The sequence below is a fragment of the Halomonas sp. MCCC 1A11062 genome, assembly GCF_021404355.1.
GTDB classification, from domain to species: domain Bacteria; phylum Pseudomonadota; class Gammaproteobacteria; order Pseudomonadales; family Halomonadaceae; genus Halomonas; species Halomonas aerodenitrificans.
Map to the genome: position 1 here is coordinate 1 of NZ_JABFTW010000012.1, position 112757 is coordinate 112757.

At 65.9% G+C, this 112757-nt stretch carries 106 protein-coding genes and 1 riboswitch (1 of these 107 running past the window's edge); of the genes, 41 read left to right on the plus strand and 65 right to left on the minus strand.

Features of this window, described 5'->3' with window-relative positions; genetic code table 11:
• Nucleotides 1–639: 639 nt before the first annotated feature.
• Together pssA and ilvC are read right to left on the minus strand one after the other, a co-directional pair.
• Nucleotides 640–1518, minus strand: a complete 879-nt coding sequence (gene pssA, locus HOP58_RS13865) for a CDP-diacylglycerol--serine O-phosphatidyltransferase (RefSeq protein ID WP_010627685.1) — start codon at nt 1516–1518, stop codon at nt 640–642.
• A gap of 155 nt (nt 1519–1673) precedes the next feature.
• Entirely contained in the window at nt 1674–2690 is a 1017-nt protein-coding gene (ilvC, locus tag HOP58_RS13870; protein WP_234260625.1) for a ketol-acid reductoisomerase, read from the minus strand.
• A gap of 179 nt (nt 2691–2869) precedes the next feature.
• Between ilvC and ilvY the strand changes: the two genes are divergently transcribed.
• Nucleotides 2870–3757 carry an HTH-type transcriptional activator IlvY gene (ilvY, locus tag HOP58_RS13875; RefSeq protein WP_234260695.1) on the plus strand — a complete coding sequence of 296 codons (888 nt, stop codon included), beginning with the start codon at nt 2870–2872 and terminating at the stop codon, nt 3755–3757.
• Nucleotides 3758–3841: 84 nt separating this feature from the next.
• On the opposite strand, the gene ilvN is transcribed toward ilvY, so the two are convergent.
• From ilvN to rluD, 5 genes are all read right to left on the minus strand, one after another.
• A complete protein-coding gene (gene ilvN / locus HOP58_RS13880; RefSeq protein ID WP_010627682.1) occupies nt 3842–4333 on the minus strand; it encodes an acetolactate synthase small subunit in 492 nt (163 codons plus the stop codon).
• Nucleotides 4333–6057: an acetolactate synthase 3 large subunit gene (locus HOP58_RS13885; RefSeq protein ID WP_234260626.1), complete on the minus strand. Its 1725-nt coding sequence runs from the start codon at nt 6055–6057 to the stop codon at nt 4333–4335. The genes ilvN and HOP58_RS13885 overlap by 1 nt, the downstream gene beginning before the upstream one ends.
• A gap of 513 nt (nt 6058–6570) precedes the next feature.
• The gene (clpB, locus tag HOP58_RS13890) at nt 6571–9153 is read right to left on the minus strand and encodes an ATP-dependent chaperone ClpB (protein ID WP_234260627.1); all 2583 of its coding nucleotides are present in this window, start codon (nt 9151–9153) and stop codon (nt 6571–6573) included.
• Between the two features lie 178 nt (nt 9154–9331).
• On the minus strand, nt 9332–10087 hold the full coding sequence (gene pgeF / locus HOP58_RS13895; RefSeq protein ID WP_234254960.1) for a peptidoglycan editing factor PgeF: 756 nt from the start codon (nt 10085–10087) through the stop codon (nt 9332–9334).
• Nucleotides 10088–10096: 9 nt separating this feature from the next.
• Nucleotides 10097–11056, minus strand: coding sequence for a 23S rRNA pseudouridine(1911/1915/1917) synthase RluD (gene rluD, locus HOP58_RS13900; protein ID WP_234260628.1), 960 nt, complete (start codon nt 11054–11056; stop codon nt 10097–10099).
• Nucleotides 11057–11174: 118 nt separating this feature from the next.
• Between rluD and HOP58_RS13905 the strand changes: the two genes are divergently transcribed.
• Nucleotides 11175–11996 carry an outer membrane protein assembly factor BamD gene (locus HOP58_RS13905; protein WP_234260629.1) on the plus strand — a complete coding sequence of 274 codons (822 nt, stop codon included), beginning with the start codon at nt 11175–11177 and terminating at the stop codon, nt 11994–11996.
• 75 nt (nt 11997–12071) lie between these two features.
• On the opposite strand, the gene HOP58_RS13910 is transcribed toward HOP58_RS13905, so the two are convergent.
• A complete protein-coding gene (locus tag HOP58_RS13910) occupies nt 12072–13703 on the minus strand; it encodes an NAD+ synthase (RefSeq protein ID WP_234260630.1) in 1632 nt (543 codons plus the stop codon).
• A gap of 95 nt (nt 13704–13798) precedes the next feature.
• Here HOP58_RS13910 and HOP58_RS13915 point away from each other — a divergent pair, with 95 nt between their 5' ends.
• The 3 genes from HOP58_RS13915 (at nt 13799) to HOP58_RS13925 (ending at nt 14939) form a co-directional block, all read left to right on the plus strand.
• Entirely contained in the window at nt 13799–14062 is a 264-nt protein-coding gene (locus HOP58_RS13915) for a PP0621 family protein (RefSeq protein WP_010627674.1), read from the plus strand.
• A gap of 116 nt (nt 14063–14178) precedes the next feature.
• Entirely contained in the window at nt 14179–14706 is a 528-nt protein-coding gene (locus HOP58_RS13920) for a GspH/FimT family pseudopilin (protein ID WP_010627673.1), read from the plus strand.
• A gap of 26 nt (nt 14707–14732) precedes the next feature.
• Entirely contained in the window at nt 14733–14939 is a 207-nt protein-coding gene (locus HOP58_RS13925; protein ID WP_010627672.1) for a DUF3565 domain-containing protein, read from the plus strand.
• A gap of 39 nt (nt 14940–14978) precedes the next feature.
• Here HOP58_RS13925 and HOP58_RS13930 read toward each other — a convergent pair whose 3' ends face one another.
• The 6 genes from HOP58_RS13930 to HOP58_RS13955 form a co-directional block, all read right to left on the minus strand.
• Nucleotides 14979–15158: a PLDc N-terminal domain-containing protein gene (locus HOP58_RS13930; protein ID WP_010627671.1), complete on the minus strand. Its 180-nt coding sequence runs from the start codon at nt 15156–15158 to the stop codon at nt 14979–14981.
• A gap of 104 nt (nt 15159–15262) precedes the next feature.
• On the minus strand, nt 15263–17584 hold the full coding sequence (locus HOP58_RS13935; RefSeq protein ID WP_234260631.1) for an ATP-dependent DNA helicase: 2322 nt from the start codon (nt 17582–17584) through the stop codon (nt 15263–15265).
• The gene (locus HOP58_RS13940; RefSeq protein WP_234260632.1) at nt 17581–19311 is read right to left on the minus strand and encodes a VRR-NUC domain-containing protein; all 1731 of its coding nucleotides are present in this window, start codon (nt 19309–19311) and stop codon (nt 17581–17583) included. The genes HOP58_RS13935 and HOP58_RS13940 overlap by 4 nt, the downstream gene beginning before the upstream one ends.
• Nucleotides 19312–19353: 42 nt before the next feature.
• The gene (locus tag HOP58_RS13945; RefSeq protein WP_234254970.1) at nt 19354–20394 is read right to left on the minus strand and encodes a nitronate monooxygenase; all 1041 of its coding nucleotides are present in this window, start codon (nt 20392–20394) and stop codon (nt 19354–19356) included.
• Nucleotides 20395–20396: 2 nt separating this feature from the next.
• A complete protein-coding gene (locus tag HOP58_RS13950; RefSeq protein ID WP_010627666.1) occupies nt 20397–21389 on the minus strand; it encodes a YihY/virulence factor BrkB family protein in 993 nt (330 codons plus the stop codon).
• Between the two features lie 7 nt (nt 21390–21396).
• Nucleotides 21397–21924: a TIGR02281 family clan AA aspartic protease gene (locus HOP58_RS13955; RefSeq protein WP_010627665.1), complete on the minus strand. Its 528-nt coding sequence runs from the start codon at nt 21922–21924 to the stop codon at nt 21397–21399.
• A gap of 166 nt (nt 21925–22090) precedes the next feature.
• Between HOP58_RS13955 and HOP58_RS13960 the strand changes: the two genes are divergently transcribed.
• On the plus strand, nt 22091–23323 hold the full coding sequence (locus HOP58_RS13960) for a homoserine O-acetyltransferase (protein ID WP_234260633.1): 1233 nt from the start codon (nt 22091–22093) through the stop codon (nt 23321–23323).
• 20 nt (nt 23324–23343) lie between these two features.
• Here HOP58_RS13960 and HOP58_RS13965 read toward each other — a convergent pair whose 3' ends face one another.
• The gene (locus HOP58_RS13965; RefSeq protein ID WP_234260634.1) at nt 23344–24093 is read right to left on the minus strand and encodes a sulfite exporter TauE/SafE family protein; all 750 of its coding nucleotides are present in this window, start codon (nt 24091–24093) and stop codon (nt 23344–23346) included.
• Entirely contained in the window at nt 24090–25478 is a 1389-nt protein-coding gene (locus tag HOP58_RS13970; RefSeq protein ID WP_234254982.1) for an MFS transporter, read from the minus strand. Before HOP58_RS13970 ends, HOP58_RS13965 begins: the two co-directional genes overlap by 4 nt.
• A gap of 120 nt (nt 25479–25598) precedes the next feature.
• Here HOP58_RS13970 and HOP58_RS13975 point away from each other — a divergent pair, with 120 nt between their 5' ends.
• From HOP58_RS13975 to HOP58_RS13990, 4 genes are all read left to right on the plus strand, one after another.
• Nucleotides 25599–26735, plus strand: a complete 1137-nt coding sequence (locus tag HOP58_RS13975; protein WP_234260635.1) for a PQQ-dependent sugar dehydrogenase — start codon at nt 25599–25601, stop codon at nt 26733–26735.
• Nucleotides 26736–26964: 229 nt separating this feature from the next.
• Nucleotides 26965–28323, plus strand: a complete 1359-nt coding sequence (locus tag HOP58_RS13980; protein WP_234260636.1) for a transporter substrate-binding domain-containing protein — start codon at nt 26965–26967, stop codon at nt 28321–28323.
• Nucleotides 28323–29594, plus strand: a complete 1272-nt coding sequence (locus tag HOP58_RS13985) for a diguanylate cyclase (protein ID WP_234254986.1) — start codon at nt 28323–28325, stop codon at nt 29592–29594. The genes HOP58_RS13980 and HOP58_RS13985 overlap by 1 nt, the downstream gene beginning before the upstream one ends.
• A 70-nt stretch (nt 29595–29664) precedes the next feature.
• Nucleotides 29665–30018: a hypothetical protein gene (locus HOP58_RS13990; RefSeq protein WP_010627657.1), complete on the plus strand. Its 354-nt coding sequence runs from the start codon at nt 29665–29667 to the stop codon at nt 30016–30018.
• On the opposite strand, the gene HOP58_RS13995 is transcribed toward HOP58_RS13990, so the two are convergent.
• The 5 genes from HOP58_RS13995 to HOP58_RS14015 all read right to left on the minus strand — a co-directional run bounded on the left by HOP58_RS13995 (nt 30015) and on the right by HOP58_RS14015 (nt 34941).
• Complete coding sequence (locus HOP58_RS13995) at nt 30015–31244, minus strand: toxic anion resistance protein (RefSeq protein ID WP_234260637.1); 1230 nt, start codon at nt 31242–31244, stop codon at nt 30015–30017. The two genes, HOP58_RS13990 and HOP58_RS13995, sit on opposite strands and share 4 nt — an antisense overlap.
• 78 nt (nt 31245–31322) lie before the next feature.
• A complete protein-coding gene (locus HOP58_RS14000) occupies nt 31323–32270 on the minus strand; it encodes a cobyrinic acid a,c-diamide synthase (RefSeq protein WP_234254988.1) in 948 nt (315 codons plus the stop codon).
• A 72-nt stretch (nt 32271–32342) separates the two neighbouring features.
• Nucleotides 32343–33041 carry an extensin family protein gene (locus HOP58_RS14005; RefSeq protein WP_234260638.1) on the minus strand — a complete coding sequence of 233 codons (699 nt, stop codon included), beginning with the start codon at nt 33039–33041 and terminating at the stop codon, nt 32343–32345.
• 12 nt (nt 33042–33053) lie between these two features.
• Nucleotides 33054–33230, minus strand: coding sequence for a hypothetical protein (locus HOP58_RS14010; protein ID WP_162832593.1), 177 nt, complete (start codon nt 33228–33230; stop codon nt 33054–33056).
• A gap of 76 nt (nt 33231–33306) precedes the next feature.
• Complete coding sequence (locus HOP58_RS14015; protein ID WP_010627651.1) at nt 33307–34941, minus strand: BCCT family transporter; 1635 nt, start codon at nt 34939–34941, stop codon at nt 33307–33309.
• Nucleotides 34942–35111: 170 nt separating this feature from the next.
• Between HOP58_RS14015 and HOP58_RS14020 the strand changes: the two genes are divergently transcribed.
• The 6 genes from HOP58_RS14020 (at nt 35112) to HOP58_RS14045 (ending at nt 38709) form a co-directional block, all read left to right on the plus strand.
• The gene (locus tag HOP58_RS14020; RefSeq protein WP_234254992.1) at nt 35112–36107 is read left to right on the plus strand and encodes an LLM class flavin-dependent oxidoreductase; all 996 of its coding nucleotides are present in this window, start codon (nt 35112–35114) and stop codon (nt 36105–36107) included.
• Nucleotides 36104–36823 carry an AzlC family ABC transporter permease gene (locus tag HOP58_RS14025; protein WP_234260639.1) on the plus strand — a complete coding sequence of 240 codons (720 nt, stop codon included), beginning with the start codon at nt 36104–36106 and terminating at the stop codon, nt 36821–36823. The genes HOP58_RS14020 and HOP58_RS14025 overlap by 4 nt, the downstream gene beginning before the upstream one ends.
• Nucleotides 36820–37131, plus strand: coding sequence for an AzlD domain-containing protein (locus HOP58_RS14030; protein ID WP_234254996.1), 312 nt, complete (start codon nt 36820–36822; stop codon nt 37129–37131). The genes HOP58_RS14025 and HOP58_RS14030 overlap by 4 nt, the downstream gene beginning before the upstream one ends.
• 86 nt (nt 37132–37217) lie before the next feature.
• Complete coding sequence (locus tag HOP58_RS14035; protein WP_234260696.1) at nt 37218–37625, plus strand: hypothetical protein; 408 nt, start codon at nt 37218–37220, stop codon at nt 37623–37625.
• A 269-nt stretch (nt 37626–37894) separates the two neighbouring features.
• Entirely contained in the window at nt 37895–38257 is a 363-nt protein-coding gene (locus HOP58_RS14040; RefSeq protein ID WP_234254998.1) for a hypothetical protein, read from the plus strand.
• The gene (locus HOP58_RS14045; protein ID WP_234255000.1) at nt 38257–38709 is read left to right on the plus strand and encodes a c-type cytochrome; all 453 of its coding nucleotides are present in this window, start codon (nt 38257–38259) and stop codon (nt 38707–38709) included. Before HOP58_RS14040 ends, HOP58_RS14045 begins: the two co-directional genes overlap by 1 nt.
• A gap of 17 nt (nt 38710–38726) precedes the next feature.
• Here HOP58_RS14045 and HOP58_RS14050 read toward each other — a convergent pair whose 3' ends face one another.
• From HOP58_RS14050 to HOP58_RS14085, 8 genes are all read right to left on the minus strand, one after another.
• Complete coding sequence (locus tag HOP58_RS14050) at nt 38727–39533, minus strand: ABC transporter permease (RefSeq protein WP_346657467.1); 807 nt, start codon at nt 39531–39533, stop codon at nt 38727–38729.
• Entirely contained in the window at nt 39524–40294 is a 771-nt protein-coding gene (locus tag HOP58_RS14055) for an ABC transporter ATP-binding protein (protein ID WP_234255002.1), read from the minus strand. The genes HOP58_RS14050 and HOP58_RS14055 overlap by 10 nt, the downstream gene beginning before the upstream one ends.
• A complete protein-coding gene (locus HOP58_RS14060; RefSeq protein WP_234260640.1) occupies nt 40291–41283 on the minus strand; it encodes a PQQ-dependent catabolism-associated beta-propeller protein in 993 nt (330 codons plus the stop codon). Before HOP58_RS14060 ends, HOP58_RS14055 begins: the two co-directional genes overlap by 4 nt.
• The gene (locus HOP58_RS14065; protein ID WP_234260641.1) at nt 41271–42482 is read right to left on the minus strand and encodes an ABC transporter substrate-binding protein; all 1212 of its coding nucleotides are present in this window, start codon (nt 42480–42482) and stop codon (nt 41271–41273) included. Before HOP58_RS14065 ends, HOP58_RS14060 begins: the two co-directional genes overlap by 13 nt.
• Before the next feature lie 79 nt (nt 42483–42561).
• Nucleotides 42562–43239: a hypothetical protein gene (locus HOP58_RS14070; protein WP_234260642.1), complete on the minus strand. Its 678-nt coding sequence runs from the start codon at nt 43237–43239 to the stop codon at nt 42562–42564.
• Nucleotides 43236–44078: a quinoprotein dehydrogenase-associated putative ABC transporter substrate-binding protein gene (locus HOP58_RS14075; protein ID WP_234260643.1), complete on the minus strand. Its 843-nt coding sequence runs from the start codon at nt 44076–44078 to the stop codon at nt 43236–43238. The genes HOP58_RS14070 and HOP58_RS14075 overlap by 4 nt, the downstream gene beginning before the upstream one ends.
• Before the next feature lie 42 nt (nt 44079–44120).
• A complete protein-coding gene (locus HOP58_RS14080) occupies nt 44121–44615 on the minus strand; it encodes a cytochrome c (protein WP_234260644.1) in 495 nt (164 codons plus the stop codon).
• A 109-nt stretch (nt 44616–44724) separates the two neighbouring features.
• On the minus strand, nt 44725–46548 hold the full coding sequence (locus HOP58_RS14085) for a methanol/ethanol family PQQ-dependent dehydrogenase (RefSeq protein WP_234260645.1): 1824 nt from the start codon (nt 46546–46548) through the stop codon (nt 44725–44727).
• A 354-nt stretch (nt 46549–46902) separates the two neighbouring features.
• Here HOP58_RS14085 and pqqA point away from each other — a divergent pair, with 354 nt between their 5' ends.
• The 8 genes from pqqA (at nt 46903) to gfa (ending at nt 54904) form a co-directional block, all read left to right on the plus strand.
• Complete coding sequence (gene pqqA / locus HOP58_RS14090) at nt 46903–46974, plus strand: pyrroloquinoline quinone precursor peptide PqqA (RefSeq protein WP_081786101.1); 72 nt, start codon at nt 46903–46905, stop codon at nt 46972–46974.
• A 92-nt stretch (nt 46975–47066) separates the two neighbouring features.
• Nucleotides 47067–47993 carry a pyrroloquinoline quinone biosynthesis protein PqqB gene (pqqB, locus tag HOP58_RS14095; RefSeq protein ID WP_234260646.1) on the plus strand — a complete coding sequence of 309 codons (927 nt, stop codon included), beginning with the start codon at nt 47067–47069 and terminating at the stop codon, nt 47991–47993.
• 68 nt (nt 47994–48061) lie between these two features.
• Entirely contained in the window at nt 48062–48850 is a 789-nt protein-coding gene (gene pqqC / locus HOP58_RS14100) for a pyrroloquinoline-quinone synthase PqqC (protein WP_234260647.1), read from the plus strand.
• On the plus strand, nt 48850–49134 hold the full coding sequence (gene pqqD, locus HOP58_RS14105) for a pyrroloquinoline quinone biosynthesis peptide chaperone PqqD (protein ID WP_010627632.1): 285 nt from the start codon (nt 48850–48852) through the stop codon (nt 49132–49134). Before pqqC ends, pqqD begins: the two co-directional genes overlap by 1 nt.
• Nucleotides 49127–50278 carry a pyrroloquinoline quinone biosynthesis protein PqqE gene (gene pqqE, locus HOP58_RS14110; protein WP_234260648.1) on the plus strand — a complete coding sequence of 384 codons (1152 nt, stop codon included), beginning with the start codon at nt 49127–49129 and terminating at the stop codon, nt 50276–50278. Before pqqD ends, pqqE begins: the two co-directional genes overlap by 8 nt.
• Entirely contained in the window at nt 50275–52740 is a 2466-nt protein-coding gene (locus tag HOP58_RS14115) for an insulinase family protein (protein ID WP_234260649.1), read from the plus strand. The genes pqqE and HOP58_RS14115 overlap by 4 nt, the downstream gene beginning before the upstream one ends.
• Before the next feature lie 294 nt (nt 52741–53034).
• Nucleotides 53035–54144, plus strand: coding sequence for an S-(hydroxymethyl)glutathione dehydrogenase/class III alcohol dehydrogenase (locus HOP58_RS14120; protein WP_234255023.1), 1110 nt, complete (start codon nt 53035–53037; stop codon nt 54142–54144).
• 55 nt (nt 54145–54199) lie between these two features.
• A complete protein-coding gene (gene gfa / locus HOP58_RS14125; RefSeq protein ID WP_234255025.1) occupies nt 54200–54904 on the plus strand; it encodes an S-(hydroxymethyl)glutathione synthase in 705 nt (234 codons plus the stop codon).
• 69 nt (nt 54905–54973) lie between these two features.
• Here the strand turns inward: gfa and HOP58_RS14130 are convergent, their stop codons facing one another.
• From HOP58_RS14130 to HOP58_RS14145, 4 genes are all read right to left on the minus strand, one after another.
• Nucleotides 54974–56275, minus strand: a complete 1302-nt coding sequence (locus tag HOP58_RS14130; RefSeq protein ID WP_234260650.1) for an amidohydrolase — start codon at nt 56273–56275, stop codon at nt 54974–54976.
• Between the two features lie 18 nt (nt 56276–56293).
• Nucleotides 56294–57757: a sodium:solute symporter family protein gene (locus tag HOP58_RS14135; protein WP_234260651.1), complete on the minus strand. Its 1464-nt coding sequence runs from the start codon at nt 57755–57757 to the stop codon at nt 56294–56296.
• Entirely contained in the window at nt 57750–57962 is a 213-nt protein-coding gene (locus HOP58_RS14140) for a DUF3311 domain-containing protein (protein ID WP_234251736.1), read from the minus strand. Before HOP58_RS14140 ends, HOP58_RS14135 begins: the two co-directional genes overlap by 8 nt.
• Before the next feature lie 154 nt (nt 57963–58116).
• Entirely contained in the window at nt 58117–59352 is a 1236-nt protein-coding gene (locus HOP58_RS14145) for a D-amino acid dehydrogenase (RefSeq protein WP_234260652.1), read from the minus strand.
• Nucleotides 59353–59503: 151 nt separating this feature from the next.
• A riboswitch (glycine riboswitch) is annotated at nt 59504–59602 on the minus strand.
• A 100-nt stretch (nt 59603–59702) separates the two neighbouring features.
• Here HOP58_RS14145 and HOP58_RS14150 point away from each other — a divergent pair.
• Nucleotides 59703–60599, plus strand: coding sequence for a LysR family transcriptional regulator (locus tag HOP58_RS14150; protein WP_234260653.1), 897 nt, complete (start codon nt 59703–59705; stop codon nt 60597–60599).
• A gap of 2 nt (nt 60600–60601) precedes the next feature.
• Here HOP58_RS14150 and HOP58_RS14155 read toward each other — a convergent pair whose 3' ends face one another.
• The 10 genes from HOP58_RS14155 to HOP58_RS14200 all read right to left on the minus strand — a co-directional run bounded on the left by HOP58_RS14155 (nt 60602) and on the right by HOP58_RS14200 (nt 71340).
• Nucleotides 60602–62314, minus strand: coding sequence for a zeta toxin family protein (locus HOP58_RS14155; RefSeq protein WP_234260654.1), 1713 nt, complete (start codon nt 62312–62314; stop codon nt 60602–60604).
• Between the two features lie 82 nt (nt 62315–62396).
• Nucleotides 62397–63602: a benzoate/H(+) symporter BenE family transporter gene (locus HOP58_RS14160; protein WP_234260655.1), complete on the minus strand. Its 1206-nt coding sequence runs from the start codon at nt 63600–63602 to the stop codon at nt 62397–62399.
• 100 nt (nt 63603–63702) lie between these two features.
• On the minus strand, nt 63703–64944 hold the full coding sequence (locus HOP58_RS14165) for a benzoate/H(+) symporter BenE family transporter (RefSeq protein ID WP_234260656.1): 1242 nt from the start codon (nt 64942–64944) through the stop codon (nt 63703–63705).
• Between the two features lie 86 nt (nt 64945–65030).
• On the minus strand, nt 65031–65807 hold the full coding sequence (benD, locus tag HOP58_RS14170; protein ID WP_234255038.1) for a benzoate diol dehydrogenase BenD: 777 nt from the start codon (nt 65805–65807) through the stop codon (nt 65031–65033).
• Complete coding sequence (benC, locus tag HOP58_RS14175) at nt 65804–66862, minus strand: benzoate 1,2-dioxygenase electron transfer component BenC (protein ID WP_234255039.1); 1059 nt, start codon at nt 66860–66862, stop codon at nt 65804–65806. The genes benD and benC overlap by 4 nt, the downstream gene beginning before the upstream one ends.
• Nucleotides 66863–66895: 33 nt before the next feature.
• Entirely contained in the window at nt 66896–67384 is a 489-nt protein-coding gene (gene benB / locus HOP58_RS14180; protein ID WP_103969839.1) for a benzoate 1,2-dioxygenase small subunit, read from the minus strand.
• A 31-nt stretch (nt 67385–67415) separates the two neighbouring features.
• Nucleotides 67416–68783, minus strand: coding sequence for a Rieske 2Fe-2S domain-containing protein (locus HOP58_RS14185; protein ID WP_234255041.1), 1368 nt, complete (start codon nt 68781–68783; stop codon nt 67416–67418).
• 112 nt (nt 68784–68895) lie between these two features.
• Nucleotides 68896–69864, minus strand: a complete 969-nt coding sequence (catA, locus tag HOP58_RS14190) for a catechol 1,2-dioxygenase (RefSeq protein WP_234255043.1) — start codon at nt 69862–69864, stop codon at nt 68896–68898.
• 56 nt (nt 69865–69920) lie between these two features.
• The gene (gene catC, locus HOP58_RS14195; RefSeq protein WP_234255045.1) at nt 69921–70211 is read right to left on the minus strand and encodes a muconolactone Delta-isomerase; all 291 of its coding nucleotides are present in this window, start codon (nt 70209–70211) and stop codon (nt 69921–69923) included.
• A gap of 10 nt (nt 70212–70221) precedes the next feature.
• Complete coding sequence (locus HOP58_RS14200; RefSeq protein WP_234260657.1) at nt 70222–71340, minus strand: muconate cycloisomerase family protein; 1119 nt, start codon at nt 71338–71340, stop codon at nt 70222–70224.
• A 102-nt stretch (nt 71341–71442) separates the two neighbouring features.
• Here HOP58_RS14200 and HOP58_RS14205 point away from each other — a divergent pair, with 102 nt between their 5' ends.
• Entirely contained in the window at nt 71443–72345 is a 903-nt protein-coding gene (locus HOP58_RS14205) for a LysR family transcriptional regulator (protein ID WP_234260658.1), read from the plus strand.
• On the opposite strand, the gene HOP58_RS14210 is transcribed toward HOP58_RS14205, so the two are convergent.
• The 5 genes from HOP58_RS14210 to HOP58_RS14230 all read right to left on the minus strand — a co-directional run bounded on the left by HOP58_RS14210 (nt 72336) and on the right by HOP58_RS14230 (nt 76536).
• Nucleotides 72336–72944, minus strand: a complete 609-nt coding sequence (locus tag HOP58_RS14210) for a class I SAM-dependent methyltransferase (protein ID WP_234255052.1) — start codon at nt 72942–72944, stop codon at nt 72336–72338. The two genes, HOP58_RS14205 and HOP58_RS14210, sit on opposite strands and share 10 nt — an antisense overlap.
• Nucleotides 72945–72947: 3 nt before the next feature.
• Nucleotides 72948–73700: an enoyl-CoA hydratase-related protein gene (locus tag HOP58_RS14215; protein WP_191223233.1), complete on the minus strand. Its 753-nt coding sequence runs from the start codon at nt 73698–73700 to the stop codon at nt 72948–72950.
• Between the two features lie 93 nt (nt 73701–73793).
• Nucleotides 73794–75116: an NAD(P)/FAD-dependent oxidoreductase gene (locus HOP58_RS14220; RefSeq protein ID WP_234260659.1), complete on the minus strand. Its 1323-nt coding sequence runs from the start codon at nt 75114–75116 to the stop codon at nt 73794–73796.
• Nucleotides 75117–75164: 48 nt separating this feature from the next.
• Nucleotides 75165–75539 (minus strand): cupin domain-containing protein, encoded by a 375-nt coding sequence (locus HOP58_RS14225; protein ID WP_103969830.1) that lies wholly within the window; start codon nt 75537–75539, stop codon nt 75165–75167.
• Between the two features lie 118 nt (nt 75540–75657).
• Nucleotides 75658–76536, minus strand: a complete 879-nt coding sequence (locus tag HOP58_RS14230) for an enoyl-CoA hydratase-related protein (RefSeq protein ID WP_234260660.1) — start codon at nt 76534–76536, stop codon at nt 75658–75660.
• A 238-nt stretch (nt 76537–76774) separates the two neighbouring features.
• Here HOP58_RS14230 and HOP58_RS14235 point away from each other — a divergent pair, with 238 nt between their 5' ends.
• From HOP58_RS14235 to HOP58_RS14265, 7 genes are all read left to right on the plus strand, one after another.
• Nucleotides 76775–78421 (plus strand): AMP-binding protein, encoded by a 1647-nt coding sequence (locus HOP58_RS14235; RefSeq protein ID WP_234260661.1) that lies wholly within the window; start codon nt 76775–76777, stop codon nt 78419–78421.
• Nucleotides 78422–78464: 43 nt separating this feature from the next.
• Complete coding sequence (locus HOP58_RS14240) at nt 78465–79232, plus strand: SDR family oxidoreductase (protein ID WP_234260662.1); 768 nt, start codon at nt 78465–78467, stop codon at nt 79230–79232.
• 47 nt (nt 79233–79279) lie between these two features.
• On the plus strand, nt 79280–80077 hold the full coding sequence (locus tag HOP58_RS14245) for an enoyl-CoA hydratase-related protein (RefSeq protein WP_234260663.1): 798 nt from the start codon (nt 79280–79282) through the stop codon (nt 80075–80077).
• A gap of 25 nt (nt 80078–80102) precedes the next feature.
• Nucleotides 80103–81242: a cyclohexanecarboxyl-CoA dehydrogenase gene (gene aliB, locus HOP58_RS14250; protein ID WP_234260664.1), complete on the plus strand. Its 1140-nt coding sequence runs from the start codon at nt 80103–80105 to the stop codon at nt 81240–81242.
• A complete protein-coding gene (locus tag HOP58_RS14255) occupies nt 81239–81793 on the plus strand; it encodes a MarR family transcriptional regulator (protein WP_234260665.1) in 555 nt (184 codons plus the stop codon). Before aliB ends, HOP58_RS14255 begins: the two co-directional genes overlap by 4 nt.
• Before the next feature lie 93 nt (nt 81794–81886).
• Nucleotides 81887–83110, plus strand: coding sequence for an ABC transporter substrate-binding protein (locus tag HOP58_RS14260; protein ID WP_234260666.1), 1224 nt, complete (start codon nt 81887–81889; stop codon nt 83108–83110).
• A 53-nt stretch (nt 83111–83163) separates the two neighbouring features.
• On the plus strand, nt 83164–83832 hold the full coding sequence (locus HOP58_RS14265; RefSeq protein ID WP_234260667.1) for a nitroreductase: 669 nt from the start codon (nt 83164–83166) through the stop codon (nt 83830–83832).
• 123 nt (nt 83833–83955) lie between these two features.
• Here HOP58_RS14265 and HOP58_RS14270 read toward each other — a convergent pair whose 3' ends face one another.
• A complete protein-coding gene (locus HOP58_RS14270) occupies nt 83956–85008 on the minus strand; it encodes a GGDEF domain-containing protein (RefSeq protein ID WP_234260668.1) in 1053 nt (350 codons plus the stop codon).
• A 277-nt stretch (nt 85009–85285) separates the two neighbouring features.
• Here HOP58_RS14270 and HOP58_RS14275 point away from each other — a divergent pair, with 277 nt between their 5' ends.
• Nucleotides 85286–85999 (plus strand): SDR family oxidoreductase, encoded by a 714-nt coding sequence (locus HOP58_RS14275; RefSeq protein ID WP_234260669.1) that lies wholly within the window; start codon nt 85286–85288, stop codon nt 85997–85999.
• A 6-nt stretch (nt 86000–86005) separates the two neighbouring features.
• On the opposite strand, the gene HOP58_RS14280 is transcribed toward HOP58_RS14275, so the two are convergent.
• The 5 genes from HOP58_RS14280 to pobA form a co-directional block, all read right to left on the minus strand.
• A complete protein-coding gene (locus HOP58_RS14280) occupies nt 86006–87229 on the minus strand; it encodes a CaiB/BaiF CoA-transferase family protein (RefSeq protein WP_234260670.1) in 1224 nt (407 codons plus the stop codon).
• 46 nt (nt 87230–87275) lie between these two features.
• Entirely contained in the window at nt 87276–88781 is a 1506-nt protein-coding gene (locus tag HOP58_RS14285) for a tripartite tricarboxylate transporter permease (RefSeq protein WP_026038017.1), read from the minus strand.
• A gap of 30 nt (nt 88782–88811) precedes the next feature.
• A complete protein-coding gene (locus HOP58_RS14290) occupies nt 88812–89312 on the minus strand; it encodes a tripartite tricarboxylate transporter TctB family protein (RefSeq protein WP_234260671.1) in 501 nt (166 codons plus the stop codon).
• A 72-nt stretch (nt 89313–89384) separates the two neighbouring features.
• Complete coding sequence (locus HOP58_RS14295; protein ID WP_234260672.1) at nt 89385–90317, minus strand: tripartite tricarboxylate transporter substrate binding protein; 933 nt, start codon at nt 90315–90317, stop codon at nt 89385–89387.
• A gap of 254 nt (nt 90318–90571) precedes the next feature.
• Nucleotides 90572–91756, minus strand: a complete 1185-nt coding sequence (pobA, locus tag HOP58_RS14300; RefSeq protein WP_234260673.1) for a 4-hydroxybenzoate 3-monooxygenase — start codon at nt 91754–91756, stop codon at nt 90572–90574.
• Nucleotides 91757–91895: 139 nt separating this feature from the next.
• Between pobA and HOP58_RS14305 the strand changes: the two genes are divergently transcribed.
• Entirely contained in the window at nt 91896–92804 is a 909-nt protein-coding gene (locus HOP58_RS14305; RefSeq protein ID WP_234260674.1) for a helix-turn-helix domain-containing protein, read from the plus strand.
• Between the two features lie 58 nt (nt 92805–92862).
• On the opposite strand, the gene HOP58_RS14310 is transcribed toward HOP58_RS14305, so the two are convergent.
• From HOP58_RS14310 to HOP58_RS14325, 4 genes are all read right to left on the minus strand, one after another.
• The gene (locus HOP58_RS14310) at nt 92863–94149 is read right to left on the minus strand and encodes a TRAP transporter large permease (protein WP_234260675.1); all 1287 of its coding nucleotides are present in this window, start codon (nt 94147–94149) and stop codon (nt 92863–92865) included.
• Complete coding sequence (locus HOP58_RS14315; protein WP_010627565.1) at nt 94142–94666, minus strand: TRAP transporter small permease subunit; 525 nt, start codon at nt 94664–94666, stop codon at nt 94142–94144. Before HOP58_RS14315 ends, HOP58_RS14310 begins: the two co-directional genes overlap by 8 nt.
• 14 nt (nt 94667–94680) lie before the next feature.
• Nucleotides 94681–95715, minus strand: coding sequence for a TRAP transporter substrate-binding protein (locus HOP58_RS14320; protein WP_234260676.1), 1035 nt, complete (start codon nt 95713–95715; stop codon nt 94681–94683).
• Nucleotides 95716–95986: 271 nt separating this feature from the next.
• A complete protein-coding gene (locus HOP58_RS14325; protein ID WP_234260677.1) occupies nt 95987–96691 on the minus strand; it encodes a GntR family transcriptional regulator in 705 nt (234 codons plus the stop codon).
• A gap of 273 nt (nt 96692–96964) precedes the next feature.
• Between HOP58_RS14325 and HOP58_RS14330 the strand changes: the two genes are divergently transcribed.
• The 6 genes from HOP58_RS14330 (at nt 96965) to HOP58_RS14355 (ending at nt 103864) form a co-directional block, all read left to right on the plus strand.
• Nucleotides 96965–98026, plus strand: coding sequence for an aromatic ring-hydroxylating dioxygenase subunit alpha (locus HOP58_RS14330; RefSeq protein ID WP_234260678.1), 1062 nt, complete (start codon nt 96965–96967; stop codon nt 98024–98026).
• Complete coding sequence (locus HOP58_RS14335) at nt 98023–98991, plus strand: PDR/VanB family oxidoreductase (protein WP_234260679.1); 969 nt, start codon at nt 98023–98025, stop codon at nt 98989–98991. The genes HOP58_RS14330 and HOP58_RS14335 overlap by 4 nt, the downstream gene beginning before the upstream one ends.
• A gap of 44 nt (nt 98992–99035) precedes the next feature.
• Nucleotides 99036–100106, plus strand: coding sequence for a TRAP transporter substrate-binding protein (locus HOP58_RS14340; RefSeq protein ID WP_234260680.1), 1071 nt, complete (start codon nt 99036–99038; stop codon nt 100104–100106).
• Between the two features lie 210 nt (nt 100107–100316).
• Nucleotides 100317–101087, plus strand: coding sequence for a crotonase/enoyl-CoA hydratase family protein (locus HOP58_RS14345; RefSeq protein ID WP_234260681.1), 771 nt, complete (start codon nt 100317–100319; stop codon nt 101085–101087).
• Nucleotides 101088–101097: 10 nt separating this feature from the next.
• Complete coding sequence (locus HOP58_RS14350) at nt 101098–101883, plus strand: 3-hydroxyacyl-CoA dehydrogenase (RefSeq protein WP_234260682.1); 786 nt, start codon at nt 101098–101100, stop codon at nt 101881–101883.
• A gap of 196 nt (nt 101884–102079) precedes the next feature.
• Nucleotides 102080–103864: an acyl-CoA dehydrogenase gene (locus tag HOP58_RS14355; RefSeq protein ID WP_234260683.1), complete on the plus strand. Its 1785-nt coding sequence runs from the start codon at nt 102080–102082 to the stop codon at nt 103862–103864.
• Nucleotides 103865–103895: 31 nt separating this feature from the next.
• Here the strand turns inward: HOP58_RS14355 and HOP58_RS14360 are convergent, their stop codons facing one another.
• The 7 genes from HOP58_RS14360 to HOP58_RS14390 all read right to left on the minus strand — a co-directional run.
• Nucleotides 103896–105086, minus strand: coding sequence for a thiolase family protein (locus HOP58_RS14360; protein WP_234260684.1), 1191 nt, complete (start codon nt 105084–105086; stop codon nt 103896–103898).
• Nucleotides 105087–105106: 20 nt separating this feature from the next.
• A complete protein-coding gene (locus HOP58_RS14365; RefSeq protein ID WP_234260685.1) occupies nt 105107–106681 on the minus strand; it encodes an acyl CoA:acetate/3-ketoacid CoA transferase in 1575 nt (524 codons plus the stop codon).
• 116 nt (nt 106682–106797) lie between these two features.
• Nucleotides 106798–108096: a TRAP transporter large permease gene (locus HOP58_RS14370; protein WP_234251680.1), complete on the minus strand. Its 1299-nt coding sequence runs from the start codon at nt 108094–108096 to the stop codon at nt 106798–106800.
• Between the two features lie 4 nt (nt 108097–108100).
• On the minus strand, nt 108101–108619 hold the full coding sequence (locus HOP58_RS14375) for a TRAP transporter small permease (protein WP_103969798.1): 519 nt from the start codon (nt 108617–108619) through the stop codon (nt 108101–108103).
• A gap of 78 nt (nt 108620–108697) precedes the next feature.
• Nucleotides 108698–109831, minus strand: coding sequence for a TRAP transporter substrate-binding protein DctP (dctP, locus tag HOP58_RS14380; protein ID WP_234260686.1), 1134 nt, complete (start codon nt 109829–109831; stop codon nt 108698–108700).
• Between the two features lie 222 nt (nt 109832–110053).
• Nucleotides 110054–111055: a porin gene (locus tag HOP58_RS14385; protein WP_234260687.1), complete on the minus strand. Its 1002-nt coding sequence runs from the start codon at nt 111053–111055 to the stop codon at nt 110054–110056.
• 360 nt (nt 111056–111415) lie between these two features.
• Nucleotides 111416–112757, minus strand: the 3' portion of a protein-coding gene (locus tag HOP58_RS14390) for a feruloyl-CoA synthase (RefSeq protein WP_234260688.1). The gene runs 497 nt beyond the window's last position; only the last 1342 of its 1839 coding nucleotides appear in the window; its start codon lies beyond the right edge, outside the window — the gene reads right to left on this strand; it ends in the stop codon at nt 111416–111418.

The window sequence follows — 112757 nt, forward strand, 5'->3', positions numbered from 1 at the left end:
GGTCAAAGCTTCTCAAAAGACCCGAAGGTCTCGACGAGTCGCTTGCCTTGAAATGGTGTGACTTCTCACCACCTCATCGACAAGCGCCCACATGAATTACCTGATCGATTGTTAAAGAGCGTCTCGCTTGCTGTCGGGGCCGTCGATCCTATGACCGAGAGGCCTCGCCAGCGCCCTGCGAGGAAGGCGTATTCTACTGAAGCGCCGGAGTTTGTCAACTCTCTTCGAGGCCGTCACCGAGGTGACCCTGACATCGAAGACCGGCCGAAGCCGGCGACCGCAAGCCCGCTGACGGACCTGCTTTCGAGTGGGGCGCATTCTACCGAATCCGCTGCGGGCGTCAAGTGCGAATTTTGCGAAGCGAATCGGAAAACTCAAACAACGACAACCACTTACCACTCTTCCCACCGCCTGCAACGTTGCTCGTCACCGGCAGCGGATGCGTACTTTACGGTTTTCCCCCGAGCCCCGCAAGGGGCGGCTGTAAAAAAAATTTCAGGATGATGGCAACGCGGTGACGAGACGCGGGCGGACGAGCTATCCACAGGCGCTTACCGGCGAGGGGCTGTGGATGGTTTTGCCCCAGGAGTGAAGACGACGACGCCCGCACGGGGCGGGCGTCGAAGATCACGCAGCCACTCAGCTCGAGGGCGGTGAGTGTTTCATCTTGCGCATGGCGGCAAGCGTCGGGCCGGATGCCACGTAGGCGCCGAACAGCAGCAGCAACATCACCGAAGGCTCGACCGAGATCACCACGAAGCCGAGCACGATGGCCAGCAGCACCACGAAAGGCACCGGTCCCTTGAGATCGATTTCCTTGAAACTGTAGTAGCGAATGTTGCTGACCATCAGGATACCGGCGGTTGCTACCACGAACAGCATCAGCAGCTTGAAGCCGAAGGCCTCGGCATCGAAGCTGTGGAAGGTCCAGACGCTGGCCGCCACGAAGGCTGCCGCCGAAGGGCTGGGGAGGCCGATGAACCACTTCTTGTCGACGCTACCGAGCTGGACGTTGAAGCGTGCCAGCCGCAGCGCCGCACAGGCGACGTAGAGAAAGGCCACCACCCAGCCGGTCTTGCCGATGTCCTGGAGTATCCAGGTAAACGCCACCAATGCCGGCGCCACGCCGAAGGAGAGCATGTCGGAAAGGCTGTCGTATTCGGCACCGAAGGCGCTCTGGGTATTGGTCAGGCGAGCCACCCGTCCGTCCAGCCCGTCCAGCACCATGGCGATGAAAATGGCCACGGCAGCAGCGGTGAAGTCGCCGTTGATACCCGCCACCACCGAGAAGAAGCCGGCAAACAGGGCTGATGTGGTGAAGAGGTTGGGCAACAGATAGATGCCTTTGCGCCGCACCTTCTTGCCATTCTCGATCGACTCTTCGATCACCTCCGTCTCACGCACGAAGGCGGCAGCCAGATCCTCTTCGGCCGGCTGCTCCCTCTTGCCCTCAGTGGGGCAAGACTCCGGGGCATCGCGGGAATTGTCGTGCTCGGTGTTGCGGGGCTCCTGACTCATTCGTCTCGTCCATTGCCAGAATGGGTTCACCCGAAGGTATTAATCACCATTCTACACCGAGATATCGCAGCGGACAGTGCACATGCGGACCACCAGAACGCCAAGGGCGCGGAAAATCCGCGCCCTTGGGTGCAACACATGCGCCAAACGGACAGTCAGTTCTTGGACTTGTCCACCAGCTGGTTGGCCGCGATCCACGGCATCATGCCACGCAGCTTGGCACCCACCTGCTCGATCTCATGCTCGGCATTGAGGCGACGACGGGCAGTCATCGAGGGATAGTTGGTGTTGCCTTCCTGGATGAACATCTTGGCGTACTCGCCGGTCTGGATGCGCTTGAGTGCATTGCGCATGGCCTGGCGGGACTGCTCGTTGATCACCTCGGGACCGGTCACGTACTCGCCATACTCCGCGTTGTTGGAGATGGAGTAGTTCATGTTGGCGATGCCGCCTTCGTACATCAGGTCGACGATCAGCTTGAGCTCGTGCAGACACTCGAAGTAGGCCATCTCCGGTGCGTAGCCCGCTTCGGTGAGGGTTTCGAAGCCTGCCTTGACCAGCTCGACCGCGCCGCCGCAGAGAACGGCCTGCTCACCGAACAGGTCGGTTTCGGTCTCGTCCTTGAAGGTAGTCTCGATGATGCCGCTACGGCCGCCGCCAATGGCCGCGGCATAGGAGAGCGCAAGCTCCTTGGCCTTGCCCGAAGCATCCTGATGGATGGCGATCAGGTCGGGAATACCGCCGCCCTTGACGAACTCGGAGCGAACGGTGTGACCCGGCGCCTTGGGGGCGACCATGATCACATCGAGATCCTTGCGCGGCTCGATCTGGTTGTAGTGAATGTTGAAGCCGTGGGCGAAGGCCAGGGTGGCGCCTTGCTTCAGGTTCGGCTCGATCTGGTTCTCATAGATCGCCTTCTGATTTTCGTCCGGCGCCAGCACCATCACCACGTCGGCCACCTTGCACGCCTCCTCGACGGACGCAACCTTGAGGCCAGCCCCTTCGGCCTTGGCCGCGGAGGAAGAGCCCGAGCGCAGCGTGACGGTGACGTCGACACCGGACTCCTTGAGGTTGTTGGCATGGGCGTGACCCTGTGAGCCGTAGCCCACGATGGTGACCTTCTTGCCCTGAATGAGGGAGAGGTCACAGTCCTTGTCGTAGTAGACGTGCATGCGTATTGCTCCTGAAGCGAAGATTGGCGAAGTGTCGTGTCAGCGTTGACGGCCACCCGCGCCGTCTGTCGCGGCGCTGGGAGTCGGCTCTTTCGATGTGGCTACCTTAACGCCATGCGCATGTTGCGTAAAATGCGATATTTGCAACACGACATGCCATGATGTGCAATAATCACTCGATGGACATGCGCCCCCTCAAGCAGTTTCTCGCCCTGGCCGATACGCTGCACTTCGGTCGTGCCAGCGAGCTTTGTCACGTCAGCCCTTCGACGCTCTCACGGACGATCCGCCAGCTCGAAGAGACGCTCGATGCGCCGCTGTTCGTGCGCGACAACCGCCATGTCGCCCTGACCCGCCAGGGCCAACTCTTTCAGCAATATGCTCGTGAGGCATTGCACCAATGGGAGTTGCTGCGCCACGCCCTGGGCAGCCAGGCCGGCGAGCTTGCCGGTGAAATCAGCATCTACTGCTCAGTCACCGCCAGCTACAGCTTCCTCTACGACCTGCTCAGCGACGTCCGTCAGCGCCATCCGCGTATCGAGCTCAAGCTGCATACCGGCGATCCGGCGGAATCGATGGGGCGGGTGCTGGCGGGAGAGGAGGACATGGCCATCACACCGCGACCCCGCAGCATGCCGGCCGGACTGGCCTTCAAGTCGCTGACCCGCTCACCGCTGGTGTTCATTGCCCCGATGGCCCAGGCCGAGTGGGTTCCCGCCACGCCCGACTCCCCTTCCATCGGGCAGTGGCGCAACGTGCCGATGATTCTCTCCGAGGCGGGACTGTCACGGGAGTATACGGACACCTGGTTTCGCGCTCTGGGCGTGCCACCCAGCATCTACGCCCAGGTGGCCGGTCACGAAGCGATCGTCAGCATGGTGGGGCTCGGCTTCGGCATCGGCGTGGTGCCGCGGATCGTGCTCGACAACAGCCCCTTGGCCCAGCGGGTGCGGGTACTGCCGGTGAAACCCGAGCTGCCCCATTACGATGTCGGGCTTTGCGTTCTCCACCGCCAGTTGAAGAGCCCTCTGATCCAGGCGTTGTGGGACGAAGTCGAGGAGCGCTGACAGAGCCAGCCAACAAAAAGCCGCCCCGTAGGGCGGCTAGACATACTGCAGAAGGTAGATTTACGTCACGAACGCAGTCGTAACTCAGAGCGAAAGCACCTTGTCGCCGCGGGCGATACCCGACACCCCGGTCCGCGCCACTTCGAGAATCCCCACCGGCCCCATGGCCTGCAGGAACGCATCGAGCTTGGGAGCGTCCCCGGTAATCTGCACCGTGTAGAGGCTCGGCGTGACGTCGACGATCTGTGCGCGGAAGATGTCCACCGTACGTTTGACCTCATCGCGGGCCGCCCCCAGCGCCTTGACCTTCACCAGCATCAGCTCGCGCTCGATGTGGTTGCCCTCGGTGAGATCGACCAGCTTGATCACGTCGATCAGCTTGTTGAGATGCTTGGTGATCTGCTCGATCACCCGGTCGTCACCGACGGTGGTCACGGTCAGCCGCGACAGCGACGGGTCCTCGGTGGGCGCTACGTTGAGCGTCTCGATGTTGAAGTTGCGCTGCGAGAACAGCCCTACCACGCGAGACAGTGCGCCCGGTTCGTTTTCCATGAGAATCGAGATGATATGGCGCATCAGGTCCGCTCCGTCTTGGAAAGCAGCATGTCACGCATGGAGCCGAGGGGCACCTGCATCGGATAAACGTGCTCGCGCGGGTCGACGATGACATCGACGAACACCAGCTCATGCTTGTCGGCGAAGGTGCGTTCCAGCGCCGGGCGCAGCTCGTCCATCGTCTCCACCCGCAGCGCCGTGAAGCCATAGGCCTCGATCAGCTTGGCGAAATCCGGCAGCGACTCCATATAGGAGTGGGCGTGGCGGGACTTGTAGTTGAGATCCTGCCACTGGCGCACCATGCCCAGCGAGGCATTGTTCAGATTGATGATCTTGACCCCACCACCGAACTGCTTACAGGTGGAGAGCTCCTGCATCATCATCTGGAAACTGCCTTCGCCGGTGACACAGATGACCTGCTCGTCCGGGAAGTTCTGCTTGATGCCCATGGCCGCCGGAAAGCCGAAGCCCATGGTGCCGAGCCCGCCCGAGGTGATGAAGCGGTTGGGCTTGTCGAACTTGTAGTACTGGGCGGCGAACATCTGATGCTGGCCCACGTCGGTGGTCACATAGGCCTCACCGCGGGTGATTTCGCACAGCGCCTCGATCACCTCCTGAGGCTTGAGCTGCTCGCCGGGCTTCGAGGGCTCGTAGAGCTTGCCGCGACGCTCCTCGCGCCAGCCATCGATCTTCTGCCACCACTCGGTCAGCGCCTCGGGATGGCCGATCTCCTTGCCCTGCACCAGGCTGATCATCTCGTCGATGACGCTGGCCGCCGGCCCGACGATGGGCACGTCGGCACGCACCGTCTTGGAGACGGAGCTGGGGTCGATGTCGACATGGATGATCTTGGCCGTGGGACAGAACTTGGAGGTGTTGTTGGTCACGCGGTCGTCGAAACGCGCGCCGATGGCGATGATCAGGTCGGCATGGTGCATGGCCATGTTCGACTCGTAGGAGCCGTGCATGCCCAGCCAGCCCAGACACTGCCTGTCGCTCTGCGGATAGGCCCCGATACCCATCAGTGTGGTGGTGATGGGGTAGCCGAGCCGCTTGACCAGATCGGTGAGCCCTTCGCAGGCACGCCCGGTGATGACCCCGCCGCCGGTATAGAAGACCGGCCGCTTGGCCTTGAGCATCATCTCCACGGCTTTCTTGATCTGGCCAGTATGGCCCCGCGCCACCGGGTTGTAGGAGCGCAGCTTGACCTTCTTCGGATAGAAGTACTCGTAGCGCTCGGTGGGAGCGGTCATGTCCTTGGGAATGTCCACCACCACCGGGCCGGGTCGACCCGTCGCGGCCAGATAGAAGGCCTTCTTCAGCACTTCGGGAATCTCGGTCGGATGCTTGATCGAGAAGCTATGCTTCACGATCGGCCGCGTCACGCCGATGATGTCGGTTTCCTGGAAGGCGTCGTCGCCGATCAGGTGGCTCATCACCTGCCCGCACAGCACCACCATGGGTATCGAATCCATGTAGGCGGTAGCGATGCCGGTGACGGCGTTGGTGGCACCGGGGCCGGAGGTGACCAGTACCACGCCTGGCTTGCCGGAGGCCCGGGCATAGCCATCGGCGGCATGGGTGGCCGCCTGTTCATGGCGCACCAGGATGTGCTTGACCTTGTCCTGACGGAACAGTGCATCGTAGATATGCAGTGCCGCGCCGCCGGGATAGCCATAGATGTATTCGACGCCTTCATCCTGCAGGAATCGGGCGATCATATCCGCGCCGGAAAGCAATTCCACTTGTGTATCTCCCCTGGAGGTCTCGAGTGCGATCCGCGCCCTTGATGGGCACGGGTTCGAGTGCGGCGGTATGCCGCTGTCGGCCGAGCCGACACCTGATGCCAAACCCTGGCATTTAGCCCTGTTGGGGCCTGCACTCTCATCGGGAACGCACTGGGCCGATCGCGCTAGCGGTAGCCGGGCGTTCCCATCACGGCGGATCGCCGCGTCGGGGCATTGGCCAGAAGCGGCGGTTGGCCGCATCCGGTAGTCCTTCGGCGGGTAGAGGCCAATGTGGCCTACCCTTCGCGCGGGGATGGGGGGTTGCCCGCTGGAATCCGCGCCCGCAAATCAGGAACGCTCAAGATTCCAACAGCCTTGCGGAAGTGTCAACCGTGAGCCGCCACACGGAGGCTGAGGAGATAAAAAAACCCGCCGGCTAGTGCGGGCGGGCAAGGGGGGTTACAGGACGCAACCTACTAGTAGTGTAGCCGTTTGCTGGATCGAGCAGCGGCCAATACGTAACGTTATGTATCAGCGGTGGAACACCAGTTTTTCCTCTTCCACCTCGACGTGAATGGTGTCGCCGGGAGCGAAGCGGCCGGCCAGCAGATCCTGCGCCAGCGGGTTCTCGATACGGCTCTGGATCGCCCGCTTGAGCGGCCGCGCACCGAATACCGGATCGAAGCCCGCCAGGGCAAGCTGGGCCATGGCCTCGTCGCTGACCTCGAGCTGCATGCCATGCTCGGCCAGACGTGCCCGCAGCCGGTCGAGCTGAATGCCGGCAATCGCCTCGATCTGCGCCTGACGCAGGGCGTGGAACACCACGACCTCGTCGATGCGGTTGATCAGCTCGGGACGGAAGTGCATGCCCACCACGTCCATCACCGCCTGCTTCATCTCCTCGTACTTGGTGTCGTCTCCGCCAAGACGCTGGATGATGTCCGACCCCATGTTGGAGGTCATCACGATCACGGTATTGCGGAAATCCACCGTGCGCCCCTGGCCGTCGGTGAGGCGCCCGTCCTCCAGCACCTGCAGCAGGATGTTGAAGACGTCGGGATGGGCCTTCTCCACCTCGTCGAGCAGCAACACCGAGTAGGGCTTGCGCCGCACCGCCTCGGTCAGATAACCGCCCTCCTCGTAGCCGACATAGCCGGGCGGCGCACCGATCAGCCGCGCCACGGAGTGCTTCTCCATGAACTCCGACATGTCGATACGCACCATGGCCTCTTCGGTGTCGAACAGGAAGTTGGCCAGCGCCTTGCACAGCTCGGTCTTGCCCACCCCGGTGGGACCGAGGAACAGGAACGAACCGTTGGGCCGGTTGGGATCGGCGAGCCCGGCGCGGGAGCGACGCACGGCGTTGGCTACTGCAGTGACCGCCTCCTCCTGGCCGATCACGCGCCGGTGCAGCGCCTCCTCCATGCGCAGCAGCTTGTCGCGCTCGCCCTCGAGCATCTTGGCCACCGGGATACCGGTCCAACGCGATACGACCTCGGCGATCTCCTCCTCGGTGACGCTGGAGCGCAGCAGCTTGTGCTTCGAGGTATCGGCCTCGGCTTCGCTGGACTCGGTGATCTTCTTCTCCAGCTCGGGAATTACCCCGTAGCGCAGCTCCGACATGCGGGTCAGGTCACCCTTGCGCTGCGCCTGCTCCAGCTCGATCTTGGCTTTCTCGAGTTCCTCCTTGAACTGCCCCGCCCCCTGGATGCTGGCCTTCTCGGCTTTCCAGATCTCATCGAGGTCGGCGTACTCGCGCTCGAGTTCATCGATCTGCTCCTGCAGGCTTTCGAGGCGCTTCCTCGAGGCCTCGTCGGTCTCCTTCTTGAGATGCTCGCGCTCCATCTTGAGCTGAATCAGACGGCGGTCGAGGCGATCCATCTCCTCGGGCTTGGAGTCCAGTTCCATGCGAATACGCGACGACGCCTCGTCGATGAGGTCGATGGCCTTGTCGGGCAACTGGCGGTCGGTGATGTAGCGGGTCGAGAGCTTGGCCGCGGCGATGATGGCACCGTCGGTGATGTCGACCTTATGGTGTACCTCGTAGCGCTCCTTGAGCCCGCGCAGGATCGCCACGGTATCCTCTTCGCTGGGCTCGTCGACCAACACCTTCTGGAAGCGCCGCTCCAGGGCGGCATCCTTCTCGATGTACTTGCGGTACTCGTCGAGGGTGGTGGCGCCCACGCAGTGCAGCTCGCCGCGGGCCAGCGCCGGCTTGAGCATGTTGCCAGCGTCCATCGCGCCCTCGGCCTTGCCGGCACCGACCATGGTATGCAGCTCGTCGATGAACAGAATCACCCGGCCCTCTTCCTGGGCCAGCTCCTTGAGTACCGACTTCAGGCGCTCCTCGAACTCGCCGCGGAACTTGGCCCCGGCCAGCAGCGAGCCCATGTCCAGCGACAGCACGCGCTTGTCCTTGAGCCCTTCGGGCACCTCGCCGTTGACGATGCGCTGGGCCAGCCCCTCGACGATGGCGGTCTTGCCCACGCCGGGTTCGCCGATCAGCACCGGGTTGTTCTTGGTGCGCCGCTGCAGCACCTGGATGGTGCGGCGGATCTCGTCATCGCGACCGATCACCGGGTCGAGCTTGCCATCGGCGGCACGCGCGGTGAGGTCCAGGGTGTACTTCTCCAGCGCCTCGCGGCTCTCCTCGGCGTTGGGATCGTCGACCCGCTCGCCGCCACGCACGCTGTCGACGGCCTGTTCCAGCGCCTTGCGGGTCACGCCGGCCTGGGTCAACAGCTTGGTCACCGCATGGTTCAGCTCCAGCGCAGCGAGCAGCGCCAGCTCGCTGGCGATGTATTGATCGCCGCGCTTCTGCGCCTCGCGGTCGGTGAGGTTGAACAGCTTGATCAGGTCCCGCGAGGGCTGTACCTCGCCGGTGAACTGGGAAACCTTGGGCAGGTCGTCGAGATGCCCGACCAGGGCGTCACGCAGCCGTGCGGCGTCGCCGCCGGCCTTCTGGATCAGTGCCTTGATGCCGGTGTCACGGGCATCGAGCAGCGCCAGCAGCAGGTGGCCGGGCTCGAGCTGGTTGTGACCACGGCCCACGGCCAGCGACTGGGCGTCGGCCACGGCGTTCTGCAGCTTGGCGGTGAACTTGTCGAAACGCATTCGCTTTCCTCCATCGGGGTGGCGGCGCGTTCGGACGCGCCGCTTGGCCCTGTCGTATCGTTGACAGATTCAATGGAGTCAGCGTGGCCGGCTTTCAAGTCGCCGGCCAGGGAAAGGAAGCGAAGGTTGACGTAGATCAGAGCGGCCCCGGAAGCCGCTTACCGATATGCAGGAATCTTCATCTCAACCAGATCACGCTGGCCATGCGTCCGGTCTTGCCGTTGTCGCGGCGGTAGGAGTAGAAGCGGGATTCGCAGGCGGTGCAGAAGTGACCGCCGCTGATATGGGCGACTCCCAGCCGCTCCAGGCGCAGACGGGCGAGCTTGTAGAGATCGGCCATGTAGTGACCCAGGCGATAGGGGCTGGGGTCGAACGCCGCCGCCGCTTCGGGATGGATGCCGACGAACGCCCGCTGCACCTCGGGACCGACTTCGAACTGGGCATTGGAGATCGCCGGCCCCAGCCAGACCATGATCTCTTCCGAGGGCACGCCGAGCGCAGCCACCGCCGCCTCGAGCACGCCGCCGGCCAGGCCGCGCCAGCCGGCGTGGGCCACCCCCACCCGGGTTCCCGTGCGGTCGCAGAAGAACACCGGCAGACAATCGGCGGTGAGCACCACGCAGGCGTGGCCGCGGTCGAAGGCCACCGAGGCATCCGCCTCGGGTACGCTGTCGGTATAGCTCGACTGCACCCGGGCACCATGCACCTGCCGAAGCCACAGCAGCGGCCGCTCGTCGTCGATCTCATCGGCCAGCAAACGGCGGCACAGCGCCACGTGAGCCGGATTGTCGCCCACCTGATCGGCCGGATTGAAACAGGCGAACTCCCCCTGGCTGGGGCCGCTCTCGCGGGTAGTGACGAACGCGCCGACATTGGCCGGCGCCGGCCAGTCGGGTTCGATCAGGGTCGGTTGCAGGTGGGGGGCATCGCTCATCCAGGCTCCTCAGCGCATGACCTCGTGGTCGTTACGCAGATAATCGATCAACAGCAGCAGATCGTCGGGCAGCGGCGCCCGAAACTCCACCGTCTCGCCGCTGGCAGGGTGCAAAAAGGCCAGCTTGCGGGCATGCAGTGCCTGCCGGGGAAACTCCCGCAGCAGCGTCTTGAGCCCCTCGCTGGCTGCGGCCGGCAGCTTGAGGCGTCCACCGTATACCGGATCGCCCACCAGCGGGAAGCGCCGATGGGCCAGGTGCACACGAATCTGGTGAGTGCGCCCGGTCTCGAGCCGGCAGCGCACGTGGGTGTGGGTGCGGAAACGCTCGACCACCCGATAGTGGGTCACCGCCGGCTTGCCGCTGGGGTGGACCGCCTGGCGCTTGCGATCCTTGGGGTGGCGGCCAATGGGAGCATCCACGGTGCCGCCGGAGGTCATCACGCCGACGCAGACCGCATCGTACTCGCGTGACATGGTGCGGGCCTGCAGTTGCTCCACCAGGGCGGTCTGGGCCGCCAGGGTCTTGGCCACCACCATCAAGCCGGTGGTGTCCTTGTCCAGCCGGTGCACGATACCGGCACGCGGCACGGCAGCAAGACCGGGGCAGTGATGCAGCAGGGCATTGAGCAGGGTGCCATCGGGATTTCCGGCGGCTGGGTGAACTACCAGGCCGGCCGGCTTGTCGATGATCAGCACCTCATCGTCCTCGTGGACGATGTCGAGAGGGATGTCCTCGGCCTCGAAGCGAGTCTCCTCCTCGAGCGTGGCCACCAGCTCGAGCCACTCGCCGCCGGCCATCTTGTCCTTGGGCTTGCCCGGTCGGCCATCCACGGTGAGTGCGCCCGCCTTGATCCAGCCCTTGAGCCGCTCGCGGGAATGGTCGGCAAAGAGTTCGGCGGCGGCCTGGTCGAGACGGCTGCCGGCCAGGGAGATGGGCACACGCTGCTGGGCTTCCACGGTCTGGGGCATGATGGACTGTCGTTGGAGAGCATCCTCGGACTGCGTTTTGGCGCGAGGTGCTTTATAGTGGACGGGTTATGGCCAATTCTACCATGGCCGACACGAGTTGTTAGATACGAGGATCACGATGCGCGTTTCCCCCATCGCCACACGCCTTGTCGCCCTGCTTCTGGCCGCCGCCCTGATCACGGGCTGTGCCGGCAGGTCCGGCACGGAAGAACAAGACGAATTCGAAGGCGTCGCCGAACAGCAGCTCTACGACGAGGCGCGCGACGCGCTCGAAGGCGGCCGCTACACCACCGCCATTACGCGCCTCGAGGCCATCGATACGCGCTATCCCTTCGGGCGTCATGCCGAACAGGCCCAGCTCGAGCTGATCTACGCCTACTACCAGACCCAGGACTGGGAAGCCGCCCGCGCCGCAGCCAGCCGCTTCATCCGTCTGCATCCCACTCATCCGCAGGCCGACTATGCGCTCTACATGCGCGGGCTGTCCTCTTGGCAGGCGGGCCGTTTTAGCCTCGAGCGCCTGCGCCTGATCGACATCTCCAAGCGTGACCTGGGCGCTTCTCGCGACGCCTACTCCGACTTCCGCGAGCTGGTATCGCGCTACCCGGCCAGCGAATACGCTCCCGACGCCGAGCAGCGCATCGTCTACCTGCGCAACGTGCTGGCCCGTCACGAGCTGCACGTGGCGGACTTCTACCTGCGCAAGGGCGCCTATCTGGCCGCCGTGGAGCGCGGCCGCTGGGTCGTCGAGAACTATCCGGAAGCCGAGGCCACCCGCGATGCGCTGGCCGTGATGGTCGAGGGCTACCTGGGGCTCGACATGCGCGACCGCGCCCGCGAAGTGCTGCAGGTGCTGATTCAGAACGATCCCGGCAACGAGCGCCTGCGGGGCCGTACCTTCCAGCCGCAGCACGTGCGCGCCCAGTCGCTCTCCGCCTGAGTCCGTCAGCCCCGGCTGAAAACCAAGAACCCGCGAGCAAGCTCGCGGGTTCTTGCGTTGGGCGCTCCGGCTCGGTCAGTCGCCGGGCTGCCAGCCGTTGACGATGGGATAGCGACGGTCGCGTCCGAAGCCGCGCGGGGTTACCCGCACGCCCACCGGCGCCTGCCTCCGCTTGTACTCGTTGCGATCGACCAGCTTGACCACCTGATAGACGTCGTCGCGCTCGAAGCCGGCCTCAATGATCGCCTCGGCGCTCATGTCGCCCTCGATGTAGCGCATGAGTATGGCATCCAGCGTATCGTAGTCGGGCAGCGAGTCGGTGTCCTGCTGCCCCGGCGCCAGCTCGGCCGAAGGCGGCCGGGTGATCACCCGTTCGGGAATCGCCGGGGCCTGCTCGTTGCGCCAGCGGGCCAAACGATAGACCCAGGTCTTGTAGACGTCCTTGAGCGCATTGTAGCCGCCCACCATGTCGCCGTAGAGCGTGGCGTAGCCCACCGCCATCTCGCTCTTGTTGCCGGTGGTCAGCACCATCAGGCCCTTCTTGTTGGAGATCGCCATCAGCAGCACGCCGCGACAGCGCGACTGCAGGTTCTCCTCGGTGGTATCGCGCTCGGTGCCGGCGAAGGTGCCGGCCAGTGTGGCCATGAAGGCGTCGACCATCGGCTCGATGGGTAGCACCTCATAGTGCACGCCGAGCAGCCGGGCCTGCTCGGCGGCGTCCTCCTGAGACATGTCAGCGGTGTAGCGGTAGGGCATCATCACCGCATGCACCCGCTGCGGCCCCAACGCATCCACGGCGATAGCCAGGGTGAGGGCCGAGTCGATGCCGCCGGAAAGCCCCAGCACCACGCCTTCGAAGCCGCTCTTGTTGACGTAGTCACGCACGCCGCTGACCAGCGCACAGTAGAGACTCTCCTCGGGCTCCTCGAGGGACTCGATCTCGCCCTCCACCGGCACCCAGGCGCCGCTCTCCTGCACGAACTGCACCGGCATCAGCCCCGCCTGCCAGTAGGGCGCGACCACCCTGATCTGGCCACCGGCATCGACGCAGGCCGAGCCGCCGTCGAATACCAGTTCGTCTTGGCCGCCGATGGTGTTGACGTAGACCAGCGGCAGCGACACCTCGGCGGCACGCTGCTCGAGCAGGCGCAGGCGTTCGGCCGGCTTGTCCTGGTGATAGGGTGAGGCATTCAGCGTGACGACGATGTCGGCGCCGGCATCGCGTACGGCACGCACCGGCGCGCCGTCCCACAGATCCTCGCAGATCAGCACGCCGAGCTTGGCTCCCTTGTGTTCCAGGACCAGACTCTGCTCTCCGGTGGCGAAATAGCGCCGCTCATCGAAGACCTGATAGTTGGGCAGCACCTGCTTGGCGTATTCGCCGATCCACTCACCGTTGTAGAGCAGCCCGGCCAGGTTGTAGCCGAGCCCTTCGCGGCGGCCGGGATAGCCGATGATCACCAGCACGTCGCGGGACATCTTGGCCGCCATGCGCGAACGCGCCTCGCGCAGGCGGGTCTCCATGGAAGGACGCAGCAGCAGATCCTCGGGCGGATAGCCGCTCAGGAACAGCTCGGGAAACACCACGATGTCGGCACCGTGCTCGATGCGTGCCTCGCGCACGGCCTCGATGGCACGTTCGGCGTTGCCGGGAATGTCACCCACCAGCGGGTCCAGCTGCGCCATCACCAGCGTCAAGTCTTGCATGGGCGTAGGAATCTCTTGAGAATCGATGTCATGCCATTGTCCCGCAAGGGCGTCCGGCTGGCAAAGCCGCCAACCCAGAAGGGAGCCAGAAAAGGATGAACCTATTGCTCATTCGCTTGATCATCTTCGCCGTGCTGTTCTTCGCCGGCCTCAAACTCTATCGCATGTACCGCGAGTGGAAGCTCGACCGCGAAGGGCAATTGGAGGATGAATCGCACCAGGAAGGCAACCAGATGGTGCGCTGCAGCTGGTGCCAAGTGCACGTGCCGGAGAGCGAGGCGCTGCGCGACCAGGGCGAATGGTTCTGCAGCAGTGCCCATCGCGACCGTTATCTGCAGGAGCAGCGCCCCGAGGAGTAAGCTGTCAGGCCGTAGCGGCAATCGCCTACATACTCCATCGGCGATGACTGATAGACGCTCTGCCCAGCTCGACTAGAGTGGATGCCTCATGCGAGGACGCCACTCAGGAGAGCGCCATGGATTCGGCTCACGCTACGGCTTTCACTACCCCACGCCAACGTGGCCTGACCCTGATCGAACTGCTGGTGGTCATCGTCGTGGCCGGTATCCTGATGGGATGGGCGGTGCCCGGCCTACAAGCGATGCACGCCCGCCAGGAAGTGGTCGCTGAAGCGCACCGCCTGCGCACGGCTCTCGTGCTGGGACGCAACAGCGCCATTACCCGACGCAGCACGGTCATCGTCTGCCCCAGCCCGGACCGGCAAAGCTGCCACATGGACGACTGGAGCGCTCCGCTGGCCATCGTGCTCGGCCCGCTGTCGGGCAGCGACTTCGCCCCGGACGCCCTGCTCAGGGTGCTCGAGGATGGCCGCGGCGTCAGCGTCAGCTATCGCCAGGATGGCAAGCCGGTACGCTTCACCCAACTGGGTCGATCGTCGGGACACAACGGCACCTTCCGCATCTGCGGTCGGCATGGGCAGGGTGCCGAGCTGGTACTGAGCAATTTCGGCAGAGTGCGCGCAGGCAACGCCATCAGCTGCTGAGCCCGCCAAACCTGACGAGCAGAAAAATGCGACAAGCCATCGTAGGTTACCACCGGGATGACGAAGGGCACTGGGTCGCGGAACTGGCATGCGGTCACAACCAGCACGTGCGCCACCAGCCGCCCTGGATAGAACGCCCCTGGGTCATGACCGAGGCCGGGCGGCGTACGCGCCTCGGCCTCGAACTCGAATGTCTGAAATGCGAGCGGGGCGAACCACGGGACAATCCATGACCCGGCCCCGCACCGTGGCACCGCTCCTCATTGAGCCCGCTACCCCTTGGGTCCCATCAGCAGCCAGATGATCAGCCCCACCAGCGGGAATAGCAGCAATACGATGATCCACAGCAGCTTGGCAATGGGGCCGGCCGGACTCTTGGCCACCTTGACGATGGCCCAGACCAGGATGATCAGCCAGATCAGACCCAAAAGGCCGCCTACTTCGATTCCCATCAGACATCTCCTTGTCCAGCGGTCAGTGTTGTTCAAGAAGTAGCACGCGGCTGTGAAGGTAACAATCCGAAACTGTTACACCAGGTAATATCAGGTAACTCATCTCAGCTGAGCTGCCACCAGTCGGGGAACAGCCGGCGCACCTCCGCACGCCGAAAGCGATCGTCCATCAGCACCAGCGTGCCGCGGTCCTCGGGGCTGCGAATCACCCGACCGGCGGCCTGAATCACCTTGATCAGTCCCGGAATGCGATAGGCGTAGGCATCGCCGCTGCCGAACCGCGCTTCGAGCCTGGCCTTGAGGGTTTCATTGAAAGGATCGAACGGCGGCAGACCGAGGGTGGCAATAAAGGCACCGATCAGCCGCTCGCCGGGCAGGTCGATACCCTCGCCGAAGGCCCCGCCCAGCACCGCGAAGCCGATGCCCTGCCCGCCCGAGCGAAAGCGGGCCAGGAAGGCATCCCGCTGGTCTTCGCGCATGCCGCGGGTCTGACGCCAGTGGGGCAAATTGGGATGAAGCTGCACGAGCCGCTCGGCCACCGCCTCCAGGTAGGCGAAACTGCTGAAGAAGGCCAGGTAGAGCCCTGGGCGCTGGCGGTACTGCCCGGCCAGCTCGGCGACAATGGGGTCGAGCGAGGCCTCTCGGTCGCGCAGCCGCGTCGAGATGCCGCCCTGGATGCGCACCGCCAGCTGGTGGCCGCGGAACGGCGAGGCCACCGACTGCCAGACACAGTCGTCCGGCAGCCCCAGCAAGTCACGATGGTAGTGTGCCGGCGACAGCGTCGCCGAGAACAGCACGCAGCTGTGGGCCTGAGCGAAGCGCGGCGCCAGGAAATCGGCCGGTATCAGGTTGCGCAGCCCCAGCACCGCGCGCCCACGGCCATGACGGCTGAGATCACACAGAGAATGCTCGCCGAACGACTCGGCCAGACGGCCGAAGCCGAGGGCATCGAACAGCCGCTCCTGCAGCATCGGATCGGCGCCGCCGGGATGCTCGGCCAAATAGTCGCCGATCGCCGTGGCTACCTGCTGCAGCGTGCCAACCAGGCGGCTGGGCAGGCCATCGAGTACTTGGTAGGCGGGGCGGCCCCGCTGCCCCTCGTCGGCGCCGCCCTGCTCACGCACCAGTGCCTGCCACTGGCGCATCAGCCGGCCGAGGGGCTTCACCAGCGGCGCAGGGGCACTGCGGTGCAGCGTCGCGAAAGCGTGCTGGTCCAGCTCCCCGCTGTACATGCCCCGGGCCCGCTCCACCAGGTTGTGGGCCTCGTCTACCAGCAGCGCCAGGCGCCAGCCATCGGCCTGGGCCAGGCCGTGCAGCAGCGCCGAGACGTCGAAGTAGTGATTGACGTCGCCCACGCAGACATCGCTCCAGCGCGCCAGCTCCTGGCCCAGATAGTAAGGGCACACCCCATGCTCCAGAGCCACCTCGCGCAGTGCTTCGCGGTCGAGCCAGCCGCGTTCGACCGCAGCCTGGCGCGCGGCGGGCAGCTTGTCGTAGAAGCCGGCGGCCAGCGGACAGGCATCGCCATGGCACGCCTTGTCCGGGTGCTCGCAGGCCTTGCTGCGCGCCGTCAGTTCCAGCACCCGCAGCGGCAGGCGCTCCTCCTGACACTCATCGCAGTCACCGGCGGCTCCCAACTGCACCATCGCCTCCAGCGCCAGGCGCCGGCCCGGCGTCTTCATGGTCAGAAAGGCGAGCCGGTCGATCTGCCGGCGCGGCATCGCCTTGAGGGTCGGAAACAGCGTGGCCACGGTCTTGCCGATACCCGTGGGCGCCTGGGCCAGCAAACAGCGCCCGGTGGCCGCCGACTTGTAGACGCCCTCAGCCAGCTCGCGCTGCCCGGGGCGAAACTCGGCGTGGGGAAAGCTCAGCCCGGTCAGAGCAGTATCGCGGGCCTGGCGATGGTGAGCCTCCTGCTCGGCCCAACTCAGGAAGCGTTCGCACTGAGCCTCGAAGAAGACGGTGAGCTCGGTGGCGCTGGCCTGCTCGGTCAGCAGGGTCTCGCGCTCGCTGCCGATATCGAAATAGACCAGCGCCAGGGTCAACGCATCGAGTCCCCGCTCGGCGCACAGCAGCGCCCCGTAGACCTTGACCTGGGCCCAGTGCAGAGCGCGCTGATTGGCAGGCATGCGCGAGAGATCGCCGCGATGGGTCTTGATCTCCTCGAGGCGGTTCAGCGCCGGGTCGAAGCCGTCGGCCCGCCCGCTGACCGCCAGGCCGCGGTAATGCCCACTCAGGGCCAACTCGCGCTCATAGCTCTGACCACGGCGCCCCGCCACCAGGGCATGGCCTGCGATACCTTCGCGAGCGCTGGGCGAAGGGGTGAAGCGGAGGTCGAGATCGCCCTCGCGGGCGGTGAAGTCACACAGCGCCCGCACCGCCACGCGATAGAGCGGCGCTTCGCCACTCGTCGCGGCAGCGCTCATGATGCCCCATCCTGCCGCCAGGTCACGTGACAGACCACGGCTTCGATGCCCTGAGCCTGGAAGAACGCCAGCCAGCGCCGCTGGTTGTCTTGCAGCCGGTCGCCGGGCCCCTTCACTTCGATCAGGCGATAGCGGGGCTCGCCACTGGCCGCCTCGGGCAGGAACTGGATCAGATCGGGCAGACCGGCACGGTTGGCCTTGAGATCGGCGAGCAGGCGTGCGAAACAGGCCCGCAGTTGCGTTGCCGGAATACAGGCCAGGGCCTGTTCCAGCAAGCCCTCTTCGAGCGCGTCCCAATAGACGAAGGGAGACGCCAGGCCGCGTTTCTCGTGCCAGACGCGCCATATCGCCTCACCGTGGCTGCCGTCGTCGAGACGCGCCAGGCAGGCATCGAAGCGCTCACGCCGACGCGCGACGAAGTCATCGCGATAGAGATCCGCCGGGCCGACGTGAAAGGGGTGGAAGAAGGCGCCCGGCAGCGGCGCGAACAGTGCCGGCCAGCAGAGCAGGCCGAACAGGCCGGTGAGCAGCGCGTTCTCGACGTAATGAACCGGTGCTTCGGGACGGCTCAGGTGTTCGGCCACGGCGCGCTCGACGCCGACCGAGCCGGCCATGGGCAGGCAGAGATCGAGACGCCGAACGGCAGCGTCGGGCTCGCGGCTCGGCGGCGCCAGCTCCAGTCGCCGGCACAGCCTGGGCAGCAGACGTGCCAGCGCCTGGCGCTCCTGCTCGCCGACGGCCGCTGTCCATGCCCTGCTGGCCAGCGCATGCGCCTGGCGGTACTCACCCAGCCGCTCCAGCAGCCGCAGGTGGCGTATGCGCGCCTCCACCTGGCCGCCCGCGCCCTCGCCGCTTTCGGCATAGAGCTGCAGGGCCAGGGCTTGCTGGCCGCTGCGTTCGGCTGCCTGGCCCAGCAGGAACGCCAGTCTGCCTCGCCGCTGCGCCAGCCAGGCGTTCTCCTCCGGCACGCTCGGCAAGTCGGTCATCAGCGCAGCAAGCGGCTCGCCCTGCTCCAGGCGCTCGCGCAACGCATGCAGCGCCAGGTAGGCATCGACCTCTTCACGACGCTGGAAGGCGCGGGAGCCGGGCGTCAGCGGCACCCGCTCGAAGCGCTGCAGGCCGAGCTCGGCGAGCACGAACTCGGCCCAGTCCTGGCGCAGGTTGCCAAAGAACATCAGCCGCAGGCGGTCGCACCAGGGCATCACCGCTAGCCGCACGATGCGCTCGCCGTTCAGGGCCTCACTCGTCTCCGGCCACCATTCGCTCAGGCTCTTCGCCTGGAACTCTTGCACCGACAACGCCTCGCTGATTGCCGTCTTGCTCGCTCCGGGAGCGAGCCCCGCCGCGGCGATCTCCGCCTTCAGCGCCCGGCGCAGTTCGGCCAGGCGCAGCAGACGAAACAGCTCGGCGAACCCCAGCTCGGGATCCGCTTCGACCCAGCCGGCATCCACCAGCGGCGCCAGGGCGCGCTCGGTGTCGCCGATCTCGGGATAGACGAGCCTACCGGTACGAAAGAGCTCTCCCTTGCGCATCACCATGCGCACCAGCAGCGCCTGGGACGGCTGCGGGAAGGCGTCGAACGTGGCGAGAAGACCACGCTCCTCCCGGGTCAGCAGGTCGGCGTGATGCGTGCCCACCCAGCCCAGGACGAAACGGAAGTTCGCCAGGTAGTAGAAGGGGTCGTCGAGGGAGGCCGTAGCTGCAGCGGAGCCTGAAATACTGTTCATGCATCCATGATATCAGTCTCACCGCCTCCCGCCAGCTCTGCCTCAGCTAAAACCTGCGGCGAGAGCGCGCACCACCTCGGCCGCCGGCACGTCACGACAGCTGCTGGCGTTCTGTCCGGCCCACAGCGGCGAGAAATCGGCGCTGCCCGCGGCCTCGGCGGCACTGCGCAGCGGGGCGATGGCGGCAGTGGCCAGCGGGAAGGCCGGTGCCGCCTCGCTGAGCGGACCCTGCTCGCGCATCAGCCGGGTGACGATGCCCCGCGCGGGGCGCCCCGTGTACAGGTTGGTCAGCGCAGTATGGCGCGCGGCCTCGCTCTGCAGCGCGCGGCGATGCAGCGCCGAGGTGGTGGCCTCGGGGCAGCACATGAAGGCGGTGCCGACCTGTACCGCTTCGGCACCCAGCGCCAGTGCTGCCGCCACCCCACGCGCATCGGCGATGCCCCCGGCGGCGATCACCGGCAGCGACACGGCCGCCACCACCTGCGGCAGCAGGGCAAAGGTGCCGAGCTGGGTGGTGACGTCCTCGTCGAGGAACATGCCACGGTGGCCTCCCGCCTCCAGCCCCTGGGCGATGATCGCATCGGCCCCATGGGCCTCGAGCCAGCGTGCCTCCTCGACGGTGGTGGCAGACGAGAGCACCACGGCCCCCCAGCCCTTGACCCGTTCGATCAGCGCCGCCTCCGGCAGGCCGAAATGGAAGCTGACCACCTCGGGGCGGAAGTGCTCCAGGGCATCGCACGCCGCCTGATCGAACGGACGCCGCCCGGGACCGGCCGGCACGCTGTCGATATCGAGGCCGTACTCGGCGTAGTAAGACGCCAGCAGCCGATGCCAGCGCGCCAGCCGCGTCTCGTCCGGCACCGGCGACGCATGACAGAAGAAGTTGACGTTGAGGGGCCGCGCGGTGGCGGCGCGAATGCGCTGGAGCTCATCCACCATGGCCTCGGGTGTGAGCATGGCGCAGGGCAAGGCGCCAAGCCCTCCCGCCTCGCTCACGGCCACGGCCAGCTCGGCGCCCTGCACGCCGGCCATGGGCGCCTGAAGAATGGGAAGCTCCATGCCGAGCCGGCGAGTCAGATTCATGGTCATTTTCCCTGCTCTCCCTGCTGTCGTTTGTTGCGCTGCCAGGGGCGTTTCTGCCCCAGCGTGTCGGCGGCGTAGGCGCCCCGCTCGCCCATGGGCCGGGGTTCGCCAACCGTGGTATCGCGCTTGGTTTGACGCTCCATTTCAGCGTTGATCTCGGCGCCCAGCAATACGACGAACGAGGAGAGCCAGAACCATAGCATCAGGATCACCACCGCCCCGAGCGAGCCATACAGCTCGTCCATGTTGGCGAACTGACTCACGTAGAGCGACAAACCGCCGGAGCCGAGCAGCCACAGCAGCGTGGCCACCAAGGTGCCCACGCTGACCCACTCCCAGCGCGGCGAGCTGCGATAGGGGCCATAGCGGTACAGCACCGCGATCACGAACATCATCAACAGCAGCAGGACCGGCCAGCGCAGCCAGTTGATCAAGGTGACCACGGGCCCCTCCAGGGCCAGCCAGCCGACGACCAGCGGAAACAGCGCGACGACGCCGATCGCCCCGAGCGAGATCACGATCAGCCCGATGGTCAGCGTGGCCACCACCAGCATGCGATGCACGAAGCCGCGCCGCTCCTCCTCGCCATACACCACGTTGAGCCCAACCAGCAGACCGCGCACCCCCTTGGATGCCACGAACATCGCCACCGCCAGGCCGAACAGCGCCGCCAGACTGAGCCCAGTGTCGGTATTGGCGCCGACCTCCTCGGCCTGTTCGGTAATCAAGCGAGCCCCACCGGGCGGCATGAAACGGCCGAGTTCAGCGATCTGCTCAGCCAGCTCCACCGGATCGAAGGCCAGCGCCCACAGCGAAATGACCGCCGCCATGGCGGGGAACAGCGACAGCAACGAATAGAAGGCGATGCCGGCTGCCAACATGTTGACGTGGTCGTCCGCCAGTTGCTCCTTGACCCGCCAGATCACGTCCAGCCACCCCGGAGCGGGTATCTGGTTCGGCTTGCCGGCCTTGCGGCCTCTCAGTTCCTTTGCCATGACATCCTCAGGGCTGCTGCGCCGGGCGCAGTATCATGCGGGCATCGCGAATCTCGATGTCGAAACGATTGAGGAAACTCATCCCCAGCAGCGCCACCTCGCCCTCGAGCCCGGGGCTGATGGAGCCATTGACGTTGGTGGCAGTGAAGCCACCCAGGCTGACCTCGTCGAGCCGAGTAAGATCGCCGCGTACACGCCCGTTGGCGGTGTTGAACCAGGCCGAGCCGGCACTCTGCAGGCCAAGCCGCTCGGCGAACTCGGCAGGTACGGCCACGTAGGTGGCACCGGTATCGAGCAGGAACTCGATCGGCTCACCGTTGATACGTCCGGTGGCGACGAAGTGACCGGAGCGACTTCGCTCCAGCACGATCGGCTCGTCGGAGCCGGTCACGGCATTGACCAGGTGCGCGTTGGGATTGCGCTGTTGCTCCAGAAAGCCGTGGAACCACCAGCTGCCAACGCCGATAAACGATACCCAGAACAGCAGCATCATGCCCATGCCGGCGCGCCTGATAGAACCGTTCTGTCGGTTCATGTCTTCTCTCCCGGTTGGCAGGCTTCGCCCGCTTTGACACTTTGGGTCTGGCTGTCTGTACTGAACGGCGCTGCGCCGCCCTTGGCTGCGCTTCGACGACTCTCGCTTCAATGACGTCCATCGATTCAATAACGTCCATCTATTCAATAACGACAAGGATAGCCACATGCACGACCGCATCGAACATTCGACCATGATTGCTCGCCGCCATTCCCCCCTCGCCCCGGCGCTGATCGGTGCTGCCATGATCACGGCCCTGCTGGCCAGCATGCCGCTGGCGGCATGGGACGGAATGGTGGAAAAGCAAGTCTTCGAGATGGACGAATACACCACCGTCGGCGGCGACACCATCGCACCGGTGCGCATCGGCTGGGAGGCTTATGGCACCCTCAACGAGGAGAAGGACAACGTCATCCTGATCACCCACTTCTTCTCCGGCACCAGTCATGCCGCAGGCCGCTACGCCGAAGACGATGCGGCACCCGGCTACTGGGATGCCATCATCGGCCCCGGTAAACCACTGGATACCGACGAGTACTACATCATCGCCTCGGACACCCTGGTCAACCTCAACGCCCACGACCCCAACGTCACCACCACCGGACCGGCTACTCCCAACCCCGAGACCGGCGAACCTTGGGGCACCGACTTCCCGCTGGTCACCATTCGCGACTTCGTCGAGGTACAGAAGGCCCTGCTCGAGAGCCAGGGCATCGAACGGCTGCATGCCGTGATGGGGCCTTCCATGGGAGCGCTGCAGGCCTACGAGTGGGCCAGCGCCTATCCCGAGCGGGTCGAGCGGCTGGTCCCGGTGATCGGCGGCGGCGTTGCCGACCCCTGGCTGCTGGCGACCCTGAGCGCCTGGGCTGCCCCCATTCGCCTGGACGCCAACTGGAACGAAGGCGACTACTACGACGGCGAGCCACCGCTGGACGGGCTGCGCGAAGCGCTCAAGCTGGTGACGCTGAACGCCAACCACTGGCTGTGGGCCAACGAGACCTTCGACCGCAGCTGGGCCGACGAGGACGCCGACCCGGTCCGTGAGCTCGACGCGCGCTACGCCATCGAGCAGACCCTCGACGACATCGCCGCCGCCCGTGCCGAACTGGCCGATGCCAACCACCTGCTCTATCTGGTCAAGGCCAACCAGGCGTTCATCGCCGGCCACGGCGAAAGCCTGGAAGAGGGGCTCGCCCGGATAGAGGCGCCCACCTTGATCCTCTACAGCGAGAACGACCTGGTCTTCGCCCCGGAAGGCGTACGCAAGACCGCCGAGCTTATCGAAACCGGTGGAGCTGAAGTGGAGCTGATGACCCTTGAAGGCAAGCGTGGCCACCTGGACGGCGTACTCGGCATCGATCAGGCCGGCGAACGCATCCGCGCCTTCCTGGCCGAGTGAAGCACGCGGTCGCTACCCGCCTAGCCGAGTAGCGACCGCATCAGCAGATAGCCCCCCATGGCCAGCAGGCCGCTAAGGAAGATGCGCCGGAAGGTGGTTTCCGAGAGCCGTTGGCGCAGCCGCTGGCCAAGCTGCATGCCCACCAGAGCCGGCACCACCGCCCCCAGCGAGAGCAGGCCCAGCTCCACGCTGAGCAGACGCTGTCCGCCCATGGAGAGTCCCAGCGCCATGGTGGTGACCACGAACAGCACTCCCATGGCCTGGATCAGCATGTCACGCGGCAGGCCGAGAGACTGCAGATAGGCCACGCCGGGAAACACCGAGGAGCCGGTCATGCCGGTGAGCAGGCCAGTCAGCGCCCCGTTGACCGGTGCGGCATGCCGGCCGCGGCTGACCAGCTTGCCCAGGCCGAGGTTGAACAGGCCGGCCAGGGCGTAGAAGGCGATCAGCACCCCGAGCAGTCCGGAAAGCCAACGTACGTCGACCCGGGCCAGAATGGCCACACCCAGCCACACGGTGACCACCGAAGCCAGCAGGAAGGGCCACAGGCGCCACACGATCTGCTTCAGGTAGCCCCCCACCAGCGCCTGCCAGACGTTGGTGATGATGGTGGGGGCCAGCAGCAGCGCCATGGCCGACGGCAGTCCCACCGTGGCCGCGAGCAGCGCCAGCGACACCGTGGGCATGCCCATCCCGATCACCCCCTTGACCAAACCGGCCACGACGAAGGTGAACGTAACCAGCGCCAGCAGTACGGGGTCGAGGGTCATGTGGTCGCTTCCCTGTCGGTTACAGCGGTTCCGTTGCGCGCCTCCCACGCGGCCGCCGCCTGCTCCCCGCGGGCCTGGTTGACCGCCAGGCAGATCAGCATGGCCACGATGAACAGCGCCGCACACAGCAGAATCGACGCCTGCAGCCCCACCACCGACTGCAGCAGTCCGAGTGCGATGATGCCGAAGACGCCGGCCAGCTTGTTGGCCAGCCCCCAGAAGCCGAAGAACTCCGCGGCCTTGCGCGTCGGCGAGAACAGCCCCACCAGGGCGCGGCTGGCCGATTGGCTGGAGCCCAGCGAGAGCCCCGCCAGGCAGCCGACGAACAGGAACAGGTGCTGGGCCTCCCAGTCGAGGCCGAAAGCGGCATTGAGGAAGGCGGTGACCTCCGGCGTGGCCCAGATGGCCAGAATCGCCGCCACCCACAGCAGCAGGGTCAGTTGGTAGGTGAACTTGGTGCCGATGCGATCCTGGATGAAGCCGAAGCCCAGCGCCCCGGCGGCCGCCGTGATCTGCACGATGATGAACATGATGTTGCGCACCGCCTCGTCCCAGCCGATCACCTGGGCGCCGTAGATGAAGGCGAAGGCGATGATGATGTAGACCCCGGCCATGGAAAACAGCAGCGACACCAGGAAGATGCCCAGATCGCGAAAGTGCCGTAGCTCGTGCAGCGTGGTGGAGACCCGTTCCCAGGCGATTTCGCGATAGCTCTTGCGGTGCGGCTGCGGCGTGCCGCGCTCCTTCACCCACAGAAAGGTGGGGATGGCGGTAATGAGGAAGAACGCCGCGGCAAAGGGCCCGACCCAGCGTATACGCTCGAAGTTATCGGCGCTTGCCTCACCCAGCGCCACCAGGGTGAAGCCTGCCGCGAACAGACCTCCGACGTAGCCCAGCGCCCAGCCGAAGCCGGAGATCTTGCCCAGATCCTGTGGCGGGCCGAGGTCGGGCAGAAAGGCGGCAATGAACGACTCGCCCATCGAATAGGCGTAGTTGGACACCACGATCAGCAGTACGCCCAGCATGACGTAGCCAGGGGCTACGAAATAGAGCAACGCCGTGGCGAACACGGTGACGATGTAGCTGATGAACAGAAAACGCTTCTTGGCCGCCCGGTAGTCCATCACCGCGCCGCACAGCGGTGCGGTGATCACCACCAGCAGATAGCTCGTCGCCAGCGCCAGACTCCACAGCAGATTGGCCAGGCGAAAGCCGTCGCCGCGATCCCCGACGATGACGGTAGTGAACAGCTCGCCGAACACCACGGTGATGATCAGCAGCGTATAGGCCTGGTTGGCGAAGTCGAACATCGCCCAGCCCAGGATCTCCTTTTTCGATGCCCGCTGCCTGGCGCCAGCACTGCCGACCGCCGGTATCACGCTCATCCCACTCTCCTCTGACTGCGGGGCCTTCCCGAAGCGCTAGCCTACCAGCAATTCGCAGCAGAAATGACGCTGGAACGGCTTTCGCTACACTGAGGGTCACACATGGACCGGAGGTGAATCATGAAAGGACGCTGGAGCGGTACCCCTCTACTGGCGCTGGCCGTGGTAGCCACGGCGTCCGGCGCCGACGAAGCAACGCTGGAGACAGAACATCAGACGCTGAGACTGACGGCGGTAGCCGAAGACCTGGAGCGCCCCTGGGGTGTTGCTATCTTGCCTGGCGGCCTCTATCTGGTCAGCGAACGCACCGGACGGATTCAGACCTTCTACAACGACGAACGCCAGACGATCGACGACTTGCCCGGCGTTCCGAGCGACGACCAGGGCGGGCTGCTGGATATTGCCGCCTCGCCCGATTACTCCGATACCGGCTGGATCTATTTCACCTATGCCAGCGGCGATGCCGACTCCACCGCCACGGCGCTGGCCCGCGGGCGCCTGGCAGGGAACCAACTGACCGAAGTGGAAGAGCTGTTCGAGCAGAACCGCCGCTCCGAACCCGGCCCCCATGGCGGCTCACGCCTGGCCTGGATGGACGACGGCACCCTGCTGATGTCGGTCGGCGATCGCGACTCGCCCGAACGTGCCCAGGACACCAACGATCACGCCGGCTCGATCCTGCGGCTCAACCCTCAGGGCCTGGCGCCCGAGGACAATCCACGCTTCGAGGAAGTGGGCTACCTGCCCGAGATCTACTCCTGGGGCCATCGCCACGTGCTGGGGCTGGCCGTGGACCGCGATCGTGGCGACGTCTGGGCCGTGGAAGCTCGTGGCAACGGTCATGACGAGCTCATGCTCATCCGCAGCGGCGAGAACCATGGCTGGCCGGAGGACGACGACAGCGAGGAAGCCGCCGGCGCGGACCTGCTCGACGACATCACCAGCGGTGAGCTGTTCACCGACGAGGAGGTCATCGAGCCCGTGTATCGCTTCTCCTCGGACGTCTCTCCTGCGGGCCTGGCAGTCGTCGACAGCGAGCGCTACCCGCAGTGGCAGGGCAACCTGCTGGTGGGCGGACTGGAGAGCGGTCAGATCTATCGCTTCGAAGTGAACGGCGATGAAGTGACAGAGATGGAAGAACTGCTCGAGGAGCCGCTGGGTCCGGTGCGTGACATCCGCCAGGGCCCCGAGGGCTATCTGTATGCACTCATCGGTGACGACAACGGTACGCTCTATCGGCTCGAACCCGAGCAGTAACACTCACGCTACGTTTCGCCGGCCCGGCTTCGGGCCGGCTTTTCTTGCGTGGAGTGGAGTCCTTCCTTTCTCACGCACCGGCGGGCATTATCACTGTTAACTTGGGTTAAGCAGCTTTGTCCGGTGGCATTAGCGTCAGCTCCCTTGCTGGACGTCGACGCAAGACAGCATGACTTTCGTCACCAGACGGTAATCAAAAGAACAAGCTGGCAGGGCGGGGTGTTAGCGCATGAGAAAAAGGTTGACGATGATGCTGGCCCTGCTGCCGCTTTCGGCAGCAGTTGCCCTGGAGGAGCTGACCTTCATCACCGAGGAATACCCGCCCTACAATTATCGACAGGGGGATCGGCTCGAAGGGATTTCCATCGAGCTGCTCGAACGGATTTTCGCCGAGACCGGTACCGCCATGACCCGCGAGGACGTGCTCTTCTATCCCTGGGCCCGCGGCTACGACACGGCCCTTTCCGAGCCGGGCACGGTGCTGTTCTCCACCACCCGCACCGAGCAGCGCGAGGAGCTGTTCCAGTGGGTGGGGCCGATTGCCACTGACAGGGTGACCCTGATCGCTCGCCGCGACAGCGGCATTCAGTTGAACGATATCGAGGACGTGATCGCCGGCGATTACCGTATTGCGGTGATCCGCGAAGACATCGGCGCCCAGCGCCTGCAGGAAGCCGGGGTGCCGGAAACCCAGATCCATGCAGCGATATCCGGCGCCAGTGCCCTGCGCATGCTCGAGCGGGGCCGGGTCGATCTGTGGGCCTATGGTGAGGACGTCGCCTTCTGGCTGATGAACGAAGAAGGCCTGCCGACCACTGACTACACCCCGGCCCTGACCATCAGCGAATCCGACCTCTACTACGCCCTGAACCCGGACACGGATCCGGAGCTGGTGGCAAAGATGCAGGCGGCGCTGAACAACTTGCGCGAAGGCGGCGTGCTGAGTGAAATCCTCGGCGGCACCATCGCCTTCAATACCGAGGAGTATCCCCCCTACAACTACCTGGACGAGCAGGGCAAGATCATCGGCTCCTCCACCGAGCTGCTGCGCACGGCCTTGAACGCCGCCGAACTCGAGGCCGACTTCCGCCTGCTGCCCTGGGCTCGCGCCTATACCGAGGCCCAACTGCGCGAGCGCCACTGCGTCTACTCGACGACCCGTACTCCAGAGCGCGAATCCCTGTTCACCTGGATCGGGCCGCTGACTTCCAGTACGTGGACCGCCTTCGCCCTGGAGAACACCCACATCGCAGCCGACACGCTGACGGACCTGTCCGAGCTACGTGTCGGCAGCTTTCGCGAGGACGCAGTGGGCCAATATGTCGCCAGCCAAGGCATTCCCATCGTCGTCACCAGCGCCGAGCGCGAGAACGTCACTCGTCTGCAGGCCGGACTGATCGACGTCTGGGTCACCGGGGCACAGGCAGCCGAATACCTTGCCGCCGAAGCCGACCTGTTACTGCGCCCTCTGTTCACCTTCAACGAGGTCGATCTCTATCTTGCCTGTCACCCTTCGGTTCCCGATCAGTTCGTCTCGCGGCTGCAGGCCGCCATCGACCGCATTCATGCCGAAGCGGAGGTTCCCTAGTGAAATACGTTCCTGGCATGGATCGCCGGGCCGGTAGACGCAGCCTGACCGCCAAGCAGGCCGGCCTCACTCTGGCCATTGCACTGCTGCTCAGCATCATTGCCGGCATCGTCGAGCTGGCGCTCGACGCCCGTGCGATGCGTCACGAAATCGTTCTCGAAACGCAGTACCGAATCGATCTGGTACGCGGCACTGCCGCCGAAGCCGCCTTCCAGCTCAATCCTGAACTGGCGACACAGGTGGCCGAAGGCCTGCTCAGCGGCGGACGGATTGCCAGCGTGACCATCAGCGACGATTTCGGTCGTGTCATGGCCACACGTCAGCACGACGACACCGATACCTCCAGTTGGGTGGTTCAGGCCCTGTTCGCCGATATCCTCCACTACCGCAAACCGCTGGTCTATCAGATCGGCTCCGACACGGCGCCCAAGTCGATAGGCGAGCTGGAGTTGACGCTCTCTCTCGACAGCCTGACCCGCGACTTCACCGATCGTAGCCAGTTGATCTTCGCTCTCGGCGTGGCCAAGGCCCTGGCCATTGCGGCGCTGCTGGCACTGGTCTTCCACTGGTTCGTCACCCGCCCCCTGCTCAAGGTGCACGCAGCGATCACCGAGACCGATCCAAGCCAACCCGGACGCTGGTCCAAGCCGGTCATGGGGGTACATGGCAACGATGAGCTGGGACATCTGGTGGAGAGCGTCGACCGGCTGCTGCAGGCCTTTCAACACGGACTCGACCAGCGCGACCAGCTGCAGCAGATCTCTACCATGGATGGCCTGACCGGCATTGCCAACCGCCGCCACTTCGACGCCTTCCTCAATCAGGAGTGGCAGCGCGCCCAGCGCGCCAATCATGACATCTCGGTAATCTTCATCGATATCGATCATTTCAAGGAGTTCAACGATCATTACGGCCACGTGGCCGGCGACGACACCCTGCGAGCCGTCGCCCAGGCGCTCACCCGCGTGATCCATCGCCCTTCCGACCTGGTCGCACGCTATGGCGGCGAGGAGTTCGTCTGCGTACTGCCGGAGACCGACCTGGCAGGCGCCCAACGGGTCGCCGAACGCATCCAGAATGAGATCCGCGCGCTCGACATCCCCCATGCCCACGCCACCGAAGCGGGCCGGGTCACCGCCAGCCTCGGCGTGGCCAGCAGCAACCCAGCACAGGACGACGTTGCCGGCTTCGAGGCGCTGCTGGCCGAGGCCGACCACCAGCTCTATCGCGCCAAGCGCCAGGGACGTGACCGGGTCGCCGTCCAGACTTGAGCAGCGCCGGGGAACCGGCCCGGCAGCAAGGAATCGATAGAGTAGACCCAGCCGGAGGCGGAGCAAGCATATGAGCAGACGCGACGAGTTCATCGAGCAGATGAAGGCCCAACTGGACGAATGGAACGCCGAAATCGAGGCCCTTATCGCCCGCGCACGCAAGGCCAGCGACGAGGCGCAGCACCGTTATCAGGACGACATCGAACGCCTCAAGCGGCGCCGTGACGAAACCCAGCGCCGCCTCGAGGAGTTGCAGTACGCCGGCGAGGCGGCCTGGGATTCGCTGCAGCAGGGGTTCGACGACGCCTGGGAGCTGCTACGCAAGGCGCTGAGAGACGCTCAGCGCCACGAGCCGCCGCCCAAGGACGTCAACGAAGCGGATGACGATAGCTCAGGCACCCGATCGCCGGGCGGTTCTCCTTAGCCTTCTCTCCCGCCCTTGTCCTTGGGTGGCAGCTGCTTCCCTTCCGCATCCTGGGAGTGGACGTCGTTGCCACGCTGCAGCCTGTCGATCGACTCCCCGCCCCGGCGCGTCAGCTGCGCCAGGCGGTCGATCTGGGCATCAAGCTGAGGTAACGCTTCCTGGCGATAGCGCGACAGGTCGTCGATGGCACCCAGCACGTCATCGAAGGCCTGCTCCAGCGCCTGCATGTCGAGTTGGGCCGAGGCGGCACGGGTCTGGATCTCCACCCCCTGCTGACGCAGCGCCTTGGCCGTCCCGGCGATCATCTCCGAGGTCGTGGTATTGAGCGATTCCACCCGATCCAGCACCAGGCGCTGATTGGCCAGCGCCAGCGCCACCGCTACCGCCACCGTCAGCGCCGACACGGTAACGTGAATCGCCCGGTCGACGCCGCGAATCAGTTCGCGGTTGTTGCGGATGATCACTTCCAGCGCCAGCACGCCCTGCTGGCTGACCGCCTGCTGCTGCTGGAGGTCGACGATGCGCTGGCGCAGCGGGAAGAGCAGCTCCTCCTCGATGAAGGTTCGCTGAGGGTGCTCGTCGCCCAGCCGCTCCAGGGCTTGTATCAGCCGCCGGTCGATCAGGCGGCCCAGGTCGATCTGGCGCTGTAGCCGACCGAGCAGCTGGCGCAGGCTCTCCTGGTCGTCGCTGAGGGTGATGTTGTCACGGCGCAGCATGTCGCGACCGCCTTCCAGGTCGGCGATGATGGCGTCCAGCGCCTGCTGGGCATTTTCGAACTTGCGGAAGTAGCGTTGAATACGGCTACCGGCGCCCGGAATGCGCGTCAGCAGCCGGTCGAACGGCCCCGCAGCCAGGCGGTGCTGGTGCGGGTCGAGTTCCTGCATGTGGCCGCGCAGGTCGATCAATGCCTTGGCCACCGGGCCGCCCTCGTCGCCCTGATGTGCCAGCTTGCGCAGCGGCGCCTGCAGCATCTCGCTGTGATGTGCCGCCTGCTGCTGCAGCTCGAGGCCCATCTCGTCCACCGCGCGACGCTGGCGATCGAACTCGGCGCCTTCGCTGGACAGCACGTCGTCGACGAAGGCATTCGCCAGTTGCTCCAGCTCGGGGTCGTCGATGACGATCTCCTCGCTATCCTTCGGCTCGGGTGCCACCTCCTCGAGTTCGCTGGCGATCTCCTCCACCGGCGGCAGCGAGAGCGGCGAGCCGCGTTCGGACGACTGCTTCATGAGTACTTCCCCATTCAGGCCTTTCCCCTACCATAGCAATTCCGATCCTGACGCTGCGCGAGCAGGCTGACCAGGCTTTCAACGACGTTCGCTGCGGCTGTAGCGCTCCGCGCCCTCGATGAAGCGGCGCAGCTCTTCCAGCGCCCGGTCGGTGGCAAGTGATGCCTGGGGACGCCCGGTCTCTACCCGCGCCAGGGCCACCGCGGTATCGTCGAGCAGGGTCAGCGCCGACTCGTTGCGCGCCACCAGGCGCCGCAGGCGCCGGTCGGTCTCCTCGATCAGCTCCAGGCGGCGCTTGAGCGCGATGCGTTCTTCGACGGAGAGCTGGCTGCCCTCCTGGGTCAGGCGGCGCCGCACGTATGCGTCATCCAGGCCCATCACCCCCCGCGCCTGGGCCGCCATGGAGGTAAAGGTGTCCACCGCCCCGAGGCAGACCTCGGTGATCAGACCGCGTGAGCGCTCGAATGCCAGTTCGCTCTTGTCGAAGCGGGCGGAGAGCAGCTCCATCACATGGGTATAGCGGGTGTAGAAACGGTCGACCTGGCTGGCCAGATCGCCACGCTTGACATCGAGGAGCTGCTGCTTGGCCCGGCACAGCGCCAGGGTCAGCTCATCGGCCCCCACCGGCGGTCGGGCCGGGTCGAGTTCGGCCACCCCCGCTTCCCGTGCCGCACGCTCACGGTCGGCTCGTTGGCGCTCGGCCTCGGCCGCGAGCCGCTCCTGCAAGCGCCGCTGATGTCGCCGACTGCGCCAGCGGCGCCAACCTCGCTCCACGGGCAGCGCCACTGCCACCGCCACCAGACCGGCAAGCCAGCCGCCCAGGCTGGGGCCGAAGCCGCCCCACAGCGAGGTCAGCCACAGCACCATGCTGATGAAGGGCACCAGCAGGCAGTAGCGAAACAGCACCTGGAAACGATTGGGGTTATCGGTGGGCAGCGCCAGCCGCGGGTTGGCCAGCCCGACCAGACACCACGGCAGGCAGGTGACGAACAGCCCGTAAGCGAATCCCTGCAGAAATCCCAGCATAAGCCTCGTGCGCCAGCGGGTAGATGCTTCTGAGTGTACGGGGGCCGGCGACGCGGTGCGAGCCTGACGGCTTCAGCGGCACAGGCGGAAGCCACGCATGCCGAAGTGGAAATGATCGGCATGGGCGCGATTGTACTCCGGCCCCAGCACGTTACCGAACAGGTCGCAGGCGCCGTCACGCGCATCGCGCAGGAAGTCTCCCTGCGCATCCTCGTCGCCCCAGTGGTCGAGCAGCGTGATACGTCGCCCATCGGCCAGGTGGAAAGCCGCCACGTCGAGCGCCTCCGCGGTGGCATGCTCGCTGAGGCGCCCGCCCTCGCGACCGTAGATGTTACGACAGGCAAAACTGCCGAAATGTTCGACGCGCACCACCCGTGCATCGAAGTGGGCTTCGGCGGCAGGCTGCAGGCGCTGGCGCTCGTACATGACCCAGGCCAGAGCCAGCGGGCAGCGCGCCACGAAGCTGGCGTTGAACTCGACCTCGCTGCCGTGGACGCGAACCACGTTTTCCAGCGGACAGCCGCTCACCGGCTCGTGATCGTCGAGCGGCGTCATGCGCAGCGCGCCCTCGGGCGCCGTTGCCAGCGCCGCCAGACAGCCTTCGCGATCCTCGGCCAGGCGATGCAGCTTCCACTTCGTCACCGGGGTCAGGGGATCGTCGACGTGCAGCGGCGCCCAAGGGTGCCAGTGGCGAGGAATACGCTCCTCGAACTGCCACCAGGCAGCCGCAGCCAAGGCAATCAGCACGATCAGGACAAGCAGGAAACGCATCTCACCTCGAGGTTAGAGAAGCAGATGCAAGAGCAGCGCCACGCCCCCCACCGCCAGAGCCGTGATCACGGCGACGTCCACCGCGCGGTCGAGCCAGCGGTCGAAGCCGCCCGGAGAGCGGCGACGCGGCTGACGGCGCCGGGTGGCGCCGCGCTGTAGCGAACGTTGGCGTGAGCCGATGAGAGACATGGTAGGCATCCGATACCCGATTCTTTCTCAAGCTTACGACCTGTCACCACGCCTGGCTACCGCCGCTGTCAACCATCTAGCCGCCCTCGCGCCGGTGAATGCGCCGATTGACCACGTTGGGCGCCCGCCGCAGGCGCTCCTGCTCGCCCAGCGCCTCGGCCTCGAAGGCGTCGGCACCCACCGGCGTCTCGCCGTGACGGCGGTAGAGCTGGGTCAGCATGGCCTGGCGGTCGGCGCGCAGCTCGCGGATCAGCACCACGATCATGCCGTAGAGGATGAAAGTGAACGGCAGCGCCGAGAGCACCGCGGCGGACTGCAGCCCGCTCAACCCACCGGCGGCAATCAGCGTCAGGCAGATGGCGGCGATCAGCACGCCCCAGAGCACCCGCTTGAACAGCGGTGGATTGATCGAGCCGTTGTCGGTCATCTGGGCCACGATGTAGGACGCCGAGTCGGCCGAGGTGACCAGGAAGATGAAGATCAGCAGCATGGCGATCATCGACAGCACGCCGCTGTACGGCATGCGCTCGAACATCTCGAACAGCGCCACGGTGATGTTGGCCTCGGTGGCCGCCGCCAGACCGGCGTCGCCGGCCAGCTCCATGTGCAGCGCGGCGCCGCCGAACACGCCGATCCACAGGCAGGCCAGCAGTGGCGGCACGATCAGTACGCCGAACACGTACTCCTTGATCGTGCGGCCGCGCGAGACCCGGGCGACGAAGGTGCCAACGAAGGGCGACCAGGCGATCACCCAGGCCCAGTAGAAGACCGTCCAGTTGGCCGCCCAGGTGTTGTCGGTGAAGGGCGAGATACGCAGGCTCATGCCGATGAAGTTCTGCAGGTAGTCGCCGATGCCGAGGGTGATGGTCTCCAGGATCATCACCGTGGGCCCGGTGATCAGCACATAGAGCATCAGCCCGATGCACAGGATCATGTTGAGGTTGGAGAGCCGCCGAATGCCCTTGTCCAGCCCCGACCAGGTCGAGGCCATGTAAGCCAGGAACATCACGAACAAAATGACGAACTGCCACAGCACGCTCTCGGGCAGACCGAATACGGCGTTGAAGCCGCCGTTGAGCTGCAGCACGCCCAGGCCCAGCGAAGTGGCCACCCCCATCACTGTGGCCACCACCGCGAACACGTCCAGGGTCGGCGCATAGGGTCGTACCCGGGGATACTTCGCCGAAATCGACGACAGCACCGACGAGACCAGCCCGGCCTGCCCCTTGCGGAACTGGAAGTAGGCGATGATCAGGCCGACCACCGAGAAAGCGGCCCACTGGTGCACGCCCCAGTTGAAGTAGCTGTATTGGATGGCATAGCGCGCCGCCTCGGTGGTTTCGGCCGGCACGTCGCCGTAGGGCGGCTCGACGTAGTGAAGCATCGGCTCGGCCATGCCGTAGAACACCAGACCCACGCCGAAACCCGCCGCCAGCAGCATGCTGACCCAGGAGAAGAAACTGAAACTCGGCGTACTGTCCTGCGGCCCCAGGCGAATCTTGCCGTACTTGCTGAAGGCCAGCGTCAGCAGGAAGAGGACGAAGCCGAACACCGAGATGAGATAGAACCAGCCGAACAGCCGGGTGACCCCGGCGAGGGCGGCGTCGGCGGCATTGCCGAAGGCCGCCGGAAAGCTGGCGCCGGCGGCCACCAGCGCCAGGATGATCAGGGCCGAGACGATGAAGACCCGCTGCCCTCCATGGTTGGCCATACAGAATTCCCTTATTCGTCCTTGGGGCTTTTCATGCTAGCAGCCTGACCGCAGCGGCACACAATCCGCCATCGGTCTGCCTTGCTTCCGGCGTTTGGGCATTGCATCGGGGCGCGGAGAAGAGGATTCTAGGAAACCAAGCAGGCTAAACATTTTTTTCGAGTGCTCTCATGTCACGACTCTCCCGGACGCCTCTGTCCGTGCTCGACCTGGCGCCCATTCGCCAGGGCGGCACCATCGCCGACAGCTTCGCCGAAAGCGTGGCCTTGGCCCAGTTGACCGAGCAGCTCGGCTTCACCCGCTACTGGCTGGCCGAGCATCATAGTCTGGACGGCATCGCCAGTGCCGCCACCGCGGTGCTGATCGGTCATATCGCCGGAGCCACCTCACGCATCCGCGTAGGCAGCGGCGGCATCATGCTGCCCAATCATGCGCCGCTGGTGATCGCCGAGCAGTTCGGTACCCTCGAGACCCTCTACCCGGGGCGCATCGACCTGGGCCTGGGCCGCGCGCCGGGCTCCGACGCCGCCACAATGGCGGCACTGCGCCGCGACCCGTACGCCGGGGCCGAGAACTTCCCCGAGCTGCTCGCCGAGCTGCAGGCCTTCCTCGATGACGAGCGCCCCGAGCAGCGCGTGCGTGCCGTACCCGGCCAGGGCACCCGAGTGCCGCTGTGGCTGCTCGGCTCCAGCGGCTACAGTGCCCAGCTCGCCGCTCGCGAGGGGCTGCCGTTCGCCTTCGCCGCCCAGTTCGCCCCTGGCTACCTGCACGAGGCCCTGCGCCTCTACCGCGACAACTTCCGCCCCTCGGCCCTGCTCGAACGGCCCTACGCCATGGTGGGGCTGCCGGTGATCGCTGCCGAGAGCGACGAGCGCGCCGAGTTCCTCGCCTCCACCGCCCGCCAGAAGTTCCTCGGCATGGTGCGGGGTAAGCGCACCCGCGCGCTGCCGCCGGTCGAAACCCTCGACTGGACGCCCATGGAGCGGGTTCAGGTCGAGCAGTTCCTGGGCGCGGCGGTGATTGGCGGGCCCGAAACCGTGCGGGCGGGCCTCGAGCGCTTCCTCGAACTGACCGGCGCCGACGAGCTGATGCTCAATACCGATACCTACGCCAGCGCGGACCGGCTGCGCAGCTACGAGATCGTCGCCGAGGTGTGGCGGGCATGAACGACCGTCCCGGCGCCCAACTCGATCTCGCCGGCGTCCTCGTCGGCATCCGGCGCATGGCGCCGCTGTCGCTGTTCGTGGTGATCTTCGGCCTGGCCTTCGGCGTGGCTGCCCTGGCGCGCGGGCTGTCGGGATTCGAAGCCATGCTGATGAGCGCACTGGTGTTCGCCGGCGCCTCGCAGTTCGCCGCCCTGGAGTTGTGGGGGCCGGAGATCCCGCTGCTGCCGCTGATCGCCACCACCTTCGCCATCAATGCCCGGCATCTGCTGATGGGAGCCGCCATCCAGCCCTGGCTGGCCCACCTGCCACCGGCACAGCGCTACGGCAGCCTGGTAGTGATGAGCGACTCCAACTGGGCCATGGCGGTGGCCGACCGTCAGCGCGGCGAGACCAACGTCGGCATGCTGGTGGGCGGCGGCATCGCCCTGTGGCTGACCTGGCTGGCGGGCACGCTGCTCGGCGTGATCTTCGGTAGCGGCATCGAGGAGCCCGAGCGCTTCGGTCTCGACGTGATCATGGGCTGCTTCCTCCTGGCCATGCTGCTGGGCGGGCGTCGCGACCTCTCCATGCTCGCACCCTGGGGCGCCGCCGCCCTGGCTGCCTTGGCCGCCATGGTCTGGCTGCCGCCGCACTCCCACGTGATCGTTGGGGCTCTGGCCGGCGGGCTGGTCGGCCTGATGGTGCCCGCCAGGCCGCCCCAGGAGGCCACCGCATGAGCCTGCCAGCCACGACCATGGGGGCGTTGGCCGCCATCCTGATCATGGCGCTGGTCACCTACCTGACCCGTGCCGGCGGCGTGTTCGTGATGTCGCGGGTGCCCATCGGACCCAGAGTGGAGCGCTTCATCAACGCCATGGCCGGCTCGGTGCTGGTGGCAGTGATCACACCCATGGCGGTACAGGGCGACTGGGGCGCCCGCCTGGCGCTGCTTGCCACGCTCGGCGTGATGCTGGCTACGCAAAAGGCGCTGGCAGCAATCGCTGCCGGTATCGTCACTGCCGCTCTGTGGCGGCTATGGCTGTGATAGCCTGGGGCCCTGGAACGTTTGTCGTGTCGCGGTCTCCAAGAGATACCGACCACACCCGAGAGGCGGAACCCCACCGCCCGGAGATGATCATGTTCGATCCCAACGATCTACGCCGCAACGCCGCCTGGCAGGCCGCCCAGCAGTGGCGCACCCGGGCCAACCAGCCGCACCGTGGCCCCTTAAGCGGGCTCAAGTTGATCCTGACCTGGCTGCTGTTCGGCATGCTGCTGATCGTCGGCACCGTGCTCGGCCTGTTCTTCCTGCTGCTCGGCTGGGCCATGCTGCCGATCGTGCGCTACCGCATGAAGAAGCGCCTCGAACAGCTGCGCGCCGAGCAGGCCAAGGATGCCGGCGGCGGCTACCACTATCGCGAAACCCACCGCGAGACTCATACTCAGGAGACCTACTCTGGCGAAGCCCACTATCGCGGTAGCGAGCCCGAGTTGCTGGAAGGGGATTACGAGGTGCGCGACGACAAGCACAAGAGCTGATCTGCCACTCGGCTCTCCTTGCACATGAAACTCGCGTGCAGAAAAAAGCCCGCCGAGAGACGGGCTGAAAATGTCATGCAGGGATTGCAGACAATCGGCCTCGGCCGACCTGGGAAGATTACCGATGCCACCCCGGCAACAGCTCATAGGCTTTCTTCATGGGCGCGATAGGCCCTTGCTCGCGGTGGAAAAACAGCGCTGACTGCCATACCTTGAAGCCATACGCTGCGACGACTCAAAGCGCCATTACCATCCGGAGGACAACAACAATGCCTCGACTTCGGAAGACGGCGACAGGCCTGCTACGCCCGTGGATGCTTGTCGGCCTGCTGCTCCCGCTTGCCACGCCAGGCCTGGCCAACGACTACCCTACCGAAGCGCGCGTCGATTACGTGCTGGCCTGTATGGCGGCCAACGGCAACAGCTATCTGACCATGCAGAAGTGCTCCTGCAGCATCGACGTGATCGCCGAGCATCTGCCCTACGAAACCTACGAGCAGGTCGAGACGGTGCTGGGCATGCAGGACCAGCGCGGCGAACTCGGCGTGCTGTTCCGCACAGAGCGCGGCATGCAGGATCAGGTGCAGGCCCTGCACCAGGCTCAGGCCGACGCCAACCTGCGCTGCTTCTGATGCCCCGCCTCCGCTGCGGCAGCCGCTGCACCACCGGCCTGGCTCTCGCCACCTTGCTGCTCGCTCCGCCGGCGGCCCTGGCTGACGAACACGCCGAGGGCGAGCGGCTGTTCCGCGCCCAGTGCGTCGGCTGCCACAGCATCGAGCCCGGCCGCCATCTGGCCGGCCCCAGTCTGCATGAGGTGTTCGGCCGCCCCGCAGGCAGCATCGCGGAATTCGACTACTCTCCGGCGCTAGAACGAGCCGAGCTGGTATGGGATCGCGACACTCTCGACGCCTTCCTGGCCGGTCCCGCCACCTTCCTGCCCGGCAATCGCATGGTGCTGTGGGAGCTCGACCCGCGCACCCGCCAGCGCATCATCGATTACCTGGAGTACCGCAGCCTGGAAAGCCAGGACCAGGAGAGCCATGCCATCCCTGACTCGACGCACCAGCACCGCGCAACGCAGTGATTCGCACGCGCAGACATTTATCCCGCGTTTCCCTTGCGAGCCATCATGCCGCGGGATGGGTTATAGCCAAGGATCGCCAGCACCAGCAGCACCGCCGCCACCGCCACGCTGATCAGCACCGCCTCGGTATTGAAGCGCTCGTACATGGCGAAGCGGATCATCTCCACGGCATGGGTGAAGGGATTGAGCGCGGCGATCTGATAGACCAGATAGCTGCCCTCGCGGATGCGCCACAGCGGATAGAGCGCCGAGGAGAGAAAGAACATCGGGAAGATGACGAAATTCATCACTCCGGCGAAGTTCTCCAACTGGCGGATGAAGGAAGAGAGCAATAGCCCCAGCGCACCGACCATGAAGCCGGTGACCAGCAGCGCCGGCAGCAGGTAGAGATAGCCCATCGCCGGCGCCTGGATGCTATAGGCCCAGGCGATGGCCAGGAAGACGTAGACCTGCACCACCGACACCAGAGTGCTGGCCAGCAACTTGCACACCAGCAGGTACCAGCGCGGGAAGGGGCTGACCAGCAGTACCCGCATGCTGCCCATCTCGCGGTCGTAGACCATGGAGAGCGAGCTCTGCATGCCGTTGAACAGCTGAATCATGCCCACCAGCCCCGGCACGATGTAAACCTCGTAGAGAATGTAGGTCTGGTAGGGCTCGGTCATGGCCACCCCCAGCGCCATGCGAAAGCCGGCGGCAAAGACGAACAGCCACACCAGTGGACGCACCAGCGCGGCGAGAAAGCGGCTGCGCTGATGCAGGAAGCGCAGCAGCTCGCGGCCCACCACGCCGCGCAGACAGTGCAGCCAGGGCATCACTCGCATGCGGCCTCCTCGTCTCCCACCAATCGATCGAAGGCTTCACCCAGGGTCTCGACGCCGAGCCGGGCAGTGAGCGCCTCGCCCTGCTCGTCGGCCAGCAGCCGCCCGCGGTGCAGCACCGCGACCCGATCGCCGCGTCGCACTTCATCGATCAGGTGCGTGGCCCACAGCACCGCCACTCCCGCTTCGGCGCACAGCCGATGGGCATGCGCGACCAGATCGCGGCGCGAAGCGATATCGAGCCCCACGGTGGGCTCGTCGAGCAGCAGCAGGCGTGGCTCGTGCATCAGGCCCCGGGCGATCTCCACCCGCCGCCGCTGGCCGCCGGAGAGGCGGCGTACCCGCGTGCGGCGCTGGTCGGCCAGCCCCACCCGTTCGAGCTGAGCCAGCGCGCGCGACTTCGCCTCGCCCCGCGACATGCCGTGCAGGGCGCCATGGTAGGCCAGGTTCTGCATCACGCTGAGATCGAGATCCAGGGTCGGCTGCTGAAACACCGCACCGATGCGGGCGTGGGCCTGTACCGCCTGACGGCGCACGTCGAAGCCGCCGATGCGAATCTCGCCGCGGCGACGGTCGTGCAAACGGGTGATCAGCGAGAACAGCGTGGTCTTACCGGCGCCGTTGGGGCCGAGCAGCACGACGAACTCCCCGGCTCTCACGGCCAGGGAAACGTCGTCCAGCGCCGGCCTGCCGCTATAGGTGAAGCTCAGCTCGCGTACCTCCAGCGCGAGCTGAGCTTCGGTCGCATCGTGCGTCTCGCTCACGGCTCGACGATCACGCCCCAGGGGAAGCGGCCCACCGGGATCGACTTGACCGCCCGCAGGCTGTCCACCTCGATCATGGTGACGTCGCCGCTGACCCCGTTGGTGGTGTAGAGCCGGCTCTCGTCGCCGTTGAGCGCCAGGTGCCAGACCCGCTGGCCGACCAGGATGTAGTCGAGCACCTCGTAGGTCTGCTGGTCGACCACCGCTACCCGATTGGAGGGGCCCAGGGCGACGAAGCCGTAGCGGCCGTCGGAGGTCAGCGCCACACCAACCGCCTGCACGGTCTCACGCGGTACCCCGGGCACGTCGAAGCGGATCACGTGCTTGACGTCGAAGGTCTCTTCCATGTCGAGGATCGACACGGTGCCGGCGATCTCCGCCGAGACCCAGGCCTCACGGCCGTCATGGGTGAACTCGGCGTGGCGCGGGCGAGCGCCCACCAGGCGGTGATACACCGCTTCCATGGTCTCGGTGTCGATGATGTGGGCCATGTTGGAGGTTTCGGTGGTGGAGACCAGCCAGCGCCCGTCGGGGCTGATGCCGAGCCCTTCCGGCTCGACCCCCACCGGGATCTCGGTGACCAGTGTGCGCCGCTCGTAGTCGAGCACCGAGACGATGTTGTCGTCCTCGTTGGAGACGTAGATGTAGGGCCGATTGGGGTCGACGCGGATCACCTCCGGGTCGTCCCCCGAAGCCTGGCTGCGCACCACCTGCAGCGTCTCCAGGTCGATCATGTCGATGGCCTCGTCGTCACCCACCGCCACGAACAGCTCGCTGCCGTCGCTGCTGAATGCCATCGAGCGCGGCCGTCGCCCCACGCTGATGGTTTCCACCACCTCGAGGCTCGCCCCGTCGATGACCGAGATAGTGTTGTCCTTCTCGTTGGAGACGAAGATGCGCTCCGCCTGAGCGCTGACGGGCAGCAGCGCCAAGGCCCCCAGCACCAGCCCGAACAGGCTTGGCGAGATCATGCGGTTCAGAAGCGGCATTGGGATTCTCCCTCGTCGGCGCCGAGTGCATCGAGCGGCGTGCGTGGATGCAGATAACCCTCCTGCGGCGACACCGAGGCCACCATGCGCGGCCCGGTGATCAGGATGGGCTGGCGCAGCTGGTGGTTCCAGGTGCGATAGCTGACCGGGAAACCCAGGTAGCCGGCGAGTTCGAACTCCTCGCTGAGCATGTAGTCGAGCACGGCTTCGCGCTCGACGGAGCCGGTGCGAGCCGCCGCCTCGCCCAGCGAGCGCAGCGCCAACCAGGCGCCGAAGTCCCGCGGCGTCATCCAGCGGTCGGCGAGCTTCTCGAAGCGCCGCTGCAGCTGCACCGCGCCCCAGGATTCGTGGGCCCGGTGCCACGGAGTCGCCATCAGCCCCTGGGTGCCCACTACCGGGCGCGGCGCCCAGGTCTGGAAGGGGAAGTATTCGCCGAAGTAGTCGGTCTCGTCGGCGATCACCAGGACGTCGTGCTCGGGCAGGTCCTGCAGAAATACCGGGATCTCGCGCTGAATGGCGTGGAACCCACCCTCGGCGCGGCGTGCCATGGGGTCGTGGGGCCACATCCTGTCGCCCACGACGCGATGGCCGTAGCGCGCGGCCGAGGCGCGCAGCACGTCGGCCAGGATGCGATCCTCGTCGGTGTTGCCGTAGACCAGCGCCCAGCGGTCCCACTGCTTGAAGCCGAGGAACTGGGCCAGGGCGTCGGCCAGCATGCGCCGGCTCGGGGTGGTGTGATAGAGCTCCGGGTGGCACGCTTCGCCGCGCAGCTCGTCGTCCGGCGCCCAGGCATTGAACACCACCCGATCACCGCGGGCGGGGTGCGCCATCACCTCGCCGAGCGCCGCTGCGGGCAAACCGCTGACGATCCACTCGACGCCCTGTTCGATCAGGCTCTCCAGCGCCTCGCCGACGTCATCACCCTGAGCCACCACCGCCTCGTGAAAGACGAACTCCTGGCCCAGAAACTGAGCCGTGGCGTTGTTGTCGTTGATGCCCAGGCGAGCGCCCTGCAGCCCTTCGTCGTCGATCACCGGATCGAGCACCGAGAGCGGCTCCTGGTCGTCGGGGCGCTCCATGCCCAGATACCCCACGACGATGGTTGCCGGCGTATCGGCCGATGCCAGGGGTGTCCACCCCAGGCCCAGTGTCAGCCCCCCCAGCGCCAGCCAGCGAAAGGCTCGCGGTAGCGTACCCATAAGGACTCCTCAGGCAGCCGCGCTGCCGCTGTTGTCGTTAGTGTTGTCTTTTTTGCTCCTGCTTATTTACTCCACTGCCTCATGGCATTCGCGCCATGATCGTGCGCACCATACGCGAGAGTTTCTCTTCCAGCAGGTAGGGCTGCTCGCACATGGCCGGCAGCGCCTGCTGGCGCTGCTGGAAGGTGCGCTGCTCCCAGAACAGCGACTCGGAAAGCCGCTCGACCTCCGCGGCGTCGGCGCTCTCGTCGGCGCGCCGCTCCTCGAGCTCATCGACCATGCCCGAGATGGTTTCCAGGCGCGCCAGTTGGGCACGGGAAGCGCTACGAATGCCGTCGATGGTGCGCCGCCGCTCACGGTTGGTGAGCTCGAACAGCCCGGCGAACAGCAGGGTCAGGCGCCGCTCGACCTCTTCGTCGGCCTGCTCCTCGCCCTTCTCCTCGTCCTTCTCCTCGGGCAGGGACTCGACGAACTCGCGCACACGCGCCTGGGCCTGTTCCTCCGGCGTCGAACGCGAGGTGGCGAAGCGCGCCACCCGGCCGACCTCTTCGTCCTCCCACCAGGCCTGTTCCAGCTCCTCCGGCGAGGGCCCGGTCCAGATGGTGCCCCAGGCCAGCTCGGGGATGAGCCGCTGCACGCAGGGCCAGTCGGGTGGTCCCGCCGCAGCGCGCTGGGCCTCGGTCTCGGTCGCCGCGAACAGCGCCAGCGTGAAGCCGACTCCCAGCAGCAGGGGGGCGAATGGTCGTACACGGCTCATGCCCCATCTCCTTCATCCGTATCCAGCAGCCGGCCGCGGCGGTCGAGCAGCGGCACGTCATACTCGCGCAGGATGGCGTCGATCTCCCCCTGGCGGCGCTCGATGAAGTCGTTGATCCAGTCCTTCCAGTGGGGCTCGCCGCGGCGCACGCCCATGGTGATGCGGTAGTCGAGGGTGGCATCTGAGTCGTCGTCGATCAGCGGCACGACCTTGAGCGGCGGGTCCTGGCGCGCCGCGTAGTAGCCGGCCAGCGGCCCCCACAGCACCGCTCCCTCGGTCACGCCCTCGGCGACATCGGCAATGGCATCGCGCACCGGGGCGCGCACGCGGGTGTCGACCATCAGCGGATAACCTTGGATGCGCGCGCCGGTTCGCCGCAGCGGCACCAGCGGCGGGGTCTCGGCCACCACGCCGATGCGACGCCCGGCAAAGACCGGATCGCTCAGTCGGGCGGCGTCGAGCTCGGAGTCTTCACGTACTACCAGCGCATAGACCGAACGGTAGTAGGGGTTGGTGTTCTGCACGAAGTCATAGCCCGCCACGACGCCGATCATCACGTCGCACACGCGCAGCTCCAGGGTGTTGCGCACGAAGCCCATGACCTGGGGCGCCCAGACGTAGGTCAGCGGCACGCCGAGATCCTCGGCCATCAGCTCGGCGATACGGTTCTCGAACCCTTCGCCGGCCTGGTTGCTGAAGGGCAGATTGTTGCCGTCGGCGCAGACCCGCAGGGCCTCGCGCTCCTGGCGTTCGGGGGGATTGGCGACGGCTGCCGCGACGGCGGTCAGCCCCAGAGCCACGGCCAATACCTGCAACATGCTACGACAGGCTGCTCTCATGCATCCTCCGCTTCAGGAAATGATGTCGCGAATGGAGCGGGTTCACTCCTTGGCGTTCGCTTCCTCAGCGGCCTCGTCGTCGCCGTTCTCTTCTGCCTGCTCCTGCATCGACTCGATGATCTGCGGACGACCGCGCCCCAGGCCGCCTTCGCCACGCGCTCGCATGTAGCTGAAGAGGTTGGGAATGTTACCCATGACGTAGGGGTCATCGGCGAAGGAGGGCATCACCTGGCCGGGCTGCACCTCGCGCCCGGAAGCGATGGTACCGGCAAAGTTCTCCCAGCCACGCCGCTCGGCCGCGCGAATCAGGTTGGGAGCGAATGAGGAGCCCATGCCATCGGGCCCGTGGCAGGCCATGCAGGCCCGGGTATAGACGAGGTAGCCCTCGTAGGTGTCGGGGTCCACCTTGCCATCCTCGACGACGAAGGCGCCGGGTCCATCGCCGGTGACGCGATGCTCATCGGCAAGGGTAGCGGAAGCCAACCCCAGGGTGAGGAACAGTGCGGGAACAACGTGAAAACGTGCGAATACCGTCATGCAGCACATCCTTCTTCTTGCGGCTTCGGGGGCTTGCGCGCGTCGTGCCACCGAAGCGAATGAGAGTGGGCGGGTAGGCGTCTGCCTACCCGCCCGGGCCATTCACGGATCAGTCCGGCAGGGCGAATACCGTCAGCACGCCGCCGAGCTTGGTGTAATCACCCAGCGCGGAGAACACGCCCACGGCGCCGAGACCCTCTTCGGGATCCTCGAGCCCCGCTGCCAGGCCGATACCGGCCCAGCCGCCGACCCCGGAGAGTACGGCCACGTACTGCTTGCCCTCATGCATGAAGGTATTGACGTTACCGATGATTCCGGAGGGGGTCTTGAAGCGCCACAACTCCTCGCCGTTCTCGATGTCCACCGCCTTCACGTGGCCTTCGAGAGTGCCGTAGAAGGCCAGGTCACCGGCCGTGGCCAGAGCACCGCTCCATACCGCGAAGCGCTCGTCGACTTCCCACACGGTCTCGCCGGCAACCGGATCCCAGGCGATGAAGCTGCCCATGCGGCCTTCCATCTGGCCGTTCTCGGTAGGCGCCGGCATCATGGTCAGCGTGGCGCCCACATAGGGTTGGCCGGCCACGTACTCGGTCTCATAGGGCTCGTAGTTCATGCAGATGCGGTTGATGCCGGCATAGATCAGGCCGGTGCGCGGCGAGTAGGCGCTCGGCTGCATGTTCTTGGCGCCCATCGCGGTGGGGCAGATGTCGGTAGTGTTGACGTTCACGCCTTGGCGGAAGGTGCTGTACTCCTCGTTGACATTGGGCCGCCCGGTCTCCATGTCGTAGCTGTCCGCCCAGTTGGTTTCGGGAGCGAACTTCTCCGCCACCAGCAATTCACCGGTTTCACGATCCAGCAGCATACCGAAGCCGGTACGGTCGATGATCGCCAGGCCCTTGCGCTGTTCACCCTCGAACTCGATGTCGATCAGCTGGTTCTCGTTGACGCCGTCGTAGTCCCACTCATCGAACGGCACCTTCTGATAGACCCACTTGACCGAGCCGTCGTTGGGATCGCGAGCAAACACGGTGATGGCCCACTTGTTGTCGGCCGGCTCGCCGTCGACGGCGCGCTGATCCGGGTTCCAGGTGCCGGGGTTGCCGGTACCGTAGTAGATCAGGTCGAGGTCGGGGTCGTAGGTGACCCAGCCCCAGGGTGCCCCGCCGCCGCGCTCCCACTCGTCTTCCGGCCAGGTGGTGACGCCCAGGTCGGCCTCGCCGATGGGCTCGCCCAGCATCAGGGTGGTCTCGGGGTCGATCAGCACTTCGTCGTCCGGCCCGGTGGAGTAACCGCGCCAGACCATCTCGCCGGTCTCGACGTTGTAGGCGGTCATGTGACCGCGGATACCGTATTCGCCGCCGCTGATACCGACGATCACCATGTCATGCACCACCAGCGGCGACATGGTGTTGGTCTCGCCGACCGTGTGATCGCCGTTGCTGACGTCCCACAGCAGCTCGCCGCTCTCGGCATCCAGCGCGATCAGCGTATTGTCGGCCTGACCGAGGAACAGGCGTCCGTCGGCATAGGCCAGGCCACGGTTGACCGTGTCGCAGCACATCACCGGAATGACGCGGGAATCCTGATCCGGCTCGTAGCTCCAGACCACACGTCCTTCGTCCTCCAGATCGAGGGCGAAGACCTTGTTGGGGAAGGGGGTGTGGATATATAGCCGGCCATCGCCGACATAGAGGGGACCGCCTTCGTGGCCGCGCAGCACGCCGGTGGAGAACTGCCACACCGAGCGCAGCTCGCTCACGTTGTCGCGGTTGATCTGGTCCAGTTCGCTGAAGCGGTTGCCCTGGTAGTTGCCCAGCTGAGTGGCCCAGTATTCCGGGTTCTGCTGGAGTTCGAGTTGATTCTGGTTGGCATGCGCCACCGACACAGCCAACAAGCTAATGGCCGTTACGGCATAACCGGTCTCCCTAAGCATGGCGTTGTCTCCGTCTCACTGAAGGTGTGCCTGGGGAAAGCGGCACATCTTGTGTAGTTGTGTTTCAGGTATTGACAAGATTCAGGTCTAGCACAACTTCGGCAGGCGCATGGTCAGATCAGTTAATTTAGGTTTAGCTGGCAATCAAAAGACTATTGCCTCTGGGCAACAATCCTGCGTTACCCGTGCTAACCCCCTGCCATCGCGGCGTTTCAAGAGCCTATGTCTCCTCATTCGAGGGCTTTTGACGGATCTTCTTTGCCCTTACTAGACTTAGGTTGCAAGGTAGCGCAGCCATTAGCTGCTTTACTGAATGGGGCATGCCCATCGATCCACCCATGTGGAGGAGTTCTTATGTGGACCAAACCTGCTTATACCGACCTGCGTCTGGGCTTCGAAGTGACGCTATATATCTCCAATCGCTGAACCATCCCTTCGGCACGGACTCGACCGGCTGACGCTCTTCGCGGGCGTCAGCCGGTCGTTTTATCGGGTTCACCTTCGCCACGGAGTCCTGAATGCACGTACTGGTCCTCGGCGCCGCCGCCGGCGGTGGCTATCCCCAGTGGAACTGCAACTGTTCGCTCTGCCATGGCCTGCGCAGCGGCAGCATCGAGGCAACCCCTCGTACCCAGTCATCCATTGCCATCAGCGCCGACGGTGAGCGCTGGCTGCTGTGCAACGCCTCGCCCGACATCCGTACCCAACTGGCCGCCAACCCCGAGCTGCACCCGCGGCGCATCCCCCGCGACAGCGGTATCTCGGGCGTGCTGTTGATGGATGCCCAGATCGACCACACCACCGGCCTGCTGTCGCTGCGTGAAGGCTGCCCCTTCGATGTCTGGTGCACGCCCAACGTGCATCAGGATCTGAGCAGCGGCTTCCCGCTGTTCACCATGCTCGAACACTGGGGAGGACTGAACTGGCGGCCCATCGGTATCGATGAAGCTCATCTGGAGGCCACCTTCGAGGTGCCTGCCTGTCCGGGCCTGTCGTTCGCCGCGGTGGCTCTCGACAGCAACGCGCCGCCCTATTCGCCACGTCGCGGCGCGCCGACCCCGGGCGACAACATCGGCCTGCTGGTGGAAGACCGGGCGTGCGGCACGCGACTGTTCTATGCCCCGGGGCTCGGTCGGCTCGACGAGCGGGTACGCGGCTACCTCAGCCAAGCGGACTGCGTGCTGGTCGACGGCACCCTGTGGCACGACGACGAACTGCTGCGTGCCGGCGTGGGCAAGTCGACCGGCACCGACATGGGCCACTTGGCCCTGGCCGGACCGGGCGGTCTGCTGGAGGAGCTGGGGCGCTTGCCGCCCTCCACCCGCCGAGTGCTGATCCATATCAACAACACCAACCCAATCCTCGACGAGCGCTCCGCGGAGCGTGCTACGCTCAGCGAAACCGGCATTGAAGTCGCTTTCGATGGCATGCGCCTCGAGATCTGAACCCGACACACCGAACGGCGTCACAACCATAGCGCATCCGCTCGCACGCACTGGGAAGGAATCGCCTCATGAGTTCGATCGCATCCCCCTTCGCCGCCTCGACGGTGGATCCCGACACCCCAGCGCTTTCCCCCGAGGCTTTCCGCGAGGCCCTGCTGGCCAAGGGCGCCTATTACCATGTCCATCACCCCTACCAGGTCGACATGGCCGAGGGCCGCGCCACGCCGGAGCAGATCCGCGGCTGGGTGGCCAATCGCTTCTATTATCAAGTGATGATCCCGCAAAAGGACGCCGCGCTGCTGGCCAACTGTCCTGACGCCGCCACCCGCCGCCGCTGGATCCAGCGCCTGCTCGATCACGACGGCCATGACGACGACGGCGGCGGTATCGAGGCCTGGCTGACCCTTGGCGAAGCGGTGGGCCTCTCCCGCGATGAGCTGTGGGCCCAGGAACACGTGTTACCCGGTGTGCGCTTCGCGGTGGATGCCTACGTCAACTTCGTGCGCCGGGCGAGCTGGCAGGAGGCGGCGATCTCCTCGCTCACCGAGCTGTTCGCGCCTCAGGCACACCAGAGCCGGCTCGATACCTGGCCGACCCACTACCCCTGGATCGACGAGGCCGGCTACGGCTACTTCCGCAAGCGCTTGAAGGAAGCACGCCGCGACGTCGACCATGGCCTGGAGGTAGCGCTGGCGGTGTGCACCACCGCCGCTGCCCAGCAGCGCGCGCTGGAGATCCTGCAATTCAAGCTCGACGTGCTGTGGTCGATGCTCGACGCCATGACCCTGGCCTACCAGCTCGAGCGGCCGCCCTACCACTCGGTCACCGACCGGCGCGTCTACCACAGGGGGCTGTGATGGCCATGATCGAGTCCGCCACCGTCTACCGTCTGCGCCCCGGCTGGCGCCTGCAGTGGGAGCAGGCCCAGGGCCGCCACGTGCTGCTCTACCCTGAGGGTATGGTGCAGCTCAACGACAGTGCCGGCGCCATTCTCGGCCAGCTCGATGGCCAGCGCGACGTGGCCAGCCTGGTGGCCAACCTGCAGGCCCAGTTCCCCGATGCCCCCGCTGCGGCGATCGAGCAGGACGTACACGAATTCCTGCTCGATGCCGCCCGACAAGGGTGGATCCAGCATGACTGACCGAACCGATACCGTCGCCGTCAATGGCGCAACCGGCGCGCCGCTGTGGCTGCTCGCCGAACTCACTTACCGCTGCCCGCTGCAGTGCGTCTACTGCTCCAACCCGCTGGACTTCGCCGCGGTGGAGGAGGAGCTCACCACCGCGGAGTGGATCGAGGTGCTGACCCAGGCCCGTGCCATGGGCGCGGTGCAGATGGGTTTTTCCGGCGGCGAGCCGCTGGTGCGGCGCGACCTGGAAGAACTGGTGGCCGAGGCACGCCGGCTCGGCTTCTATACCAACCTGATCACCTCCGGCCTGGGGCTCGACGAGGCGCGCATCGAGGCGCTGCGCGAGGCCGGCCTCGACCATATCCAGATCAGCCTGCAGGCCTCCGACCCGGACGTGGCCGCAGCGGTGGCCGGCTCGCCCAAGGCCCATGCCAAGAAGCTCGCCATGGCGCGAGCGGTGAAGGCCGCCGGCTACCCCATGGTGCTCAACGTGGTGCTGCACCGGCACAACATCGACCGCATCGACGAGATCATCGCTCTGTGCGACGAGCTGGGTGCCGACGCGGTGGAGCTGGCCAACTGCCAGATGTACGGCTGGGCCCACCTCAATCGCGAGGGACTGCTGCCGAGTCGTGAACAGCTCGAAGCCGCCGAGGCCACCACCGCGCGCTGGCGCGAGCGACTGGCCGAACGCGGCCGCGACATGCGCTTGCTGTTCGTGGTGCCCGACTACTACGGCGAGCGCCCCAAGGCATGCATGGGCGGCTGGGGCTCGATCTTCATGACCGTGGCCCCGGACGGCGCGGTGCTGCCCTGTCACAGTGCGCGCATGCTGCCGATGCGCTTTCCCAACGTGCGCGACCATGGCCTCAGGGAGATCTGGTACGACAGCGAACCGTTCAACCGCTACCGCGGCGACGCCTGGATGCAGGAGCCCTGCCGCAGCTGCGACGAGCGTCATAAAGATGTCGGCGGCTGCCGCTGTCAGGCCTACCTGCTCACCGGCGATGCCGCTGCCACCGACCCGGTCTGCTCGCTGTCGCCGGACCACCACCTGATCGAAGCCGCCCGCCGCGAGGCCAACGCGGCTTCTCCCGCGATGGAGACACTCACGCTACGCAACGTGCATGAGTCGCAGGTGTTCTGTCGCCAATGAATGGGCCTGCCGCCACCTACGATGAAGCGGCCAGAAGCGCGGGGCTGCCGCTGGGTAGTTGCCTTGTGGAGAGGCGGCTGGACAACGGTCTGTGGATCGCCGCGGCGCAGGTGCCCAGCGCGCGGGTGCAGCGTCTGGTCGGCGCGGTGGGAGTGGGCTACCTGGACGAACCCGACGACTGCCGCGGCCTGGCCCACCTGCTCGAGCACGCCCTGTTTCTGGGCTCGGCCAATTTTCCCGAGGCGGGCGAACTGGCACGCTGGATCGGTGAGCGGGGCGGACGCTACAACGCGCGTACCGACGAAACCGTTACCGACGTGCACCTGCACCTGCCACCGGACGAAGCCGACGAGGGCCTCGCCCGGCTGGTGGACATGCTGGCCCGGCCCTGCTTCGAACCGGCACACATCGCCCATGAAGTGGAAGTGCTCGACGCGGAGTTCCGCGCCCGGCTGGCCGACCCCGCCCTGCACCGGCTGGCGGCACTCGGCCGGCTCTGTCGCGAAGGTCATCCAGCCCGGCTCTGCCACGCCGGCAACCGCAAGAGCCTGGGCGACGATGCGGCTCACCTGACCACCCGGCTCAGCGACTTTCACACTCGTCACTACCGCAGCGGCGGCATGGCGCTGGCCATGCTGGGACCACTGCCCCTCGAAGCACAGCTCGAGCTGCTCGAACGCCACGCCGAGCCCCTGCCGACTGGCGAACCCTCACCGCTCCAACGCCCCTGGCGCTGGGGCGAGCCGGGCGGCGTGGCCTGGCATGCCCCCCAGGCCATGCCCGCCACCTCGGCGCTGGAGCTCATCTGGCCCCTGCCGCAAGCGCTGGCCGCCGCCCATGGCGAATGGCTGGAGGCCGTCGCCGCGAGGCTGAGCGACGGACGGCTGGCCGCCACGCTGCAGGCCGCCGTGGAGCTCGATAGCTTCGACGTGACGCTCACCCCGCAAGGCGTCGGAACGGCCCTTGCCCTGCGCCTGGCTCCGGCACCCGACGAAGAGACCGTCCAGACGCTGCTCGCCGCCTGCCGCATGGCGCTTGAGCAAGCCCTCGCCTCACCGCTGACCGAACGTCCCGTCGCCCCCCTCGAGCTGGATGTCTGGCCCCGCCGGTGCGCCTGCCGTCTGGCCGGTCTGGGCAGCAGCAGCGACAGTGGCAGCGATGGCCTGGCAGCGCCGCGAGAAGCTCTGCAGCCCTGGCTCGCCGTCGAGCAGTGCCGACTGCTGTGGCAATCTCCCAGTGCGCCGGGAAGCTGGAAGCGCCTGGCCGAGACCGGTACGGCCTGGCACCCTCAGCCACTGGCATCGGAAACACTGCCGCTGCCCTGGCGCGCGGCTCCCGCGCTGTCGGCACGCACCCTACGACCGAGCGTTGACGAGCCCGGCCCGTACCTGGTGAATCAGGGCGTGGGATTTCAGCTCTGGGCCGGCGATCCGCTGCGGCTGCCCGACGCAGCGCCGGCATCGTTCTGCCTGGGCTGGTCAGCTTCGCTCTCACGCCAGGCCGCACGTCTGAGCCAGTGGCGACAGAACGCCCTGCCGCTACGGCAGGCCGCCGCAGTCCACGGCCTGGAACTGCGCTGCGACGGCGACGCTCGCGGCGACTGGCTGATCGCCACGGGCCCGGCCGAACGGCTGGACGCCCTCGTCGAGCTGGCCGTGGCGTGCTGGCCCGAAACGGTGACACGGCCCCGCGACGAAGCGCCCAAGGGGCTGTTGGCCCAGCGTATGCTGACACGCCTCGTGACCCTGCCCCCGCCCGGCACGCCCGGCCAGCAGAGCCGGCAGCCGCTCGCCTGGGTGCACGGCGACACCGACACCCAGGCCGCCGAGGCCCTGCTGCGACGGCTGGCGGCACGCCGGCGAGAGGACGACACCTCATATGAAGTGCCGGCCGAGCTCCACTGGCTCTCAGCGCAGGCAGACGATCACGCCGCCATGCTCGAGATAGCCGGCCCCGACGACACCCCCCGCAGCCGCTGGCTGCTGCAGCTACTGGCCCAGTGTCACGATGCCGCCTTTCATCACGAAATGCGCCAGCGGCGTGGCCTCGGCTATGTCGCGGCGGTACGCTACCGCGAAGCGGCGGGCTACCCACGGCTGGGCTACGTGGTGCAGTCACCAGGCACAAGCGTGGACGCGTTACGCCAGGCCATCGGCCAATTCCTGACCTGCCAGGGCGAGGCACTGGCGCGCCTCGACCAAGCGACGATGACCAGCCGCAAACGCGCCCTGCTCGCCGCCGCCGGCCCGCCCGAAACCCACGCCGAGGCCGTGGCCCGCCTGTGGCATGCGCTGCGCCGCCACCCCCTGGCGGATGCCTGGCAGCCCTTGCCTTGGGAAGCCGAAAGCCAGGCCTTGGCCTCTCTGCATGCCGATGAGCTCACGGCGATGGCCAGCGCCATCGCCGAGGGCCGTCTGGCGCAGCGCTGGTGGCTGCATAGACCAGGTGATACCGACACGTAACGTCTGTGAAGGAAGCGCTGCACAAATTGACGAGCGAGATGAAGCGCAAGGCGCACGGAGCACAGGAACCGGAGCATATGGGGTATATGTGAGGATTCCGCGCACCGCGCAACGCAGCGATTCGCTCGCGCAGGCATTTGTGTAGTGTTTCCTTAAGGAATGTTGCCCACCAGCAACTGTGTTATGCCGCTGCGCCACAATCGCCCCGCCCCGACTCTCCTAGACTGACATCAGCGTCATCCCATGACGGGCGCCGCAGCGCCCTATATCACAACAACACAGGGAGAGCTGCCCATGAAATCTCGCGCTGCAGTCGCCATGGCCGCGGGCAAGCCCCTCGAGCTCACCGAAATCGACGTACAGGATCCCAAGGCGGGTGAGGTGCTGGTGCGTATCGCCGCGACCAGCGTGTGCCACACCGACGCCTTCACGCTCTCCGGCGCCGACCCCGAGGGTCTGTTCCCCTCGGTGCTGGGCCACGAGGGCGCCGGCATCGTCGAGGCGGTGGGCGAAGGGGTGACCAGCCTCAAGCCCGGCGATCACGTCATCCCGCTCTATACCGCCGAATGCGGCAAGTGCAAGTTCTGCCGCTCGGGCAAGACCAACCTGTGTCAGGCGGTGCGCGCCACCCAAGGCCAGGGACTGATGCCCGACGGCACCTCGCGCTTCTCGCTCGACGGCAAGATGCTGCACCACTACATGGGCTGCTCCACCTTCAGCGAATACACCGTGCTGCCCGAGGTCTCCCTGGCGGTGGTCTCCAAGGAGGCGCCGCTGGACAAGATCTGTCTGCTCGGCTGCGGCGTGACCACCGGCATCGGTGCGGTGCTCAACACCGCCAAGGTGGAGCCGGGTGCCACCGTCGCCGTGTTCGGCCTCGGCGCCATCGGCCTGGCGGTGATCCAGGGCGCGCAGATGGCCAAGGCCAGCCGCATCATCGCCATCGACGTCAACCCGGACAAGTTCGAACTGGCGCGCCAGTTCGGTGCCACCGACTTCGTCAATCCCAAGGAGCATTCCGATCCGATCCAGCAGGTGATCGTCGACATGACCGACGGCGGGGTCGACTACTCCTTCGAGTGCATCGGCAACGTCAACGTGATGCGCTCGGCGCTGGAGTGCTGCCACAAGGGCTGGGGCGAATCGGTGATCATCGGCGTGGCCGGGGCCGGCGAGGAGATCTCCACGCGGCCGTTCCAGCTGGTGACCGGGCGGGTGTGGCGCGGCTCGGCGTTCGGCGGGGTGAAGGGGCGCAGCGAGCTGCCCGGCTACGTGCAGCGCTACATGGATGGCGAGATCAAGATCGATGAGTTCATCACCCACGACATGCCGTTCGAGCAGATCAACGAGGCATTCGAGCTGCTGCACGCGGGCAAGAGCATTCGGACGGTACTCCATTATTGAACGTCGCACACAAGAGCAACGAACACGACACGCGTCCAAGGGACAAGGAGGCAGCATGAGCCTGATGGACATCATCCAGCGCTGGTTCGGCGGCAAGCCCGCCGCCGCGACACAGAGCACGCCCCGACCGCCGCCTGCGGCGAGAAACCCCGAAAAAACGACAACACAGGGGAGTCAACCCACCATGAGCCACCACAACGTTCACATCCATCCCGCCGTGGACGACGGCGTCAAGCGCGGCAGCGACAGCTTCACCGGCGGCAAGCTCCACTGCCACTGCAGCGGCGAACAGGTCGAGGTGACGATCGACGCCCAGTGCGCCCACAACCATGTCTGCGGCTGCACTAAGTGCTGGAAACCCGAGGGCGCGCTGTTCTCGATGGTGGCCGTGGTACCCCGCGACAAGGTAAGGGTCAGCGCCCACGAGGAGAAGCTCCAGGTGGTCGATCCGGCCGCGGCTATCCAGCGCCATGCCTGCACCGGCTGCGGCGTGCACATGTACGGCCGCATCGAGAACACCGGCCACCCCTTCCACGGGCTGGACTTCATCCACACCGAGCTCTCCCACGACGAGGGCTGGGCCGGCCCCGAATTCGCCGCCTTCGTCTCGTCGATCATCGAGTCCGGCGCCGATCCGCAGAACATGGGTGCGGTACGCTCACGGCTACAGGAGCTCGGCCTGCCGCCCTACGACTGCCTCTCGCCGCCGCTGATGGACGCCATCGCCACGCATACCGCCAAGGCCAAGGGGGTGCTGTGACACGCCCTTGCTCTAACGCCAACGAGCCACCTTCAGGGTGGCCCGTTGGCGTTTCTGGCTGTATGACGCTCAGCCCAGGTAGGCCAGCGCCGCCGTCGCCAGCGCCTCGATACCGGTGCGCAGGGTCTCGGGGTTGCCCGGGAAGTAATAGGGGGAGTGTGGCATCTCGAGGTGGCGCATCTTGTCGGTAACGCTCGCTCCCGGCGTCTCCTCCCAGCGTGATTCCGGCGTCGAGCCGATGAACCAGTAGACGTAGGGAATGTCCTCGCCGCCGAAGCCGCCGGCCTCGGCATTGCCGAAGAAGGGAAAGTCCTCGCTGCCGTTGAGCCGCGGCATCTCGTAGAGACGCTCCGACCCGAAGTGCTCGGCGTGAGCTCGTCGCAGGTGGTCGACTGCCACGGGGTCGTTGTGCAGGGCGATGGTCTCGTTCAGCATGCGAAACTCCGGCGGTCTGGGCGAGCGCCCGGCCTCGCACTCGGCGCGTACGATGCGCTCGATGGCGGCCACCACCTGGCCATGCAGGGCATCGTCGAAGCTGCGCACGTTGATCTCGAGCTCAGCCGAATGGGGAATGATATTGGCCTGAGTGCCGGCCTGCAGCTTGCCGACGGTGACCACCACCGTCTCCTCCGGCGGCACCTCACGAGCGACGATGGTCTGCAGGCGAGTGACCACGTGAGCGGCGATCACCACCGGGTCCACCGTCTGGGCGGGCATGGAGCCATGCCCGCCGGCGCCGTGAATCGTCACCGCCAGGTTGGTGCAGGCGGCCATGGCGCGGCCGGCAATGTGCCCGACCGTGCCGGCCAGCGCCGGCATGTTGTGCTGGCCCAGCACCACGTCAGGCCGGGCGAAGCGCTCGTAAAGGCCGTCGTCGAGCATCGCCCTGGCACCACCGAAGATCTCTTCGGCAGGCTGGCAGATGAGCATCAGGGTGCCATTCCAGCGCTCTCTCAGTGCTGCCATCACACCGGCGGCACCGACCACGCAGCTGCTGTGCAGGTCATGGCCGCAGGCGTGCATCAGCGGCACCCGCTCGCCCTGGAAGTTCTCGGCGCTCTCCCGGCTGGCGAACTCGAGCCCGGTGCGCTCCTCGATGGGCAGAGCATCCATGTCGCCGCGCAGCATCACGGTGGGACCCTCGCCGTTGCGCAGCAGGGCCACGACACCGGTACCGCCCACGCCGCGGGTCACCTCGAACCCCAGGCTCTCCAGCGCCTCGGCGAGGCGTGCGCTGGTCTTGTGCTCTTGAAAAGGCAGCTCGGGATAGCGGTGAAGCTGGCGGTATAACGCCTGTACTTCATCGAAGCCAGCCTCCACCTGGGCGCGCACGGCGCCCTTGAGGTCCAGAGTAGGGGATAAGATCGTCATCATGGCCTCCGTGGCGGTTCAGTGACTTGGAGAGCTGGATAAGGGGTGGTCATGGCGAGCCGAGCGGGACAGCCCCTGCCAGGCCGCAACCACGCCCACATTGAGCATCATCGCCCATACGCCGGCGTGCCAGCCCAGCGGCGAGCTCCAGACGAAGTCCATCAGCAGATAGGCCAGGCTGCCCACCAGGGCGCCCGCCATGACGCTGGTGCGACGCAGCTTCGGCAGGAACAGGGCGCCGATCACCATGGGGAAGAGCTGCACGATCAACCCATAGGCCCCCAGCAGCAGCAACACCAGAGAAGCGGGATTTGCCAGGGCGAAGAGATAGGCGATCAGCGACAGGCCGACCACGCTCCAGCGGGTGGCGCTGACCGTGGTCCGTTCACTGGCGCGCTGCATCACGGTGGGCCCCAGCACATCGCGTACCAGTACGATGGCCGCGGTATGGGCCAGGTTGGCGCCGGTGGACATGGCTGCCGCCAGCGCACCGGAGAGCATCAGCCCGATCACCCAAGGGGAGAAATTGGCCACGTCCATGACCATGCGCAGCAGCACGGTATCCGAGCGCACCAGCGGCTCGTCGGCAAACACCAGCACGCCGGCAAAGCCGATGAACAGCAGCGGTACCAGCAGGTAGGCGTAGAGCGGATAGAAGACGCTGACCTTGCGCAGGGTGCGGCCGCTGTCGGCGGAGTAGAACTTCATGAACAGATGCGGCCACATGGCCCCGCCGAAGGCGCTGACCAGCACTGCGGTGCTGAAGTAACCCCAGCTCATGCCGCTGGCGCCGGGCATGGTCAGATATTCGGGAGCCACCTGCTGCAGCTGTAGGAACATTTCGCCGACTCCGCCGTAGAGGCGCTGCGAAACGGCCAGGCCCAGAAACCAGGCGATGGCAATCATCATGATGCCCTGCACGAGGTTGGTCCAGCCGATGCCGCTCAGACCGCTGCAGAACACGTAAGCGGCCACCACCATGAAGGCCAGCAGGGCACCGAGCCAGAAGGGAATCAGCCCATCGGTGGCGGCCTGGAACAGCAGCCCGGCTCCGGCGATCTGGATCGTCAGATAGGGCACCAGCGCCAGCACGCCGATGGTGCCGGCCAGGATACCCAGCGCCTTGCTCCGGTAGTGGTCGGCGATCATGTCGCCCTGGGTCAGATAGCCCTTCTGGCGGCCCAGCTCGGCGACCCGAGGCCCCATCGCCCAGATGGTGATCGGCACCAGCGCCAGGTAGGCGAGAATGTAGAAGGCCGGCGAGCCGTGCTGATAGGCCCAGCCCGGCGCACCGAGGAAGGCAAAGGCGGAGAAGATCTCGGCACCGAGGATGAAGAACAGGATCACCACGCCGACGTGGCGTCCGCCGGCCACATAGCCCTCGAGGCTCGAGCTCTGCTGACCGCGGGCGCGCAGGCCCACCCACAGCACCATGGCGAGATAGGTCAGGGTGATACCGACCACGATCAGCGAATCAGTCATGACGGCCGCCTCCGTGACGTACGACGTAGGCAAGCCACATGCCGGCGAACAGCACCAGCATCCACAGGATGTACCAGAAGAACAGGAAGGGCAGCCCCAGCACGATGGGCTCGATGCGGTTGGCAATCAGCGCACCGGGCCAGATCATGGCCAGCGTGCAGAGGGCGAAGTGCAGCCCTGTCAGGAGATGGTAGGTCTTGGTCATCGGGAGAGTCCAGCTCGCCGCAGCGAGTCTTGTTGTGGGTTGTCTCCTGACTATGGGACAGACGGCGCGATCGAAAAAATAGGGATTTGGGATGCGAGCCATGCCATGACGGCATGGCTCGTGGAAGGCTTCCGTACTGAAGCGCGCGGAGCGGTTACTGAGCCAGGCTGGGGCGTACCTGCTCCGTTCTGGCCACCATCACGGAGTCAGCCACCAGCTCGGCGGTGATCGCCGACAGCGTCCAGCCCAGATGGCCATGGCCGGTGTTGTAGAACACCCGTGGCTGCCGCCCTCTTCCCACCCGCGGCATCATGTCGGGCAGCATGGGGCGCAGCCCCGCCCAGGGTACGACCCGCCGGGTACCGACGCCGGGGAAGCAGCGTTCGACCCAGTCGATCAGCGGGCGAATTCGGTCGTGACGGATATCGCGGTCGAGGCCGTTGAACTCGGCGGTGCCGGCCACGCGGAAACGCTCGGCGCCCAGCCGGCTGGTGACCAGCTTGGCCTCGTCGTCCAGCAGGCTCACCATCGGCGCCGCATCTCGAGAGGCCGCGTCGTCGAGATGCACGGTGATCGAGTAGCCCTTCACCGGATAGACGTTGAGACGGTCGCCGAGCCTGGCCGCCAGGCCACGACTCGCCACACCGGCGCACACTACCAGGCCGTCGTACGCCTCCCGCTCGCCTTCCACGCCGACCCAGGCTCCGCCGGCATCGGCCCCGACACCGGACACGTCCTGGCCGTAGCGAATGCTCCCGCCGCGACGCTCGACGGCAGCCGCCAGGCCCTGGGTGTACTTGTGGATGTCGCCCGTGGCGTCGCTCTCGGTGAAGAAGCCGCCATGGTAGTCGCCGGCCAGATTCGGCTCGATGGCGCGCATCTCCTCGGGCGTCACCGGCCGCCGCTCGAGCCCGCCATTCGCCAGCAACCTGGTGACTCTGGCTGCATGCTCGAAGCTCGCCCGGTCGCGGTAGATGTGCAGAATGCCCCGCCGCTCGAGGTCGAACTCGATCTCTTCGTCGCGCGCCCAGCGGTAGAGATACTCCCGGGCGGCGATCGCCAGGCGTGCCGTCTCCGTGGTGTTGTCGGCATAGCGGGGAATGGCGGCGATGAACTCGGCGAACCAGCTCAGCTTGTGCCAGGTAGGCCGGGGATTCACCAGCAGGGGCGCATCGGCTCGCAGCATCCAGCGCAGCCCCTTGAGCACCGTGGGCCAGTGAGTCCACACCTCGGCATTGGAGGCCGACAGCTGGCCGCCGTTGGCGAAGGAGGTCTCCATGGCTGCATAGCGGTTGCGCTCGTAGAGCGTGACGTCCAGGCCGCGTTTGAGCAGCGCGTAGGCGGTGGTGACACCCGTGATGCCACCGCCGATGACGGCGATACGTTGCATTGCGTTTCTCCAGACGCGTCGGGTCGAACTCGCCGCCAGCCGGCAGCGAGCACCCCATCCGTCATGGAACCTGAGAGATTCACGCGCGCAACGCCCGCTTGCTCCTTCGGTGTGCCGACGGACGCAGTCGTCGGCCGCTCTTCGGAATCAGTGATGCGAAGCGGTCCTGTGGCCTGAGAGTTTCCGGGGCAGTTGCTCCTTCGGCGCCGGTGTCGCAGCTCGCGGACCGGTCTCTCCCGCTGTCGCACTATCAGTCATGCCACTATCCGCTCTGGGAATCCATAGGAAAAATACCAATAATCGATGAAAGCCATGCCAACCTGGTATCGGAGCCGATGGAATTTCGCCAGTTGCACTACTTTGTCGCCGTCGTCGAGGCCGGCTCCATTTCCGCCGCCAGCCGTCGCGTGCATGTCGCCCAGCCCGCCTTGACCCGTCAGATTCACCTGCTGGAAGAGGACCTGGAGACACGGCTGTTCGAGCGGCATGCCCGCGGCATACGCCTGACGGTGGCTGGCCAGGCGCTCTACGAGGAAGCGCAGCAGCTGCTCGACCGCCGCATCCGGCTCAAGGCACGCCTCACCGCACTGGGACAAGGGGTGGTCGGCAAGGTCAGCCTGGGCGTGACGGTAACCCACCTGTGGGTGCCGCAGGTGGCCGGGCTACTCGGGCGCTATCGCGAGCGCTTCCCTCAGGTTGCCTTCGAGGTCTTCCCGCTGCTCTCGGGCCCGCAGTTGGAGCGGCTGCGGGAGGGCACCCTGGATGCCGGCATCCTCTACCTCGACGACAGCGGCCAGCCGGGGCTCGAGACGCGCCTGCTGCAACACGATTCGCTGGTGCTGGCGGTGCCGGCAAACTCCGCCTGGGTCGAGGCACCGCCTGAGAGGCTGGAGCAATTGGCCGACGCCGAGTTCGTGTGGGGCTTTCGCAGCGCTTCACCGGTCTACTTCGATCGCATGCAGGCTCATTTCCAGCGCCTCGGTTTCCACCCTCGGGTGGTGCAGTACGGCGCAGACAACATCGCCATTCTCAGCATGGTGGCCGCGGGGCTCGGCATCGCCATTCTGCCCGCCGCCAGCAGCCATCACCCCATGCCGGGGATCCGCTTCCTGCACCTGCCGGAGCTCGACGCCTGCGCCATGCCGCTGTGGTTCGCCTGGCGGCCCGGCAACGACTCACCGGCGCTTGGCAATCTGGTAGAGCTGGTCGAGAGCCTGGACGCTCCCGCCGGCCCAGCCCAAGGCTGAGTTCACTCCCCCTCGGGCACCCCCAACGCCGTAAACAGCGCCGCCAGCTCCGGCTCCTGCCGCTTGGCGCGCAGCAGCGCGACGTCCTCCACCGTGAAGCGGCCCGCGGTGGCGCTCAGGTAGACCTTGCCGCTGGCGCGGTCGGCGAAGCGCACCTCCGGCACCTTGGCGAGGCACTGCTTGAGGAAGGTGCAGTTGGCGGCCACGGCCAGGGTGTCGCCGGCGGGATAGACCTCCTCCGGACACGTCGCCGCGGTGTTGATCTTCTTGTAGCGGTCGAGGTTGACCAGGCCCACAGGGTCCAGCACGTGCAGCACTTCGCGGGTGCCGTGGGCGACGACCTCCGGCGGGGTGTGCCGGGGCACGCTGTTGTCGAGGAACACGTACTTGAAGCGCGGCCGCGGGCTGTCCATCCACTTGAAGAACACCCTGGGCATGCCGTCGTAGGCCTCCACACAGTGCCCCAGGAAATCCGACACCGCCTTGTAGCGTCCGCGCTCCAGCCCCCTCAGCCAGCCCCGCTCCACCGTGGCCTCCGGCGGGGTGATGATGAAGTACATGTGCATGGTGGAGACGTACTTGGCGTAAGTGCCATCCAGCAGTCGCGGCACCGTGTCGGAGGAGAAGCTGTCGAAGCGAAAGCGGTCGATCAGCAGGTTGGGAATGGTGCGGTCCCGCTGCGCCTTGTCGCGAATGTAGCGGTCCAGCTTGGCGTCGATCAGCTTGACCTCCTTGCCCGCCAGGCGACCGGCGTACTTGTAGGCCTCGCCCAGGGTCTCGTAGTCGAGCAGCAGGCGACGCCAGATATCGGGCGTGATGGTACCGTACTGCTCCGGCGGGATACCGAGATCCTGCAGGGTGTATCGCAGCAGGTGGCGGAGGGAGCTCTTGCCGGCCGCCGAGGCGCCCTTGAGGCTGATCAGGATCGGCTCGTCGGCGAGTGGCACCCGGGCGTAGCCCTCCTGCTCGATGGCCCGTTCGACGTGCGGCGCCAGCAGGTTGCCGATTTCACGGCTGCCATAGTCGTTGCAGGCGTGACGGGCGATCAGCGTCGTCAGCACCTCGCGGTCCACGCCGATATGGCCCTGGACCGCGGCAATCGAACTCATCATTCGATAGGCGCTCTTGTAGATGGCCTGCTCGAGTTCGTCCTGGGCGGCCAGCCCCCGCTGCTTGACGCCCTGGATGGCATCGTGGTGACGCTCCTCCAGGGTGCGCCGATCCGCCTGCCTCTGTGGGGCCGGGCGCCGGCCCAACCAGCGGGCCAGCAGCGAGACGGGCTCGGGCTCGACCAGCTCGGGCTCCACAGCGAAGGCCGCCGCCAGGACCTCCCCCGCTCGAGCCTGGATCGTCGCATAGAGCTCGTCGAAGGCCTGGCGCAACGCCGGCATGTGGGGCAGCAGGTAGCCGCTGAGTATCTGCAGGGTGATGCGGCGGAAGTTGCGCCCCAGTATCTCCTCCTCTTCCCCCTCGGCCACGCGGATATCGGCGGTCACCCGCACGATCAGCTCATGCAATACCAGGCGCTCGGCGCGAAACGCCACCAGCTCCTCCTCCTCGAGGCCAGTGAGGGCTCTCAGTTCGGGGATCTCGCCCAGCCGGGTAGAAACGTTCTCCGCGCGATGAATGGTCTCCAGGGCGTGGTAGCACCTGGGCAGGTCGGCCTCGAGGCCGGGGTTCCACGCCGAGTGTCGGGTAACTTCTGGATCAGACATGGGAGCCACGCTCGTGCTGCGATTGCCGGCCGATGTTCGGCGCTCATGCCTCGACATTGGCCCAATTTCTCAGACGGAGCAATCACGCCTTTTCGTCGACGGTCGCCGCCCGCTCCCGTGGTAGCGCCCAGGGGCGATGCAGGATCAGATAGGCCGCACAGCCGATCGCCACGCCCCAGAAGGCCGAGCCCAGACCGAACAGGCTCATCCCCGAAGCGGTCGCCAGAAAGGTGATGATCGAGGCCTCGAGGTGCTGCTTCTCGGCCGCCGCCGCGCTGAGGTTGCCGCTGATGGCACCGATCAGCGCCAGCCCCGCCAGCAGGGCGACGAAGGTCACCGGTAGCGAGGTGAACAGCAGCACGATGCTGCCCGAGAACAGTGCCCCGACAAGATAGAACACGCCGTTGGCCACGCCGGCCACGTAGCGCCTGGCGGGGTCGGGGTGGGCCGCCCTGCCGGTGCACAGCGCCGCGGTGATGGCCGCCACCACGGTGGTGATGCCGCCGAACAGTGCCATCGGCATCGACACCAGGCTGGTGACGGTGAGAATCGGACGGGCCTGGGTGGCGTAGCCGGCACCGCGCAGGATCGCCATGCCCGGCAGGAACTGGCCGGTGAGGCTGACCAGCGCCAGGGGCAGCGCCAGGCTCAAGGTGGCGCTCAGCGTCCACTCGGGGCGAATCGGCTCGGGCGCGGCCAGCTGCCATGAAACGCCCGCCAGGCTGGCGCCCTCCAGTACCACCGCCAAGACGATCCCGACCAGCAGCAACAGCACCAGGAAGTAGCGGGGGAAGAGCCGCTTGAACACCAGGTAGGCGGCGAGCATGCCCATGGCCAATGCCGGAGCGCTCTCCAGTGAAGTGAACACGCCGAGTCCGAACTGAAACAGGATACCCGCCATCATCGCCGCGGCGATGCCGGGTGGAATCAAGGCGATGAGGCGGTCGAAGGTGCCGCTCACCCCCACCGCGAAGACGATCAAGGCGGCGGTGAGATAGGCCCCCACCGCCTCGTTCAACGACAGCCCGGGAAACAGCGTGACCAACAGCGCCGTGCCGGGCGCCGACCAGGCGGTGATCACCGGCACCTTGAGCCACAGGCTCAGGCCGATGCCCGACAGCGCGGCGCCGATGGAGATAGCCCATACCCAGGAGCTCATCATCTGGGCAGAGATATCCGCGCTCTGGGCGGCCTGGAAGAAGATCGCCAGCGGGCCGGCGTAGGAGATCAGCACCGCCACGAAGCCGGCGGTAACGGCCGACAGCGACCAGTCCTGGCGCAATGACATGGTTCACCTCGCGTGAATGAAGATGGAACGTCGGAACGGGAAAAAAGGCCCGCGGCGACGGATCGCGCACGGACCAATGGAGGACGGTATGGCCGCTGCACTAGCGCGCCGCGGCGGTCTCGCGCTTGACGATGAACTCGAAGTCCTTGGTCTCGAAGATCATCGAGATCAACACACCCAGCACCAGCGCCCAGAACGAAGCGCCGATGCCGAGGATCTGAATGCCCGAGGCGGCGATCAGGAAGGCGAACAACGCGCCCATCTCATGTTTCTTGCCGGAGAAGGCGATGGCCAGCGACGAGGTCAGCACCCGGACCAGCGCCAGGCCGGCAATGATGGCGATGAAGTAGCCCGGGGTCGCCTCGATCAGGCTGACCACGTAGCCGTAGAAGGGCGCGCAGACCACGAAGATGGCACCGGTGATTACCGCCGCCACCCAGCGCTTGTCGCGTTCGCCGGCCTCCGGCGAGGAGCAGATGCCGGTCATCGGCGCGGCGATGCAGGTGCTGTGCAGGTTGAAGAACGAGGAGATCATGGTGCCCAGGCCACCCACCGCGGTGATACCGTTGGCCGGCACCTTGTCGTAGCCCATGCCCTTGACCAGCCCCACCCCGGCGGGAGTTTCCATGCCCACCAGGATGATCGCCAGCGGCAAACCGTAGGCGAGGAAGGCGCCCAGGGTGAACTCGGGCACGATGAACTCGGGGAAGCGCACCGTAGCCTGGATGCCGGAGAAGTCGACGCCGGTGGCCATCAGGTAGGCGATGCCCGCCCCCATGGCAACCAGCAGCGGCGGCACGCGGCGGAACAGCCGAGCCGCCAGGAAGAAGCTGAGGATCATGATCGAGGCCGGCAGCAACGCATCGTCCAGCGAGCCGACCATGCGCGTGCCGAAGCTCAGCAGCACCCCGGCGATCATGCCCATCACGATGGGCATCGGGATCAGCCGCATCACCGTGGCCATCACCCCGGTAAGACCGGCAATGAGCGAGATCGCCCCGGCGATCAGGGTCGCCCCCAGCGCGGCCTCGAGCCCCACCACCGGGATCACCGCGGCGAACAGCAGCGCACCGGGAATCGAGTTGGCCATGGGCAGGGGCAGCCGGTAGTAGCTCGGCACCAGCAGGCCGAACAGGCCGTTGATCATCAGGTAGCTGATCACCCAGATCATGATGAACGAGGAGTCCAGGCCGGCCGCGGTGCCGGCACTGATATGGATGACGCCGGCGCTGAGGCCGAACACGCCGGCCACCAGGCCGGCGCTGACATTCTCGGGCGTCAGGTCGCGGATGAAATCGCCGGGCAGGCGCTTCAGGCTCGTGCCTTTCTCGATATGTTTCACGGTGTGCTCCAGGGGATGTTCTTATCGTTGGTTTTTTGGTGCGTGCAGATGAGCGTGGCGAACAGGTGCGTGGCGTCGTCGATCTCTCAGCCGTTGTCACCTCCCGCCACCGGCAATACGCTGCCGGTGATGTAGCTGGCATCGCGGGAAGCCAGAAACAGGATCGGGCCGGCCTGCTCGTCGAGGGTGCCGTAGCGACCCATGAAGCTGGTGGCCTTGGTCTGGTCGATCAGCTGCTGGTACCACGCCGTTTCCTGCTCGCTGGGCTCGGCGGCGTTGCGTGGCGTCAGTCGCGGCGGCGCCTCGGTGCCGCCGGGGGCGGTGGCGTTGACGCGAATACCGTACTCGGCGTACTCGAAGGCCAGCGCCACGGTCATGGCGTTGACGCCACCCTTGGCGGCAGCGTAGGGCACCCGGTTGATGCCACGAGTCGCCACCGAAGAGACGTTGACGATGTTGCCCTCACTCGCCAGCAGATAGGGCAGCGCCGCGCGGCAACACCACAGGGTGGGGAACAGCGAGCGGCGCACCTCGGCCTCGATCTGCTCGGGCGTGTAGTGGGCGTAGGGCTGGGCCCAGATGGTGCCGCCGACGTTGTTGATCAGCACGTCGAGGCGACCGTAGTGTTCGTGAACCTGACGCATCACGCCCTCGGCGCCCTCCCAGGCTTCCAGGTCGGCCTGAATGGCAATGGCCTCGATTCCCGCCTCGCGCAGCTCTGCCACCACGGCGTCGACGTGCTCGGCGCGGTCCACCAGCGCCAGCCGGGCGCCCTCGGCCCCGGCGCGTTCGGCGACGCGCTTACCGATGCCCTGGGCGGCGCCGGTGATCACCATCACCTGCTCGGCAAAACGCGCGCTCATGCCACCGCCTCCTTCTTTGCTTCTTCCGGGGCCAGGCTCGGGGTGAACTTCTCGTAGTGGAAGCTCGCGGGCGAAATCCCCTGCTCGCGGAAGTGAGTGAGCACCGCGTCCACCATCGGCGGCGGCCCGCACAGGTAGACGTCGACCTCGCCGTCGTGCAGCAGCTCGGGGGCCATGTGGTGGGTCACGTAGCCCTTGCGCATGTGCTCGCTCGCCGCATCGGCGACCACCGTGGTGTAGGCGAAGTCGGGCAGCGCCTCGACGAAGCCGTCGAGCTCGTCGAGCTTGACCAGGTGATCGTCGACGTTGACGCCGTAGAGCAGCCGCACCGGCCGGTCGCAGCCCTGCTCCTGCAGCTGGCGCAGCATGGCCAGGAACGGCGCCAGGCCGGTACCGCCGGCCAGCATCAGTACCGGGCGTCTGACCTCGCGCAGGTAGAAGCTGCCCATCGGCCCGGTCAGGGTCAGGGTGTCCTCGGGCTTGGCCGCACCGCTGAGATAGCCGCTCATCAGGCCGTTCGGCACGTTGCGGATGAGGAAGGTCGCGCGGCGCTCGCCGGGCAGCGAGCTGAACGAGTAGGAGCGGGTCTCGTCGCTGCCCGGGACCTGGATGTTGACGTACTGGCCCGGCAGGAAGACCACCCCCTCGCCTTCATCGAGATACTCTTTATCAAGATCTATGACTAGCTCGAAGCTGTCCTCGGAGAGACGCTCGACCTCGGCGACTCTGGCCGGGAACTCGCCCACCGCGGTCTTGCACAGGGTCGAGGCCGCCGGTACCTGCACCACGCAGTCCGAAGAGGGCACCATCTGGCAGGTCAGCACCTTGCCCTCGGCGAGTTCCTCATCGGAGAGCGCCTCGTCGATATACTCGTCGCCGAGATCGAACTCACCCTGCTCGCAGTGCCCCTTGCAGGTGCCGCAGACCCCGTCGGAGCAGTCCATCGGCAGATTGACCTTGTGGCGATAGGCAGCGTCGAGCACCGTCTCTCCTGCGTTGCAGGTGATGAAGCGGGTCACGCCGTCCTCGAAGTTGAGTGCGATGGTATAGCTCATGGTCGTCTCCTCCCCCACCGGGTTCACGATCGTTCAGACGTGATACACGTCGATGACCTGGTGGATGTAGTCGTTGTTGAGCACCACCTTCTTGCTGACGATGCGCGGCTCGCCGCCGCTCACGTCCAGGGTGTAGAAGGAGCTGCCGAAGTAGCCGTCGGTCTGCTTGTAGCGGTGGCTCAGGGTGTGCCAGTTGAAGCGCAGCTCGACCGTATCGCCAGTCTGAGAGAGCACCTCCAGATTGGAGATCTGGTGCGTGGTACGCGGCTCGGGGGTGCTGGCGCCGCTGCGCTCGGTCTTGATGCGATAGACGCGATCCTCGAGCCCTTCCCGGCTGGGGTAGTAGATCAGCGAGATCTCGCGCTGCGGGTCCTCGGTCAGCCGGTCGTCGTCGTCCCAGGCCGGCATCCAGAACACCGCGTCCTTGCGGTAGCACGCCAGCCACTCGTCCCACTGGCGGTCGTCGAGCAGGCGCGCCTCGCGATAGAGGAAGGCCTGGATGTCGTGATAGCTGATGCTCATGTGATGTCTCCCCTTCTCGGTAAGGCCTGGCTCAGGCGCTCTGGGTGGCGATGAACTGGCCGCGCTCGCGTTCGATGGCACGCAGCATTTCCTGGACCCAGTGCTTGTGGTGCAGCACGTAGAGCCCTTCGTCCTCGGGGGAGGCACCGCTGAGCAGCGGCTTCATGTCGATGGCCTTCGCGTTGTCGTCAGCGCCCTCGACCCACTGTTTGGCGCCGCGGGAGAGGTCGTTCCACTCGGCGGCCTCGCCGGCGTAGCCGTTCTGGCAAGCGCGAAACTCCTCCAGGTCGTCGGGGGTGCCCATGCCGCTGACGTTGAAGAAATCCTCGTACTGGCGGATGCGCAGGGCGCGGTTCTCGGCGGACTCGCCCTTGGGCGCGAAGCAGTAGATGGTGACCTCGCTCTTGTCCACGGCGATGGGCCGAATGACGCGAATCTGGGTGGAGAATTGATCCATCAGGTAGACGTTGGGGTAGAGGCAGAGATTACGCGTCTGGTTGACGATGGAGTCCGCCCGCGCCTCGCCGAACTCCTGCTCGATCCACCCCTTCTGCGTGTAGACCGGACGCACCTCGGGGTTGAGCAGGCGGGTCCACAGCATCATGTGGCCGTGGTCGTAGGAGTAGAAGCCGCCCTGGCTCTTCGACCAGCCGTCAGCGTCCACCGCCTTGGTGCCGCCGGCGTCATAGTTGCGGCGATCCATGGTCGAGGCGTAGTTCCAGTGCACGGTACTGACGTGGTAGCCGTCGGCACCGTTCTCGGCGCCCAGCTTCCAGTTGCCGTTGAAGGTATAGGCGGAGGTGCCACGCAGCACTTCGAGTCCTTCCGGGGCCTGGTCGACGATGTTGTCGATGATCTTGCGGGTCTCGCCCAGGTATTCCTCCAGTGGCAGCACGTCGGCGCTCAGGCTGCCGAACAGGAAGCCGCGATAGCTTTCGAAGCGCGGCAGGCGCTTGAGGTCGTGGGAGCCCTCCTGCTTGAAGCCCTCGGGATAGGCGCCGGTCTTCTCGTTCTTGGCCTTGAGCAGCTTGCCGTCGTTCTTGAAGGTCCAGCCGTGGAACGGGCAGGTGAAGGTGCCCTTGTTGCCCTGCTTGCGCCGGCACAGGGTCGCGCCGCGGTGAGCGCAGGCGTTGATCAGGCCGTGCAGCTCGCCGTTCTTGTCGCGGGTGATGACCACCGGCTGACGGCCCATGGTCACGGTGAAGTAGTCGCCCGGCTCCGCGACCTGGCTCTCGTGGGCCAGGAACAGCCAGTTGCCCTCGAAGATGTGCTTCATCTCCAGTTCGAAGAAGGCCGGGTCGGTGAACATGCTGCGGTGGCAGCGGAAGATACCGCTCTCGGCGTCGTCGACGACGGCACCGCGAACGCGTTTCTCGAGACGATCAAGCTGTGCGGTCATTGCTCCAACTCCTCGTTGCTCTTGTCAGGGACGAGGCTCCCCTACCCGCCGGCGGGGGCCGGCGGGCGGAGCGCTTCGTGTCGTCTGGTGTCTAGCGAAAAAGCGTCGGGGATCAGGCCTCGGCAGATTCGCGCTTGGCCGGGGCCGCCTCGTCTTCCAGCGCCCGCGGGCGCTTGTGGCGGCTCTGCTGCTCGGGGTCGGCGGTGGGCGCCAGCTCAACGTCGAACACCACCTCGGTGAAGGGCGCTTCGAGCCCACGCTTGGCGGCCTCGGCGGCTTCTTCGATGCGGGTGGCGTCGACCACCAGCTCTTCACGGGTGGCGAAGGCGAAGTCGTCCCAGGTGTACTCGTCGCCGGCCAGGTTGATCTGGGTGGTCAGGTGACGGTGGCCCGGGGCGGAGACGAAGAAGTGGATGTGCGCCGGACGCTGGCCATGACGGCCCAGCAGCTTGAGCACCTGGTCGGTGGGGCTGCCGGCCGGCACGCCGTAGCCGGAGGGGATGATGCTCCGCGCGCGGTAACGGCCCTCGGCATCGGCGATGATGGTGCGGCGCAGGTTGTACTGCGACTGCGAGGGATCGAAGAAGGAGTAGCCGCCCTTGGAGTCGGCGTGCCAGATCTCGACCTGGGCGCCGGCCACCGGCTTGCCCTGAGTGTCGCGCACCTGGCCGGTCAGCCACATCACCTCGGCGCCTTCATCGCTGCCGTCGTCCATGCGCGCCTCGCCTTCGCTCACCGGCGCACCGGCCACGTAGAGCGGGCCTTCGATGGTGCGCGGCGTACCGCCGGTCAGGCCGGCCTGCTCGTCGGCAGCGTCCATGCGCATGTCGAGGAAGTGATCGAAGCCGAGCCCCGGGGCCAGCAGGCCGAACTGGCTCTCCTTGCCCAGCTCATTGAGCAGGCTCACCGCCGACCAAAACTCCTCGGGGCTGACGTCGAAGTCGTCGATCAGGCGGTACACGTCGGAGAGCAGGCGATGCAGGACCTGCTTGGCACGGTGGCTGCCGCCCTGCTCGTCGAAGCCGGCCACGGCCTTGAGAAAGTTCTGTACGTCGGGGGTGTCATGGATCTTCACGGTCATGGGTCATACCTCGTTGTCGTTGGAGGCCCCGCAGGGCTGGCGTGTTGGTTCGTGGGTCAGCTGTCGTCGTCGCGAATGGATGAGGGATGGCGGCACAGCGGCTTGACGCCGATCTCCATCCACGGGAAGAGCGGCAGGCCCGCGACCAGCTCCTGCAACTCGGCGTTGTCGCGCACGTCGAAGATGCTGACGTTGGCGTAGCTGCCGGCGATCCGCCACAGGTGGCGCCACTTGCCCCGACGCTGCAGCTCCTGGGCATACTCCTTCTCGCGCGCCTTGATCGCGGCGGCCTCGTCGGCCGGCATCGTCGGCGGCAGCTTGACGGTCATTTCCACTTGGAAAAGCATGCGTTTCTCCTCAACGGCGGGCGTAATGCGCCAGTTTGTCTTCATCCAGGGCGATCCCCAGCCCCGGGCCTTTCGGCAGCTCCACGCCGAACTCGCCGTAGGCCAGCGGCTCGGCGACGATGTCGTCCTTGAGCAGCAGCGGGCCGAACATCTCGCTGCCCCAGGCCAGCTCGGGCAGCGTGGCCCAGGCGTGCAGCGAGGCGGCGGTGCCGATGCTGCCCTCCAGCAAGGTGCCGCCGTAGAGACCGATGCCCGCCGCCTGGGCCACCTCGGCCAACGCCAGGGCGCCGCGGGGGCCGCCGGCCTTGGCGATCTTCAGCGCATAGGCGCCGCTGAAGCCGGCGGCAGCCAGGGCGAAGCCGTCGCGAGCGTCGGCCACCGCCTCGTCGGCCAGCATCGGCACCTCGAAGCGCTTGGCCAGGCGCACCAGCCCGGCATGCTCGCGGGCGGAGACCGGCTGCTCGATCAGCTCGATACCGGCGGCCTGCAGCGCGGCGATACCGCGCACGGCGGTGCTCTCGCTCCAGGCCTGGTTGACGTCGACGCGCACGCTGGCCCGCTCGCCCAGCGCCGCCTTGATCGCGGCCACGTGGCGCACGTCGTCGTCCACGGCGTTGGCGCCGATCTTGAGCTTGAAGTCGCAGTGGCGGCGCTGGTCCAGGCGCTGGAAGGCCTCGTCGATGTCGCGGGCGGTATCACCGCTGGCCAGGGTCCACAGCACCGGCAGGTGGTCGTGGCGCGCACCGCCGAGCAGCTCGGCCATGGGCAAGCCGAGGCGCTTGCCCTGGGCGTCGAGCAGCGCGGTCTCCAGCGCCGACTTGGCGATGGCGTTGCCGCGGGCGTGGCGGTCGAGGCGGGCACGCAGCACGGCGACGGCGTCCGCCGGCTGGCCGATCAGCAGCGGCGCCAGGTAGCTGTCGATGTTGCGCTTGATGCTCTCGGGGCTCTCGGGGCCGTAGGCCAGCCCGCCGATGGTGGTGCCCTCGCCCAGGCCCTCGACGCCGTCGGAGTCGCGCAGACGCACGATGACCAGCGTCTGGCAGGCCATGGTGGTCATGGAGAGCTTGTGAGGGCGGATGGTCGGCAGATCGACCAGCAGCGTTTCGATGGACTCGATGACAGATGACATGCGCGCTCCGGCGGTTCGGTGTTTCGATACCATGGCAGTCTGATTGCCACGGCGCGGCCGAACCAATATCGTTTAGGTCCCGAGCCATACCCTGGAGGTATCATGGAGCTGCGACATCTACGCTATTTCTGCATGGTCGCGGAGGAGCTCAACCTGACCCGAGCGGCCGCCAAGCTGCACATGGCACAGCCGCCTTTATCACGACAGATCAAGCAGTTGGAGAGCGAAGTCGGTGCCGAGCTGTTCGAGCGCAGCGCGCGCGGACTGCGTCTGACGCCGGCGGGCCAGTTCTTCCATGAGCATACCCTGCAGATACTGGACAAGGTCGACACCACCGTTGCCGCGACCCAGCGTCTGGCCCGTAGCAAGCGCGTGATGTTCGGCATCGGTTTCGTTCCCTCGGTGTTCTACGGACAGCTTCCGCTGCTGGTGAGGGAATTACGACAAAAGGATAACGTCGAGCTGGTGCTGGCCGAGCTGACCACGGTGCAGCAGATGAAGGCGCTCAAGAGCGGCCGCATCGACCTGGGCTTCGGCCGTATGCGCATCGACGACCCCGATGTGGAGCAGGAGAACCTGTTCGACGAGCCGCTGATGGCGGCCCTGCCCGAAGGCCACCCGCTGGCCGATACCAAGCCGACCCTGGCTCAGCTCGCCGAGTACCCGCTGGTGCTGTTTCCGGCCCAGCCGCGCCCGAGCCTGGCCGACATGACGCTGGGGCTGTTTCGTCGCCGTGGGCTCAAGGTCACCGTGGCACAGGAGGCCAACGAGCTGCAGACGGCGCTGGCGCTGGTCGCCTCGGAGATCGGCATCACCCTGGTGCCGGAGCAGGTCAAGCGCGTGCAGCGCGACGGCATCGTCTATGTCTACCTCGCCGACCCGGGCCTCACCTCGCCGGTGATCTGCAGCCGGCGCAAGGGCGAAGCGCCTTCGCCGATCATGCAGGAGGCCAACGCCATCCTCGAGGTGCTGGTGGAGAACCGCCGCAGCGGGCGCTATCCCTGAGGGGCGGCCACCGCCAGGCACGATGCCCGGCTGCCGTGACGCGACAGCACCGTGAACTCCTCGAGCCGCAGGCCGGCGGCGTCGAGCTGCGCCTTGAAGGCATCCTCATAGGTCACCCGGCCGAAGTCGATGCTGGTGAGCCGCTTGAGCATGGGCTTGAGCCACTCCATCCCACGGGAGGGCCGCAGTTGGATGGTCTGGGTGAAATAGAGCCGTCCGCCTGGGTTCAACAGTGCCGCGCAGTGGCGAAGTGCCCGCTCGGGCTCCGGCAGCAGCATCAGGCTGGCCGAGAAATAGGCTGCATCGTAGGGGCCACCGTCATGGTCGTAGACGGACTCGAGACGCACCTCGGCATGGGCGCAGAGCGACTCCTCCTCCAGCCGGCGCTGGGCGCGGTCGATGTAGTCGGCATCGATGTCGATACCGGTGATGCGCAGCCCCTTGCGCCTCACCGTCTCGGCGTTGGCCGCCAGCGCCCCGGCCGTGCCGACCCCGACGTCCAGCAGGGCCGCCTCCTCGGGCAGCCGTTCGAGCACCGCGGCGTACCAACGGGAAGTCAGCTTCAGGATCAGGGCGTCGTAGATCAGGCTGCGCAGCATGGTTCAGCGGCCACGCCTGGCAAAGAAGGCATCGATGGCACCCTGCGCCTCCGGCGAACCACAGCGCTCGAGCAAGCGTCGCTCCTCTCTGGCGAAAGCGCCTTCGACGGCAGCGTCGTCACTCTCACGCAGCAGCGCCTTGATGGCGAGCAGCGTATCGAAGGGCTTGGCCACGAGCCGTTCGGCACAGTCGAGCGCCTGCATCAGCGCCTTGCCGTCGGGGGCGACGTCGGTGATCAGGCCCAGCTCACCGGCACGGGCCGCGGTGAACGGCTGGCCCAGCATCAGCATCGCCGTAGTGGCCTTGCCGCCGGCCAGGCGTGGCAGCAGGTAGGTAGTAGCGCCCAGCGGCGTCAGGGCCAGGTTGACGAAAGGCAGGCAGAAGCGGGTCGAGTGACCTGCATAGGCGAAGTCGCAGTGCAGCAGGATCGACGTGCCGAGCCCCAGCGCCAACCCCTCGGCGGCGGCCACCACGGGCTTGGGAAAGGCACGCAGGCGGCGCAGAAAGGCGATGGCCGGCACGCTTTCGGCATTGGCCAGTGCCTTGTAGTCGTTCAGATCGTTGCCGGCGGTGAAGCAGTTCTCGCTGCCGGTGATGACCAGCACCTTGACCTCGGCATCCGCCTCGGCCGCATCGAGCACCTCGATCAACCGCGCATAGCTCGCCGCGTCCAGAATGTTGCGCCGCTCGGGGCAGCTGATTCTGAGCAGCTCGATACCGCCCTCTCGCCGTGACGTGGTGATGTCGGTTGCCATGATCCGCACTCCTCTCACACCCAATGCCTGACCACAGCATAAGAAAAAATTAATAAGTAAGCTAAGTTTTCGAGCCGCGCCGTGTCCTGCCTTTCACAGCCTTCGGATCAGGCGAGCCGCTGCACTCTTGCCGGCATTCAGCGCTCCCTCCATGTAGCCAGGGAAGCGCTCGGCAATCTCCGAGCAGGCGAACTGCAACCCTCCCTCTACCTGGCGCAGCCGAGCCGCGGCATTCGGCAGGCCCCCGAAACGGACATGCGCGTTGTAGCCTCCGCCACACCAGGGATGCTGCACCCAGACGGCATCGGTGAAGTCGAGGGGGTGCCTTGCCTCATCCCCACCGAAAATCCCGGCAAGCATTTCTATCGCATACGCACGCCGCTCCGTCCGATCTGCCAACGCCAGGTCGTGCGCACGGTGCCCACCGGTGAAGAGGGTCAAGCGCGCCGACTCCTCTCCTGGCCTGGTGGTATCCAGCAGCGTCGTGCCCATTGGTTCGAGGCAAACGATTTCGCTGAGCGGCGCTGGCCTACCCCAGGCGGATGGCTGACGCCAGAAGGCACGGCGATACACGAGAGTGGTCTTGACCATGGCACCGGGGACGAAGCTCTCCAGGGCGGGGCGGAGATCCTCGGCCAACGGCGGGGGTAGCTCGATCTCACGAGCGGCCAGCGGCGGCACCGCCAGGATGACGCCAGCAGCAGCGTGATAGACACCTTTTGGGGTAATGACATCAAAGCCGCCTTTCCCCTCTTCTGCCCCTCTCGTCACCGCCGTAACGGCCGTGTCGTAACGAGGAGCGCGAGGAAGGCCTGCGGCAAGCCAGGCAACGAGGGTATCGAGCGAACCTGACACCTGATACTCGCCATCCTCTCGCGCCGACTCGTATCTTGCGAAAATTTCCAGCACAGCCTGGGCGCTGAGCTCGTCGGGTGCATGGCACAGCAGTTCACAAAGCGAGCTCTGCATGAGCGCGAGCCCCTGGGGGTCGGCCGTAACCTTGCGGATCAGCTCCGTGACGGTTAGATCCGGGCGACCACTGCGTAAACCCGCCGACGAGACCAGGCCGGGCCAGGCGTCGCTCAGTTCGTTCAGCCAGGTATCGGCCTCGATGAAGCCCCGTGAACCGAGCCCTGCCGTCTCCCCTTCCGCTCCGCCCGCCACCAGCTCCAGTCCGGCCTCATGCACCAGCTCGACGAGCGCCGTCATGTCCCGGTTCAGGAACTGGGCGCCGTCTTCCATCGGATGGCCATTCTCTCCCACGGACGAACGGACTCGCCCGCCGGGAGTTTCCTGCGCCTCCAGCACCTGGCAGCTCAGCCCCGCGGCTTCCAGCTCACGTGCCGCGGAAAGCCCCGCCAATCCCGCTCCTACCACGATGACGTCTACGGTTTCTCCATCGCTCTCCAGCGCCATGTCTCTTCCTTGCTTATCCGGTTGCATCCCTCTTCGGCGTCATGCCGCTCAAACCCAGACGTCGTTCAAGGCAGTGCGTTCGCCTCCCGCATTGCCGGTATTGAGAACCCCGCGCGGCTCGATCAGCATCACTTCCGCTTCCTCCTCGGCATAGGGTTTATGCTCCACCCCCTTGGGAACGACGTACATCTGCCCTGCCGCCAGATGCACCGCACCGTCGCGAAAGTCGATGCGCAAATTGCCCTTGATGACGATGAAGGTTTCGTCGGTGTCAGGGTGGTCGTGCCAGACGAACTCTCCCTTCAGCTTCACGACCTTGAACTGGTAGTCGTTCATCTCCGCCACGACTCTTGGCGACCACTGCTCATCGACAAGGCTGAGCTTCTGGCCGATATCTATCGCCGTATATTCCCTCGTCTCCATTTCTCCCCCCTTGTTGTTCGATTACGCCGTTTCTTGGCGCTATTCGAAAAGTAGACCATCGGGGCGAAGGAGATAGGCCTCTCCCGGTTTGAAGGCCCAGGTGAGAGAAGTATCCAGACTAGCCCTCTCGTGCCCATTGATGACGCGGGGCACGCCGACCGTGACGCCGTGCTGCCAGCCGTGCCTCGGCGCGCTCCCGCAGCTGCGGCAGGGAAAGGCATTCCAGATGCAGCGCCCATTCGCGGCGCAGCCCTTCGTCGAAGGGTTGGTAAACGGCGGTCTTCAACGCTTCGAACAGTCTGGCGCAGGCCGGGTTGTCACGCGCCTCGTCGGGTAGCGCGCGGTACTGGCGCTCGAGCCAACCGGCCGCATCGGCAACAGGCACCTTGATGCGCCGGTCACGGGTTCGTCTCACCCCCTGCGCCGCCAGCTTCCACGCCTCGGCCTGCTGCTGCGCCTCCACGTGCAGCCGCGGCGTCACGGCATCGATGAGCCCCAGCCGTCGTGCCTGGGTCGCCCCTATGGTCTCACCCGAGAGCAGCAGGTGCAGCGCGGCGGCCAGCCCCATCAACCGGGGCAGCCGCTGGGTGCCGCCGGCGCAGGGAATCAAGCCCAGGGCGATCTGCGGCAACCCCAGGCGCAGCTCGGGCGGACCTAACCGGTAGTGACAGGCCATGGCCAGCTCCAGGCCGCCGCCGAGCACTGCCCCGTGCAGCCAGGCCACGCAGGGTTTGGTGCCGCTCTCGATGGCCAGTGTCAGCTCAGGCAGGGAGGGCGCTTCATGCAGCCGGTCGAGCTCGCCCATGTCGGCGCCCGCCGAGAAGCAGCGGCCTCCCGCCTTGAGCAGGATCCACCTCACCTTCGGGTCGTTCTCGGCTTCGACGAGGGCCCGGCGCAGCTCGCTGCGCAGCCGCTGGGTCAAGGCATTGACCGGCGGGTTGAACAGGGTGATCCGCGCGCAGTCGCCCTCGCGAATCAAGGTCACGGCTCGGCTCATGGCTTGTCTCGCTGTGTGGTAAAGGACCGGTTCATTACGGCATTACTGACAACTTATTGTCACAGCCGCTTCTTCACTGCATCGACAGCTCATAAGGGGAGTTTAGCCAAACGGAAATAAAAGACAACGTATTGACATAAAATTTCGACTCGCCTAGCTTGATCCCCAGACGCGTCGAGCCGCACCAAGCACCGGCGCCAGCCACAACAACGAAACAACGGCAATATCAGGAGCTCGTATGCCTATCGAGACGAATCTGACTCCCGAGCGCAGGCAAGCGATGATCGCGCTTGGCGCCTGGAATGACATGCTCTTGACGGATTATCTGGATGAGGCCGTGGCCAGCGCCGCCGGTCGCCCGGCCATCGTCACCTACCGCGTGGCCGAAGGCAGCCATGACTCGCTGTCCTACGCCGAACTGAACGAGAAGGTCACCCGCATGGCGGCGGGTTTGGCCGGCCTGGGCGTGGCCAAGGGCGACGTGGTCTCCTGCCAGTTGCCCAACTGGTGGCAGATGACCGCGCTGCACCTGGCCTGTATCCGCATCGGCGCGGTGCTCAATCCGCTGATGCCGATCTTCCGCGAGCACGAGCTGCGCTTCATGCTGGCCCAGGCCGAGAGCAAGGTATTCGTCGTCCCCGGAGTGTTTCGCGGCTTCGATCACGCCGCCATGGCCCGCGGCCTGAAGGCTGAACTCACCGGCCTCGAGCAGGTGCTGGTGGTGGGTGGTGGGGGCCCGGACAGCTTCGAGTCGGTACTCCTCGAACGCGCCTGGGAGCGGGAAACGGATACCGCTACGCTATTCCATGAGCGCCGCCCCGGCGGCGACGACGTGGTGCAACTGCTCTATACCTCCGGCACCACCGGCAAACCCAAGGGGGTAATGCACACCTCCAACACCTTGATGAGTCACATTCGCCCTTTCGCCACCCGGCTGGGGCTGGGCAACGACGACACGGTGTTCATGCCCTCGCCGCTGGCGCACCAGCTCGGCTTTCTCTACGGCCTGATGCTGCCCGTCTACCTTCAGGCCACCGCGGTGCTGCAGGACACCTGGAAACCGGCCGAGGCCGTCGACATCATTCGTTCCGAGCAGCCCAACCTAATGCTCGGCTCCACGCCATTCCTGGCCGATATCGCCGAGCAGGCCGAGGCCCACGGTCCCGACCTGCAGTCGCTCAAGCTCTTCATGTGCGCTGGCGCACCGATCCCCAGCCCGCTGGTGGAGAAGGCCGCACGCAACCTGCCGACGCGCATCATCTCCGCCTGGGGCATGACCGAGAACGGTGCGGTGACCACCACCCGACCTGGCGACGCCCCCTCTCGCGCTGTGCACACCGACGGCCTGCCCCTGCCCTTCATGGAGCTGAAAGTCACCGACATGGTGGGCAATACCCTGCCGCCCGGCCAGGAGGGGCCACTCTATGTTCGCGGCGCCAGCCTGTTCGTCGGCTACTTCAAGCAGCCGGAGCTCTACGGCGTCGACGCCGAGGGCTGGTTTCCCACCGGCGACCTGGCACGCCTCGACGAGCAGGGCTACGTGCGCATCACCGGCCGCTCCAAGGACGTGGTGATCCGCGGCGGAGAGAACATCCCCATCGTCGACATCGAGAACGCGCTCTACCAGCACCCGGCAATCCAGGCGGTGGCCCTGGTGGGTCGTCCCGACGAACGCCTCGGCGAGCGGCTGTGCGCCTACGTGAGCCTCAAGGAAGGCGTCGAGTCGCTGACGCTGGCGGAGGTCACCGCCTTTCTCAGCGAGCGTCAGGTGACGCGCCAGTACCAGCCGGAGTTCCTCGAAGTGCTCGACGAACTGCCGCGTACGCCGTCAGGAAAGATCCAGAAATTCAAGCTGCGCGAGCAGGCCGCCCAGAACGTGGCGTGACGCGAGGCATCCGTTTACCCAATCCGCAACGAGAGAGAGCTGCATGAGAGGACTTCAGGACAAGACCGTCATCATCACTGGTGGCGGCGGCGGCATCGGCCGCGCGGTGTGTCGTCGCTTCGCCGAGGAAGGCAGCAAGGTGGCGGTGCTCGACCGCGATCTCGACGCCGCCCGCAGCACCGTTGAGGTGATCGCCGAAGCCGGCGGCCAGGCCCGCGCCTATGGCGCCGACATTACCGACTACGCAGCCATCGTCGAGACAATCGAGCGTATCGAGGCCGAACTCGGCGTGCCCAGGGTACTGGTCAACAACGCCGGCTTCGACCGCTTCATGCCGTTCCTCAAGACCGAGCCCGCGCTGTGGGAGTCGTTGATCGCGGTGAACCTCACCGGCGCGCTCAACATGCACCACGTGGTGCTGCCGCGGATGATCGAGGCCGGCGGCGGCAAGGTGATCAACGTCGCCTCCGACGCCGCCCGGGTCGGCTCCTCCGGTGAGGCAGTCTACGCCGCCTGCAAGGCCGGCCTGCTGGGGCTGAGCAAGACCCTGGCCCGGGAGCTCGCCACCAAGGGGGTGACCCTCAACGTGGTCTGCCCCGGCCCCACCGATACCGCGCTGCTGCAGGGCTTTGCCGAGACCTCACGCGATCCGGAGAAGCTGCTCGAGGCGTTCCGCAACGCGGTGCCCATGCGCCGTATCGGCCAGCCCGAGGACTACCCGGGGATCATAGCCCTGCTCGCCAGCGACGACGCCGATTTCATCACCGGCCAGGTAATCAGCGTTTCCGGCGGCCTCACGATGGCGGGCTGACGCCCCAGCGACGCTTTCAGCCCCACAACGCTTTCAGGAAGCCACTCATGACACTGCAGACACCGAACTACGAAGACATTCTCTATGACGTCACCGACGGCGTGGCGACCATCACCATCAACCGTCCGGAGCGCTACAACGCCTTCCGCGGCCAGACCTGCATGGAGCTGCTCGACGCCTTCAACCGCGCCGGCTGGGACAAGTCGGTGGGGGTGATCGTGCTCACCGGCGCCGGCGACAAGGCGTTCTGTACCGGCGGCGACCAGGGCGCCCATGAGGGCCAGTACGACGGCCGCGGCATCATCGGCCTGCCGGTGGAGGAGCTGCAGACGCTGATCCGACAAGTGCCCAAGCCGGTGATCGCCCGGGTGCAGGGCTTCGCCATCGGCGGCGGCCACGTGCTGGCACTGGTGTGCGACCTGACCATCGCCTCGGAGAACGCCGTGTTCGGCCAGGTGGGCCCCAAGGTGGGCTCGGTGGACCCGGGCTTCGGCACCGCCTACATGGCGCGGGTGATCGGTGAGAAGCGCGCCCGCGAGATCTGGTACCTGTGCCGCAAGTACAGCGCCGCCCAAGCGCTGGAGTGGGGTCTGGCCAACGCCGTGGTGCCCTCCGACAGGCTCGACGAGGAGGTGCGCCAGTGGTGCGACGAGATACTCGAGAAGAGCCCCACCGCGCTCTCCATCGCCAAGCGCTCGTTCAATGCCGACAGCGAGAACATCGCCGGCATCGGCGCCATGGGCATGCAGGCGCTGAGCCTCTACTACGACACCGACGAGTCGCGGGAGGGGGTGGCCGCCTTCAAGGAGAAGCGCCGGCCCGAGTTCAGGAAGTTCTACAAGTGACGGCCCCTGCCGCGAGGACGACAGCATGAACTTTGCCTTTACCGAACAGCAGCAGGCCATTCGCGAGAGCGTGGCGCGGCTGGCCGCCGACGCCCTGGCCCCGCGCTACCGGGCCCGCGAGCAGGAGGCGTGCATCGAGCGCGAGATCGTCGCCCAGCTCGGCGAGATGGGCTGCCTGGGCGGCGAACTACCCGAGGAGTACGGCGGCAGCGGCCTGGACTGCGTGACCAGCGGCATCATCGTCGAGGAGATCGCCCGCGGCGACTTCAACGTCGCCTACCTGCCGCTGCTGGCCTCGCTCAATGGCCAGATCATCGCCCGCTACGCCCGCCCCGAGCTGGCCCGGGAGTGGCTCGGCGGCATCACCTCCGGGCGCAAGATCGCCTGTATCGCGCTGACCGAGCCCCACGGCGGTTCTGATGCCGCCAACCTCAAGCTCAAGGCCACCCGCGACGGCGAGCGCTTCCTGCTCAGCGGCGAAAAGACCTCGATCTCCATGGCCGATCAGGCCGACGTGGCGGTGGTGTTCGCCCGCACCGGCACCCAGGAGCAGCGTGCCTCCGGCATCAGCGCCTTCCTGGTACCGATGGATTCGCCCGGCATCTCCACCAGCCGCTTCGAGGACTCGGGACAGCGCGCCATTGGCCGGGGCTCGATTTTCTTCGACAATGTCGCGGTACCGGCCGATCACATGCTCGGCGACGAGGGTCAGGGCTTCAAGCAGGTGATGCAGGGCTTCGACTACAGCCGCGCGCTGATCGGCCTGCAGTGCCTGGCGGTGGCGCAGCAGTCGCTGGACGAAACCTGGCAGTGGCTCACCGAGCGCGAGGCCTTCGGCCACAAGCTCGCCGCCTTCCAGGGCCTGACCCATCCGCTGGCGGAGTACCAGACCTACGTTCAGGCCGCCCGTCTGCAGTGCTACTACGCGCTGTGGCTGAAGGACAACGAGCTGCCCCACACCAGCGAAGCGGCAATGAACAAGTGGTGGGGGCCGAAGCTTGCCTTCGACGTGATCAAGCAGTGCATGCTGGCCCACGGCCACACCGGCTGGGGCGAGGACATGCCCTTCTCCCAGCGCATGCGCGACGTGCTGGGGCTGCAGATCGGCGACGGTACCGCCCAGATCATGAAAAACATCATCGCTCGCCAGGCGGTGCCCAGATGACCAGCCTCATCGCGACCGGACGCCCTGACTCCCGCCTGGCGGCGCTGCTCGACAAAGGAGTGCCATCGATGGCGATTCAGGACGACAAGAGCGTGGCCAACCGGCTGTTCTTCCGTCTCTTCCAGGCCAGCAACATCCTGCAGAAGCAGACGGTGGGCCAGGTCGGCCTGAGCACGGTCCAGTGGGCCGTGCTCGGCGCCCTGTCGCGCAAGGGATATGAGGACGGCATCTCCTTCAATCAGCTCACCGAGTACCTGATCGTCAGCCGCCAGAACCTCGACGGCGTGCTCAAGCGGCTGGAGCGGGACGACCACGTCAAGCGCATCCCCCATCCCGACGACAAGCGCGCCCGGCTGATCCTGCTCACCGATAAAGGCCGCGCCTTCTGGGAGAGCCTGCAGCCGAAGATCCACGAGTTCTATGCCCAGGGGCTCGCCAACTTCACCTTCGACGAGACGGTGAGCCTGCTGCACTACCTCAACAAGTTCCAGAAGGACCTGGAGGCCATCGCCATGCAGGATGCCCCCAACGCCGAGCGCGAGGAGAGCTGAACCACCCAGAGCCCAAACGCACCCCATCACGACGCACGACCCCACAACGCCAACAACAAATAGCCTCGTAATGCACGAGGTAGGAGAGTTCGTATGTCCGCAAAACGCCAATTCACCCTGAAAAGCGGCCTGCTGGGCCTGACCGTGGCCCTTGTTGCCGGCACTGCCCAGGCCGAGATCAGCGATGACGCGATCCGCATCGGCTATCTCGCCGACATGTCCGGCCCCTACCGCGACCTGGCCGGCCCCGGCGGGCTAGAGGCGCTGCGCATGGCCGTGGAGGACCACGGCGGCAGCATTCACGGCGCCCCCATCGAGGTGTTCAGCGCCGACGACCGTAACAGCGCCGACGTGGGCGCCAACACCGTGCGCGAGTGGATCGACCAGCGCAACGTCGACATGGTGGCGGGGCTGGTCGCCTCGTCGGTGACCATTGCCGCCACCCGTCTGCTGGCCGAGCACGACAAGATCGGCATGGTGTCCGGCGCCGCTGCGCTCAGCGTGACCAATGAGCACTGCACGCCCAACCACATCCAGTGGGTCTACGACACCCACGCCATGTCCAACGGCTCGGCCCGGGCCATTGTCGAGGTGGGCGGCGACAGCTGGTACATCATCGCCGCCGACTACGCCTTCGGCCACTCGCTGGAGGCCGATGTGGAGAAGGTGGTGGAAGAGAGCGGCGGCCAGGTTCTGGGCAAGGTGCGCCACCCGCTCAACACCGCCGACTTCTCCTCCTACATGCTGCAGGCCCAGGGCTCCGGGGCGAAGATCGTCGGCCTGGCCAACGCCGGCGCCGACACGGTCAACGCCATCAACACCGCCGGCCAGTTCGGCCTGGCGGAGTCGGGTCAGGCCCTGGCAGGACTGATGGTGTTCCTCAACGACATCCATGCGCTGGGGCTGGAGACCACTCAGGGCATGCAGCTCACCACCGGCTGGTACTGGGACATGAACGACGAGGCCCGCGCCTGGGCCCAGCGCTACTACGAGCGCATGGGCAGCATGCCGACCATGGTCCAGGCAGGTGTCTATTCGAGCTCCATGCACTACCTCAACGCCATCGAGGCCACCGGCACGGACGATGCCGCCACGCTGCGCGCCTGGATGGGCGAGACGCCGGTCAACGACATGTTCACTCCCAACGGCGTGATCCGCGAGGATGGGCGCATGGTCCACGATATGTACCTGGTGGAAGTGAAGTCGCCCGCCGAGTCCAAAGGCGAGTGGGATCTCTATCGGATCGTACGTACCATCCCGGGAGACGAGGCCTTTCTGCCGCTGGCGCAGAGCGGCTGTCATCTGGTCAATTCCTGAGCACCTGCCGGACCGCTCCGCCAGCGGTCCGGCAGCTTCATGAGGAGCACTGCATGCACGTCGACGACGCCATCCGCAGCCGCAAGTCCGTTCGCCGCTTCTTGCCCGACCCGGTCAGCCGCGACACTCTGGCCCATATCGTAGAAGTCGCCGGGCGCGCGCCCAGCGGCAGCAACATCCAGCCGTGGCAGGTTCACGTGGTGGCGGGCGAAGCACTGCACCGGCTCAGCGCTGCCATTCTCGCCGCCTTCGACAGCGGCGAGGAGCATCAACCCGAGTACACCTACTACCCCACCCAGTGGTTCGAACCTTATCGCGAGCGCCGCCAGCGCTGCGGCTACGGCCTCTACGAGACCCTTGGCATAAGGCGTGAAGACAAGGCCCGGCGCCACGAACAGATGCGCCGCAACTTTCACTTCTTCGACGCCCCGGTGGCCATGATAGTGACCATCGACCGACGCCTCGAGACCGGCAGCTACATGGATGCCGGCATGCTGATCCAGAGCCTGATGACCTCCGCCCGAGGCCAGGGCCTACACACCTGCGCCCAGGCCGCGCTGGCCTGGTATCACCGGATCATCCGTGAACAGCTGGGGCTGGCCGACAGCGAGCTGGTGCTGTGCGCCATCGCCGTGGGCCACGAAGACCCCGAGGCACCGGAGAACCACTTCATCACCGAGCGTGAACCGGTGGGAAGCATCGCCAGATTTCACGGAGATTAGACGCATCACACGAAACAGTCCCACAAAGCTGGACTTCCGATGCGGCGCCCCTGGGCCTGCGGGCGTCGCTGACGAAAGCGAAGAAGCAATACCGAATGCCCCGAAGACAAGACGGCATCAGGGCTACAGCTGATCCACCACCTGATCGCGCCCCTTTGCCTTGGCGGCATAGAGGTGCCTGTCCGCATCCGCAAACATCTCGTTGAACCCTTGAAGTTGCGGGTCGCCGACAGCGACACCCGCACTGATCGTCACGTGTACACTCTGACTTTCCACCGACACAGGTTCCGCACCTACGGCCAGGCGAAGCTTCTCGGCGAGGCGCCAGGCAGCACTCTCCCCGCAATCGTAGAGAAGGACGCAGAACTCCTCTCCCCCCAGCCGGGCGACCAGGTCCTGAGCACGGACGGCTGAAAGCAAGCGCTGGGTGACGGCGATGATGACCTGGTCCCCGACGGCATGCCCGTGGGCATCATTGATCGCCTTGAAGTTGTCGATATCGATGAGGACGAGGGCATACGGACGATCCAGGTCGCACATAGCTTGGCGAACCCGTTCGAAGCGCTGTAAGAAATGGCGGCGGTTCGAGATGCCGGTCAGACTGTCCTGGTTGGCTAGCGTTTCGATTCTATCGTGGGCGGCTTCCCGGGACCGTTCCTGGTAATACGCCGCGGCACCGAAGACCATCATCGCGCCGAGGATATTGGTCAGGGCGGCCCCAGACAGCGCCGGCCAGTCGTTTCGGTAGCTCAGGGTCAATGACAGGATGACTGCGAAAAAAACCAAGTAAACGGGCAAGCCCTTGCGCGTGCCGAGCAGGAAAAAATTGATGATAGCGAAGAAAACCGTCCATACCGCTGCAGAGACACCCGCCTGCACATACCAAAAGAAGAAAGCAGAGAGGAGACCGCAGGACAGGACCGTCACCCAAGCCGATCGCTCGATGTTACGGTTGATGCGCATGTCCGTCAGCGCCAGCACGACGATGACGAAGAACCCCAGCTCGACGACCGCTAAAGGGATAGCCTTGAAGTAGAAGAAGTTGATCAAGGCATACGCCAGGGAGGTCAGCGCAACGATGATCAAGAAGCAGTTGGCCAGCCAGAATCGTCGCGAGTCCGCTCCCAAGTCAGTGTCGCTCTCGACCCGCCACCTCCGCGCTAGTGGTGTCTTCATTGCTCCCCCGCCCCTGATGTCGCCACTTCTCGAGAAAGTAGGCCTCACGACAGCATGACCCCACCCGACGCCGATGATCATATTTGCAAATGGTAACAGAGGTATATCGGCCGGGCGGCGGGGGCCTTGAGGTCACCCATCAACGCTCAAGACGAAGGTCGCATTGTGGCGATAGAGCGCAACCTTCAGCCTTGAAACGAACTTATGTACGCATTGCGTACGATCTACCCCCCTCTGCAGCGTCACCAACCGGAAGCTCTTGCAAGGACCACCCCACATGACCGAACCCTGCGCAATCGTCACCGGCGGCGCCCGCAACATCGGCCAGGCCATCGCGCTGCGCCTGCAACAGGACGGCTATCGCACCATCGTGCTGGATATCGTCGAGCCCGAGGCGGAATCGCTCAGGGCCGATGCCCGCCTGGTCGATCTCGCCGAGGTGGAAGCGACCCGAGAAATGCTTGCCGAGATCATCGCGAATCACAGCGTGGATTGCCTGGTCAACAACGTGGGGATCGTCGCGCCGGCGCTGCTCGATGAAACCCGAGTGGAGGACTTTGATCGCCTGATGCACCTCAACGTGCGCTCGGCGCTGGTCTGCACCCAGGCATTGCTGCCGGGCATGCGCGAGCGCCGCCATGGCCGTATCGTCATGAACGCCAGCCGCGTGGTGCTGGGCAAGGAAGCGCGCAGCCTTTACAGCGCGACCAAGGGCGCACTGCAATCCATGGCCCGCACCTGGGCGCTGGAGCTGGCCGGCGACGGCATCACGGTCAACTGTGTTGCCCCCGGCCCCATCGCCACCAGCGCCTTCTGGGAGAACAACCCGCCGGACTCCGAACGCGCGCGGCGCATCATCGACAACATTCCGGCGCGACGCATGGGCCAGCCCGAGGACGTGGCCCAGGCGGTGAGCTTCTTCTGCGACGAGCGCAGCGGTTTCGTCACCGGCCAGACCCTGTTCGTCTGCGGCGGGGTCAGCGTCGGCTGATCCGCGCTAGACCACACCCCGCTGACGCAACTCGGCGATCTCCTCCGGCGCCTTGTCGAGCAGCCTCGCCAGCACGTCCTCGGTATCCTCGCCCAGCGCGGGCGGCGCCTTGCGATACTCCAGCCGCGTACGCGAGTACTTGATCGGGTTAGCCACGCCGGGCACCGGCCCGTGGCGCGACTCAAGCTCGATCTGCATCTCCCGCGCCCTGACCTGAGGGTCGTCGAAGACCTGAGCAATGTTCTGGATCGGCCCGCAGGGCACCGCGATCTCGCCCAGCAGCGCGATCCACTCGGCGGCGATGCGGCGGCGGGTGATCTCGACCATGATCGGTACCAGCTCGAGGCGATGTCTCACCCGCACCGGATTGGTGGCGAAGCGTGGGTCCTCGGCCAGTTCGGGCCGCCCCACCGCCTGGCAGAAGCGCTGGAACTGGCCGTCGTTGCCGATGGCGATGATCACCTTCTCGCCGTCGGCGGTGGGAAACGGCTGATAGGGCACCAGGTTGGGATGGTATTCGCCGGTGCGGGTGGGTGGCGTACCGCTGCAGAAGTAGTTCTGCGCCTGGTTGGCCAGCCAGCTCACTTGGACGTCGAGCAGGGCCATGTCGATGTACTGCCCTTCGCCGGTCAGGTGGCGATGATGCAGCGCGCCGAGAATGGCGATGGTCGCGTTCATGCCGGTGGTCAGGTCCGCTACTGCCATGCCGACTCGCTGCGGTCCCGCGCCGGGCTCGCCGTCAGCCGCGCCGGTGATGCTCATCAGCCCGCCCTGGGCCTGGATCAGGTAGTCGTAGCCGGCCAGGGCGGCCATCGGCCCGGTCTGACCGAAACCGGTGATGGAGCAGTAGATCAGCCCCGGATTGATGGCCTCCATAGTGGCGTAGTCCAACCCCTTGCGAGCCAGCCCGCCGCTCTTGAAGTTCTCCACCAGAATGTCGCTCTCGGCGGCCAGCTCACGGATCAGCGCCTGGCCTTCGGGCCTGCTCATATCCACGGTCACCGAGTGCTTGCCGCGGTTGGCCGAGAGATAGTAGGCGGATTCGCGGGTCTCGTTGCCATCGCGATCCTTCAGCCAGGGCGGGCCCCAGTGGCGCGTGTCGTCACCGCTCACCGGGCGCTCGATCTTGATCACCTCGGCGCCCATGTCGGCAAGTATCTGGGTGCACCAGGGGCCGGCCATCACGCGGCTCAGGTCGAGCACGCGCAGGCCTGTCAGCGGTCCCGCCATATCACCTCTCCCGATTCTTGCGTTGCTCTCGTGCGCTCGATGCCACTCACGGGCTCTCCTGCGTCGTGGCGGCGCTGGCGGACTGACGGCGCGCCGCGGCATAGCGATACAGCGCCAGCAGGATCGAACCCAGCGTCAGGGCGATGAAGAACCAGGTGATCGGACCGCGCACGAAGATCGAGAGATCGTTGTGCCCGATCAGCAGCGAGCGGCGCAGGTTGTCCTCGAACATCGGCCCGAGAATGAAGCCGATCAAGAACGGTGCCGCCGGTATCGCCGCCCGGTTGAAGATGTAGCCGAGCACGCCGAAGCCCAGCATCAACCACACGTCGAAGGTATCGTTGTTCACCGCGTAGGCACCGTAGACACAGAACATCAGCACGATGGGGAAGAGGATCGACTTGGGAATGTCGGCGATCAGCGAGAAGTACTTGATCGCCCCGTTGCCCACCACCAGCAGCACCAGCGAACTGAACATGATGCCGACGAACAGCGCGTAGATCAGCGTCAGGTTCTCCTGGAACATGATCGGGCCTGGGGTCAGGCCGTGGACCATGAAGGCACCGAGGATGATGGCGGTGATCACGTCGCCGGGAATGCCCAGCGACAGCAGCGGAATCATGGTCGCTCCGGCCACCCCGTTGTTGCCTGCCTCCGAGGCGGCCACACCTTCCACCTCACCCTTGCCGAAGTTGTCACGGTTGGGCGAGCGGCGCCGGGCATCGCTGTAGGAGATGAACGCGGCGGCGGTGGCCCCGGTGCCGGGAATCGCCCCGATGATCACGCCGATCAGGCTGCCGCGAATGATGCTCTTCAGGCAGCGCTTGAGCTCCGCCAGGGTCATGCCCACCCCGCTGGCCTTGGCCTTGAGGTGCGGCAGCGCCTTCTTGCGGTAGAACTCGATGATCTCGGGGATGGCGAACAGCCCGATCAGCAGCGGGATGAACGAGATCGAATCCATCAGGTTGTAGTTGCCGAAGGTCAAGCGCTGGGAACCGTAGACCTCGTCCAGCCCCACCAGCGAGAGCAGGATGCCCATCAAGGCGGCGAGCAGGCCCTTGATCATCGAGCCGCTGGCCAACGAGATGATGATGGTCAGCGAGAAGCAGATCAGCCAGAAGAACTCCGGCGCACCGAAGTTGAGCGCGATCTTGGCCAGGTAGGCGGCGAAGAAGATCAGCGCAATGTTGGAGATGAAATCGGCAATCACCGATGAGTAGAGCGCCGTCTTCAGCGCCTTCTTGGCGTGGCCCTGCTGGGCCATGGGATAGCCGTCGAGCAGGGTGCAGGCGGAGGCCGGCGAGCCCGGGGTACGGATCAGAATGGCCGTGATCGAGCCGCCGTACATGCCGCCCTTGTAGATCCCCACCAGCAGCAGGATGGCCGCCACCGGCTCCATGGTGAAGGTGAACGGCAGCGCCAGCGCGACGGCCATGGTGGCGGTCAGTCCTGGAATCGAGCCGACCACGACGCCGATGACCACCCCCAGCGCAATGGCCAGGAAGTTGTCCAGGCTGAGAAAGAGATGAAGGACTTCCGAAAACATATCCATGCATTCACCCAGGGGCAGTAGCGCCTGCCGTCAGAACGGCATCAGCGGCAGCGGTACGTTCATGACCTTCACGAAGACGAAGGTGACCGCGGCAGGTAACACGAAGGCCAGGCTGTAGACCCACCAGGTCCTGACCGGGTGAGCGGCGAACAGGATCAGCGTGGCCAGGATGCCGCTGATCACCGCACCCAGAGGCTCGAACAGCGCCACGTAGACCACCAGCGCCGCCGCCATCATGGCGAAACGCAGCCGGGGCCCCTTCTCGATGCGGCGTCCATCCTCCTTGTCGGTGTTGTCCACCAGCAGCCCCTGCACGATCAGCAGGCAGGAGAAGAGCAGCATCAACCCACCCACGATGCGCGGCAGCCAGCGCGGCGACATCAGCGGGCTCTGCATGATGGGCGGCTCGCTGATGTAGTTGGGTATCAGATAGAACAGCAGGATGATAGAAGCGACCAGCAGCACACACCCCGAGAGAACGTCTCCGGGGTCGCGAACCGCCATGACACGCTTGGACGACGAGGACGACATGACACCCTCCAGAGGACAGGTGAGGCGAGGACAGAGCCTCGCCTCGACGAACGGTGAAAGCGGTCGACTCGCTTACTGACTGATGCCGGCCTGCTCGGCCACTTCCTGCCAGCGCTCGACCTCCTGGGCGACGAATTGCTTGAACTCCTCGCCGGCCACCTGGCCCGGCTCGGCACCCAGCTGGTCCGCGAAGCTGACGAACTCCTCGCGCTGCATCACGGCATCGAGCGCCTCGCGCATGGCCTCCTGAGCCTCCTCGGAGAAGGACTCGTGAGCGATCAGGCCGAACCAGGCGGTGGTCACGAACTGGTCCAGGTTGTAGTCGCCGATCTCCACCAGGGTGGGCACGTCGGGCAGATGCTCGGAACGCTCGGCAGAGGTCACCGCCAGCGCCTTGAGATCACCGGAGCGAATGTGAGACAGCACGGTGGGCATATTCTCGAAGGAAACGTTCACATCGCCACCCAGCAGAGCCGGAAGCGCGGCACCGCTGCCGGCAAACGGCACGGCGGTCAGGTTGGTCTCGGTCAGCGTCTTGAACAGCTCGCCCGACATGTGGATGGAGCTGCCCACACCGCTGTGGCTGAAGGTCATGTTCTGCTCGCGGGCCGCCTCGACGAACTCCTCGACGCTGTCATAGGGGCTGCTGGCCGGCACCACCATCACGTTGGGGATGTCGATCAGGTTCTGCAGGAAGACGAAATCCTCGACCGGGTCGTAGTCGAGGTCGGGATAGATTGCCGCCCCGATGGTATGCCCGGGCGAGGCCATCAGAATGGTATGAGCGGCTTCGCGCCCACCGCGCGCCAGGCGACCGGTGGCCACGGTGGAACCCGCTCCCGGCCGATTCTCCACCACCACGTTGGCGTCGAGCTCATCCTGCAGCAGGTCGGCCACGCGACGCGACAGTACGTCGGTGGTACCGCCCGGCGCATAGGGCACGACCAGGCGCACGTCACCGGTCGGCCACTCGTTGGCATGCACCGTCGAGACGGAGACCGCCATCGTCAGCCCTGCGCCACATGCCGCCAGGCATGCCGTTCTCAGCAAGCTCTTTTTCACGCCACTCATTTTCGCCACCTCTAATGATCGTCGTTTGGATTTGTTCGCAAAGCGCACACTTATTCGTTATCGAATCGAGAGTACTGGGTTGCGACCGGGCTCCAAACCCGACCTTAGTCTTAGCGAGTGTCTCGGCAGACATGAAAAAGCCCGGGCCAACCGCCACGGCCCGGGCAAAGAGGAGCATGAAAGAGGCGCTACTCGAGCGACTCGTAGGGCAGCCCGACGTAGTTCTCGGCGATGGTCTTGAGACCGGCCTCCGAAGACGTCAGGTAATCGAGTTCGGCCTGCTGCATGCGGGTCTCGAAGTCCTCCTCGTCGGAGAACTTGTGCAGCAGCGAAGTCATCCACCAGGAGAAGCGCTCGGCCTTCCAGATACGCTTGAGGCAGGTCTGGGAATAGTTGGGAATCAGGTCGGTGCGGCCCTCCTGGTATACCTTCACCATCAGCCGGTAGAGCGTGTTGACGTCGCTGGCGGCGAGATTGAGCCCCTTGGCGCCGGTGGGCGGCACGATGTGGGCGGCGTCGCCCACCAGGAACAGCCTGCCGTACTGCATAGGCTCGACCACGAAGCTGCGCAGCGGCGCGATGCTCTTCTCCAGCGCAGGGCCGGTGACCAGCTTGGCCGCCACCTCTTCGGGCAGACGCCGCTTGAGCTCTTCCCAGAAACGCTCGTCGGACCAGTCCTCGACCTTCTCGTCGAGGGGCACCTGCACGTAGTAGCGGCTGCGGGTCGCCGAGCGCATGCTGCACAGGGCGAAGCCGCGCTCGTGACGAGCGTAGATCAGCTCGTCGGAAACCGGCGGCGTATCGGCCAGCAGGCCTAGCCAGCCGAACGGGTAGATCTTCTCGAACTCCTTGATGCGATCCTTGGGGATCGACTGGCGCGACACGCCGTGAAAGCCGTCGCAGCCGGCCACATAGTCGCAGTCGAGGCGCACGGTCTCGCCGTTCTTGTCGAAGGTGACGTAGGGAGCGTCGCTTTCGAGGTCATGCGGCTGCACGTTGTCGGCCTCGTAGATCGTCGTGCCGCCGTCGGCCTCGCGCGCCTCCATCAGGTCGCGGGTCACTTCCGTCTGGCCGTAGACCATCACCGTCTTGCCGCCGGTCAGCCCGGCCAGATCGATGCGCACGCGTCGGTTGTCGAAGGCCAGCTCGACGCCATCGTGAGGCAGGCCCTCCGCGTTCATGCGTGCGTCGACGCCCGCTTCGCGCAGCAGATCGACCATGCCCTGCTCCAGCACGCCGGCGCGAATGCGGCTGAGCACGTACTCGCCGCTCTTGCGTTCGAGGATCACGTTGTCGATGCCTTGGCGGCTCAGCAGCTGGCCGAGCAGCAGCCCGGAGGGGCCAGCACCGATGATGGCTACCTGGGTCTTCATGAAAAAAGCCTCATTATTGTCAGGGGCGACATATGAGTTGCATTTTTCAATGAAAAGGCGCGGCTATTAAGGCAAGATAAATACCAATAGTTGGACTTTCCGCACATTCTTTATCGACTTTGGTCGTACAGGTGACCCCATGTCGAACTCCCCCCCGGCCTCGGTGCCCGTATTCAAGCTCTACGGCGAGACCCACCCCTGGCCGACACCCGACCTGCTGCACTGCGAATCGATCCCCGAGCGCAGCCGGCTGCACGACTGGCACATCCGCCCCCACCGGCATGCCGATCTGGTCCATGTGCTGCACATCGCCAGTGGTCGGGTCGAGCTGGAGCTGGAGGGCACCCAGCACGCCCTGCAGGGGCCGCTGGCCATCGTGGTGCCTGCCATGAGCATTCACGGCTTTCGCTTCTCGCAGGATATCGAAGGACATATCGTCACCCTGGCCCAGCCGCTGGCCGAACAGCTCGGCCAGCAGCTCGAGGAGCAGGCCAAGGCGCTCCGCCAGGCCAACTACTTCCCGCTGGAACAAACGGCCCAGGCAGGCCGCCTGGCCACGCTGGTTGAGCAGATCGACACCGAATACCGCCGGCCCGCGCCGGGCCGCGACCGCATGCTAGGTGCGCTGGTGCAGGCCCTGTGCGTGGAGCTCGCGCGCTTGGCCGAGCCGCACGGCCCCGCCACCGCGGAGCCGCGGAGTCGCGACCGCGGCCATGAGCACCTCGCCCAGTACCAGACCCTGATCGAGGCGCAGTACCGCCAGCAGCCCAGCGTCGAGCAGTTTGCCGAGTGGCTCGGCATGAGCAGTGCGCACCTCAACGCCCTGTGCCGCCGCCTGGCGAATCGTAGTGCGCTACAGCTGCTCCACGAGCGCCTGCTGCTGGAGGCCAAGCGTCAGCTCACCTATACCAACATGACCATCAGCCAGATCGCCGACAGCCTCGGCTTCTCCGAACCGGCCTACTTCACCCGATTCTTCAAGCGCAATACCGGGCTCTCGCCGCGGGACTTCCGCCTGCGCCAGCACGCCGAAGCCTCGCCCGAATGAAAAGGCCCCGGTCAGCTAGGCTGAACCGGGGCAGGAGATCAGAGATGCGGGGCTATAGCTACAGCATCCATAGCGACAGCACCGGGAATGCGATCAGCAGCGCCAGGCGCAGCAGGTCGGCGACGATGAAGGGCGCCACGCCGCGATAGATCTCGCCCAGCCCCACATGCGGCGCCATGGCCTTGATCACGAACACGTTCATGCCCACCGGTGGCGTCACCAGCCCCAGCTCCACCGTCAGCACGGTGAGGATACCGAACCACACCGGATCGATGCCGAGCATGGTGATGATCGGGAACACCACCGGCACCGTGATCACCAGCATGGCGATGGAATCCATGAACATGCCGAGCACGAAGTAGAGCAGCAGGATCAGCAGCAGAATGACGATGGTCGGCACGTCCAGCCCGCCGAGGAAGGTGCTGATGGTGAAGGAGATGCGGGACACCGAGATGAAGTAGCCCAGCGTCTCGGCCCCCACCAGCATGAAGAACACCACCGCCGAGAGCGCCAGGGTCTCCCGCACGCTCTGCCACAGCCCGGCCAGGCGCATGCCCTTGTAGAAGGCGTAGAGCATGGTGGCGAAGGCGCCCACGCTGGCCCCCTCGGTGGGCGTGAACATGCCCTGGTAGATGCCGGCAATGATGATCACGAACACGGCGAAGAACGGCAGCAGCCCGGAGATCGAGCGCAGCTTCTCGCTCAGCGAGGTCGACTCGCCGGGCACCGCCATGTCGGGCCAGATGCGCATCACCACGCTCACCGTCAGGGCATAGAAGACCAGCCCCATCAGGCCGGGGATGATGCCCGCGGCGAACATGTCGCCGACGGACTGCTCGGTGATCACGGCATAGATCAGCAGCGCGATGCTGGGCGGGATCATGATGCCCAGGGTGCCGCCGGCAGCCAGCGTGCCGGTGGCCAGCGAGCGCTTGTAGCCGTGCTTCTCCATCTCGGGCAGGGCCACCCGGGTCATGGTGCTGGCGGTGGCCAGCGACGAACCGGAAATGGCCGAGAACACCCCGCAGGAGCCCACTGTGGCGATCGCCATGCCGCCCTTCCAGCCGCCGCAGATGGTGCGCGTGGAGTTGAACAGCATGCCCGCCATGCCCGAATGGGCGGCCAGCACCCCCATCAGGATGAACATCGGAATGGCGCTGAAGCTGTAGCTGGAAAGCACGTCCACCGGTACCGACTTGACCATGGAGAGCGCCGCGCCCCAGGAGATCACCTGGGCGAAGCCCACCACACCGACGATCAGCATCGCCAGCGCCACCGGCACCCGCAGAATCAGCAGTACCAGCAGACCGATCAGGCCGATGCCACCGATCATCTCGCTACTCATGATGGACACCTCCCCCCTCGGTGGCGAAGAAGGCGCCCAGGATGGCATGCAGCAGGCTGCGCAGCGCCAGCAGCGCGCATAGCACGGCACCGAACTGGTAGATCGGCCCCATGGGAATCCTCAGGTCCTGGGTTACCTGGCCGCGCTGGGCGGCAATGCCCGCCTCCTGCCACAGGCCGATGGCCATCACCGCGCCCAGCACCACGAAGCCGAGCAGGAACAGGCCGCCCAGGCGCTCCTTGAGCACCGGCGAGAGGCCGTGGGAGAAGGCCTCCACCACCACCTGGCTGCGCTCCACGCTGGCGGCCATGGCTGCCAGCAGCGAGAACATCAACAGATAGCGCACCAGCTCGACGCTGCCGATCACGCTCCAGTTGAGCGCCCCGCCTGAGAGGCGGAACGCCAGGCGCAGCAGCACGTCGACGATGGTCACGCTCATCAGCGCCAGCAGCGCCAGACCCGCCACCAGCAGGCACAGGCGCCCCAGTTGGCGGCTTGCGAACAGCAAGGGTTGCATCATGGCCTCCCGGCTCAGCCCTGCTCGACCGAGCAGGCCTCGCGCGCCGCCATGGCGGCTTCGTAGACTTCACGAGCGTTGTCCAGGCCGCGGCCTTCGAGCTCGCTCAGGTAGTTCTCGATCCCCGCCTGGAGCGGACCGGCCCAATCGTCGTGTTCGAGCGGGTTGTCGATCACGCGGATGGTGTGCCCGGCCTCCTCGGCTTCCTGCTTGCCTGCTTCATCCAGGCCGTCGAACACGCCGCCGGCCACTTCGCTCCACTGCATGCCCATGTTGGCCTCGATAGCAGCCTGCTGCTCTTCGCTCAGGCGGTCGAAGCTGCGCTGGTTCATGGTGGCGACGAAGATCAGCGAGTAGAACGGCACCTGGGTGTGGTAGTTGGCCAGCTCGTTGAGACGGAAGACCTTCATGCCCTCCCAGGGGAAGCTCAGGCCGTCGATCACGCCGCGCTGCAGCGAGGTGTAGATGTCCGGCGCCGGCATGCCCACGGGCTGGGCGCCGAGCTGCTCGAGCATCTCGCCGGCCACGGCGGTGGGGCGGCGAATGCGCAGGCCGGAAAGATCGGCGGGCGACTGGATGTCGTTGTCCACGGTGTGCAGGTAGCCCGGCCCCGTGGTGAACATGAACAGCACCTTGGTGTCGTCGTACTCGCTGGCGAGGTGGCCGTCGTCATAGAGGGTCTGCAGGATGCAGGCGCCCTGGCTGGCGGTGTCGGAAACCCCCGGCAGCTCGACGATCTGCGACAGCGGGAAGCGACCCGCGGTGTAGCCCTGGGCGGTGATGGCGATGTCGGAGATGCCGTTGACCGCGCCCTGGTAGGCCTGATCGGCGCGGGTCAGGGTCTGAGACGGGTAGTTCTCGATCGTAAGCTCGCCTCCCGAAGCCTCCTGCACGGCATCGGCCCAGGCCTGGAAGATCTCCTGGTTGATGCCGGAACCGTCCGGCCAGAAATGCGACATGCGCAGGGTCGTGGAAGCCTGGGCGGCGGAAGCCGCAGTGAGCCCAGCGATGGAAGCCGCCAGCAGGCAGCGGGACAGGACACGGTTCATGGGTGCCTCCAAGGGTCGTTGTAGTCGATTTGCAGCGCCTTTGTTCGCAACACGAACACACGTTCGGCTTAGCGACTAAGCTACCCCACCACCGCCCCACCCGATAATCGACATTAGTCTATGTCGCTTGGATTTTTCGTTGTTTTTGACAAAGGAAAAGCCCTCACCTGCCTGCAAAATAGGACAAATGAAGTATCAACTTGGACTTTTCAGAAGGTAAGGTGACACAAACCAAGGGCGCGAAGCGCCTCACCCTGGAGCCAGGTAGCGCTCAGTCGTCGGCTCGCGACTGACCGAACCCAGGCCCCAACCCCAGCAGCTCGCCGTAGCGCAGGCCGATGAAGGCGTGCTCGCGCATCAGCATCTCGGCGCGGGCACCCTCGCCGTGGCGCAGCGCCTGGAACACCAGTTCGTGCTGGGTCTGGGCCAGCTGCAGCTTGCGGTACTCCCGGTCGAGCGCCTCGCTGTCGATGACGATGGAGTCCGCGGCAGCAAACGGCAGATGGTTGTTGCGCGCGATGGCATCGCCGATCACCGGGCTGCCGGCCGAGCCGACGATGGTTTCGTGGAAGCGCCGATTGAGCTCGCTCCAGACGTCGACGTCACGCTCCTCCAGATAGCCCTTGGCCAGCAGTTCGCGCCCCTTTTGGATCCAAACGGTCAGCTCCTCGGCCAGCGCCGGGCTCAGCCCCTGCTCCGCCAGGCGCCGTGCCGCCAGCCCCTCCAGCACCCCGCGCACCTCCACCGCACAGAGCACGTCCGCCTCGGTGAACTCCCGCACCATGAAGCCGCGCTTGCCGGCCCGCTGCAGCAGCCCCTCCTGCTCCAGGGTACGGAAGGCCAGGCGCACCGGGGTGCGCGAGACGCCCAGCTGCTCCGCCACCGCCACCTCGCCGATACGTTCACCGGGCTGATAGAAGCCCTCGCCGATCAGCTTGCGCAACCGGCTCACCACGCTCTTGTCGCTGTCGCTCACTCGATCACCACCCTTGCTGCCCTTTCGAAATTACCAATGGATCCAACTAAAGCATAAGTTGACCACCACAAGGCTGAAAAGCTCTACTTTTGGATCCAAACATAACATTCTCAGCAAAGAAGGGAGCACTGATTTATGTAGCGAGCGATGAGAGGCTGGCCGCCGCCGGAGCGCAGCTACCGGAGTTGACTGTAGCTCAATGAGGATAGCGAGCACCGCCGGCGGCCAGGATATCGAGCGCAGTAATAAATCCATGCTCCCGAGGAGAGAACCGTGACTCAACCCCCCTTCCCCAAGAACACCTGGTACGTCGCCTGCACCCCGGACGAGATCGCGGACAAGCCGCTGGGGCGCACCATCTGCAACGAACCTATCGTACTCTTTCGCGGCGACGAAGGCCGCGTTGCTGCGGTGGAGGATTTTTGCCCTCACCGCGGCGCCCCGCTGTCGCTGGGCTTCGTCCGCGACGGCAAGCTGGTGTGCGGCTACCACGGCCTGGAGATGGGCTGCGACGGCAAGTGCGCCGGCATGCCCGGCCAACGCGTGCGCGGCTTCCCCAGCATTCGCGCCTACCCGGTGGTAGAGCGCCACGGCTTCGTGTGGCTGTGGCCGGGGGATCCCGAACAGGCCGACCCGAGCCTGATCCCCGAGCTGCACTGGGCCAACAGCCCCGACTGGGCCTACGGCGGCGGGCTCTATCACATCCACTGCGAATACCGCCTGATGATCGACAACCTCATGGACCTGACCCATGAGACCTACGTGCACGCCTCCAGCATCGGCCAGCCGGAGATCGAGGAGGCCGCTCCCGAGACCACCGTGGAGGGCGACGAAGTGATCACCAGCCGCCACATGGAAAACATTCCGGCACCGCCCTTCTGGCAGGCGGCACTGCGCGGCTGTGGCCTGGCCGACGACGTGCCGGTGGATCGCTGGCAGATCTGCCGCTTCACCCCGCCGAGCCACGTCCATATCGAAGTGGGCGTGGCTCATGCCGGCAATGGCGGCTACGACGCCCCGGCCGCGGTCAAGGCGTCGAGCATCGTGGTCGACTTCATTACCCCCGAGACCGACACCTCGATCTGGTACTTCTGGGGCATGGCGCGCAACTTCAAGCCAGAGGACGGCGAGCTCACCGAAAAGATCCGCGAGGGCCAGGGCAAGATCTTCGCCGAGGACCTGGAGATGCTCGAGGCCCAGCAGCGCAACCTGCTGCGCTATCCGGAGCGCCAGTTGCTCAAGCTCAACATCGACGGCGGCGGCGTACAGGCCAGGCGCATCATCGACCGCATCCTCACCGAGGAGCGAACCGCCAGGGAGGGCGTCACCCCATGAGCAGCGTTCCCCTCTCGCTGATCGTCGAGGTCAAGGCGCGCCACGACGAGGCCCGGGACATCGTCACCTTCGAGCTGGCCGATCCCCACGGTCGGCCACTGCCGGCGTTCAGCGCCGGCGCCCACCTCGACGTGCAGGTCAAAAGCGGCCTGATTCGCCAGTACTCGCTGTGCAATCACCCCGAGGAGCGCGACCGCTACCTGATCGGCGTGCTGCGCGACCCCGCCTCCCGGGGCGGCTCGGTGGCCATGCACGAGGAGATCCAGGTCGGCGACCTGATTCAGATCAGCGCGCCCAAGAATCATTTTCCGCTCAAGCCGGCAGCGCGCACCCTGCTGCTGGCCGGCGGTATCGGCATCACGCCGCTGCTGTGCATGGCCGAGCGCCTGGCCCACACCGATGCCGAGTTCGAGCTGCACTACTGCACCCGCTCGCCGGAGCGCACCGCCTTTCGTCGGCGCATCGCCGAGTCCGGCTTCGCCGAGCGGGTCCACTTCCACTTCGACGATGGCGCAGCGGAGCAGAAGCTGGACCTCGAGACGCTGGTCGCCACGCCGGATCCTGACGCCCGGGTCTACGTCTGCGGCCCCACCGGTTTCATCGAGGCGGTGCTCACGGCCTGCAAGGCGGCGGGCTGGCCCAGCGAACGGCTGCACACCGAGTACTTCGCCGGGGCCGTGACCGACACCGCGGACGACGACAGCTTCGAGGTCAAGATCGCCAGCAGCGGCGCCAGCTTCACCGTGCCCGCCGACAAGACGGTGCATCAGGTGCTGGCCGAGAACGGCATCGAGATCATGGTCTCCTGCGAACAGGGCGTCTGCGGCACCTGCCTGACGCGGGTGCTGGAGGGCGAGCCCGACCACCGCGACCTCTACCTGGACGACGACGAGCACGCCGCCAACGACCAGTTCACCCCCTGCTGTTCGCGGGCCAAGAGCAAGGTTCTGGTGCTGGACCTGTAGGTGCTTCACATGACGACACCCATAACGACAAGAGGAACACCCCCATGACACCCAGCAAGATCGTGACCGCCCTTTCCAAGCCCCTTTCCAAGAAGGGCGCGCGGAGAAATGCCCTGAACAGCGCCCTCACCGGCGCCCTGGCTGCGGCGCTCCTGGCCACCCCCGTTGTGGCCGAGGCCACCACCCTGCGCATCGCCCACGTCTGGCCCGGCGGCTCGCTGATCGACCGCGAGCTGTTCCAGGCCTGGGCGGAGAGCGTCGAAGAGGCCTCCGAGGGCCGCCTGCAGGTGCAGATCTTCCCCGGCGCCACCCTCACCGGTGCCGACAACGCCTACCAGGGCGTGGTCAACGGCATCGCCGACATCGGCGCCACCGCCCAGGGCTACAACGCCGGTCGCTTCCCGCTGACCCAGGTGGTCGAGCTGCCCGGCGTCTCGGCCAGCAGCCGCCAGGGCTCGTGCATCCTGCAGTCGCTCTATGAGCAGGGCCACTTCGACGAGGAGTATTCCGATACCCGGCCGCTGTTCATGTTCACCACCGGCCCCGGCTACCTGCACACCAAGGAGCGCCTGATCGAGACGCCGGCGGACCTGGAAGGGCTGCGCCTGCGCCGTCCCACGCCGGTGGTCGGCGACATGTTCACCCGACTCGGCGCCCAGGCCGTGGGCATGCCGGCGCCGGAGGTCTTCACCTCCATGCAGCGCGGCGTGGTGGACGGGCTGAGCTTCAACTGGGAGGGCATGAAGACCTTCCGCCTCAACGAGCTGGCCAGCTACCACACCGAGGTGCCGCTGTACGACCTGTCGCTGTTCGCCACCATGAACCAGCGCACCTACGACAGCCTGCCCGAGGAGCTGCAACAGGTGATCGACGACCACAGCGGCTTGGAGTGGTCGCTGCGCGCCGCGGAGGTCTACGACGAGCTGATCCGCCAGGGCCGTCAGGACGCCGAAGAGGCCGGCCACGAGTTCCTGGTCATCGAGGATGCCCTCGAGCATCCCGACTGGGGTCCGGTGCTGAACGAGACCATCGAACGCTACCTGGATGAGGTCGGCGAGGAAGGCAGGGAGATCTACGAAGCCGCCCTCGCGCTACAGGACGAGTGCCGCGTCTGAGTTCTTCACTCTTCACCGCTACTCGCCAAGTAATCCTTCGTTGACGGCAGCCTTCGGGCTGCCGTCTTCGTTTCTCTCCCATCAGACCAAAGTCGAAGAAAGGCAGGCATGACCCGGCTCGGCAACTGCTGTAACCTACCTATTGTTTAAATGCACAACAGTATCTTCGAACAACAAGCGCTCAGCTTGACGATTATTGCCGAGGCCCACATGACCGAAACGCTCGTCAAGACGACTCTGGACGACACCATCTACACCATCACCCTGGCGCGCCCGGAGAAGCGTAATGCCGTCAGCGACCGTCTGCTCAGCGCCCTGGAAGAGGCCCTGGTGGCCACGCCGCAAGAGGCGCGGGTCATCATCCTGGCCGCCGAGGGCAAGCACTTCTGCGCCGGTCTGGACCTCGCCGAACACCAGCATCGCGACCCCTTCGGGGTGGTGCAGCACTCTCGCGGCTGGCACCGCATCTTCGATCGCCTGCAGAACGGCGGCCTGCCGGTGGTGACCGCCATGCAGGGCGCCGTCATCGGCGGCGGCCTGGAGCTGGCCACCGCCACCCATGTGCGGGTCGCCGAATCCAGCACCGTCTATCAGCTGCCGGAAGGGCGTCACGGCATCTTCGTCGGCGGCGGCGCCTCGGTGCGGGTCTCCAACATCATCGGGCCCGGTCGCATGTGCGAAATGATGCTCACCGGCCGCGTCATGGACGCCGACGAAGGGCAGCGCCTCGGCCTCTCCCACTACGTGGTCGGTAACGGCGAGAGCCTCGACAAGGCCCGCCAGCTGGCCGAGCGCATCGCCGAGAACGCGCCCATGGCCAACTGGGCCATGGTCTCCGCCATCTCGCGCATCGACAACATGGCCAGCGACGACGGCCTGTTCGTGGAATCGCTGACCGCCGCTCTGACCCAGACCAGCCCCGAGGTGGCCGAACGTATCGGCAGTTTCTTTACCAAGAAAGGCCAGGGCCCGCGCACCTGAGGAGAACACCATGAAGTTTCAGGACAACACCTTCATCGTCACCGGCGGCGCCTCGGGGCTGGGAGAAGCCACCGCCCGCGCCCTGCACGATGCCGGCGGCAACGTGGTGATCGCCGATCTCAATGCCGAGCGCGGCGAAGCGCTGGCGGGCGAGCTGAACGCCAGGAGCGCCACCGACCGCGCGCTGTTCCGCCGCACCGACGTTACCAGCGAGGCCGATGCCCAGGCCGTGGTAGCGCTGGCCGTGGACACCTTCGGCGGCCTGCACGGGCTGATCAACTGCGCCGGGGTCGGCGATCCCGCCAAGGTGGTCGATCGTCACGGCGAGCCGCTGCCGCTGGAAGCCTTCGCCCGCATCGTCAATATCAACCTGTTGGGTACCTTCAACATGCTGCGCCTGGCCGCCGCCGCCATGGCCAAGGGCGAGCCCCAGGCCGACGGCGAGCGCGGAGTAATCGTCAACACCGCCTCGGTGGCGGCCTTCGACGGCCAGATCGGCCAGCCAGCCTATGCAGCCTCCAAGGGCGGCATCGTCGCCATGACTCTGCCCATCGCCCGGGAGATGGCCCGCCACGGTGTCCGCGTCATGACCATCGCCCCGGGACTGTTCAGGACCCCGCTGATGGAGGCGCTGCCGGAAGAGGCGCAGCAATCCCTGGCCGCGTCCATCCCCTTCCCCAACCGCCTGGGCGAGCCCGACGAATTCGCGCGCCTGGCCTGCCATATCGTCGACAACCCCATGCTCAACGGCGAGACCATTCGAGTAGATGGGGCGATCCGTATGGCTCCGAGGTAAAAGCCCCTTCTTCGGCACCGTTCTCGGTGGGCGCCGGCGGGCAGGTCGTAGCGAAGGTCTTTTGCCATGGATGGCAAAAGTAGCGCCCAGGGAAGGGTTCACAGCGCCTTCGCGAAGGCCTGCCCACCGGGATAGCCCACCCCCACCAGATCCAGACCCTATCTACGTCCGGCCAGCAACGAGGAACGTCCATCGCATGCTCGATTACCAGGCACCGCTGCGCGATATGCAGTTCATCCTCGAGGAGCTGGCCGGTCTCGAGCAGATCGGCGAGCTGCCCGGCTGCGAGGACGCCTCGCCGGATCTGGTCAGCGCCGTGCTGGAGGAGGCCGGCAAGTTCGCCGCCGGCGTGCTCGCCCCGCTCAACCCGGTCGGCGACCAGCAGGGCTGCCGCCTGGAAGGCGAGCGAGTGGTCACTCCCGCGGGCTGGCAGGCGGCCTACGACCAGTTCCGCGAGGCCGGCTGGATCGGCCTCTCGCTGCCGCCGGAGCATGGCGGCCAGGGCCTGCCCAAGCTGGTCTCCACCCCGGTGTGGGAGATGTGGTTCTCGGCCAACATGGCCTTCGCCATGCTGCCCCAGCTCAACGTGGGCCAGACCGAGGCGCTGACCATCGCCGCCAGCGAGGCACAAAAAGCCACCTGGCTCGACAAGATCGTCAGCGGCGAGTGGGCCGCCACCATGAACCTCACCGAGCCCCAGGCCGGCTCCGACCTGGCCGCCACGCGCATGCGCGCCGAGCCCGAGGGCGATGACGCCTACCGCCTGTTCGGCCAGAAGATCTTCATCTCCTACGGCGAGCACGAGCTCACCCCCAACATCGTGCACCTGGTGCTGGCCCGGTTGCCCGACGCCCCGCCGGGGGTGAAGGGGCTGTCGCTGTTCCTGGTGCCCAAGTATCTGCTCGACGAACGGGGCGAGCCGGGACAGCGCAACGACATCCGCTGCATCGCCATCGAGCACAAGATGGGCATCCACGGCAGCCCCACCTGCACCCTCAGCTACGGCGACGACGGCGGCGCCCTGGGCTATCTGGTCGGCGCACCGCACCAGGGCCTGGCCACCATGTTCGTGATGATGAACGAGGCCCGTTTCAACGTGGGCATCCAGGGCCTGGCGCTGGGCGAGCGCGCCTATCAGGCCGCCCTCGCCTACGCCCGGGAGCGTGTGCAGGGGCGCGATATCGTCAGCGGCGAAGTCGGCCAGCCCATCATCGTCCACCCCGACGTCAAGCGCATGCTGGTGTCGATGCGCGCCCGGCTGATGGCCACGCGCGGCCTGCTCTACAGCGCCGCCGGCTGGTTCGACCTCGCCCGTCACCACCCCGAGGCCGAAGTCGCCGACAAGTACCGCCGCTACGTCGATCTGCTGATGCCGGTGGCCAAGGGCTGGTGCACCGAGGTGGGTAACGACCTCTGCGACGAGGCGATCCAGGTCTTCGGCGGCATGGGCTTCGTCGAGGAGACCGGGGTGGCCCAGCTGTTCCGCGACGCCCGCGTCATCACCATCTACGAGGGCACCACCGGCATCCAGGCCAACGACCTGCTGGGGCGCAAGATCCTGCGTGAGGACGCCGCCACCCTGCGCGAGCTGATTGCGGATATCCACGAGACGGCCGCTCGGCTCGAATCTGATGCCAACCTCGGCGACCTGGCGCAGCCGCTCCACGACCAGGCCACCCTGCTCGACAAGAGCGCCGACTGGCTGCTGGCCCACAAGGCCGACACCGCTGAGCTCTATGCCGGTGCCGTGCCCTTGCTGCACCTGCTCGGCATCGCCTGCGGCGCCTGGCAGATGGCCCGCCTGGCGCTGGCCGCCGAGGCCCGCCGCGCAGCAGGCGACGGCGACCTCGACTACCTGACGGGGCTGAGCGAATTGGCCCGTTTCTACCTGGCCACCCAGGCACCCCAGGCCCGCGCCCACGGTCACACGCTGCGCCATGCCGGCGCGGTGCTGAGCCGCTTTTCCGAGAAAGGACTTTGAGAGAGGGCCCTAGGCCCTCTCCCCACCAGCCTTACCCCACCTTGACGATCAGCGCCGCGGCGGAGTCGCCGGCGGCGCAGCCGGTCACCAGGGCGTAGCCGCCGCCCTTGAGTGCGGTCTCCTCGATGGCTTCGATCAGCAGCCGCGCCAGGGTCGGCGCCTGGGGGTGGCCGTAGACCAGCGAGGTGCCGTAGTTGTTGAAGGTGTGGGCATCTAGCCCCAGCGCCTTGGACAGGTGCAGGTCGTTGGCGATGAAGGGCGTGTGATTCTTGATCGTCTTGATCTGATCGATCGTCAGGCCCGCCCGGTCGAGCGCGCGCTTGACCGAAGTGGCCGGCGCCATCGGCATGTGTGCCGGCTTGGTGCGGGCATGGCCGTAAGCCACCACCTGCACCGCCATCTGCGGGTCGCGGCTGAGCTCGACGGCCCGCTCGTGGGTGGTGACCAGAATGCCGGCGTTGGCATCGGCCGGGTGGGTCTGGGCCCCGTAGGTATGGATACCGTCCGGCTGCACGCTGCGCAGCTTGGCGAGTCCCTCGGCGGAGGTCGCGGTGACCCCTTCGTCGGCCTCGACGAGCTTGGTCTCCTTGCGCGAGACCGCCACCTCCACCGGGAACATGTAGCGCTTCTGGAAGGCGCGCTCGTTGGCCAGGGCCTCGGCGTACTGCTCGTAGCGCCGCAGGGTCAGCTCGTCTGCCTGCTCACGGCTGAAGCCGTGCTCCCGTGCCACGTTCTCGGCGGTGGTCAGCATGTCCTTGCCGGTGGCCGGGTCGGCGGCGATGTTGTCCATGTTCCAGTTCTCGGCGATCACCTCGCCGCCCGGCCCGTTGGGGTTGGGCCAGATGGTGTGCGGGCCGTTGGAGGGCCGGTCGGCCAGCAGGCAGTAGGTGGTGTCGAAGCTACCGGAGTCCACCGCCAGGGCGGCATTGAATACCGCAGTAGTTGCGGTCGCACAGGCCTGGGTGATGTTCTGCCCCGGGGCCTGGCCGGCGCCCATCATGGCCGCGGCCCAGGGCGCGCCGTAGAAGATCGACTTCTGCCCCACTGACACCCCCAGATAGAGATAGTCGATGAGCGTGGGATCGATCTCGCGGGCGGCGAACCAGCGCTTGCTGGTGGCCGCACCCAGCTCGATGGAGTTGACGTTGGCCAGGCTGCCCATCCACTTGCAGAAAGGGGTGGTGTAGTAGCCGCCGTAGGGGATGTAGGCGTTCTTGAACATGTCCGATCTCCAAATGCTGTTCAGTCGCGGGTCAGGTGCGCGCGCAGGCCGCCCCACTGGGGCTGGAAGAGCTCCGCCGGCATCTCGCGCAGCTCGCTGGCGATGCGCGGCACGAAGTCCATGGCCGCCAGGATGTCGCGCTCGACGTCCAGCCCGGGGGCGATTTCGGTCAGGGTGATCTCGCCGTCGAGCAGCTCGAACACGCAGCGCTCGGTGACGAACAGCACCGGCTTGCCGGTCTCATGGGCGTAGCGACCGCTGAAGGTGATCTGATCGACGCGCTGGACGAACTTGCGCCGCGGCCCCTCCTCGAGAATCCGCAGGCTGCCGCCCTCGACCGCCACCTTGCCGCCGTTGGTGAAGGTGCCGCAGAACACCACCTTGCGAGCGTTCTGGCTGATGTTGATGAAGCCGCCCGGCCCCACCACCTTGTCGCCGAACTTGCTGACGTTGAGGTTGCCCTCGTGGTCGGTCTGGGCCAGCCCCAGGAAGCACACGGCCAGGCCGCCGCCGTCGTAGAAGTCGAACTGATAGCCGTGATCGATGATCGCCTCGGCGTTGTAGGCGGTGGCGAAATCGCCGCCGCTGGCCGGCACGCCGCCGTAGGTGCCGAGTTCGGTGGTCAGCGTCATCAGGTCGCTGACGCCCTCTTCCGCCGCCACGCTGGAGACCCCTTCCGGCATGCCGATGCCGAGGTTGACCACCCCGCCCGGCACCAGCTCCATGGCGGCGCGCCGGGCGATCACCTTGCGCGGGTCCAGCGGCAGCGGCTTGATGCCGCCCAGCGGCACCTTGAGATCGCCGGCCAGGGCCGGGTTGTAGGTGGTGGTGATGGTCTGCATGTGGTGCGCGGGCTCGGCCACTACCACGTAGTCGACCAGGTCGCCCGGCACCTTGACCTGCTTGGGGTGCAGGCTGCCCTGGGTGGCCAGGTACTCCACCTGGGCGATGACGATGCCGCCGCAGTTCCTGGCCGCCTGGGCCATGGAGAGCTGCTCGAGGAACAGCGCCTCGCGCTCCATGCTCAGGTTGCCGCGCTCGTCGGCGGTGGTGGCGCGAATCACTGCCACATCCACCGGGAAGGTGCGATAGAGCAGCCACTCCTCGCCTTCCAGCTCGACCAGCTTGACCAGATCCTCCTCGGCGGCGCTATTGGCCTTGCCCCCCTCCAGGCGCGGGTCGACGAAGGTGCCGAGCCCCACCTTGCTGAGCACGCCGGGCTTCTTGCCGGCGATATGGCGCCACAGGTGCGCCAGCACGCCCTGGGGAAGCAGGTAGCCCTCGACGCGGTTCTCGCGAATCAGCTCGCCCATGCGCGGCGCCTGGCCGGTGTGGCCGCTGATCAAGCGCCTGATCAGGCCGGCGTGGCCGAGGTGGTTCATGCCGCGGCTCTTGCCGTCGCCGCAGCCGCAGCTGTGCGCCACGGTGAGGTTGCGGGGCGCCCCGGTCTCGAGGAAGCGCTGCTCCAGGGCCGTGGCCACGGCTTCGGCGAAGCCGCACAGGCCGGCGGTGGTCCAGATGACCGTATCGCCGTCCTGGATCAGGTTCGCCGCGGTAGCGCTGTCGATGATCTTGTTCACACTTGTCGGCTTCACTCTTGTCGGCCCTCTTGCGGAAACACCAATAGCATGGCGCTATATATTGTTGAATCAACAAACATACTGACTCATGGATCTCCCACTCGAACGCCCCGGCTAGCGGGGCGCTCCCGTCAGCCGCTGGTCAACACCAGCACGATCTGGGGATAGAAGATCACCAGGGCCACCACCAGGATGTCGGCCACCAGGAAGGTCGAAACGCCGCGGAAGATGTCCATCAGCGAGGCGTACTGTCCGGCCACGCCCTTGATCACGAAGATGTTCATGCCCACCGGCGGCGTGATCATGCCGATCTCCAGCAGCTTGACCAGCAGCACGCCGAACCAGATCAGGCTGACGTCATACAGCTCGAAGATCGGCAGCAGCACGGGCAGGGTCACCAGCATGGCGCCGAACGGCTCCATGAACAGCCCGAGGAAGAGATAGATCAACACCACCACCAGCATCAGTTCCAGATAGGTGGGGTCCCAGCCGCTGACGGCACCGGTGATGTAGCCGGCCACACCGCTCAGGCTCAGGAACATGGTGAACATGCTGGCACCGACGCCGATGATCAGCAGCGCCGAGGTGGTGGAGAGCGTCTCGAGCAGCGCCGCCTTCATGGCCCTGCCATTCAGCCGCCGCAGCACCAGGCCGATAAGAATCGCCCCGGCAGCGCCGACGGCACCGGCCTCGGTGGCGGTGAAGAAGCCGGAGAAAAGCCCGCCGAACACCAGCACCCCGAGCGCCAGCACCGGCCAGATATCGAGCAGCGCCTGACGCGGAGACACCTCGCGGGCGCCAACGGCCTCCCGGGGCACGATGTCGGGGCGCAACCAGCTCACCACCAGGATCACGATGCAGTAGCTCACCGCGGTCAGCAGGCCGATGGTGATGCCGCCCAGGAACACCTGGGTGATCGAGACCTGGGCGAACACGCCGTAGACGATCATCAGGATGCTGGGGGGAATCAGCGCCCCGATGGTGCCACCCGCGGCAATGGTGCCGCAGGCGAAGCTGGGCTTGTAGCCGCCCTTCACCATCTCGGGAATCGCGATGCGCCCCATGGCCGCCGAGCAGGCGACGCTGGAACCGCTCACCGCGGCAAAGCCGGAGCTGGCAAAGATGCTGGAGATGGCCACGCCGCCCGGCAGCCAGCGGAACACCACCTTGGCTGCATTGAACAGGCCGTTGGTCAGCCCGGCGTGGTAGCAGACGAAGCCCATCAGCAGGAACATGGGTACCGCACTGAGCGTCCACTTGGCGATGAACTCATAGGGCGTCGAGGAGAGCATGCCGATGGCGGTGTTCCAGCCGAACATCATGGTCATGCCGCCCAATGAGACCGACACCAGGGCAAGCGCAACCGGCACGCGAAGCGCCAGCAGGACAAGGAGGATAATCAATCCATAGAAACCGGTCGCAACGGACATGAAATTACCTTTCCTCTTGCGCGGGAGAATCGTACGTCGTTCCCGTCGCCAGCAGCGGCAGCCTGACCAGGCAGACCAATGCAGCCAGCGCAAAGGCCACGGGCAGTACGAAATAGGTCGGCCAGACGGGCATCGGCACGTTGAGTGACATGACGTAGGCGCCGATCTGGTACTGCTCCATGGCCTTGCCCCAGGTAGCCACGGCCAGCGTGGCGTAGATGGCCGCCGAGAGCAGCGATACCAGAACGTCGGAAATGCGGATCAGCCTGGGGCCCATCAGGCCTTCCAGCGCTTCGACGCTGATCATGTTGCGGCGCCACTCGACCCAGCCCAGCGGCAGCAATGCCAGGGTGATCAGGTAGTAGCGGGTCACCAGTTCCAGCGTGGCGGGAATGGAGATCGACAGCGTCGAGCGCAGCACCACATCGAGCGTGATGTGCACCACCATCAGCAGAATCCCCAAAGTGCCCAGCAGCGCCAAGCCGACAGCGGCGAGGTTGGTCAGGCGATATAACACAGCCATGGGGCGTCTCCTACATCAAGGAAAACACTGCACGAATGCCGGCCCGAAGGCCGGCCATTCGTGGGGTACACGACCTACTCAGCTGCCGTAGGTGGCGAAGTCGACGTCACTAAAGATTTCACGCTTCATGGCCTCGGCAATGGCCTCGTGATCGTCGCCGATCTCTTCGACCATCTCGGTCCACTTGTCGACCAGCGCCTGGAAGCGCTCGATCTTGGCCTCGGCGTCTTGCACACCGTGACGCCTTTCGGCCTGCTCCGCGGCGTAGACCAGGTCCTCTTCGATAAAGGCCGGAATGGCATCGAGAAGATCCTGCTCGGGCTCGAGAATCTCGATGCCGCTCTCCTTGGCAATTTCGCGCGCCTCCTCGGCCATCTCGTAACCCCAGCGCTGGGTGATGGCGGCGCTCGCCTCGACGGAAGCGTGGATCATCGCTTCACGCTGTTCCTCTGTCAGGCTGTCCCATGCCTGCTGGCCGACGGCGTGGGAGATGGTGCTGTGGAAGGTGCCCAGCTCGACGTCGGTCACGTAATTGAGCACGTCGTCGAGGCGGAAGGAGATGATGTCGGCGATGGAGGCGATGGTGCCCTCGATCACACCCTGGGAGAGCGACTCGTAGGTCTCGCCCACCGACATGGTCGCCGGTGTCAGGCCGACCGATTCGGCCCAGCGCGAGTACTGCGGGCCGCCGACGCGCATGCGCAGGCCGCGCAGATCGGCGAGGGAACGCACCGGCTTGGTGCTCAGGATGCGATAGAGATCCGAGGCATGCGAGCTGGTGTAGACGATACCCAGCGCCTTGAGCTCTTCCTGACATTCCGCACAGGTGACGATATATTCCGTGACTGCCGCCGCCATGGCATGGGGCGTGGTGCCTAGGAAGGCCATGTCGCCGACCAGGTTGATCTCGGGAAGGTCGGCCGGGAAATAGGCCGGCAGGAACAGCCCCGCCTCCACCAGGCCGCTGCGGATGGCGTTGCGCATGTTGCCGATGTTGGCCACCTCGGTGCCCAGCAGATTGCCCCTCAGCTCACCGTTCGTCTTCTCCTCCAGGCGCTCGGCGAACTGGGTGAACATCGGGTTGTAGGCGGGATGAGCGGGCGGCACCCCTGGCGCCATGCGCAGCTCACGGGCCTGGGCATGGCTGGCGAGCGCCAGACTTCCGACGGTGACGGCAATGGCAGCGGTCTTGAGCAGCGTGTGATTCGTCATGGGTGTCTCCAGATGGGTTATATTTGTTTGTATGTTAAACAATGGTTCTTATCATCTATCTTTGAGCTGATTATAGTCCACTCATCAACCCCTCTCGATACCCGACCTTGGTCTAAGTGCGCTTGACCTACGACCTCTCGAGACGGGAATCGATAAAAGGCCCGGCGAGTCGCGTTCTCGCCGGGCCGAAAGCAAGCTAGTCGGACACAGAGTGCACTACCTTCAGAAGCTGACGCTGAGGCCCGCCGCCACGTTGTTGTCGGTGCGGTCGTAGCGGCCCGCTTCGAGGAAGCCGTAGACCTTGTCGTTGAAGTGGTGGCGCACGACACCCACCCAGGCGTCGTTGTCGAGATCGAAGTTGCGGTTGTTCTCGGCGTAGCCCAGAGAGACCGACCAGGCATCGCTCAGATTGGCCGAGACGTTCACGCCCCAGGCATCGAAGTCGGAAGCGGCACCGCTGTCCTCGCGGTCGTCGTTGTGCTCGTAGACCCCGCCCAACTGCACCATGCCGAAGTCGTAGCCGATGCCGAAGGAAGTGCGGTGCAGGTTGTCGATGCCCGGGCGGCGCACCTGGGTATGGCCGATGCCGAAGTTGAGCGGCCCTTGGTTATAGATCAGGCGCCCGGTATAGACATCGAAGTCCTGGTCATTCTGCGCATTGGTAGTGAGTACGGCACCAATGAACTGGAAGCCGCCACCAAATACCGGTGTGCCGTAGGAGAGCACGTCGCTGCCCTGCTCGGCCTGGCCGAAGATGGCGTTCTGCCCGGTCTGGGCATGGAAGCGGTTGTACTCGAAGGTGTCGATGTTGTTGTAGATCTGGTGCCAGAAGCCGGAGGGCACGCGGGGCTGGAAGCCGAAGCTACCGAAGTCGGTCAGCAGCAGCACGCGGGCGGTGCGGAGGTAGATCTCGCCGTCGTCCTGACGGTGGGCGCCCGGCGTCCAGGTCTGCTCGTCCACGGAGTTGATGGCATTGGCGAAGTCGGCCACCAGGTCGTAGCGGATGCGCAGGCTGGGATTGACGGTGTACACCCCACCTACGCCGGCCTCGGCCCGGAAGGCCCAGAGATCGAGGTCGCGGTCGCTTACGTCGAGTACGCCGCCGGTCACGTTGCCGGAGAAGGTGGGGCCGCTGTGGTGGGTGTCGGCCAGGGCCTGGCCGGAAACCGCAGCGGCCAGGGCGAAAGCGAGAGGCGTCAAGGTCAGTCGTTGGAGCGTTGTCATTGTGTGTTCCCATTGTGTGTCTTGTTGGCGAGCAGCGCGCTCAAACGCTGCACAACAATACTTTCCAACAAACAAATTGTTGTCAAACACAATGTTTATATCAACATATCGTCCGCATAACGAACAATATTGACGAATGGAAAAATACAATTCATACAAAGAGTTGCAGGGTTTTTCAGGGTGTGTATCGGCAATCGCTCACACGCTCTCCCTTGCTAAAGTCGAATGCCGTAGATGCTGAAACGAGGTGCTCGCTTACCAGAACGAGGAACGCCCCGGCTTCCAGGACGGGGCGTCAGACATGCAGCCGGTGTTGCTCTACAGGAGAGCTCAGCGGAATCGAGGCACGTGATATCGGCCTCAGCCGAGCTGCAGGACGCTCGGCGGCGGTGGCTCGCGATACAGCTCGTCGACGATGGCGGCCCGGTTATCGAGTACCGCACGCTGGTTGATCGAGCCCTTGTCGGTGATCTCATGGGCATCCAGCCGCGGCGGCTCGTCGAGCAGCACCAGCCGCCGCACCCGGGTGGAGCTGCCGGTGCTGTGAGCGTCCAGGTCGCGCAGCATCTGCCGGAAGCGCTCGCGCACCGGCTCGCTTGCCAGCACCGTGGCGGCATCGACCTCGCGGTCCAGCCCCGCCAGCTCGCGGCACTTCTCCAGATCCGGGAACACCATGACCGAGATATAGGGCTTGTCGATGCCGGCAATCACCACGTCCTTCACGTGGGGGGCACCGGCTTCGATGATGCGCGCCCGCAGTGGCCCGACGCTGACCCAGGTGCCCGTATCGAGCTTGAAGTCCTCGGAGATGCGACCGTCGAAGCGCATGCCGCGCTGGGGGTCGTCCGGGTCGATGAACTTGACCGCATCGCCCAGGCAGTAGAAACCCTCCTCGTCGAAGCTCTTGGCGGTGAGCTCCGGCTGGCGCCAGTAGCCCGGCATCACGCTGGGCCCCTTCACCCGGCACTCCAGCTTGCCGCTGTTGGGCACCAGCTTGATCGTCACACCGCGGGCCGGCAGGCCCACCACGCCCGACTTGGACTCCTCCAGCGAAGCGAACATGGCCGAGGGCGCAGTCTCGGTGGCGCCCAGCCCCGTGAGCATGCCCACCTTGCAGCCCAGGGTCTGGACGGCCAGCCGGTCGAGCTCGTCCCAGATGTGCTGGGAGAGCCCCGCGGCGGCGAAGAACATCAGATTGAGCCGCGAGAAGAAGGTCTCGCGCAGGGCATCCTCGCGCTTCAGGTAATCCACCAGGATCTCGAAGCCCTTGGGCACGTTGAAGTACACCGTGGGCGCGATCTCGCGCAGGTTGGCGATGGTTTTCTCGAACTCCCCCGGCACCGGGCGGCCGTCGTCGATATAGAGGCTGCCGCCGTTGTAGAGCACGATGCCGACGTTGTGGTTGCCGCCGAAGGTGTGGTTCCACGGCAGCCAGTCCACCAGCACCGGCGGCTCGTCGCGCATGAAGGGCATCAGCGACGCCAGCATCTCCTGGTTGGAACAGAGCATGCGGTGCGTATTGATCACCCCCTTGGGCATGCCGGTGGAACCCGAGGTGAACAGAAACTTGACGATGGTATCGGGAGTGACCGCCGCGCGGGCCGCCTCCACCGCCTCGGTGGGGGGCGTATCCAGCAGCGACTCGAAGGCATCGATGCCGGGAAAGCCGGTGGTATCCACCGCCACGCAACCGCAGTCGGCC

Bases quoted from the DNA above. Each gene is read 5' to 3' on its own strand.
- pssA (WP_010627685.1), bottom strand. From the start codon at position 1,518: ATGAGTCAGGAGCCCCGCAACACCGAGCACGACAATTCCCGCGATGCC.
- ilvC (WP_234260625.1), bottom strand. From the start codon at position 2,690: ATGCACGTCTACTACGACAAGGACTGTGACCTCTCCCTCATTCAGGGC.
- ilvY (WP_234260695.1), top strand. From the start codon at position 2,870: ATGGACATGCGCCCCCTCAAGCAGTTTCTCGCCCTGGCCGATACGCTG.
- ilvN (WP_010627682.1), bottom strand. From the start codon at position 4,333: ATGCGCCATATCATCTCGATTCTCATGGAAAACGAACCGGGCGCACTG.
- clpB (WP_234260627.1), bottom strand. From the start codon at position 9,153: ATGCGTTTCGACAAGTTCACCGCCAAGCTGCAGAACGCCGTGGCCGAC.
- pgeF (WP_234254960.1), bottom strand. From the start codon at position 10,087: ATGAGCGATGCCCCCCACCTGCAACCGACCCTGATCGAACCCGACTGG.
- rluD (WP_234260628.1), bottom strand. From the start codon at position 11,056: ATGCCCCAGACCGTGGAAGCCCAGCAGCGTGTGCCCATCTCCCTGGCC.
- HOP58_RS13905 (WP_234260629.1), top strand. From the start codon at position 11,175: ATGCGCGTTTCCCCCATCGCCACACGCCTTGTCGCCCTGCTTCTGGCC.
- HOP58_RS13910 (WP_234260630.1), bottom strand. From the start codon at position 13,703: ATGCAAGACTTGACGCTGGTGATGGCGCAGCTGGACCCGCTGGTGGGT.
- HOP58_RS13915 (WP_010627674.1), top strand. From the start codon at position 13,799: ATGAACCTATTGCTCATTCGCTTGATCATCTTCGCCGTGCTGTTCTTC.
- HOP58_RS13920 (WP_010627673.1), top strand. From the start codon at position 14,179: ATGGATTCGGCTCACGCTACGGCTTTCACTACCCCACGCCAACGTGGC.
- HOP58_RS13925 (WP_010627672.1), top strand. From the start codon at position 14,733: ATGCGACAAGCCATCGTAGGTTACCACCGGGATGACGAAGGGCACTGG.
- HOP58_RS13930 (WP_010627671.1), bottom strand. From the start codon at position 15,158: ATGGGAATCGAAGTAGGCGGCCTTTTGGGTCTGATCTGGCTGATCATC.
- HOP58_RS13935 (WP_234260631.1), bottom strand. From the start codon at position 17,584: ATGAGCGCTGCCGCGACGAGTGGCGAAGCGCCGCTCTATCGCGTGGCG.
- HOP58_RS13940 (WP_234260632.1), bottom strand. From the start codon at position 19,311: ATGAACAGTATTTCAGGCTCCGCTGCAGCTACGGCCTCCCTCGACGAC.
- HOP58_RS13945 (WP_234254970.1), bottom strand. From the start codon at position 20,394: ATGAATCTGACTCGCCGGCTCGGCATGGAGCTTCCCATTCTTCAGGCG.
- HOP58_RS13950 (WP_010627666.1), bottom strand. From the start codon at position 21,389: ATGGCAAAGGAACTGAGAGGCCGCAAGGCCGGCAAGCCGAACCAGATA.
- HOP58_RS13955 (WP_010627665.1), bottom strand. From the start codon at position 21,924: ATGAACCGACAGAACGGTTCTATCAGGCGCGCCGGCATGGGCATGATG.
- HOP58_RS13960 (WP_234260633.1), top strand. From the start codon at position 22,091: ATGCACGACCGCATCGAACATTCGACCATGATTGCTCGCCGCCATTCC.
- HOP58_RS13965 (WP_234260634.1), bottom strand. From the start codon at position 24,093: ATGACCCTCGACCCCGTACTGCTGGCGCTGGTTACGTTCACCTTCGTC.
- HOP58_RS13970 (WP_234254982.1), bottom strand. From the start codon at position 25,478: ATGAGCGTGATACCGGCGGTCGGCAGTGCTGGCGCCAGGCAGCGGGCA.
- HOP58_RS13975 (WP_234260635.1), top strand. From the start codon at position 25,599: ATGAAAGGACGCTGGAGCGGTACCCCTCTACTGGCGCTGGCCGTGGTA.
- HOP58_RS13980 (WP_234260636.1), top strand. From the start codon at position 26,965: ATGAGAAAAAGGTTGACGATGATGCTGGCCCTGCTGCCGCTTTCGGCA.
- HOP58_RS13990 (WP_010627657.1), top strand. From the start codon at position 29,665: ATGAGCAGACGCGACGAGTTCATCGAGCAGATGAAGGCCCAACTGGAC.
- HOP58_RS13995 (WP_234260637.1), bottom strand. From the start codon at position 31,244: ATGAAGCAGTCGTCCGAACGCGGCTCGCCGCTCTCGCTGCCGCCGGTG.
- HOP58_RS14000 (WP_234254988.1), bottom strand. From the start codon at position 32,270: ATGCTGGGATTTCTGCAGGGATTCGCTTACGGGCTGTTCGTCACCTGC.
- HOP58_RS14005 (WP_234260638.1), bottom strand. From the start codon at position 33,041: ATGCGTTTCCTGCTTGTCCTGATCGTGCTGATTGCCTTGGCTGCGGCT.
- HOP58_RS14010 (WP_162832593.1), bottom strand. From the start codon at position 33,230: ATGTCTCTCATCGGCTCACGCCAACGTTCGCTACAGCGCGGCGCCACC.
- HOP58_RS14015 (WP_010627651.1), bottom strand. From the start codon at position 34,941: ATGGCCAACCATGGAGGGCAGCGGGTCTTCATCGTCTCGGCCCTGATC.
- HOP58_RS14020 (WP_234254992.1), top strand. From the start codon at position 35,112: ATGTCACGACTCTCCCGGACGCCTCTGTCCGTGCTCGACCTGGCGCCC.
- HOP58_RS14025 (WP_234260639.1), top strand. From the start codon at position 36,104: ATGAACGACCGTCCCGGCGCCCAACTCGATCTCGCCGGCGTCCTCGTC.
- HOP58_RS14030 (WP_234254996.1), top strand. From the start codon at position 36,820: ATGAGCCTGCCAGCCACGACCATGGGGGCGTTGGCCGCCATCCTGATC.
- HOP58_RS14035 (WP_234260696.1), top strand. From the start codon at position 37,218: ATGATCATGTTCGATCCCAACGATCTACGCCGCAACGCCGCCTGGCAG.
- HOP58_RS14040 (WP_234254998.1), top strand. From the start codon at position 37,895: ATGCCTCGACTTCGGAAGACGGCGACAGGCCTGCTACGCCCGTGGATG.
- HOP58_RS14045 (WP_234255000.1), top strand. From the start codon at position 38,257: ATGCCCCGCCTCCGCTGCGGCAGCCGCTGCACCACCGGCCTGGCTCTC.
- HOP58_RS14050 (WP_346657467.1), bottom strand. From the start codon at position 39,533: ATGCGAGTGATGCCCTGGCTGCACTGTCTGCGCGGCGTGGTGGGCCGC.
- HOP58_RS14060 (WP_234260640.1), bottom strand. From the start codon at position 41,283: ATGCCGCTTCTGAACCGCATGATCTCGCCAAGCCTGTTCGGGCTGGTG.
- HOP58_RS14065 (WP_234260641.1), bottom strand. From the start codon at position 42,482: ATGGGTACGCTACCGCGAGCCTTTCGCTGGCTGGCGCTGGGGGGGCTG.
- HOP58_RS14070 (WP_234260642.1), bottom strand. From the start codon at position 43,239: ATGAGCCGTGTACGACCATTCGCCCCCCTGCTGCTGGGAGTCGGCTTC.
- HOP58_RS14075 (WP_234260643.1), bottom strand. From the start codon at position 44,078: ATGAGAGCAGCCTGTCGTAGCATGTTGCAGGTATTGGCCGTGGCTCTG.
- HOP58_RS14080 (WP_234260644.1), bottom strand. From the start codon at position 44,615: ATGACGGTATTCGCACGTTTTCACGTTGTTCCCGCACTGTTCCTCACC.
- HOP58_RS14085 (WP_234260645.1), bottom strand. From the start codon at position 46,548: ATGCTTAGGGAGACCGGTTATGCCGTAACGGCCATTAGCTTGTTGGCT.
- pqqB (WP_234260646.1), top strand. From the start codon at position 47,067: ATGCACGTACTGGTCCTCGGCGCCGCCGCCGGCGGTGGCTATCCCCAG.
- pqqC (WP_234260647.1), top strand. From the start codon at position 48,062: ATGAGTTCGATCGCATCCCCCTTCGCCGCCTCGACGGTGGATCCCGAC.
- pqqD (WP_010627632.1), top strand. From the start codon at position 48,850: ATGGCCATGATCGAGTCCGCCACCGTCTACCGTCTGCGCCCCGGCTGG.
- pqqE (WP_234260648.1), top strand. From the start codon at position 49,127: ATGACTGACCGAACCGATACCGTCGCCGTCAATGGCGCAACCGGCGCG.
- HOP58_RS14115 (WP_234260649.1), top strand. From the start codon at position 50,275: ATGAATGGGCCTGCCGCCACCTACGATGAAGCGGCCAGAAGCGCGGGG.
- HOP58_RS14120 (WP_234255023.1), top strand. From the start codon at position 53,035: ATGAAATCTCGCGCTGCAGTCGCCATGGCCGCGGGCAAGCCCCTCGAG.
- gfa (WP_234255025.1), top strand. From the start codon at position 54,200: ATGAGCCTGATGGACATCATCCAGCGCTGGTTCGGCGGCAAGCCCGCC.
- HOP58_RS14130 (WP_234260650.1), bottom strand. From the start codon at position 56,275: ATGACGATCTTATCCCCTACTCTGGACCTCAAGGGCGCCGTGCGCGCC.
- HOP58_RS14135 (WP_234260651.1), bottom strand. From the start codon at position 57,757: ATGACTGATTCGCTGATCGTGGTCGGTATCACCCTGACCTATCTCGCC.
- HOP58_RS14140 (WP_234251736.1), bottom strand. From the start codon at position 57,962: ATGACCAAGACCTACCATCTCCTGACAGGGCTGCACTTCGCCCTCTGC.
- HOP58_RS14145 (WP_234260652.1), bottom strand. From the start codon at position 59,352: ATGCAACGTATCGCCGTCATCGGCGGTGGCATCACGGGTGTCACCACC.
- HOP58_RS14155 (WP_234260654.1), bottom strand. From the start codon at position 62,314: ATGTCTGATCCAGAAGTTACCCGACACTCGGCGTGGAACCCCGGCCTC.
- HOP58_RS14160 (WP_234260655.1), bottom strand. From the start codon at position 63,602: ATGTCATTGCGCCAGGACTGGTCGCTGTCGGCCGTTACCGCCGGCTTC.
- benD (WP_234255038.1), bottom strand. From the start codon at position 65,807: ATGAGCGCGCGTTTTGCCGAGCAGGTGATGGTGATCACCGGCGCCGCC.
- benC (WP_234255039.1), bottom strand. From the start codon at position 66,862: ATGAGCTATACCATCGCACTCAACTTCGAGGACGGCGTGACCCGCTTC.
- benB (WP_103969839.1), bottom strand. From the start codon at position 67,384: ATGAGCATCAGCTATCACGACATCCAGGCCTTCCTCTATCGCGAGGCG.
- HOP58_RS14185 (WP_234255041.1), bottom strand. From the start codon at position 68,783: ATGACCGCACAGCTTGATCGTCTCGAGAAACGCGTTCGCGGTGCCGTC.
- catA (WP_234255043.1), bottom strand. From the start codon at position 69,864: ATGACCGTGAAGATCCATGACACCCCCGACGTACAGAACTTTCTCAAG.
- catC (WP_234255045.1), bottom strand. From the start codon at position 70,211: ATGCTTTTCCAAGTGGAAATGACCGTCAAGCTGCCGCCGACGATGCCG.
- HOP58_RS14200 (WP_234260657.1), bottom strand. From the start codon at position 71,340: ATGTCATCTGTCATCGAGTCCATCGAAACGCTGCTGGTCGATCTGCCG.
- HOP58_RS14205 (WP_234260658.1), top strand. From the start codon at position 71,443: ATGGAGCTGCGACATCTACGCTATTTCTGCATGGTCGCGGAGGAGCTC.
- HOP58_RS14210 (WP_234255052.1), bottom strand. From the start codon at position 72,944: ATGCTGCGCAGCCTGATCTACGACGCCCTGATCCTGAAGCTGACTTCC.
- HOP58_RS14215 (WP_191223233.1), bottom strand. From the start codon at position 73,700: ATGGCAACCGACATCACCACGTCACGGCGAGAGGGCGGTATCGAGCTG.
- HOP58_RS14220 (WP_234260659.1), bottom strand. From the start codon at position 75,116: ATGGCGCTGGAGAGCGATGGAGAAACCGTAGACGTCATCGTGGTAGGA.
- HOP58_RS14225 (WP_103969830.1), bottom strand. From the start codon at position 75,539: ATGGAGACGAGGGAATATACGGCGATAGATATCGGCCAGAAGCTCAGC.
- HOP58_RS14230 (WP_234260660.1), bottom strand. From the start codon at position 76,536: ATGAGCCGAGCCGTGACCTTGATTCGCGAGGGCGACTGCGCGCGGATC.
- HOP58_RS14235 (WP_234260661.1), top strand. From the start codon at position 76,775: ATGCCTATCGAGACGAATCTGACTCCCGAGCGCAGGCAAGCGATGATC.
- HOP58_RS14240 (WP_234260662.1), top strand. From the start codon at position 78,465: ATGAGAGGACTTCAGGACAAGACCGTCATCATCACTGGTGGCGGCGGC.
- HOP58_RS14245 (WP_234260663.1), top strand. From the start codon at position 79,280: ATGACACTGCAGACACCGAACTACGAAGACATTCTCTATGACGTCACC.
- aliB (WP_234260664.1), top strand. From the start codon at position 80,103: ATGAACTTTGCCTTTACCGAACAGCAGCAGGCCATTCGCGAGAGCGTG.
- HOP58_RS14255 (WP_234260665.1), top strand. From the start codon at position 81,239: ATGACCAGCCTCATCGCGACCGGACGCCCTGACTCCCGCCTGGCGGCG.
- HOP58_RS14260 (WP_234260666.1), top strand. From the start codon at position 81,887: ATGTCCGCAAAACGCCAATTCACCCTGAAAAGCGGCCTGCTGGGCCTG.
- HOP58_RS14265 (WP_234260667.1), top strand. From the start codon at position 83,164: ATGCACGTCGACGACGCCATCCGCAGCCGCAAGTCCGTTCGCCGCTTC.
- HOP58_RS14270 (WP_234260668.1), bottom strand. From the start codon at position 85,008: ATGAAGACACCACTAGCGCGGAGGTGGCGGGTCGAGAGCGACACTGAC.
- HOP58_RS14275 (WP_234260669.1), top strand. From the start codon at position 85,286: ATGACCGAACCCTGCGCAATCGTCACCGGCGGCGCCCGCAACATCGGC.
- HOP58_RS14280 (WP_234260670.1), bottom strand. From the start codon at position 87,229: ATGGCGGGACCGCTGACAGGCCTGCGCGTGCTCGACCTGAGCCGCGTG.
- HOP58_RS14285 (WP_026038017.1), bottom strand. From the start codon at position 88,781: ATGGATATGTTTTCGGAAGTCCTTCATCTCTTTCTCAGCCTGGACAAC.
- HOP58_RS14290 (WP_234260671.1), bottom strand. From the start codon at position 89,312: ATGTCGTCCTCGTCGTCCAAGCGTGTCATGGCGGTTCGCGACCCCGGA.
- HOP58_RS14295 (WP_234260672.1), bottom strand. From the start codon at position 90,317: ATGGCGGTCTCCGTCTCGACGGTGCATGCCAACGAGTGGCCGACCGGT.
- pobA (WP_234260673.1), bottom strand. From the start codon at position 91,756: ATGAAGACCCAGGTAGCCATCATCGGTGCTGGCCCCTCCGGGCTGCTG.
- HOP58_RS14305 (WP_234260674.1), top strand. From the start codon at position 91,896: ATGTCGAACTCCCCCCCGGCCTCGGTGCCCGTATTCAAGCTCTACGGC.
- HOP58_RS14310 (WP_234260675.1), bottom strand. From the start codon at position 94,149: ATGAGTAGCGAGATGATCGGTGGCATCGGCCTGATCGGTCTGCTGGTA.
- HOP58_RS14315 (WP_010627565.1), bottom strand. From the start codon at position 94,666: ATGCAACCCTTGCTGTTCGCAAGCCGCCAACTGGGGCGCCTGTGCCTG.
- HOP58_RS14320 (WP_234260676.1), bottom strand. From the start codon at position 95,715: ATGAACCGTGTCCTGTCCCGCTGCCTGCTGGCGGCTTCCATCGCTGGG.
- HOP58_RS14335 (WP_234260679.1), top strand. From the start codon at position 98,023: ATGAGCAGCGTTCCCCTCTCGCTGATCGTCGAGGTCAAGGCGCGCCAC.
- HOP58_RS14340 (WP_234260680.1), top strand. From the start codon at position 99,036: ATGACACCCAGCAAGATCGTGACCGCCCTTTCCAAGCCCCTTTCCAAG.
- HOP58_RS14345 (WP_234260681.1), top strand. From the start codon at position 100,317: ATGACCGAAACGCTCGTCAAGACGACTCTGGACGACACCATCTACACC.
- HOP58_RS14350 (WP_234260682.1), top strand. From the start codon at position 101,098: ATGAAGTTTCAGGACAACACCTTCATCGTCACCGGCGGCGCCTCGGGG.
- HOP58_RS14355 (WP_234260683.1), top strand. From the start codon at position 102,080: ATGCTCGATTACCAGGCACCGCTGCGCGATATGCAGTTCATCCTCGAG.
- HOP58_RS14360 (WP_234260684.1), bottom strand. From the start codon at position 105,086: ATGTTCAAGAACGCCTACATCCCCTACGGCGGCTACTACACCACCCCT.
- HOP58_RS14370 (WP_234251680.1), bottom strand. From the start codon at position 108,096: ATGTCCGTTGCGACCGGTTTCTATGGATTGATTATCCTCCTTGTCCTG.
- HOP58_RS14375 (WP_103969798.1), bottom strand. From the start codon at position 108,619: ATGGCTGTGTTATATCGCCTGACCAACCTCGCCGCTGTCGGCTTGGCG.
- dctP (WP_234260686.1), bottom strand. From the start codon at position 109,831: ATGACGAATCACACGCTGCTCAAGACCGCTGCCATTGCCGTCACCGTC.
- HOP58_RS14385 (WP_234260687.1), bottom strand. From the start codon at position 111,055: ATGACAACGCTCCAACGACTGACCTTGACGCCTCTCGCTTTCGCCCTG.